The 114,655-nt window shown below is 71.2% G+C and carries 97 protein-coding genes (2 of these 97 only partly in view); 55 read left to right on the top strand and 42 right to left on the bottom strand.

Features of this window, described 5'->3' with window-relative positions; translation table 11 throughout:
* On the top strand, positions 1-10 hold the 3' end of the coding sequence (locus K7C98_RS38985) for a hypothetical protein (RefSeq protein ID WP_224197000.1). Its footprint begins 1,118 nt before the window's first position; 10 of the gene's 1,128 nt are visible here — the last part of the coding sequence; its start codon lies beyond the left edge, outside the window; its stop codon occupies positions 8-10.
* Between the two features lie 320 nt (positions 11-330).
* On the opposite strand, the gene K7C98_RS38990 is transcribed toward K7C98_RS38985, so the two are convergent.
* Positions 331-561, bottom strand: a complete 231-nt coding sequence (locus K7C98_RS38990) for a hypothetical protein (RefSeq protein WP_224197001.1) — start codon at positions 559-561, stop codon at positions 331-333.
* A gap of 133 nt (positions 562-694) precedes the next feature.
* Between K7C98_RS38990 and K7C98_RS38995 the strand changes: the two genes are divergently transcribed.
* On the top strand, positions 695-1,105 hold the full coding sequence (locus K7C98_RS38995; protein WP_224197002.1) for a hypothetical protein: 411 nt from the start codon (positions 695-697) through the stop codon (positions 1,103-1,105).
* 23 nt (positions 1,106-1,128) lie between these two features.
* Here the strand turns inward: K7C98_RS38995 and K7C98_RS39000 are convergent, their stop codons facing one another.
* Both K7C98_RS39000 and K7C98_RS45565 read right to left on the bottom strand, forming a co-directional pair.
* Positions 1,129-2,079 carry a hypothetical protein gene (locus K7C98_RS39000; protein WP_224197003.1) on the bottom strand — a complete coding sequence of 317 codons (951 nt, stop codon included), beginning with the start codon at positions 2,077-2,079 and terminating at the stop codon, positions 1,129-1,131.
* Positions 2,080-2,109: 30 nt separating this feature from the next.
* The gene (locus K7C98_RS45565; protein WP_224197004.1) at positions 2,110-2,394 is read right to left on the bottom strand and encodes a MerR family transcriptional regulator; all 285 of its coding nucleotides are present in this window, start codon (positions 2,392-2,394) and stop codon (positions 2,110-2,112) included.
* A 177-nt stretch (positions 2,395-2,571) separates the two neighbouring features.
* Between K7C98_RS45565 and K7C98_RS39010 the strand changes: the two genes are divergently transcribed.
* Genes K7C98_RS39010 through K7C98_RS39020 form a run of 3 tightly spaced genes read left to right on the top strand, consistent with a single transcriptional unit; the run spans position 2,572 to position 3,268 of the window.
* Positions 2,572-2,748 carry a hypothetical protein gene (locus tag K7C98_RS39010; protein WP_224197005.1) on the top strand — a complete coding sequence of 59 codons (177 nt, stop codon included), beginning with the start codon at positions 2,572-2,574 and terminating at the stop codon, positions 2,746-2,748.
* Entirely contained in the window at positions 2,745-2,918 is a 174-nt protein-coding gene (locus K7C98_RS39015) for a hypothetical protein (RefSeq protein ID WP_224197006.1), read from the top strand. Before K7C98_RS39010 ends, K7C98_RS39015 begins: the two co-directional genes overlap by 4 nt.
* A gap of 53 nt (positions 2,919-2,971) precedes the next feature.
* Positions 2,972-3,268, top strand: a complete 297-nt coding sequence (locus K7C98_RS39020; protein WP_224197007.1) for a hypothetical protein — start codon at positions 2,972-2,974, stop codon at positions 3,266-3,268.
* 66 nt (positions 3,269-3,334) lie between these two features.
* On the opposite strand, the gene K7C98_RS39025 is transcribed toward K7C98_RS39020, so the two are convergent.
* Genes K7C98_RS39025 through K7C98_RS39035 form a run of 3 tightly spaced genes read right to left on the bottom strand, consistent with a single transcriptional unit; the run spans position 3,335 to position 4,298 of the window.
* Positions 3,335-3,658, bottom strand: a complete 324-nt coding sequence (locus tag K7C98_RS39025) for a hypothetical protein (protein WP_224197008.1) — start codon at positions 3,656-3,658, stop codon at positions 3,335-3,337.
* Between the two features lie 14 nt (positions 3,659-3,672).
* Positions 3,673-3,909: a hypothetical protein gene (locus K7C98_RS39030; RefSeq protein ID WP_224197009.1), complete on the bottom strand. Its 237-nt coding sequence runs from the start codon at positions 3,907-3,909 to the stop codon at positions 3,673-3,675.
* On the bottom strand, positions 3,906-4,298 hold the full coding sequence (locus K7C98_RS39035; protein ID WP_224197010.1) for a J domain-containing protein: 393 nt from the start codon (positions 4,296-4,298) through the stop codon (positions 3,906-3,908). Before K7C98_RS39035 ends, K7C98_RS39030 begins: the two co-directional genes overlap by 4 nt.
* 19 nt (positions 4,299-4,317) lie before the next feature.
* Between K7C98_RS39035 and K7C98_RS39040 the strand changes: the two genes are divergently transcribed.
* The 10 genes from K7C98_RS39040 to K7C98_RS39085 all read left to right on the top strand — a co-directional run bounded on the left by K7C98_RS39040 (position 4,318) and on the right by K7C98_RS39085 (position 12,265).
* On the top strand, positions 4,318-5,130 hold the full coding sequence (locus K7C98_RS39040; RefSeq protein ID WP_224197011.1) for a hypothetical protein: 813 nt from the start codon (positions 4,318-4,320) through the stop codon (positions 5,128-5,130).
* Between the two features lie 77 nt (positions 5,131-5,207).
* Positions 5,208-5,597: a hypothetical protein gene (locus tag K7C98_RS39045; RefSeq protein WP_224197012.1), complete on the top strand. Its 390-nt coding sequence runs from the start codon at positions 5,208-5,210 to the stop codon at positions 5,595-5,597.
* A gap of 495 nt (positions 5,598-6,092) precedes the next feature.
* On the top strand, positions 6,093-6,623 hold the full coding sequence (locus K7C98_RS39050) for a hypothetical protein (RefSeq protein ID WP_224197013.1): 531 nt from the start codon (positions 6,093-6,095) through the stop codon (positions 6,621-6,623).
* Positions 6,624-6,668: 45 nt separating this feature from the next.
* On the top strand, positions 6,669-8,054 hold the full coding sequence (locus K7C98_RS39055) for a hypothetical protein (RefSeq protein WP_224197014.1): 1,386 nt from the start codon (positions 6,669-6,671) through the stop codon (positions 8,052-8,054).
* A gap of 28 nt (positions 8,055-8,082) precedes the next feature.
* Positions 8,083-9,039 carry a hypothetical protein gene (locus K7C98_RS39060; protein WP_224197015.1) on the top strand — a complete coding sequence of 319 codons (957 nt, stop codon included), beginning with the start codon at positions 8,083-8,085 and terminating at the stop codon, positions 9,037-9,039.
* A gap of 2 nt (positions 9,040-9,041) precedes the next feature.
* On the top strand, positions 9,042-9,605 hold the full coding sequence (locus tag K7C98_RS39065) for a hypothetical protein (RefSeq protein WP_224197016.1): 564 nt from the start codon (positions 9,042-9,044) through the stop codon (positions 9,603-9,605).
* A 6-nt stretch (positions 9,606-9,611) separates the two neighbouring features.
* Positions 9,612-10,019 carry a hypothetical protein gene (locus K7C98_RS39070; RefSeq protein ID WP_224197017.1) on the top strand — a complete coding sequence of 136 codons (408 nt, stop codon included), beginning with the start codon at positions 9,612-9,614 and terminating at the stop codon, positions 10,017-10,019.
* Between the two features lie 6 nt (positions 10,020-10,025).
* Entirely contained in the window at positions 10,026-11,927 is a 1,902-nt protein-coding gene (locus tag K7C98_RS39075) for a hypothetical protein (RefSeq protein ID WP_224197018.1), read from the top strand.
* 7 nt (positions 11,928-11,934) lie between these two features.
* Complete coding sequence (locus K7C98_RS39080; RefSeq protein WP_224197019.1) at positions 11,935-12,117, top strand: hypothetical protein; 183 nt, start codon at positions 11,935-11,937, stop codon at positions 12,115-12,117.
* Between the two features lie 7 nt (positions 12,118-12,124).
* The gene (locus tag K7C98_RS39085) at positions 12,125-12,265 is read left to right on the top strand and encodes a hypothetical protein (RefSeq protein ID WP_224197020.1); all 141 of its coding nucleotides are present in this window, start codon (positions 12,125-12,127) and stop codon (positions 12,263-12,265) included.
* A 129-nt stretch (positions 12,266-12,394) separates the two neighbouring features.
* Here the strand turns inward: K7C98_RS39085 and K7C98_RS39090 are convergent, their stop codons facing one another.
* The 5 genes from K7C98_RS39090 to K7C98_RS45270 form a co-directional block, all read right to left on the bottom strand.
* Positions 12,395-13,363 carry a hypothetical protein gene (locus K7C98_RS39090; protein WP_224197021.1) on the bottom strand — a complete coding sequence of 323 codons (969 nt, stop codon included), beginning with the start codon at positions 13,361-13,363 and terminating at the stop codon, positions 12,395-12,397.
* A 127-nt stretch (positions 13,364-13,490) separates the two neighbouring features.
* Positions 13,491-13,862, bottom strand: a complete 372-nt coding sequence (locus K7C98_RS39095; RefSeq protein ID WP_224197022.1) for a hypothetical protein — start codon at positions 13,860-13,862, stop codon at positions 13,491-13,493.
* A gap of 391 nt (positions 13,863-14,253) precedes the next feature.
* Complete coding sequence (locus K7C98_RS39100; RefSeq protein ID WP_224197023.1) at positions 14,254-15,045, bottom strand: recombinase family protein; 792 nt, start codon at positions 15,043-15,045, stop codon at positions 14,254-14,256.
* The gene (locus K7C98_RS39105; RefSeq protein WP_224197024.1) at positions 15,042-16,841 is read right to left on the bottom strand and encodes a hypothetical protein; all 1,800 of its coding nucleotides are present in this window, start codon (positions 16,839-16,841) and stop codon (positions 15,042-15,044) included. Before K7C98_RS39105 ends, K7C98_RS39100 begins: the two co-directional genes overlap by 4 nt.
* A gap of 189 nt (positions 16,842-17,030) precedes the next feature.
* The gene (locus K7C98_RS45270) at positions 17,031-17,483 is read right to left on the bottom strand and encodes a recombinase family protein (protein ID WP_224197025.1); all 453 of its coding nucleotides are present in this window, start codon (positions 17,481-17,483) and stop codon (positions 17,031-17,033) included.
* Between the two features lie 169 nt (positions 17,484-17,652).
* Here K7C98_RS45270 and K7C98_RS39115 point away from each other — a divergent pair, with 169 nt between their 5' ends.
* A complete protein-coding gene (locus K7C98_RS39115; RefSeq protein ID WP_224197026.1) occupies positions 17,653-19,221 on the top strand; it encodes a tyrosine-type recombinase/integrase in 1,569 nt (522 codons plus the stop codon).
* Between the two features lie 331 nt (positions 19,222-19,552).
* On the opposite strand, the gene K7C98_RS39120 is transcribed toward K7C98_RS39115, so the two are convergent.
* On the bottom strand, positions 19,553-21,136 hold the full coding sequence (locus K7C98_RS39120) for a type VI secretion system contractile sheath small subunit (RefSeq protein ID WP_224197027.1): 1,584 nt from the start codon (positions 21,134-21,136) through the stop codon (positions 19,553-19,555).
* A gap of 406 nt (positions 21,137-21,542) precedes the next feature.
* Complete coding sequence (locus tag K7C98_RS39125; protein ID WP_224197028.1) at positions 21,543-21,833, bottom strand: tetratricopeptide repeat protein; 291 nt, start codon at positions 21,831-21,833, stop codon at positions 21,543-21,545.
* A gap of 166 nt (positions 21,834-21,999) precedes the next feature.
* On the opposite strand from K7C98_RS39125, the gene K7C98_RS39130 reads away from it, so the two are divergent.
* From K7C98_RS39130 to K7C98_RS39140, 3 genes are read left to right on the top strand one after another with little or no spacing between them, the layout of a single operon-like run.
* The gene (locus K7C98_RS39130) at positions 22,000-22,572 is read left to right on the top strand and encodes a hypothetical protein (RefSeq protein WP_224197029.1); all 573 of its coding nucleotides are present in this window, start codon (positions 22,000-22,002) and stop codon (positions 22,570-22,572) included.
* Between the two features lie 48 nt (positions 22,573-22,620).
* Positions 22,621-22,902, top strand: coding sequence for a hypothetical protein (locus K7C98_RS39135; protein WP_224197030.1), 282 nt, complete (start codon positions 22,621-22,623; stop codon positions 22,900-22,902).
* A complete protein-coding gene (locus K7C98_RS39140; RefSeq protein ID WP_224197031.1) occupies positions 22,899-24,224 on the top strand; it encodes a radical SAM/SPASM domain-containing protein in 1,326 nt (441 codons plus the stop codon). Before K7C98_RS39135 ends, K7C98_RS39140 begins: the two co-directional genes overlap by 4 nt.
* Positions 24,225-24,436: 212 nt before the next feature.
* Here K7C98_RS39140 and K7C98_RS39145 read toward each other — a convergent pair whose 3' ends face one another.
* Positions 24,437-25,486, bottom strand: a complete 1,050-nt coding sequence (locus K7C98_RS39145; protein ID WP_224197032.1) for a hypothetical protein — start codon at positions 25,484-25,486, stop codon at positions 24,437-24,439.
* Positions 25,487-25,670: 184 nt separating this feature from the next.
* Between K7C98_RS39145 and K7C98_RS39150 the strand changes: the two genes are divergently transcribed.
* Together K7C98_RS39150 and K7C98_RS39155 are read left to right on the top strand one after the other, a co-directional pair.
* Complete coding sequence (locus K7C98_RS39150; RefSeq protein WP_224197033.1) at positions 25,671-26,228, top strand: hypothetical protein; 558 nt, start codon at positions 25,671-25,673, stop codon at positions 26,226-26,228.
* A gap of 147 nt (positions 26,229-26,375) precedes the next feature.
* Positions 26,376-27,419: a hypothetical protein gene (locus tag K7C98_RS39155; RefSeq protein ID WP_224197034.1), complete on the top strand. Its 1,044-nt coding sequence runs from the start codon at positions 26,376-26,378 to the stop codon at positions 27,417-27,419.
* Here the strand turns inward: K7C98_RS39155 and K7C98_RS39160 are convergent.
* On the bottom strand, positions 27,406-27,627 hold the full coding sequence (locus K7C98_RS39160) for a hypothetical protein (protein WP_224197035.1): 222 nt from the start codon (positions 27,625-27,627) through the stop codon (positions 27,406-27,408). The genes K7C98_RS39155 and K7C98_RS39160 overlap by 14 nt on opposite strands.
* A 25-nt stretch (positions 27,628-27,652) precedes the next feature.
* Here K7C98_RS39160 and K7C98_RS39165 point away from each other — a divergent pair, with 25 nt between their 5' ends.
* Positions 27,653-28,474, top strand: a complete 822-nt coding sequence (locus K7C98_RS39165; protein WP_224197036.1) for a hypothetical protein — start codon at positions 27,653-27,655, stop codon at positions 28,472-28,474.
* 4 nt (positions 28,475-28,478) lie between these two features.
* On the opposite strand, the gene K7C98_RS39170 is transcribed toward K7C98_RS39165, so the two are convergent.
* On the bottom strand, positions 28,479-30,122 hold the full coding sequence (locus K7C98_RS39170) for a hypothetical protein (RefSeq protein WP_224197037.1): 1,644 nt from the start codon (positions 30,120-30,122) through the stop codon (positions 28,479-28,481).
* Positions 30,123-30,804: 682 nt separating this feature from the next.
* Positions 30,805-31,785: a hypothetical protein gene (locus K7C98_RS39175; RefSeq protein WP_224197038.1), complete on the bottom strand. Its 981-nt coding sequence runs from the start codon at positions 31,783-31,785 to the stop codon at positions 30,805-30,807.
* A gap of 102 nt (positions 31,786-31,887) precedes the next feature.
* Between K7C98_RS39175 and K7C98_RS39180 the strand changes: the two genes are divergently transcribed.
* Together K7C98_RS39180 and K7C98_RS39185 are read left to right on the top strand one after the other, a co-directional pair.
* Positions 31,888-34,134, top strand: coding sequence for a protein kinase domain-containing protein (locus K7C98_RS39180; RefSeq protein ID WP_224197039.1), 2,247 nt, complete (start codon positions 31,888-31,890; stop codon positions 34,132-34,134).
* Positions 34,135-34,323: 189 nt separating this feature from the next.
* Positions 34,324-34,884 carry a hypothetical protein gene (locus K7C98_RS39185; RefSeq protein WP_224197040.1) on the top strand — a complete coding sequence of 187 codons (561 nt, stop codon included), beginning with the start codon at positions 34,324-34,326 and terminating at the stop codon, positions 34,882-34,884.
* A gap of 141 nt (positions 34,885-35,025) precedes the next feature.
* Here the strand turns inward: K7C98_RS39185 and K7C98_RS45275 are convergent, their stop codons facing one another.
* The 4 genes from K7C98_RS45275 to K7C98_RS39205 all read right to left on the bottom strand — a co-directional run bounded on the left by K7C98_RS45275 (position 35,026) and on the right by K7C98_RS39205 (position 41,987).
* On the bottom strand, positions 35,026-35,799 hold the full coding sequence (locus tag K7C98_RS45275; protein WP_224197041.1) for a ketopantoate reductase family protein: 774 nt from the start codon (positions 35,797-35,799) through the stop codon (positions 35,026-35,028).
* A 51-nt stretch (positions 35,800-35,850) separates the two neighbouring features.
* Positions 35,851-37,953, bottom strand: a complete 2,103-nt coding sequence (locus tag K7C98_RS39195) for a choice-of-anchor L domain-containing protein (RefSeq protein ID WP_224197042.1) — start codon at positions 37,951-37,953, stop codon at positions 35,851-35,853.
* A gap of 268 nt (positions 37,954-38,221) precedes the next feature.
* Positions 38,222-39,634, bottom strand: coding sequence for a vWA domain-containing protein (locus K7C98_RS39200; protein WP_224197043.1), 1,413 nt, complete (start codon positions 39,632-39,634; stop codon positions 38,222-38,224).
* Between the two features lie 121 nt (positions 39,635-39,755).
* Positions 39,756-41,987 (bottom strand): RCC1 domain-containing protein, encoded by a 2,232-nt coding sequence (locus tag K7C98_RS39205; RefSeq protein ID WP_224197044.1) that lies wholly within the window; start codon positions 41,985-41,987, stop codon positions 39,756-39,758.
* 127 nt (positions 41,988-42,114) lie between these two features.
* Between K7C98_RS39205 and K7C98_RS39210 the strand changes: the two genes are divergently transcribed.
* Entirely contained in the window at positions 42,115-42,927 is an 813-nt protein-coding gene (locus tag K7C98_RS39210) for a hypothetical protein (RefSeq protein WP_224197045.1), read from the top strand.
* A gap of 72 nt (positions 42,928-42,999) precedes the next feature.
* On the opposite strand, the gene K7C98_RS39215 is transcribed toward K7C98_RS39210, so the two are convergent.
* A complete protein-coding gene (locus tag K7C98_RS39215; RefSeq protein WP_224197046.1) occupies positions 43,000-45,453 on the bottom strand; it encodes an aminotransferase class V-fold PLP-dependent enzyme in 2,454 nt (817 codons plus the stop codon).
* 492 nt (positions 45,454-45,945) lie between these two features.
* Here K7C98_RS39215 and K7C98_RS39220 point away from each other — a divergent pair, with 492 nt between their 5' ends.
* Positions 45,946-47,346 carry a monooxygenase gene (locus K7C98_RS39220; RefSeq protein WP_224197047.1) on the top strand — a complete coding sequence of 467 codons (1,401 nt, stop codon included), beginning with the start codon at positions 45,946-45,948 and terminating at the stop codon, positions 47,344-47,346.
* Positions 47,347-47,421: 75 nt separating this feature from the next.
* Here the strand turns inward: K7C98_RS39220 and K7C98_RS45280 are convergent, their stop codons facing one another.
* Both K7C98_RS45280 and K7C98_RS39230 read right to left on the bottom strand, forming a co-directional pair.
* Positions 47,422-48,690, bottom strand: coding sequence for a c-type cytochrome (locus tag K7C98_RS45280; RefSeq protein ID WP_224197048.1), 1,269 nt, complete (start codon positions 48,688-48,690; stop codon positions 47,422-47,424).
* A gap of 25 nt (positions 48,691-48,715) precedes the next feature.
* On the bottom strand, positions 48,716-49,354 hold the full coding sequence (locus K7C98_RS39230; RefSeq protein WP_224197049.1) for a hypothetical protein: 639 nt from the start codon (positions 49,352-49,354) through the stop codon (positions 48,716-48,718).
* Between the two features lie 171 nt (positions 49,355-49,525).
* Here K7C98_RS39230 and K7C98_RS39235 point away from each other — a divergent pair, with 171 nt between their 5' ends.
* The gene (locus K7C98_RS39235; protein ID WP_224197050.1) at positions 49,526-50,077 is read left to right on the top strand and encodes a hypothetical protein; all 552 of its coding nucleotides are present in this window, start codon (positions 49,526-49,528) and stop codon (positions 50,075-50,077) included.
* Between the two features lie 79 nt (positions 50,078-50,156).
* Here the strand turns inward: K7C98_RS39235 and K7C98_RS39240 are convergent, their stop codons facing one another.
* Complete coding sequence (locus K7C98_RS39240; RefSeq protein WP_224197051.1) at positions 50,157-51,629, bottom strand: hypothetical protein; 1,473 nt, start codon at positions 51,627-51,629, stop codon at positions 50,157-50,159.
* Positions 51,630-51,693: 64 nt separating this feature from the next.
* Positions 51,694-52,269 (bottom strand): hypothetical protein, encoded by a 576-nt coding sequence (locus K7C98_RS39245; protein ID WP_224197052.1) that lies wholly within the window; start codon positions 52,267-52,269, stop codon positions 51,694-51,696.
* A 63-nt stretch (positions 52,270-52,332) separates the two neighbouring features.
* Here K7C98_RS39245 and K7C98_RS39250 point away from each other — a divergent pair, with 63 nt between their 5' ends.
* The 5 genes from K7C98_RS39250 to K7C98_RS39270 all read left to right on the top strand — a co-directional run bounded on the left by K7C98_RS39250 (position 52,333) and on the right by K7C98_RS39270 (position 59,210).
* Positions 52,333-53,505 carry a PQQ-like beta-propeller repeat protein gene (locus tag K7C98_RS39250; RefSeq protein WP_224197053.1) on the top strand — a complete coding sequence of 391 codons (1,173 nt, stop codon included), beginning with the start codon at positions 52,333-52,335 and terminating at the stop codon, positions 53,503-53,505.
* 2 nt (positions 53,506-53,507) lie between these two features.
* On the top strand, positions 53,508-54,128 hold the full coding sequence (locus tag K7C98_RS39255; RefSeq protein ID WP_224197054.1) for a hypothetical protein: 621 nt from the start codon (positions 53,508-53,510) through the stop codon (positions 54,126-54,128).
* Between the two features lie 47 nt (positions 54,129-54,175).
* Positions 54,176-55,696 (top strand): TIM44-like domain-containing protein, encoded by a 1,521-nt coding sequence (locus K7C98_RS39260; protein ID WP_224197055.1) that lies wholly within the window; start codon positions 54,176-54,178, stop codon positions 55,694-55,696.
* Between the two features lie 6 nt (positions 55,697-55,702).
* Entirely contained in the window at positions 55,703-56,329 is a 627-nt protein-coding gene (locus tag K7C98_RS39265; RefSeq protein ID WP_224197056.1) for a DUF502 domain-containing protein, read from the top strand.
* A gap of 307 nt (positions 56,330-56,636) precedes the next feature.
* Positions 56,637-59,210 carry an FG-GAP repeat domain-containing protein gene (locus K7C98_RS39270; protein WP_224197057.1) on the top strand — a complete coding sequence of 858 codons (2,574 nt, stop codon included), beginning with the start codon at positions 56,637-56,639 and terminating at the stop codon, positions 59,208-59,210.
* 575 nt (positions 59,211-59,785) lie between these two features.
* On the opposite strand, the gene K7C98_RS39275 is transcribed toward K7C98_RS39270, so the two are convergent.
* The 3 genes from K7C98_RS39275 to K7C98_RS39285 form a co-directional block, all read right to left on the bottom strand.
* Positions 59,786-60,811, bottom strand: a complete 1,026-nt coding sequence (locus K7C98_RS39275; RefSeq protein ID WP_224197058.1) for a hypothetical protein — start codon at positions 60,809-60,811, stop codon at positions 59,786-59,788.
* A gap of 378 nt (positions 60,812-61,189) precedes the next feature.
* Complete coding sequence (locus tag K7C98_RS39280) at positions 61,190-61,504, bottom strand: hypothetical protein (RefSeq protein WP_224197059.1); 315 nt, start codon at positions 61,502-61,504, stop codon at positions 61,190-61,192.
* Positions 61,483-61,656, bottom strand: a complete 174-nt coding sequence (locus K7C98_RS39285) for a hypothetical protein (RefSeq protein WP_224197060.1) — start codon at positions 61,654-61,656, stop codon at positions 61,483-61,485. The genes K7C98_RS39280 and K7C98_RS39285 overlap by 22 nt, the downstream gene beginning before the upstream one ends.
* Before the next feature lie 287 nt (positions 61,657-61,943).
* Here K7C98_RS39285 and K7C98_RS39290 point away from each other — a divergent pair, with 287 nt between their 5' ends.
* From K7C98_RS39290 to K7C98_RS39325, 8 genes are all read left to right on the top strand, one after another.
* Complete coding sequence (locus K7C98_RS39290) at positions 61,944-62,870, top strand: pyridoxal-phosphate dependent enzyme (protein WP_224197061.1); 927 nt, start codon at positions 61,944-61,946, stop codon at positions 62,868-62,870.
* A 170-nt stretch (positions 62,871-63,040) separates the two neighbouring features.
* A complete protein-coding gene (locus K7C98_RS39295) occupies positions 63,041-64,282 on the top strand; it encodes a Mur ligase family protein (protein WP_224197062.1) in 1,242 nt (413 codons plus the stop codon).
* Positions 64,272-65,279 carry a C40 family peptidase gene (locus K7C98_RS39300; RefSeq protein WP_224197063.1) on the top strand — a complete coding sequence of 336 codons (1,008 nt, stop codon included), beginning with the start codon at positions 64,272-64,274 and terminating at the stop codon, positions 65,277-65,279. Before K7C98_RS39295 ends, K7C98_RS39300 begins: the two co-directional genes overlap by 11 nt.
* 378 nt (positions 65,280-65,657) lie before the next feature.
* Positions 65,658-68,240: a serine/threonine protein kinase gene (locus tag K7C98_RS39305; RefSeq protein ID WP_224197064.1), complete on the top strand. Its 2,583-nt coding sequence runs from the start codon at positions 65,658-65,660 to the stop codon at positions 68,238-68,240.
* Between the two features lie 67 nt (positions 68,241-68,307).
* Positions 68,308-69,807: a M20/M25/M40 family metallo-hydrolase gene (locus K7C98_RS45285; RefSeq protein ID WP_224197065.1), complete on the top strand. Its 1,500-nt coding sequence runs from the start codon at positions 68,308-68,310 to the stop codon at positions 69,805-69,807.
* A 169-nt stretch (positions 69,808-69,976) separates the two neighbouring features.
* Complete coding sequence (locus K7C98_RS39315) at positions 69,977-71,104, top strand: sensor histidine kinase (RefSeq protein WP_224197066.1); 1,128 nt, start codon at positions 69,977-69,979, stop codon at positions 71,102-71,104.
* Positions 71,091-71,888 (top strand): LytR/AlgR family response regulator transcription factor, encoded by a 798-nt coding sequence (locus K7C98_RS39320; RefSeq protein WP_224197067.1) that lies wholly within the window; start codon positions 71,091-71,093, stop codon positions 71,886-71,888. Before K7C98_RS39315 ends, K7C98_RS39320 begins: the two co-directional genes overlap by 14 nt.
* Before the next feature lie 202 nt (positions 71,889-72,090).
* The gene (locus tag K7C98_RS39325; protein ID WP_224197068.1) at positions 72,091-72,867 is read left to right on the top strand and encodes a hypothetical protein; all 777 of its coding nucleotides are present in this window, start codon (positions 72,091-72,093) and stop codon (positions 72,865-72,867) included.
* A 53-nt stretch (positions 72,868-72,920) separates the two neighbouring features.
* On the opposite strand, the gene K7C98_RS39330 is transcribed toward K7C98_RS39325, so the two are convergent.
* Positions 72,921-73,538 (bottom strand): hypothetical protein, encoded by a 618-nt coding sequence (locus K7C98_RS39330; RefSeq protein ID WP_224197069.1) that lies wholly within the window; start codon positions 73,536-73,538, stop codon positions 72,921-72,923.
* Positions 73,539-73,601: 63 nt separating this feature from the next.
* Positions 73,602-73,943 (bottom strand): hypothetical protein, encoded by a 342-nt coding sequence (locus K7C98_RS39335; RefSeq protein ID WP_224197070.1) that lies wholly within the window; start codon positions 73,941-73,943, stop codon positions 73,602-73,604.
* An 850-nt stretch (positions 73,944-74,793) separates the two neighbouring features.
* Here K7C98_RS39335 and K7C98_RS39340 point away from each other — a divergent pair.
* On the top strand, positions 74,794-75,825 hold the full coding sequence (locus K7C98_RS39340) for a hypothetical protein (protein ID WP_224197071.1): 1,032 nt from the start codon (positions 74,794-74,796) through the stop codon (positions 75,823-75,825).
* Positions 75,826-76,711: 886 nt separating this feature from the next.
* Here the strand turns inward: K7C98_RS39340 and K7C98_RS39345 are convergent.
* Positions 76,712-80,533, bottom strand: coding sequence for a serine/threonine-protein kinase PknK (locus K7C98_RS39345; RefSeq protein WP_224197072.1), 3,822 nt, complete (start codon positions 80,531-80,533; stop codon positions 76,712-76,714).
* A 227-nt stretch (positions 80,534-80,760) separates the two neighbouring features.
* Between K7C98_RS39345 and K7C98_RS39350 the strand changes: the two genes are divergently transcribed.
* From K7C98_RS39350 to K7C98_RS39370, 5 genes are all read left to right on the top strand, one after another.
* Complete coding sequence (locus K7C98_RS39350) at positions 80,761-81,972, top strand: thiolase family protein (protein WP_224197073.1); 1,212 nt, start codon at positions 80,761-80,763, stop codon at positions 81,970-81,972.
* A 96-nt stretch (positions 81,973-82,068) separates the two neighbouring features.
* The gene (locus K7C98_RS39355; protein ID WP_224197074.1) at positions 82,069-82,599 is read left to right on the top strand and encodes a hypothetical protein; all 531 of its coding nucleotides are present in this window, start codon (positions 82,069-82,071) and stop codon (positions 82,597-82,599) included.
* A gap of 33 nt (positions 82,600-82,632) precedes the next feature.
* Complete coding sequence (locus K7C98_RS39360; protein WP_224197075.1) at positions 82,633-83,586, top strand: homocysteine S-methyltransferase family protein; 954 nt, start codon at positions 82,633-82,635, stop codon at positions 83,584-83,586.
* A 187-nt stretch (positions 83,587-83,773) separates the two neighbouring features.
* Positions 83,774-84,580: a lipocalin family protein gene (locus K7C98_RS39365; RefSeq protein ID WP_224197076.1), complete on the top strand. Its 807-nt coding sequence runs from the start codon at positions 83,774-83,776 to the stop codon at positions 84,578-84,580.
* 273 nt (positions 84,581-84,853) lie between these two features.
* Positions 84,854-86,323, top strand: a complete 1,470-nt coding sequence (locus tag K7C98_RS39370) for a hypothetical protein (protein ID WP_224197077.1) — start codon at positions 84,854-84,856, stop codon at positions 86,321-86,323.
* 176 nt (positions 86,324-86,499) lie between these two features.
* On the opposite strand, the gene K7C98_RS39375 is transcribed toward K7C98_RS39370, so the two are convergent.
* The 3 genes from K7C98_RS39375 to K7C98_RS39385 all read right to left on the bottom strand — a co-directional run bounded on the left by K7C98_RS39375 (position 86,500) and on the right by K7C98_RS39385 (position 89,254).
* Positions 86,500-87,261: a PAS domain S-box protein gene (locus K7C98_RS39375; protein ID WP_224197078.1), complete on the bottom strand. Its 762-nt coding sequence runs from the start codon at positions 87,259-87,261 to the stop codon at positions 86,500-86,502.
* 386 nt (positions 87,262-87,647) lie between these two features.
* Positions 87,648-88,409, bottom strand: coding sequence for a PAS domain S-box protein (locus K7C98_RS39380; protein WP_224197079.1), 762 nt, complete (start codon positions 88,407-88,409; stop codon positions 87,648-87,650).
* 68 nt (positions 88,410-88,477) lie between these two features.
* Positions 88,478-89,254, bottom strand: coding sequence for a sulfite exporter TauE/SafE family protein (locus tag K7C98_RS39385; protein ID WP_224197080.1), 777 nt, complete (start codon positions 89,252-89,254; stop codon positions 88,478-88,480).
* A gap of 72 nt (positions 89,255-89,326) precedes the next feature.
* Here K7C98_RS39385 and K7C98_RS39390 point away from each other — a divergent pair, with 72 nt between their 5' ends.
* Both K7C98_RS39390 and K7C98_RS39395 read left to right on the top strand, forming a co-directional pair.
* Positions 89,327-89,464, top strand: a complete 138-nt coding sequence (locus K7C98_RS39390) for an MYXO-CTERM sorting domain-containing protein (RefSeq protein WP_224197081.1) — start codon at positions 89,327-89,329, stop codon at positions 89,462-89,464.
* Positions 89,461-90,507, top strand: coding sequence for a hypothetical protein (locus K7C98_RS39395; RefSeq protein WP_224197082.1), 1,047 nt, complete (start codon positions 89,461-89,463; stop codon positions 90,505-90,507). Before K7C98_RS39390 ends, K7C98_RS39395 begins: the two co-directional genes overlap by 4 nt.
* A 29-nt stretch (positions 90,508-90,536) precedes the next feature.
* Here K7C98_RS39395 and K7C98_RS39400 read toward each other — a convergent pair whose 3' ends face one another.
* A complete protein-coding gene (locus tag K7C98_RS39400; protein WP_224197083.1) occupies positions 90,537-91,826 on the bottom strand; it encodes a hypothetical protein in 1,290 nt (429 codons plus the stop codon).
* A gap of 321 nt (positions 91,827-92,147) precedes the next feature.
* Between K7C98_RS39400 and K7C98_RS39405 the strand changes: the two genes are divergently transcribed.
* The gene (locus K7C98_RS39405; RefSeq protein ID WP_224197084.1) at positions 92,148-95,795 is read left to right on the top strand and encodes a M36 family metallopeptidase; all 3,648 of its coding nucleotides are present in this window, start codon (positions 92,148-92,150) and stop codon (positions 95,793-95,795) included.
* 109 nt (positions 95,796-95,904) lie between these two features.
* Here K7C98_RS39405 and K7C98_RS39410 read toward each other — a convergent pair whose 3' ends face one another.
* The gene (locus K7C98_RS39410) at positions 95,905-97,113 is read right to left on the bottom strand and encodes an NAD-dependent epimerase/dehydratase family protein (RefSeq protein ID WP_224197085.1); all 1,209 of its coding nucleotides are present in this window, start codon (positions 97,111-97,113) and stop codon (positions 95,905-95,907) included.
* Positions 97,114-97,239: 126 nt separating this feature from the next.
* On the opposite strand from K7C98_RS39410, the gene K7C98_RS39415 reads away from it, so the two are divergent.
* Complete coding sequence (locus K7C98_RS39415; protein WP_224197086.1) at positions 97,240-98,580, top strand: NTP/NDP exchange transporter; 1,341 nt, start codon at positions 97,240-97,242, stop codon at positions 98,578-98,580.
* Here the strand turns inward: K7C98_RS39415 and K7C98_RS39420 are convergent.
* Entirely contained in the window at positions 98,559-99,617 is a 1,059-nt protein-coding gene (locus K7C98_RS39420; protein WP_224197087.1) for a hypothetical protein, read from the bottom strand. The two genes, K7C98_RS39415 and K7C98_RS39420, sit on opposite strands and share 22 nt — an antisense overlap.
* A gap of 453 nt (positions 99,618-100,070) precedes the next feature.
* On the opposite strand from K7C98_RS39420, the gene K7C98_RS39425 reads away from it, so the two are divergent.
* Positions 100,071-101,099: a hypothetical protein gene (locus K7C98_RS39425; protein WP_224197088.1), complete on the top strand. Its 1,029-nt coding sequence runs from the start codon at positions 100,071-100,073 to the stop codon at positions 101,097-101,099.
* Between the two features lie 484 nt (positions 101,100-101,583).
* Here K7C98_RS39425 and K7C98_RS39430 read toward each other — a convergent pair whose 3' ends face one another.
* Entirely contained in the window at positions 101,584-102,000 is a 417-nt protein-coding gene (locus tag K7C98_RS39430; protein WP_170135457.1) for a response regulator, read from the bottom strand.
* A gap of 315 nt (positions 102,001-102,315) precedes the next feature.
* Positions 102,316-102,489, bottom strand: coding sequence for a rubredoxin (gene rd, locus K7C98_RS39435; RefSeq protein WP_224197089.1), 174 nt, complete (start codon positions 102,487-102,489; stop codon positions 102,316-102,318).
* Positions 102,490-102,625: 136 nt separating this feature from the next.
* Here rd and fdhF point away from each other — a divergent pair, with 136 nt between their 5' ends.
* The 4 genes from fdhF (at position 102,626) to K7C98_RS39455 (ending at position 112,191) form a co-directional block, all read left to right on the top strand.
* A complete protein-coding gene (gene fdhF / locus K7C98_RS39440; protein WP_224197090.1) occupies positions 102,626-105,520 on the top strand; it encodes a formate dehydrogenase subunit alpha in 2,895 nt (964 codons plus the stop codon).
* A 1-nt stretch (position 105,521) separates the two neighbouring features.
* Entirely contained in the window at positions 105,522-106,055 is a 534-nt protein-coding gene (locus tag K7C98_RS39445; protein WP_224197091.1) for a hypothetical protein, read from the top strand.
* Between the two features lie 395 nt (positions 106,056-106,450).
* Positions 106,451-110,236, top strand: a complete 3,786-nt coding sequence (locus K7C98_RS39450; protein ID WP_224197092.1) for a hypothetical protein — start codon at positions 106,451-106,453, stop codon at positions 110,234-110,236.
* Between the two features lie 107 nt (positions 110,237-110,343).
* Entirely contained in the window at positions 110,344-112,191 is a 1,848-nt protein-coding gene (locus tag K7C98_RS39455; protein WP_224197093.1) for a glycosyltransferase, read from the top strand.
* A gap of 48 nt (positions 112,192-112,239) precedes the next feature.
* On the opposite strand, the gene K7C98_RS39460 is transcribed toward K7C98_RS39455, so the two are convergent.
* Both K7C98_RS39460 and K7C98_RS39465 read right to left on the bottom strand, forming a co-directional pair.
* Positions 112,240-113,340 (bottom strand): MXAN_2562 family outer membrane beta-barrel protein, encoded by a 1,101-nt coding sequence (locus K7C98_RS39460; protein WP_224197094.1) that lies wholly within the window; start codon positions 113,338-113,340, stop codon positions 112,240-112,242.
* Positions 113,337-114,655: the 3' portion of a DUF4215 domain-containing protein gene (locus K7C98_RS39465; RefSeq protein WP_224197095.1), read on the bottom strand. It continues 784 nt past the right edge of the window; only the last 1,319 of its 2,103 coding nucleotides appear in the window; the start codon falls outside the window, past its right edge; it ends in the stop codon at positions 113,337-113,339. Before K7C98_RS39465 ends, K7C98_RS39460 begins: the two co-directional genes overlap by 4 nt.

Genomic DNA, 114,655 nt, shown 5'->3' on the forward strand with positions numbered 1-114,655 from the left:
GACCGACTGAGCGTCGGGCACGCGGGGGGCTGGGGCTCGGGCTTCGCGAATTGCCGACTGCGCCTCGCGGGGGGTCCGGGGAAGGGCCGGCCGCGAGTTCAGCGTGCCGATGGCCCCTCCTGCGTCGGGGTCATCTTGCCCTCGTATTCGCGGCCGGAATGTTAGCGACCCCTCTCGGAACACCTCGAAACCTGGCCCCCGCGTTTCCTGGCCAAATTCGGCGTTCTGAGAGGGGTTCGTGCTGCCGCCATGACCCGTCATGAGCCGCCATCGGGGTTGGAAACGTGGCGGATGGAAACGACCCGGAAACGGCCGTCTCTCGACGACAGGCTACTTCGTGGTCTTCTTGCTCGGGACCTTCTTGCTCGGGACCTTCTTGCGGGCCTTCGCTTCCAACGCGCGGTTGAGCTCCTCGTAGGACTTGTGAAGAACCTCGATCCCTTCCTCGTAGAGCGCGACCATCTCTTCGACGAGAGCAGGATCCATCTTCGAGGCCAGAGCGGCGCGGATGTTCTGGATCCTCTCGAGGTTCGCCTCGGCGCGTTTCAGGGACTTTTTCATCTCATCGGGGGTCATTGGAACCGGAGTGTCATCAGGGTCCGGCATCCGGGTCAAGGCACGCGCGTGTCGACCGCCGGGGGGCAGCCGCCGACAGTTGTGAAGCCGTGATCGGCCGGCGAGGATCTTGGCACCCATGAGGATGCAGACCCGCCCCACGTTCTTCGCCCTGGTCCTGGCCTTGGCCTTCCTCCCGCAGCTCGCCTGCGACGACGATCCACCGGACACCTGCGACGGACCCCTCGCCGCTCGCTCGGTCCCGCTCTTCGCTCCGTGCGGCGACCCGAAGTTCGGCGAGCCGGACCCGTGCGAGGCCGGCATCTGCGTCAACGGGTTCTGCTCGGAGCCGTGCGCGGAGGACGACGACTGCCAGACGTGGGACGGTATCGCTGGCCGTTGTGATCAAGCCGAGGGGGCGTGCTGGTACCCCTGTCAACCTGCAGCAGGCTCGACGGCGGCGGCCGACGCAACCTGCCCGGTCATTGGGGACCTGACCCTTGAGTGCGGCCGCTTCATCTGCGAGGCAACAGTTCCTTGCCCCTCATGAACCGCGTCTCCCTGCTCGACCGCCTATGAGGTTGACGGTGTCGTTCGCAGGTGGTCTTCGTATGCGCGCGCGATGAGGACAAGCATGCTTGCAGAGAGGTAGACCGTGGCCTCTGCGTCCTTCTCACTCGCGCGCCCCTCTTCCGGCTTGGTGGCCTCGCTGTGCGCCCCACGATCGCCTCGAAGCGCATGGAGCTTCTTCATGATCTCCCCGTGCTGCGGTGCCCAGAGTTTCTTCTGGTTGAGGATGTCCACGCTCGCATTGGTCTGAAGAGAAGCGGAGTGCCTCGCGGGCAAGATCTCCTTGACGAGGACTCGAAGCATCCCTTCAAGGGCTTCGGCGGAGTGATGCACGGCCTGCTTGTAGTCCTTCTTCTTCCAGGCATCGAGGGCCTTGCGAAATTCCTTCTCGGTGTCTCGGAAGATCTCGTAACGAACTAAGACATGAAGGCATGGCTCCATCACATCTTTGAACAAGACCGGCTCTGAGGACCGGATCAGCTCGCTTCCGTCGAACTGATAGCCAATATTCCGTTCCGCCAAGTGGCCGTTGACGTTGGAGATTCCGGTTATAAACCGTGCATTCAATTCCTCAGAGCCGCGCCCATCTTCCACAATCCGAACCACATGGCGGAGCACTACCGCTGTGGCATCAAGCGCCGCAAGATCCTCTTTGGCGTCGAGGATATATGCGAGAGTATTCGCTATTCCACGAGGTGGACAGTCCGCCTCGATCTGCCGCCTAAACTTGTCCATGTTGGGCCCACGTGGATGATCTCCATGGAACACGTGTTCCACGATGTCGAGCCGAATATCCTCGACAAGGTCTTCGTATTCTTGGAACAGCTCAAGTTCCTTGAACGCGCGGCGGATGGAGAACACCACCGCCGTGCGCGCGGCGAGATCGAATGGTGAAAGGGGATCAACGATCAGCCCACGTGCTTTCTTCCGCTCGAGTGTGTCTAACAAGACCACGGCCTACTCCTTCAGCTTGTCTTCTGGCCCCTATCTGAGGGGGGATTGAAACTCTCCGGCGGCGAGCTTGGAGCGGATCTCTTCGAAGCTAAAGCCGTTCTCCAAATGAGACTTGACCCACGCCGCTTGGGCCACAGCGACCACCGAGAACCGTGAAGTCTGTCCCCTCCGACCGCCGTGATGGAGATCGGGAGCCGGGAGAACACCCTCGCGGGCCCACCTGAGGATGGTCGTTGCATGTACACCGACGCTCTCGGCCACCTCGCGGGTCGTCCGCCATGGTCTCGCCGAAGGCCGTGAAGTGTCGACTGACACGCCGCAAGTTTAGCTGCGCGCAGCTTGTGATTTCCGGGTCCTCGAGGATGACTATCGCTCAGTCGACGCTCAGTCGACGCTCAGTCCACCTGCGAGGGATCCATGACCAAACCACCCAGAACCCGCGTCCGCGACCTTCCGGACGGCCGCATCCTGCTTCTCCAAGAGGACCCGAGCATGCAGTCGGCGCTCGGTGCGCTCCTTCGACACGCGATCACCCAGACCTCGAGCGAGGCCGAGTGCGCCGCGCTCTGCAAGGTCTCGGTCGCCAAGCTCCGAGAGGTCTCGACCCTGACGGGCGTCCCGCTGCTGTTCGCCGTCCAAGGCGGCGACGAGAAAGGGGGCGAGGCATGAGCGACCGTCCTCAACGACTCGAAGCCGTGGTCGCGCAGCTCGGCGATCTCGGCATCGAGGTCCGTGTCGGCCTCGGCCTCAGCCTCGTGCTCCTCGAGCTCGAGACGGCGGAAACCATCGCGCGGCTCCTGCAGGACCTGCAGAAGATCGAGACCCGGGGGCACGTGTGATCGCTATCGACATGGACGTCGAGGACATGCCGCCACGGCCCGTAGGGTCCCCCGTGGACTTCTTCGAGCGAGTGGCGTTGTCCCTCAAGACCACCGACGCCTCCCTGTTGGACGCCGCCGCGAAGGACTTCCGCGGCATCTACCAGAGCGCGCACGACTACATCACGAACCAGGTCGCGGAACACCTGCCGCCCTTCCTCGGCTGGCTCCCGGCGTGCTGCGATCCGGACAAGCTGCGCGAGGCCTACGAAGGCAAGGCCCTGTGTGTCTGGACCATCCCGCTCGAGGCCGGGCGGGTCATGGTCTTCGAGAGCCCGCGCGAGTCCGCCGCCGTCCTCAAGCTCGCGTAGTACACAGGCGTGAACAACAAAGCCCCGGTCGGATCTTCTCCGCCGGGGCTTCTTCGTTGGTTCACTTCAGACAGGGTCAGGTTCGCAGAGCCTACGGTAGAGATGGGCGTCATCCTGCCGTGCTTCTTCGAGTAGCCCGTGCACGCTCTGGGCGATCTCGTTGTCCGACTTCCCATCAACCACGTCGGCGAGGATGTGGTGGGCTACTTTCGCCACGGAGTAAGCCCGAGCTGCGTGGGCGCTCTCCCCGAGCCGATCGAGGACGAGGGACAGTGTGTGCTTCGCCCGCTGGATCTCCTTTCGGATTCTGCGGCGATGGTATTCCGTGGATGCCGCTGAGACCTGAGCATCGGTGAGCTTCGATGCATCGAACTTGGATTTGCGCTTCATGCAGCCGTTTCCTTTCAATTGGACTCGTCGTCGGGGGTGTGCAGGACTTGGAGGATCTTCCGGAGCCGGCCTTTCACAGCTTCTGGATCATCGAGCGCGATCAAGACTGCTCTGATCATTACCCGTCCCTGGGAGAGTCCGTCTCCTCCCGCGGGGTTCATCGCTTCCGCGCCCCGCCGGAATTGGTCCCGGTAGATCGGGTCGCGCAGTTGATCGGCGGCTTCGTCAAGTAGCTGGAGAATCGTCTTCACTTCCCGCCCCCTCTCAAGGTGCCGAGGAAGGACCGAGCAAAAATGCCGACGAGGTCTGCGGCATCGTCGGAGCCGAGCAGCTCCTGCAAGAGCTTCTTGTTTTCCTTGTTCCCCGCGACCTCAGCGCCGCGGACGATCCACTTGGGGGTTTCCTTCTTCGCCGCGGATTCGGCTGCAGGTTCCGGGTCCGGCTGCATGTCGCCCGTCAGGATGCTGTAAGCCGAGCTAACGCGGCTGTAGAGATCCGCGACGGTCTGGTTGCCGGGGTGCTTGTCGGGATGGAGGTCCTTCGACAGTTCGCGGAACTTGGACTTCACCGCGTCGGCATCGACATCGGGAGGCACTTGGAAGATGGAGAGCGCTTCTCTGCGAGTCACGTAGAGATTCATTCGATAGCCAAGGGATTGTATGGCGAAGAAGAATCCCGACGAAGAAGCGGTTATCGAAGATGCGAAGTACGTCGCTTGGGATCCGGACCTGAAGCATCGAATCCAGGTGAGACTCGAGGACGGGGGACAAAAGAAGCGGGACGGCAGGCGCGGGCAGATCGTTCTCGAGGACGACTCGGTCAGCGACACGGTCGCCCGTTGGCTCATGAGCCCAAAGTGCAAGAAGGCCGAAAAGGGACCTGGGGGCAGGCGGCAAAGCTACATCTGGATCGATGATGTCTTGTGGACCGGAGCGAGCGAGGACATCCCGGACGCCGACGCAGAGCCAACCTCCGCGCTGGCGGTCCAGGCGCCGCAGCACATGGAGAGCGAGGCCGCACGGCAGTACCTCGCGCATCTGTACAGCGAGATCCGGCTCGCTGAAGCCGAGCTCGCGGGGACTCGGAAGAGCTGCGGCGAAGAGATCAGAGCGGCCCTGGATTACCGAGATGGGGAGATCAAGCTCTGCAATGCCCTCATCGAAGACGCGCGAACCAGGCTGGCGAAAGAGCTCGAGCGAGAGGATGTAGCCATGCAGGCTCTGGGCGAGCGAAGGGCTGCGCAAGCGAAGCAGATGATCGAAGACGACACCATCTTCGGACTCGTGAGGTCGAACCACGGGAAGCGGCTTCTGCAGCAGGACAAGAGCACGCTTCAAGAGGTCGCGGAGTTCATTTCGAATCCCGCCGGCGCCATGATCGCTATGGGCGTCGCTCAGAAGATGGGCGTTCCTCCGGAGCTGATCATGATGCTCGGCGGCGGCCAGAAGCCCGACGAAGAAAAAGCCGAGTAGGTCTCGCTACCCATTCTATGGCGCTCCCTATCGCATGATAGGGGCGATCTCTGTGCGCCCCGGAAGAGGGGCCACAAATGGCATCGAAGACATCCAAAGCCCTCGCAGCGGCGGGGGCACGAGCGAAGCGATACGCGAACGAGCTCGAGATCGTGAAGAAGGCTCGCAGCATGGACAAGCGCGAGCTGAAGAAGGCCGGACTCATTGGTGCTGTCGCCGCTGGCGGCGGAGCCTACGGCGGCTACAAGCTCGAGGAGTACATCCAGACGGCTGACAGCGAGAAGATCAGCGACGACAGCTTCCTCAAGAAGGGTGTCGGCGGCCTTCCAGTCACTACCCTTGGTGGCGCCGTCGGGGCCTTCTTCGCCTATCGGCGGTTGAAGGGCCAGGCCGCACTGGCCGTGACTTCCGCTCTCGGCGGACTCGCAGCAGGCGGCATGATCTACAAGGCAGCGAATGAGGAGTGAATCATGGCACTCCCAAAGATCGATCTGCGTGACCCGCGGAACCAGGCCCTGATCCAGGCCGTGGCGCAACAGGTTTTCCAGATGCTCCCTCCTGGGGGGCAGCAGGCCATGGATCTGGCCTGTGACGCGCGACGCGGCGCGCCTGCTCTCCCTGCCGCGACTGCCGCAACGGCGGCGAATGGAGTAGCTCCGATGGCTGGATATCCCTTGGTTCCCGTGTGGTCGCCTGTGACCCAGAACAATAGCACTGCCACGGGTGGCAATGGTGGGGGTTGCGGATGCGCGGTCAAGCCCGGTGCCCCGATGGTCCCCGGCGGTTCGACCCCATCGTATCCGGTCCCCGGTGCAGATGGTGGCATGAACGTTGGAGGCGCTTGCGGGATCAATCTCCCTCCCGGCCCTGGACCCTCGACGCCGATCCCGGTCTCGCAGCAGATCGGAAGCTGGAATTGCCAAGCTGTCCGCCCCGATCTGGCTCCTTGCGACATCCCGCGTGTGGAGAACCAGAACTCGCTTCCCACCGTGATTGGCACTCTCGACGGCCCGATCGCGCTGAACGAAGAGATCGCAGTCGAGTTCGCGCCGATCGGCATCGGACACAGCTTGTGCGTCGAGCTCGTCCAATTCGCCGTGACCAATGCGGAGGACCCACCGGTCACGACCACCTACGCGATCAACAGCATCGGCCTGCAGCCCGAGCTCTTGACGCAGGACCCGAACGGCGAATTCCAGCATGACTGGGATTGGTACAAGCCGGAGCGCCCCTCGTACCTCGGGATCACTGATGGACGCTGCGCCTGTACGACCCTGTGCGTCTGCGTCTCGGCCTATGCCCACGCAAGATTGATCTTCCCCTCGCCAGTGACGGTTGCCATGGGCGAGACCGTGACGATCACCGTTTGGGGCCGACGTCTCAACTGGATGTCCGCGTGCGGTCCGTGCCCGCCCTGCTTGACGTGTGGCCGTACTGAGCTGACTGCGGAAGAGCTCGCCAGCGCTACCGACCAGGTCTACGTGGTCGACTGAGTCTGATCTGTCCTAACGGACAAGTTCTGAGAGGAGAGGTCAATCATGCCTTTGGGCCCCTTCAGCATCGTCATTGACGACAACGGTCAACAGCGCCTGGTCCCCGCCCAAGTGGGTGGCGGTGGCCAGGGCTCCGGCCCCGCCGCATCAAATGCCACGGCGAAGATCCCGCCCCTTGGGATCCAGACCATCGCGGGCACCGGCGGCCAAGTACAGTCGGCCAAGAATCGCAACCTGCTCGTGATCTTGCAGCTCACCGGCGATGGCAACGTCATCCTCCCGCCCCTCGGTCAGGCCGACGTCGGCGCCCGGATCACCTTTGTGCGCGACCTCGGGGATGGGGTCCCGACGATCGTCACCTCGGCCGCCACCGATGACGTCAACGAGGTCCAGAACGCGGTCTTTGCCCCGTACCCGATGCGCTCGCTGCAGGACTCGGTGACGTACCTGCGGGTCCCCAACGGGTGGCAGCGCGAGCAGGGGACGCCGGCCAGGCCGATCATCGCTACTTCGGTGACGCCGATCGTCGTCCCGGCCGCACAGGAGGGGACCCAATACGTGGTCTCTCAGGTCGCAGGCCCGGCTACGCTCGAGCTTCCCAGCTCGGCCGCCGTCGCTGCACTCCGCGACGGCTTCCGGATCGTGATTCGTAACGCCGGCGATACGCACTTGCTGGTCCAGAGCGCCTACCAATTCGACGCTATCAACGGCGTCCTCGACACGGCGAACAACCCGTACCTGGTGCCCCCCGGATCCGTCGCAATCCTGGAGGCCGCCCACAAGAACCCCTCGACCGCGGCAGTCGTGTGGTTGGCCGTCCAGCAGAACGAAGACCCGGCGCCGATCATCTCGGCGTCCAACACAGTCGACGTCCCAGCATGGCGCGGCTTCGGTCGCCAGGTCGTCACTGCCTCCGATCCGGCTGCGACGGTCAACCTGCCCCCCCTTGCCGACCTGGCCATCGGCGCGAATGTCCTCGTCGAGGCAGCAGGCGGAGGTGGCTCTCTCGTCACGATCGTTCCGGATCCAGCGGACAACATCAACGGGTTGAACAACCGTCTGTTAACCGCGAATCGGGCCGCGTTGCTGGTGAGCGACGGAACTCAATGGGTGACGACGGACGGAGCTTGGTTCAGCTTGCCGCCGCAGGTTTCGGCGTCGAACCCGTTGAGCGTCATCCAGTGGATCGACTCGCCCAAGTTCGTGACCTCTACGGCGGCGGGCGCGGGCCATGCCATCAACCTGCCCTCTGCTGCGCTCCTGTCCTATGGGGCATGGTGCGTGATCCACAACAACTCGGCTGATGCCGCCTCGATCGTCGCGGACGGGTCCGATACGATCAATACGGCCGCATCGGTCTCTGTCGCAGCCGGTGACTCGGCCGCGGTCTATCGGGTGACGGCGGGCTCCTGGTTCGCCGTGGGCGTCTGATCTTCTTCTCGCTCTCGGAGGGCTATCTATGGCCGACAACACACTTGTGTACGGCGGGCTCGCCGCCCTGCTGTTCCTGGCTTTCGGCGGGAAGGCTTCCGCGAAGCCCTCGGAGCCGAAGCCCTCGGACCCCGAGGACGAGATCATCCCGTTGCCGGACGACGACTCGGGCGACGACGACGAGGTCATTCCTGTCCCCGACGATGTGCCGTCGGCCAACTGGGGAGCCACGCCAGCGAAGTGGTTGATCCCCTTCGCTACGGCGGAGTCAGCGACTCAGGGCACCTTGCCCGGTCTCGCCCGCTACATGGCAATTCGTTCGTGGACGGCCTACAGGGCTGGCCAAGGTCTGGTGAGCTTCGCTGAAGCTCAGGCGATCGCCGCTGCGGCACCGAACCTGTGCCGCCAGTGCCACAACACTTCTGCGAGCGAGCGCAACGCGAGCTGCCGAGGGATCGAAAGGGTGACGCTTCCGAAGGGAACCAAGGGCCCTTGCGGCGGCGTGGGGGCCTACGAGGCGAGCAAGGTTTGGCCGGTGAGCCCTTACAACGCCGCATGGAAGGACTTCGGGTCGGCTGGCCTTATGGACATCTTGGCGTCCACGGCCCTCTACACCGGAAAGCACGAGGGCTTCACGCCGCTCTTGAACGAGAAGCCCGAGATCCTCTACGACCCCCGGGCGCAGATGTACATCATCGGCGTGATGGTCTACAGGATCGTCAAGGGATCCTATCCGGTGCTGTCACCGACCCCTCGGGAGACCTGGACCAAGATCCACCGAGTGGTGAGCACGGGTTCGCTCTCGAACTCGGCCGCGAACATCGCCGTGGGTACCCGCTTCCAGAACAGGGCCGCGGAATTGGGGATCGACTTGGACAAGTTCGATGAGCTCTCGGGCGGCGGCATGCCCACCCTGCAGACGATCGGCAACTGGCCGGGCGCGCAAGCCTACTCGGATGCTCTCGCCGGGATCCAGGTGGGCTGACCATGCCCGGCGAGTCCATCGGCCGTTTTGGCCCGTTGACGACCTACGGCGGCCGCACGGAGGGCCAGCCGTGTACCGGCTTGCTCGATGTCTGTGACGACCACGACGTGAACGCGTGGCTTGAGCAGGCCAAGCATTGGACCGCGCTTGCGAAGCAAGTTCGGGAAACCGTCGTCGAGACTTGGGGACCCGACATCGCGTTGTGGCCGCAGAAGGTCGGCTTCGGCGAGATCAGCTTCAACGAGTCGATCAACCTGCTCGCTGGCGAGCAAGGTTGGCTCGACAGCAGCAAGGTCGCCAACGCGATCGAGGTCCAAAGGCTCGCCAAGACCGCGATGGAGCTGTGGTTCCAGGCGCTCGAGCAGAAGTACGGGAAGCCCCTTGAGGTCGACCCAGAGGGCTTGGGCTACGACGGCTTGTCGGATCCCGAGAACTTGCCGCCGGTGATCGTTCCCGAGCTTCCCGAGCTGCCGAATCTCGGCCTCGGAGGCGTCGGAGGAGTCCTGCGAATGGCCCTGTGGGGCGGCGGCTTGTACCTCGCCTACAAGGTTCTCGTGGACAAGTGAGGCTGTATGCCCAAACGAAAGATCTCACCCTCGAACAAGCGCAGGATCCTCTTGGCGGCCAAGGCTCGCTACGAGCGCGCCGCAGCCAAGGCCGCAGCGGCGCTCGAGGCTTGTATGTCTTGCAGCACCGACAAGCTCAAGAAGGGCTTGGCGGGCATCGAGGCTGACGGCGAGAAAGAACGCAAGGCTCTCTTGGCGCGTCTCGGCTTGAGCGAGAGGGACGCGTCCGAGTTGCTTTCCGGCCGGTCCGTTGCGGGCAAGAAGGCCTCGAAGAAGAAGACCTCGAAGAAGGCAGCCGCGGCCGCAGCTCCGGCGAAGAAGGCCTCGAAGAAGAAGGCCTCGAAGAAGAAGGCCTCGAAGAAGAAGACCTCGAAGAAGAAGACCGCGAAGAAGAAGGCTTCCAAGAAGGGATGATCCCCCGTGAAGCTCTCGAGCAACGATCCGATCTTTGACCGGGTGCCGGCTGAGTTCTTCAGTCCGTTCCCGAGCGATGACGCGTTGCTTGACCAGAAGTTCGCCGCCCTCATGGAGGGGGTTGTTCCCGACGAGTTTGGGAAGCTCGGCACCATCGGCCAAGCCATCTTCACGCGGGCTCAAGCGCGAGCTTGGCGCGATGCCTTGGCCCTTGCGAACAAGGCCAAGGCCACCATCGCCGGCGACATCCCGACCAATTGGCTCCCGCGGATCGCATGGCTGGACAAGCTACGGCCCGGCGTCGAGGCTTTCGAGGGCCTCTGGGCTGAGGTCGATTGGAGCACAAGCCGCGACCCCGTGATGCTCGGCAAGGATGTGGCCGAGGTCGGCTTGCAGACAGCCTTGAATTTTGTGGGCGCCGTGCCGATCGTCGGCAAGCTCATGGCGGGGATCGTGGGCCTCGGAGATTTCATCTCGCGGCTCTTCGATTCTCCCGCCCCGATTCAACAGAAGCGGATCCTTCTGCCTTGGGGCAGCTACAGCAAGAGCACGGACCAAGACCTCGTGCAGAAGTTCTTGGTTGAGACCTACTGCCCCGGCGTCGACTGGACCAACATTTTCTTGCCTCCGTTCGAACCCGTCCCTTGGAAGATCGCCGATGGGGTCCAGGACGGTGAGATCGTCGGGCAGATGTTCGCGCCGATCTCCGGCGGACAGGTCGCCTGGAGCACTACAGGCCTCGGCGCCATGCCGGGAACCGAGCGCGTAGCGGGGCTCATTCAAAGCCCCAAGGTCCCGCAGGCCGATCCTCGCCTGCTCAGGTACTTCTCGGACGGCACCATGTTTCGGTGGGGACGGGCTCTCACCGACACCGGCGACTTCCTCCCCGCGTTCGCACAGACCTGCACGCTCTTGTGGCAGCAGTGCCAGAAGGGCGGCTCGCCCGACATGTACAAGCTCGATCTCGACAAGATCGAGCTCGCTTGGGAGGAGTACTTCGGGACCTTCTTCGAATCGGTTTGGTCCGAGTTTGCCAAGGACGAGTGGGCTGGGGAATTCGCAGCTCCGTACCTCGCAGTGACCGGCGCCAAGACAAGGCTCGGCTTGAAGCGCAACGGCTATGATCCCTTGCCGAGGCCGATGCCGGCCCCGTTGATCACCCCGAAGATCTTCGCGGAGGGCGCAGGCACCGTGTTGACGAGGAATTCGTGCGCATGGCTCGAGCCGCGGCAAGGCCCGACCTGGCCGTACCCCGAGGGCTCGTACAGCACCGCGCAGCTCGGGCCCTACCCGCCGCCCTACAAGCGGGTGAATCAACGCATTGCCCTCTCGGGTGGGCCTGCATGGCCGATCGGTTCTCCTCTGTCGGCAGGCGCGAAATGCCGGCCGTGGCCGGAGCCCGAGGACTTGCTCGTCAAGTACAGCTCGCCGTTCGAGGCGATGATCAAGCCGGCAATCGACCGCATGCGGCAGCTCCAGACGAAGTGCCTCACCAGCACCTTGGTCACCGCCTACGTGCGGGTCACGGAGAGCGGCGGCATGCCGCCGTATGCCGCCTTCGCAGCCTCACCGACCCTGAGAGCCAAGGCCCTGGACGCGCGGCAGCTCTTGCTCGCCCACGAGGCTCGCTTCGGGATCTTGCTCTCCGACGTCGACGAGGTTGACCCGGCCTTCGCGGATCAGCTTCGAGCTTCGGGCGTAACGAACAGCCCCGCACAGCTCGCGCAAGCTCGAGGGCTGGGGCTCAAGATTGGACAGGGCGGCAAGGGCGGTGAGGACGAACTTCCCTCGGCCCTCCCGCCGCAGGGTGGCTCACCATGGGCCCCACCTGATCGTCCGAGCTCGGGCGGCGGTGGTGCTGGCCTTGCGATCGCAGGGGTCGGACTCGGAGCCCTGTTGCTCCTGTGAGGTACGTATGGCGTTCAGCAAAGACCCAGGGCTCAAGCTCAACATCTACAGCGGCCAGCGGCCTACGGCAGCCAAGGTGCTGCCTGCTGGACCGACCGGCTTCAAGAACACCGGCGGCGGATCCGGCTCAGGGGGCGGAGGGATCGCGATCGTCGCGGTCGTCCTGGCCGCCGTGTTCCTGCTGAAGTGAGGCCCTTGTGGACTGCCTCGCCGCATACGAAGTCATCGCTGGAGCCTCCCTCGGGATCTTCATCGCCGGCGGGGCCCTCGTCCTGGCCTACAGGTTCCTCGACCCGACCCCCCCGTCCGAAGCCGAGGAAGACGACGACCTCGATTAACAGCCGATGTACTCAGGTGTGTATGGGCGCCTGGTTCCTCGTCGTGATGCTCGTCTGTTCCGAAGTCCACGACCGCTGGCGTCGGCGAGGACGGAGTCCGTAAAGCTCGGTCGGCTCCCTGGCGCGCCACTAGAAACTGCCGGGCGGCATCGGGCTTGGGCTCCAGTATTCGCCCGCAAACGGCGGGATGTACTGCTTGCCCAACGGGTGCAACGGGAGGTCAACGTTCTCGAAGATGCGAGAGTGATGGTCTTCAGTCTTCAAGGCGAAGCGTCCCCAGCGGGTTCGGAGCAACCCGATCCCGTACTGCGCGGTGAGCAAAACGTGAACGGCGGCAACGGCATTGAGCGCTCTGGAGAAGGTCGCTTCCTTAAGGCCCTCCATGCGATCATGCTTTGTCGCGTTGTAAGCGTTGTACCAGTCGAGGCTTTGAGACGGCGGACCTTCGCCCCATCCGTGGAAAGGCTGCAGTGGAGGGTAGTCGGGGTAGCGTACGAGCCTGGATGAAATGTGGCCGAGCTTCAGCACCGGGTAGGTCTTCACGTAGTCGTTCGTGCTCCAGTGCTTTCCGTTGCTCTGGCAACCATGCGATAGCATCACCCTCTTGAGGAGATTTTCGACCTCCGTGCAGGCGAGGATAAGGAGGCGCCTGATCCCATGGCCGAAGGCCATTTCGTTGGGAGATGGATTTGGGCTGCCCTTGTACGGTTCGATGATCTGAAAAAGGCTCTCCAAGTCGCGCTCGAGTAATTCGAAATTCACGATGTCGCTCGTGAATTCCTGGCCATACATAGAAGCGGGCTCGGGGCCAGCCTTCTGCCTCCAGACACGAGGGTGAAATTTCCCCGGCGGCATGCTGGCTTGTGCGACCTCGCTGAGGTGCCACTCGGGATGCATCTTCTGCAGCAGGTCTTTCACGGCTTCAGCGTTGAGCTGATCGGGAGCATTAGACCTATGAGGCTCTTCGCCGAGTAGGTACTCCGTGTCGAGTTGGTAGAAGAAGGTGCCATCTGGACGGCACCAAAAGGTGCCATCCTGCGGATATGGGCTGTCGACACCCCTCATGGTCATGCGAAAGCGGAAGTTGGGGGGGTTCATGTTGCCCAGGATCAAGCTGCGGCAAGCGACTCACAAGCAGTCCACATTTGAGGAAGGATCACTGGGCCGAGCTGGCGATGTCGTTCTGGTTGGCGGTCTCGTGCCCGTGATGGACGACTGGTAGCCGCTACTCGACCGGGCGCTGCTTCCACTTCGCCAGGGCTTCTGCTTCATGAGCGCCTTCGATGTAGACCAGGATCTTAAACGTGCCATCGTGGGGCCAGTCGAGCAGTACGTAGTGGTGAACCGGCTTGAGGTGCTTGTTCAGGCCATCGAAGACCGCTTCGAGCTCCCGCTCGCGCGCCTCCCGTACTCCCTGATCGTTGGTCAGAACTCCTCTATGCGCGACGCTGAAGTGTATGTGCCGATAGTTGTCGTTCGGTCGGAGGGCGCCATCTCTAACCCACTTGCAATCGGCGGCAGGATGCTTTTTCAGGAACGCGAGAACGTAGTCGCGTACTTCCTTCAGGTCGATCACTTCGCGGACGGGGGTGGTCATGCGACCATGCTCCTTGTCCGTGGGCATCCTCGCAAGTCGTTCCTACAGGTGTGCGACAGCGCTCTTTTCGGTGCGCGGTACCGCTCGGCCACTCGTGCGCGACGACGCCCATCGGCCTCACACGCGGTGGAACCAGGTATGGCGCCCGAACCGGTTGCCCACGATGAGACCACGGTCGACGAGGTCGACGAGGATCTTCCGCGCGGTCGATCGGGCCACCCCTAGCACCCGCGCCGCGCGCCTGGGGGTCCAGTGTCCTCCCCGCTTGATCCTGGGGAGCAGGTCTTGCTCCCGTTCGGAGAGGGGGAGCAGGTCCTCTCGCAGGAACCTGGTCCGGAGCGCGAGCCTGAAGGTTGAGAGTTTGTAGTTGCGGGTCGTGGGCATGTCCCTCTTACGCCCGCGGGAACACTCCGCCCGGAGCATCTTCGGGCCGTCCGCCCGGACGATCCGAACTCCGGTACCTGCGGAGGATCGTCTCGATGCTCCGGGGGTGCCACCGGTACCCCCGCGGCCGGTGACCGGCGGCTGTCATGCGACGGGCCATTTCCGCCCACGAGAGGCGGAGGATGTCGAGCTCGAGCAAGAGAACCAGGCCGGCTTGCTCGTTTGGGTCGATCTCGATCGAGCGATAGAAGCCGCGTTCGTCGGTGGGGTCGGGGGTCAGGACGATCTTCCACCCGTAGGGGGGTCGACCGCCGGCAGCTCGGCCCCGCTCTTGGAGGCGTCGCAGGGCCGCACTCGTCCTGTCCTTGATCGCCAAGCGCTCGATCTTGGCGGCGAAGTCCATGCCCTCCCTTTGGACCTCGCCGGCGAACCCAGCCGCATCACTCGCACCATCGGAAGTGCGCATGATGGACCCACGACGGGCCGTCATGCGCTCGAGCTCGAGCATCAACGCGGGCTCACGGCCGAACCTGTCCCGCTTCGAGGCGACGAGGACGCCGGCCTTGTGTTCACGGAGGGCTGCAAGAGCCGCCTGAAGACCCGGACGATCAACAAGGGGTGTGGCCCCGCCGACACCTTCGTCGAGGAAGCTGGCGACGATCGTCACGCCTTGGGACGCTGCCCACCGGGCGATGGCCGCCGCCTGGACGTCGGGGGAGGCCTCTTGCTTGTCCGTGGAGACCCGCAGGTACGCGACGGCCCTCGTGGGGTCGCCCTTGTTCGATCGGCGCTGGGTCATTGTTCACTCCAGTTGCAGATTCCCTCGAGCATGCGATCGGTCGGATCAGCCTGCGCCGAGTCGGCCTTCCGCTTCCTCCTATTGGGTTTGGTAGGATTGCTCGTAGCGTCCGGCGCTTTGTGCACACCCACCGGCGGAGCGGGCACAGATATAAGAGAGGGATCGTTGCGCCAATCGGCGGAGCCTTGGCCTACGATCACCGAGTCAGCCCCTGCTGGCATAGGTTTGACGAGAGTTTCGTTAGTTTGATCCACCCTTCCTCTGACCTTGCCGATCCGCTTCTTCGGAGGCGGGCGGGCTGTGTCCTTGGGAGGGGCGTATGGATCGAACGTGCGAGCATCTTCGAGGACGATCTGGGGGCTGACGTTGCCCTTCCCCTTCGTCGAGGGGTTGGCGTTGTCGATCTCGTCCATGGCTGCCTCGACTTCACGGAGGTCGTCGGGGTCGAGAGGGTCGCGCTGGCCTACGGGGGCCGTGACCGAGCCATGTGGGGCCGTGTTCGCGGTCTCTCCTGCGGAGAGGATGCGGAGACGGGTCCAGGTGGATGGGTCTGGGCCTCCGCCTGCCCTTGCGAGCTCGAGGCATGCGGAGGCGATGTCAGCGAACGGATCGTGGGGGAGACGATCATGTTCTGCGACGAATGTCCGACCCATGATCGATTCGACCTTCTTGATGATCTTTCGTGTGTCGCACCCTTCAGCGCGCAAGATTTCCTCACCCTCGAACACGATATCTGCGTACTGGCTGGCGGTCCCGCGACTGACGCCGGCGGCGAGGAGCCGCTTGCGAAGGTCGGAGGGAGAGAGAGCGACCTCGATCGATCTCGCGTCCTTGCCATAGAGATCGAGCTCTCGCAGGCGCTCGAGGAGAACGCCGGCCCAGACGCGGGGGTCGAGAGCGTCCTCGAGAGAGATGGAGGGCTTGCCCTCGATCTCGTCGGAGTCCTCGTCACCGGAGCGGGTTGGGCGGGCGGTGAAGTCGTCGCAGATCTTGAGTGGCCGACAGCCGCTCTTGCGCTCCTTCCCATGGACTGCTTCGAGTCGCAGGGTTTGGGCGAGCGCGCTGGAGGGTTCGATCTCGGCCTCCAAGCCAGCGGCCTCGAGATCCTTCAGGAGCTTGGGGGCTCGGGGGTAGAGGCGGGTCTCTTCGCAGCCCTTCTTACCCCCCTTGTACCGCCTGTGAGTGACGCCCCCGGTGGGGTCGTCGTCGTCGTCCCAGGGGTTGAAGTAGGTCGCCGGCTGCGCCTGGGTCTTGTAGACCTTGGGGCGCCTGCGTGCGACGTGGTCGAGCACGGTCCGGTGATCGGGGCAGACGACATCGGCGAAGACGTCGATCCGCAGGACCTCCACCGTGTACTCGCCGAGCTGGAGGGCTTCGGCGATCTCCTCGATGATGGTCTTGACGATGGAGCCGGCCTCGGAGGAGCTGCACGTCTTGTCGTTCACCCAGAACGGGGCGTCCGGGTACATCATGGAGGACTTGACGCGCGCGACCTCGAAGGTGATGTCGAACTTGCCGCTACAGACTGGATCTTCCTCATCGGGATGGGTCCACAGCTCGAGCTCGTGGGCGTTCACGAAGATCTTCAGCGCGGGATGGTTGGCGTGCCAGTCATAGAACGTCTGCTCGGACCACCCGGGGCGCTCGCGCACGGCGGAGAGGGTGAATCCATCGGGAAGGGTTGGCCACTTGGCGGCGTCCTTGGGGGCGCGCTGGAAGTACAAGCGGACGGAGAATGTATCGAGGCCGATCTTCGGCTTGCGGTTCTCGTGCTCTGATCGTACTGTGTTGAGCATTGCTTCCTCGGGAGCGTCGAGGGGGCGGGCTACGCGGAGTCAGCGGTCGGGGGACCGCCCTCCGGGCGAGGGGCTCCAGGCAAATGCCTGGGGCCCTTGGCTTTTCATGCCCCGTACACAGCGGGGCCAAAGCCCATATAGCACAAGGGCCGACAAGGAACATCCCCACCGCCCCTGGCGCGCTTCAACTTACTTCTTCTTCTTGGCAGCGGCTTCGGCGGCGCGCTGGATCACCCGGTGGACCGACGTGGGGTGCCACCATCCACCCTGCGGGCCCGGTACTTCCTCGTCCTTCAGGATCTCGGAGATTTGGCGGATGGACTTGCCCTCCTTGTGCATAGCCAAGATGCGCCGGTGGATCGGCGCCCTGGGGTCATCTTCGCGGGAGGCGACTTCTGTGGTGGTGTTCACGGTTGTGGACATGGGATTTCCAGACATCGAGGGGAGGACGCGATCGACCAGATCGAGGGCCCAGGCTCGCGCGGCCTGAGAACACTCGGGCGGCATGTGCCAAGGAGGTGGGGTGTTCTCGCGTGTGAACACTACGACCTCGCCGGCATCGTTCTCGGCGCGCATGTCGGTGAGGGCGATCGCTACAGCCTCATGGAGCACATCCACGAGTCGGGCGTGAAGAGCGGTCACCTGCGCACGCGTAGCGGCATCGGCACGGGGAGCGAGAGCAGAGACGTTGAGGTCGGCCGCACGGGCATCGGCGGCTCGGAGGGCTTCGGGGGAGCGGGGCACATTGTCAGTGTACACGAGTGTGTACACCCAATCCAGGGGCGATGTCTGACGAAAGCCTATCCGGCGGGTGCAAGCCCAAGCCTGTCCCCCGATCACCCGCACCACTTCCCGCCCCCGCCCCCAGCACGACGAGGGCCGGAACTGGACATCCGACGCCGGCCCCGACGAGTGTGAATTCACACGTGTCGGTGTCGGTGTCGGTGACCTCGATCCGGACCACCTGCTCAAGGCCCACGAAGTCGCCCAGATCCTGCGCACGAGCATCCGAACCCTCGAGCGCTGGCGGGCCAAGGGTGAAGGTCCCCCCCACAGCTGCAACGGCCGGCGGGTTGCCTACCGAGCCGGGGCCGTGCTGGCATGGGTGCGCCAGGAAACGCGGGGGCGGAAAGAGCCCGCCCCCTTGGAAACGAAACACACCTGCAAGCCCGTGACCTGCTGCCCCTACATCAAAGACTCGAGCCGCTGGCACGCGGATCTTGAGTACATCGACCCCCGGACCGGCAAGCCCGATCGGAAGCGACGTGTCGCACCGGCCGGCTTGACGCTCGAGGGTGCGATTGCATGGGGCGAGGGAGAGAGATTGCGGATCGTGACTGAGCTTGCTCGCTCTGTCTCGACCGACACGAGAGAGGAGAGTGAAGAAGAACAGCCGAAGAAGAAGACCACGGCCCCCACGCTTGCCGAACTCTGGCCGGAGTTCTCGGCCAAGTACATCGCCGCGCAGAAGCACAACACTCGCGTCATGTACGGTTGCCACTGGACGCGGCACATCGCCGAAGCTCTCGGTGACGTGCGTGCGGACCAGATCGATCTCGCGGCGATGAACAAGCTTCGCGACGACCTTGAATGCAAGGGTATGGCGATCTCGAGCCAGAAGAAGGTGATCGAGAAGGTGCGTCGCATGCTCACGTGGGCCATGCGTCGGACCAAGATCCCGTTCGCCGAGATCCCGACGATCGAATGGGACAAGGTGAAGAAGCGGAAACTCGAAATCTTCTCGCCCGAGGATCTCGAGCACTTCGTCGGCAGCGGTGCGAAGGACACCTACGAGCGGGTCCTCGCGCTCCTGTTGGCCGATGCCGTCCTGCGCATCGGTGAGACCGCCGGCCTCATGTGGGAGGACATCGACTTCGCCGAGGGAACGATGGAGATCCGCAGGAACGTCTGCCAGGGCGTTCTCCAGGACACGCCCAAGGGCGAGGAAGGGACGATCCCGCTCACTCCTCGGCTGGCAGCTGCGCTCAAGAAGCTGTGGGAGCAGAGCGACCACGCGTTCGTCCTCGGACGAGGCGCGGTCGAGTACCCGAGCGATCGCGCGCTCGGGAAGCGGGTCCTGAGGATGCAGCGGGATGCCGATCTGCGACAGCACGGCCCCCACCGTTGCCGTCACTCGCGCCTGACCCACCTGGCAGAGCGCGGGATCAAGCCCTACGCCCTCCAGGCCCTGGCGAGGCACGCGAGCTTGAAGACGACCATGAGCTACTACATCCACACGGACAAGCGGAAGCTGGCCCGTGAGGCTGTGGCCGAGATCGCCGCCATGACGGGGCCCCCGGTTCCCCCGGCGCCCTCGGCGCGGTTTGGAAACGCTGCGGAAGCGAAACGGAAAAAGCTCCGTATCGCCCTTGCAGCGTAGATCTGGCGGCGAATTCACATTCGCGGCCGGCCCTTCCCCGGACCCCTGGCACGGCTGCAGCCGTGAGAGGCCGACACGCCGTCGTGGGCTTCGATGTGGGATGTCCTGGAGGACAGGTCGTGGGGCGCCTGTTCGACGGCCAGGGCTGGCCGCCGAACAGACGCTTTCTCGCGTCCTTTCGGCGTGTCATTCCCCGCGGGAGTGCCGCGACGAACCACGGGCGAGGGCAAAGGGGGAGGACATGCCCTCTCGGGCATGTCCTTTGAGACGGGGTGGTGAGGACAGGTCCTGTTGGACATGTCCTTTAGAGAGTGGGCCGGCGGGGCCGGGGTCAGGACAGCGGCAGCGCGAACGACAGCGCGACCGGGGCGCCGGTGAGGGCGGCCGGGTAGGACGCGGCGATCTTGAGCTCGGCGCCGGACTCGCCGCGGGCGAGCGCGGCGCCGAAGCGCGGGCGGATCGGCGTGCCGGGCAGGAGCACCAGGGCGGCGGCCCGCGTCACGGCGTCGGCGGCCTCCTCGGCGCTCGCGCCGGCGGGCACGCGGTCGCGCACCCACAGGGCGAAGCGGACGGTGCGGCCGACCAGCAGCTGGCCGGCGAACGAGGTGGCGTCCTCGCTCTGGTGGACCACCGGGCAGGCGGCGAGGGTGAGGAGGTCGCTCTGCTGCGGGCCGCCGACGGCGGTGAGGCCGCGACGGGCCAGCGCGAGCTGGGCGTTGGCGGAGCACGGCTCGACGGTGCCGATCGGGATGTCCTCCTGGCCGTGTTTGAAGGTGCCCTGGGCGGGCGCCCGCAGGTCGGCGTCGCGGCCGAGCTGGGCGAAGGTGCCGCCGAGCTTCATGCTGGTGGCGAGCAGGGCGGCCACCGCGAGCCCGGCTCCGCCGGCGACCAGGCGAGCGCCCGCGGGCGTGGTCTCGGCGGCCAGCACGGGGCCGTTCAGCGCCAGCGTGAGCCAGCGGCTGGCGGGGTTGTGGCGCAGGCTGGTGAAGTCGTCGCCGAGGTCGAGGTCGGCCTCGATGCGCGCGGCGACGGCGGCGGTGGAGTCGAGGCCGAGCGCGGCGGGGGCCAGCTCGGCGCACACCGGCGCGTGCAGGTCGGCGGCGACCTCGGCCAGCGCCGCGGCGTCGGCGAGGCTCTGCAGCGGGTCGAGGACGAACACGGCGTCGGGCCGGGCGAGCGGGTCGAGCTCGCCGAGCTCGGCCAGCGCGGCCGGCAGATCGGCGATGGCGACGTCGAGCAGCTCGACGTCGAGGTCGTCGCGCGGGCATTGCCCCAAGAACAGCCGCAGGGCCCGCCAGCGGACCTCGGCGGCGCGCAGGCCCGGATCGGCGAGTACGGCGCTGGCCGCCCGCGCGAGCGCGGCCGACAGCGCGGCGTGGGCGGCCCGCGACGGCTCGAGGGCGGCGCCGGCCGGGGTGCTCTGGACGGCGCCGCGGACGACGGCGTCGATGGCCGAGCTGGCGGCGCTCTTCGGCGGCGAGGAGGCGCGCGCGAGCAATTCGTCGACGAGGTCGCCGCCGCCGGGTTCGGCGGGCTTCTCGGGCGGCGGGGCGAAGCAGGCGGTGAGCTCGGCGTGGAGCGGGCCGCGGCCGGCGATCCGGGCGATCGTGGCGAGCAGCTCGTCGCTGCGCGGACGACCGCTGGGGGCGAGCAGCCGCTCGCGCAGGCGGTGCAGCTCGCCCAGGCTCTGCTGCACGACCTCGGCGGCCGAGAAGTCGCGGAAGCGGGAGAACTTGGCCTTGACCTTCAGCTCGCCGGCGGCGCCGATCGCCTTGCCGACGTCGACGTCGACGGCGAGCGACGACTGCGCCAGGCGTTCGGCCAGCTCGGCCAGCAAGATCCGCCCGCGCCGACCGGTCGGTCGCGGCGACAGGGGACCGGCGACGAGGAAGCGGAGGCGCGGCGAACTGGACATGGAGGGCTGCATCGCACGCACGCTACCCAAGCCGCCGGGCCCGCGACAATGGATGTCTCCGCGCGGGGCGATCGCGACGGCGCGCGCGTGGCGGGCCGATGCGTGAAAGCGCGAGGCGAGCCGCGCGTGCCCGGGACGTCGCGGGCCGAGAGCGGACCGCGAATGGTGTGCCCGCGGGGTGAAGGGCGCACGCGAGCGGCAACGCCCGGGCGGCGGACGAGCCGACGCGAGCGGCGGCGTGCCGGGAGCGGACCGCGAATGATTTGTCGGCGGGGTGAAGGGCGCACGGGAGCAGCAGCGACCGCGAGGCGCTGCGAGGCGGATGCGCGATCTGGGCGCGGGCGAGCAGGCGCAGGCGCTTCCGCGACTCGTGCGACTGCGGAGAGCGAGGCGCTCGCGCGTGCGCTCATGGGTAGGCGCGGGCGCGGGCGCGCGCCAGGACGCGCTGGGCCTCGTCGAAGATCTCGTCGTAATTGCCGGCGAGGTTCGACAGGGCGATCGCTTGCTCGGCGCGGGTGATCGCGGCGGCGTAGTGGCCGAGCTGGCACAACTCGCCGGCGGCGCTGCTATGGAGCCCGGCGAGCGACGGGTGCGAGGCGCCGAAGCGGGCCTCGACCCGCGCGATCGCCTGCTCGTAATGCGCGAGGGCCGCTCCGTGGTCGAAGCTGTGGAGCATCTGCAGAGAAGGCGCGGTCACGACCGGTGTCGTAGCGCCACCATGCAGCACGGCCGGTCACCGCGGAGGTGCGTGGTCGCGACATGGTTTGTCGTCGCCGCGCTCGCACACTCGGAGAACTGCGGGGGACGCGCCTGTGGCGAGGGGCGCGCCGCCGCGGACGCCGCCGGGATATCCTCCGCCCCTCATGACGAAGAACCGAATGCTCCGCCGCCTCACGCTCGCGCTCGCCATCGCTGCCGCGCCCCTCGCCGCCACCGCCTGCAAGCCGTACTCGGTGGTGCAGCAGTCCGGGCCGCCCTCGGCGCTCAAGGGTGTGACCAGCATGACGGTCGGCTTCGACTGGTCGAAGGTCACCGTGCTCGACAAGGCCAGCGAGGCCGAGTACCTGGCCGAAAAGTCAGACGAGGAGAAGGCCGACTTCGCCAAGATCAAGCAGGAGACCGACGCGGCGATCCTCGAGGGGATGCGGGACCGCGGCGTCAACGTCGCGGCGGCGCCGGCCGACGGCACCCCCGACCTCGTGATCGCGTACATCCACGTGACGACGGGGATCTACACGCCGGTGTACAGCGTGCCGTCGAAGATCGAGGCCCGCTTCTCGTGGCAGAAGGACGGCAAGGTCACCGACGTGATCGACACCAAGGCGATGATCGGCGCCAGCCTCACCACGCCGTCCGACCATCAGCGCATGGAGATGGCCGGCCGGAACATCGGCAAGGCGGCAGCCAAGTTCGTCGAGGACTCGCAGGGCAAGTGACGGCGCGGCCGCGTCAGGTCGGCCGCGGGCGTGGGATACGCTGGAGTCGTGCCGTGGCCGCTGACCGTGCTCGCCGTGCTCGCCGGCCTGTTCGTGCTCGACCGGCTGCTGCTGGCGCTCGAGCGCGGCGGGTACATCTATTACCGGGTCCGCAAGCCGTCGAGCACGGGGGCGGGCAACGCCTTGCTCGAGCTGCAGCAGATGTTGTCGCCGGCGACGCAGCACGTCGTGGTCGCCAAGAAGGAGCAGCGGCCCGAGCACGCCGACGACGGCGGGCCGCCCGACCCCGACGGGCGAGCCCCACCGCCGCGTGATACCCTGCGCCGGTGAGCCTGCGGGACAATCGCCGCCGCTTGCCGGTGGTGGCCTCGCTGCCGCGGCCCGACGATCGCCGCGCGCGCGCCGGCGTGGCCGGCGAGGTGCCGTCGCCGCGCTACGCGGTGTGGGAGCTGACGCTGAAGTGCGATCAGAAGTGCATCCACTGCGGTTCGCGGGCCGGGGCGGCGCGGCCCGGCGAGCTGTCGACGGCCGAGGCGCTGCAGCTGGTCGCCGACCTGCGCGCGCTCGGGGTCGGCGAGGTCACGCTGATCGGCGGTGAGGCCTACCTGCGCGACGACTTCATCCTGATCGCCCGCGCGATCCGCAACGCCGGCATGGACTGCACCATGACCACCGGCGGGCTCAACCTCACCGAGGAGCGGGTCGCGGCGCTGGCAGAGGCAGGGGTCCGCAGCGTCAACCTGTCGATCGACGGCACCGAGGCGGCGCACGACGCACTGCGCGGGGTGCCGGGCAGCTTCCGCCGGGCTTTCGCGGCGCTCGAGCGCCTGCGCGCGGCCGGGGTCGCGCGGGCGGTCAACACGCAGATCAATCGCCTCACGCTGCCCACGCTCGAGGCGCTGCAGTCGCTGCTGCTCGCGGAGGGCATTGGCGGCTGGCAGCTGCAGATCACGGCGCCGTTCGGCAACGCGGCCGACCACCCGGAGATCCTGCTGCAACCATTCATGCTGCTCGAGGTGTTCGCGGTGCTGGAGCGCCTGGTCGCCCGCGGGGCGCCGCACGGGCAGCGGCTGTGGCCGGCCAACAACCTCGGCTACTTCGGTCCGCTCGAGGCCGAGCTGCGCGGGCGTCAGAAAGCCGGCGGCCACTACAAGGGCTGCATCGCCGGCCGCCACGCGCTCGGGATCGAGGCCGACGGCACGATCAAGGGCTGCCCCAGCCTCGGCGGCCGGGCCAACGCGGCCGGCAACGTGCGCGAGCGGCCGCTCCGGGAGATCTGGGACAGCGCGCCCGAGCTGCAGTTCACCCGCAAGCGCACCGTCGACGATCTGTGGGGCTACTGCCGCGAATGTTATTACAACGACGTGTGCATGGCCGGCTGCTCGGCCACCAGCGAGCCGCTGCTCGGTCGCCCCGGCAACAATCCCTATTGTCATCACCGCGCGCTCGAGCTCGACCGCGCCGGTCTGCGTGAGCGCGTCGAGCCGGTCGCTCCGGCGCCGGGGGTGCCGTTCGATCACGGGCTCTACCGCGTGGTCCGCGAGGCCAAGGACCCCGAGCTCGCGGCCCGCGGCCCGGTGGCGATCGACGAGCCGCGCGTCGGTCGCGAGCAGATGCCGTTCGGGCCCGGCGCGCCGGTGCCTCGGTCGTGACTCGGGCGGCGGCGCTACCGAGAGAGCTCGACCCGAGCTCGTGGCTGTCCTTCGGGACAGGTGAGCGGCGCTCGATGATGTCTCTTGGAGCAGGTCGCGCGCACGCGAGGTCGCGGCGGCTCGAGACATGTCATGCGAGACCGCCAGTGGCGGGCGTCGACGATGGGGCAGCCTCGACGAGGCTGGTCTTCAGGACATGTGAGCCGGCCGCGTCACGGCGGGAGGGCGCAGACGCCGACGTGCTCGAGCCCGGCGGGGGCCTGGCCGCGCTCCCAGACCGAGATGCACTCGGCGCCCTCGCCGTTGCAGGCGGGCGCCTCGACGTCGCAGAAGGCGAGGCAGCAGCCGACTTGCTGTGCGTCGCATTCGCTGGCCATCTCGGAGCCCGTGCAGAACAGGCCGGGGTTGCAGCTGTTGAGGAATTCACACGGCTCGAACTCGGCGGCGCCAGGGCCGACGATGCCGACGCACGCGAAGTCGTTGCCGTTGAAGGTGCAGACCTCGCCGGGCTCGCAGGCCGCGGCCACCGGATCGCAGGTGGGCAGGCAGACCCGCGAGACGTCATTGAAGAACACGCAGGTGTGATCGGCAGGGCACTCGGGGAAGTCGGGGGTGCCGCCGCACTGGGCGACGCACTCGCCCGTGAGCGTCCCGCCGTCGACGTTCCAGCAGATCGCGCCGCCGTCGCAGGAGTCGAGGCCGCTGCCCACGTTGCCCTCGACGGTGCACGGCTGGCCGATTTGGTCGGGGTCGCGCGGGATCGGCACGCAGCGGGTCGAGTCGAGCTCACCGTCGCCTTCGCTCGCGAAGGGCGTGCACTTCTCGCCGTCCGGACAGTCCTGGGCGAAGGTGCTGCACTCGAGGGTGCCGCCGCCGAAGTCGGCCGGACAGCCGCCGTAGAAGCTGCAGCCCTGATCGGTGGTGTCGATGTCGCCGGTGCTCGTCAGCTCGCCCGTGACGGTCAGCGTGGTCGAGGTGGTCGAGGTGGTCGCGGTGGTCGCGGGGATGGTGGTCGCCTCGCCGGTCGTCGGCCCGGTGGTGCCGACGCTCGAGCTGCCGCCGCCGCTCGTGGTGGTGCCCAGGGTCGCGCTCTCGCCCCCGCTCTCCTCGACCGGACGACCGGCGCAGCCGGCCTCGAGCGCTCCGAGCAGGACGACCGCCCCGAGCCGCGCAGCGCCGGTGGTCCGCATCGAACGGCCGCAAAACGGACAGGCCCCCTCGCTCGGGCGCACGTGGCGATGACAGGCGTCGCAGAGCTTCATAAACCGACCAAATCTATTATAGCTTCAGGACCGACGTCCAGCCCGCGAGTTGCGCAGTCTTCGTCGGCGCTCGAGCGGGCATTGGGGGCAGTCACAGACATCCGAAGGCGTGGATCGGGCGTGGGGCCGACTCCGCGCCCATCGGGCCGGCGGACAGGGACCGAAGGTGACGTACCCTGCGATGGTGACCCCCGACCGGCCCGGCCCAGGCGCAGCCCTGGTGGCGCTCGCAGAGGCCGAGCAGCTGGCACGGCAGATCCAGCGCGACCTGCGGCGGCGGGCGCTGGTCGACCAGTTGGCCGTGGGGGCCCGGCCCGAGCTCGAACACGCCCGACCGGGCAGCCTGGCGGCGTCGCTCGGCCTGCCGGCGTGGGCGTGGATGGTCTGGGCAGGCCTGGCGGCGGTGGTGTTCATGGCCCCGGCCCCGGGCTTCCTGGTGATGGCCGCGATCGCGGCGCTGGCCGCCCTGGTGATTCGGACATGGCTGACGGTACAGGCGGCGCCGCAGCTGTTCAGCCCCGACGAGGCGGCGCTGGCCCGCCTCAGGGCGGCGCTCGAGGCGGGCGCCCGCGAGATGCGGGCCCTGCCCACAGACCCCTACCGCGACCAGCCGTGCGAATGGGTCGGAGGCGATCCGACCACGGCGGAGCGCCCGTGGACCGAGCTGACGACGATCGCCCGCACGGCCGCCGCCCTGCGGCGCCGCGGGCTCCCGGCCGGCGAGCCGCCAGAGCCCCGCTGAACCGCGAGAACGCCGTCATCCGGCTGTCCCCAGAGACATGGCTTAAAGGCCCGAATGCGCGGGACTGCGCCGATGTGCAGCTTCGAACCTCACGCATCCGCGCAGCGCGGTTGCGCTCCACGGGGGTAAGCTGGGGACGTGCGGGGAATGAGTGCAGTCCTGGCCGGGACGCTGGCGGCCTGCGAGGGCCCGGACCCGGCCGCGTCGTCGTTCGCGCTCCCGCCCACTGCGTCGTCGGCGCCGGCCCCGACGGGGGACGAGCCGGGCACCTCGACCGGGACGACAGGGACTTCGGGACCTGTCCCGGAGGACAGCTCGACGAGCAGCACGGGCGAGCCGGGCACGACTGTGCCGCTGCAGGATCTCGGGATGCCCGACCTCGGCGATCTGCACCCGGTCGGCTGCAAGGGGAAGATCGACTTCCTGTTCGTGATCTCGCGCTTCGGCTACATGGAGACGATGCAGGAGCGCCTCATCGAGGCGTTCCCCGACTTCATCGCGACGATCCAGAGCAAGTTCGTCGACTTCGACTATCACATCATGGTCGTCGACGGCGACGCGACGTGGGGCAGCGAGGTGTGCAATGCGGACTGCAACCCGACCGGCTGTCCGTATCCCGATTATCCGTGCGACGCGATCGAGTCGATCACGGCCTGCGATGTGACGATGGGAGCGGGCACGGTCTTCCCGGCCGGCAAGGGGGCGTCCAACGTCGACTGCGGGATCGTCGGGGGCCGGCGCTATCTGACTCGCGAGCAGCCGAACCTCTCGGAGACCTTCGCCTGTCTCGCGCAGGTCGGTCTCACCGGGGATCACCTGCTCGGCGAGGCGGTGACGGCCGCGATGCAACCGGCCATCAACGACCCTGGTGGCTGCAACGAGGGATTTTTGCGCGACGACGCGCTCCTGATGATCACGTTTATCTCCAATACCCTGGATCTATATTCGGCGGGGAAGCCGAAGTTGTGGGCCGAGGCGATCGCCAACGCGAAGCACGGCGATCCGAACTCGGTCGTGATGTTCAGCATCCACTTTCCCGAGTGCAACCCCTCGGATCGCCTCTGCGATCTGGTCAAGTACTATTTTCCGTACTGGCATATCGCCGACAATGCAGACGCGGACTATCGGCCCGCGTTCGAGGTCGCCACGGATCTGGTGGAGGAGGCATGCTCGGCATTCATTCCTCAATGATGCGCCCGACGACGTGGGCGACCATGGCGCTGGCGATGCTCGTGGCGGGTTGCGTGGGGCCCGATCCCGTGGCCTCGTCGTTCGCGCTCCCGGCGACGACGTCGGTGCCTGAACTGACCGGGAACACGTCGTCCACCTCGACGAGCACGGGGTCGACGGCACCTGTCCTCGAGGACACCTCCACGAGCAGCACGGGCGAACCGGGCACGACGGTGCCGCTGCAGGATCTCGGGATGCCCGACCTCGGCGATCTGCACCCGGTCGGCTGCAGGGGGAAGATCGACTTCCTCTTCGTGATCTCGCGCTTCGGCTACATGGAGACGATGCAGGAGCGCCTCATCGAGGCGTTCCCCGACTTCATCGCGACGATCCAGAGCAAGTTCGTCGACTTCGACTATCATATCATGGTCGTCGACGGCGACGAGAATTGGGGTAGCCCGGTGTGCAACGCGGATTGTACCCCGACCGGTTGTCCGTATCCCGATTATCCGTACGACGCGATCGAGTCGATCACGGCGTGCGATGTGACGATGGGGGCGGGCACGGTGTTCCCGGCCGGCAAGGGGGCGTCGAACGTCGGCTGCGGGATCGTCGGGGGCCGGCGCTACCTGACTGGCGAGCAGCCGAACCTCTCGGAGACCTTCGCCTGTCTCGCGCAGGTCGGGCTTACCGGGGACGACCGGCTCGGCGAGGCGGTCACGGCTGCGATGCAGCCGGCCATCAACGACCCTGGTGGCTGCAACGAGGGGTTTTTGCGCGACGACGCGCTCCTGATGATCACGTTCATCTCCAACTCCCTGGATCTATTCTCGACAGGCAAGCCGAAATTGTGGGCCGAGGCGATCGCCAACGCGAAGCACGGTGATCTGAACTCGGTCGTGATGTTCAGCATCCACTTTCCCGAGTGCAACCCCTCGGATCGCCTCTGCGATCTGGTCAAGTTGTACTTCCCGTACTGGCACATCGCCGACAATGAAGACGCGGACTATCGGCCCGCGTTCGAGGTCGCTACGGATCTCATCGGCGAAGCGTGCTCGGCCTTCATCCCTCAGTGAGCGCTCACGGAGCGACGACCGCGATCGCAGGATAGCCCCCGGCGGTCGTCCCTCCGGCGTAGATCTGGCCGTAGGGTCCGATCGCGATGGCTGTCGCCGTATGGATCGCGGGGCCGTCCTGGTGTTCGTACGTCCACGCGGGCGCACCCCCGAGCGGGAACCACGCCTGAATCAGGAAGACGCTGGTATTCTGGGCGTTGTTTCGGGCGCTTGCGAACACGGCATACCCCGCGGGGTGCCAGGCGATGGCGCGAGGCGGCGAAACCGATGGATCGAGCGCGCGCTGCCAGATCTGTTCGCTGGGATTGGAGAACAGTCGAAGCTCGCCTTGAGGCTCGCAAGTGTCTCCGCAACTGTGGCCGCCCGTGATGATGCGACCCTCCCCGTCGATGGATATTGTCTTGGCCTCGCTTTGGGATCCCGGACCCTTGCCGGCGACGAGCCAGGAGGGCGTCTCCGCGGCCAGGTCGATGTCCAGCACGAAATGACGCGTCTGGGCGTCATTTCCCTCGTGAAGTCCGAGCATGCCCCCGGACAGGACGAGGTGATCGCCGAGGAAGCGGCAGTCGCGGGGCGTCTCGCTGAACCGAACCGGCAAATCGATGCCGGGAAGGTAATCATAGGAGAGGCTCTTGCCCGTGGCGTTGGGCACGAAGATCCACACCGCTGCGTCGAGGTGCATCGTTTTCGGCTTGGTGCCGCAGACGGCGACGTGGGTGTTGTCGGTGGCGAGGGCGCGGGCGACGTCGCCGACGGCGCCGGTGCCGACGTTGGCGGGTTCGGCGGCCCAGGCGTCGATCTTGCCGAGCCACCAGCGGAGCTCGCCGTTCTCGATCTTGTCGGCGAGGACGTGGAGGGCGCCGTCCTCGTCGACGGTGAGGTCGATGGCGCTGCAGGGGAGGCCGGGCTTGAGCTCGACGAGGTCGCCGGGGCCCCACGCGCCGCCGAGGTCGCGCCGGCGCAGGTAGCAGCGCGCCTGTCCCTGGGGATAGTAGGTGCCGAGCTCGATGAGGTCGTGCGTCGGGGTGACGGCGAGGGCGACCACGGTGCCCTTGCCGATCGCGCTGTCGCCCTCCCAGAACAGCTCGCTGCCGGGCGGCGGGAGGGCGACGGTGAAGGGCACGGCGAGCGGCTCGCTCTCGAGGTCGTCGCGCCAGGCGACGAAGGTGGCCGTGTGGTCGCCGTTGTCGAGCGCGGTGTAGACGACGATCTCGCCGGCGAAATCGTCGACGCCGACGAGGGGGAGCTCGACCGGCGGGCCGCCGTCGATCTGCATGCGCACGCCGTCGGCGTGGACGGTGCCGATGGCGACGTCGATCGGGCCGGCCTGCTGCAGCGGGCTCGGCCCGAGCTCGTGCTCGACGATCGCCGGCGGCGCGAGCGGGTCGTCGGTGGTGGTGCTGCTCGCGGGCTCGCTCGTCGCGCCGCTGCCGATCGTGGTGACGCCGGGATCGTCTTCGGTGGTGGTCGACGTGCCGGGCTCGCCGGTGGTCGGCGGGGCCGCCTCGCTGGCGACGCCGGTGGCCGAGGTCGTCGAGGTGTCCGGCGGATCGCCGTGCGTGCCGATGTGGTCGAGACCCGGGGCCGTGCAGGCCGCGACCCCGAACACGGTGATGCCCAGGAGGCTGGGGGAGGCTCGCCGCTTCATCTCCGGGTCCGCGCTCAAGAGGGTAGCCGAGCACGGCGAGTTCGCGGGGCGACAGGCGCGTGACTTCGAGGGCGCTCGCTGCTTCGCAATTCGCAGGGCGCGGCGCAGACCTGCGTTCACGACCATTCTGCGGGCTCTGACGATTCGCCGCGGTCCGTCAATGTCGGGCCTGTCCGGGCCGCGACGGCGGTAAATTCGTGGCACGCGTCGATCTCGAGATCGCGTGATCGCGCGCGCCCGCGCGCGTGTCATGATTCCGCGCGGCGCGAAACTGCGCCGACGGGGGATCCTGGGGACACGCGGGGGCCGACGACGCGCGCGCCCGAGCGCTCGTGGCGGCGGTTTGCGCGAGCGGCGCACTGGATGTCTGATGGGACATGTTCATCGAGACAGTTGCAATCGCGCCGCGAATGTCACGAGGGCATCGGCTCGCGGGACGACTCATGCCATTCGCCGAGGCTCCACGATCGGGGATGGCCGCCGCACGCGGCGTGACGCGAGCGCGTGGAGCAAGGGCTGCCGTCGTGACGAGGCCGGCAGGCGCGTGTGGGGCGTGCTGCGCGGCCGGAGGACGTCCCGGGCTTGCAGGTCCTCGATGCGCGGCCGAAGCGGTGCAGGCGCGGGTGGTGCGTGCAGGGGCTCGTGGCGACGACGCGCCGGCGTGAGAGGGATGTTCGCGGGCTCAGAAGCGGCCCGTGAGGGTCAAGCTGGCCGACCACGGGGTCGCGGCCACGCGGGCGACGGTGCGAGTGCGCTGCGGGAGGGCCAGCAGGACCACGCCGGTGATGGTGGTGACGGCGGCGAGGGCTCCGGTGACGCCGGCCACGGGGGTCAGTTGGCGGTAGGTGTCGGCGAGGCGGGCGACCCTGTCGAACTGCTCCGGGGTGAGCGGCCGATCTTCGACGTCGCTGCGCTCGCCGATCTCGACGATCTCGCCGTTGACGTCGCTGCGGCGCACCAACGCGGCGGTCATGCCGGCGCCCAGGCCGGCGCCGACCACGAGCAGCAAGCTGCCGGCGAGCACCCGATCGCGCGGGCGGGCCTGCGGCTCGGGGTCGACCGCGGTCGGGGCGACGGACGGCGGCTCGCTCGCGGAGATGGCAGCAGGTCGCGGCGGCGGCGGCGGTCGTGGTGTCTGCCGGCGCGAGATGTCGATCAGGACAGGTTGCGAATCGGCGGCGGGCGGCGGGGCGACGGGTCGCTGCAGCACCGGCAAGAGCTTGGCGGGGGTCGATGTAGGTACACCGGCGGATGCCCGCGCCTTGACGGTGACGCAGGGGTCCTTCGGCCCCTGCTGCGCCAGGCCGGACTCGGTGACGTCGCGCAAGCGGGCCGCGGTCGCGGCTTCGTCGCCGAGGCCGACCTCTCGCTCGACGCGGCGGAGCAGGTTGCGCGCCCGACACAACCCTGCGACCTGCCCCGTGGCGGCGAACATGCGGTGGTAGCCGCGGAGGGCGTAGAAGGCGAGCTCGCGGCGCTGCCACGGCTCCAGGTCGGCCCGGCCGAACGCCGTCTCGCCGTCGCGTGCCAGCGCCTCGAAGCGCTCCTGTTCCACGAGCTCCTGCATGCGTCGCTCGAGCCGCTCGAACTCCGGTGCAGGCGCCGCTGGGACCGGCGCCGCCGCGACGCTGGCGGCGAGGACGATGCACAGGCAAGGATTCATCGCCCCGTAGACATACCACGATCCGGGCGGCCCAGGCCGTGCGCAGCGTGTGACGCGCGTCGGCGATTGCGTTCGCCGTTCCGACGAGGCACCCTCCCGGTGATGCCCGTCGCGCCCGAGTCGCCCCGGTTTCGCGTGGTCGAGCGGATCGACGAGGAGCCGGGGCGCAGCGTGTACGTGGCCCGCGACGAGCGCGAGCGGACGCGGGTGCAGCTGGTGGCGCTGCAGCACGCGCTCGGGGCGGCCGCGGCGGAGCGGTTCGGTCGCGAGGCCAAGCTGCTGGCGGGGCTGCGTCACGCGTACATCGCCGGGGTCGTCGATCACGGGATCGGCGGCGACGGTCACCCGTACTTCGTCCGCGAGGACGAGGGCGGGGTGTCGCTGGCGCAGCGGTGGACGCAGGCGCCGCTGGCGATCGACACGACCTGGCAGGTCGGGCTGCAGATCGCCGAGGCGCTGATGTGCCTGCACGAGCACGGCCTCGTCCACGGCGCGGTCACGGCCCGCAACATCCGCTGGAGCGACGCCGGCGTGGCGCGCCTCTTGACCGCGCCGCGCACCGACGAGGCGACGCCGGACCGCTCGCCCCGCGCCGACCTGGCCCAGCTCGGGCGCACGCTGCAGGCGCTGATGGAGCGCGACGGCGACGCCGTCGAGCCGGTGCCCGAGCCGCTGCGGCAGGTGCTCGAGCTGGCCGCCGACGTCGCGGGCCGCCCCGAGCTGCGCGCGGAGGAGCTGCGCGCGGCCTGGCTGGCCGCGGGCGCCGAGGTGTGGCCGCACAAGCTGGCGGCGACGCAGCCGCTGCTGCGCCCCGAGCCGCAGGTGTGGCCGCCGGCGCCCGACCTGCTGCCGGCGCCGCTCGAGCCGCCGGGCTGCCGCGACGCCGGCGACGCCAGCTGCAGCGCCTCGGCGCCGCCGCGGCTGTTCGCGCGCCGGCTCGAGCTGCGCACGCTGCTCGGCCAGGGCAAGTGCGGGCAGACGTGGCGCGCCTATCACCACATCCTCGGGCGCGACGTCGCGGTCAAGATCTTGCCGCGCACGCTGGCCCGCACGCCGGTGCTGGCCGATCTGTGCCGCGAGGCGATGGCGCTCGACAAGCTGAGCCACCGCGCGTTCCCGCGGATCTACGAGTGCGACTACAACGACGACGGCTCGTGGTACCTGGTCGAGGAGCTGATCGACGGCGAGCCGCTGGCGCGCACGATCCAGCGCGGACCGATGGAGCCGCTGGCGGCGGTCGAGCTGGTGATCGAGCTGGCCGAGGCGCTGCACGAGGCGCACGCGCGGGGGATCCTTCACGGCGACATCAGCTTCACCAACCTGATGCTCGAGCGCAGCCTGCCGCCGCGGCCGCGCATCATCGACCTCAGCGAGTGCCGCTTCCTCGACGCGTTCTACGCCGCCACCGACCAGCGCTACGCGCTCACGCCCCGCCACCGCGTCGAGGACGGCCGCGCCTTCGGCCACCCGAGCTTCGCGGCGCCGGAGCTGACCCGCGGCGGCGCCAAGTCCGAGCGCAGCGACGTCTACTCGCTCGGGGCGGTGCTGTTCATGCTGATCACCGGGGCGCAGATGCCCAACGCGGTGATCCGCGAGCTGCTGGCCGCCGAGCCGGACGAGGGCGCCGAGCGCCTGCGCGAGCACGTGGTCGCGGCCGCGCCGGCGCTGGCCGACACGTTCCTGGCCGCGGACTTCCAGGACATCGTGGCCCAGGACCCCGAGCTGCGCGTCAAGTCGATGGCCGACCTGCTCGAGCTGCTCCGCGCCGAGCGCGACGCGCTGCGCAGCCTCCACAGCGACCGCCCCGAGCGCGCGGCGGCGCCCGCCGCGTCGGCGAGCCCGCGCCCGCGCGCGGCGGCGCCGGTGAGCGCGTCGACAGCTGCCTGGAAGGACATGTCCTCGGAGACACCCCCCGCGCCGCGCCCGGTCCGGCGCGGCCCGTGGCTGGCCGGCGCCGCGGCGCTGGCGGCCTCGATGGCTGTCTTTTACGCCATGTTCTTGGGTGCAGGCCCGAGCGCGCCTCCGCCGAGCCCGCCGGCGCCGGCGTCGACCAGCGCGCCGGCGGTCGCGGCGACGCCGGGCGAGGCGGCGCCCGCGCCCGCCCCCACGCGGCCCGAGGTGACGGCGGCGCTCGAGGCCCTGGCGCCGCGCCTGCGCGCGTGCTCGGGGGTGGGCAAGCGGCTGTCGTTGACGCTCGAGGTGGGCGGTCCGACGCGGCTGACCGAGGTCAATCACGTCGAGGTCGTCGACAGTGAGCCCCGCGACCGCTGCATCCGCGACGTCGTCGCGTCGCTGCGCTTCGCGGGCGCGCCGGTGCGCCACGCGTTGACGCTCGACCTCGGCGACTAGCCGATGCCCGCGTGTCCTGTCCGAAGGGACATGCCGATCCGCGGACCGGCCGGGGCCGGTCGATGTCGCGGGCGCTCCGACAGTCGCCGCGCCCACAGGCGGGGGTCGGGGGCGCGAGGGATCGGTCGCCGATCGTTCCTCGCGGCCGGGGACAGAACGGCCGCCGCGGGCCGGCGTTCGAGGCGTGGCATGGACGACGACAGCCGCGAGCCGCTGCGCACGTTCGCGTTCGCCTCGGTGTGGTCGATCGTCAGCGCGCTGCCGTCGCTGGTGCTGCACGCGCTGGAGATCCCGGGCGTGGAGGGCGACGCCGCCGACGCCGGTCCGCTGATCCTCTCGGGCCTGTGGTTCCTGTGCGGCGGGCTCACCTCGCCGGCGCTGGGGCGGATCCTCGGGGCCGTGCCGGTGGTGAAGGCGCTGCCGCCGGCCGAGCTGCGCCTCGATCACCTCCCGGCCGGCTGCGCCGTGCTGGTGCGCGAGGCGGCGCTGATCCGCGGCCAGCTCGACGCCATGCGCTTCGACGAGGCGCTGCAGCGGGCCTGGGAGCTCGCCTGCGAGGTCGAGCGGGCCGGGTCCGAGGTCCGCGGGGCGCTCGAGCAGAGCGGCGCGTCGCTGCAGGCGGTGCGCGAGATCGCGGCGGCGCGCGCGGACTCGGCGATCCCCGGGGCCGCCCTGCGCGGCCGCCTCCACGCGGCGCTGGCGGAGTTCGAGCGCGCGCTGTCGTCGCCGCGCACGGGGCTGTTCCGCTGACGACCCGGACTCTGGGCGGGCCACGCGGGCGCGGAGGTCGGATGTCTCTCGGGACATGTCATGCGATCGCCGCGGGGCGCAGGACATGTCCTTCAGGACAGATATCTGAAAGAACATGTCCCGAGAGAGCTGTCTCTCAGGTCATGAAGGTTCGAGCGCGCCGGCCTCGCGCAGCAGCTGGATGTGGGTCGGTGTGGCGACCGCGTGCTCGGCGGCGGCGGCGACGAACCAGCCGTTGCGCCACGGCCAGTCCTTGACGGCGCCGCGGTAGGAGGCGATCGCGCGCGAGTAGGCGCGCAGGCGCTGCAGCAGCGGGCCGGCGTCGAGGTCGACGCCGAGGGCGGCGCGGCCGACGGCGAGGAGCTCGTGGACGAGGGCGGCGAGGGTCTCGTCGTGGCGGTCGAGCACCTCGCCGACGCTGCAGGCGAACCGCTGGCACAGGAGGCCGAACGCGCAGTTCCAGATCAGCTTCTCGAGCATCGCCGCGGTGAAGGCGTCGCGGGCGACGACCTCGGCGGGGAGATCCATCGCCCGCAGCCAGGTCGCCAGCGCCTCGGCGTGCGGGCCGGTCAGAACGCTGGTGCCGCCGGGCTCGATCGCGGCGCCGCGGCGCGGCACGGCGAAGTAGAGCAGGGCGCGGGTGCTGTCCTGAAGGCCATGTGCGCACAGCCATGGCTCGAGGACCCCGTTCTGCACGAACACGAGGTCGGGCCGGCGCGCCGCCGGGACGCGGGCGACGACGTCGTCGAGGCCGGCGTTGTCGACGGCGACGACCACGGGCTCGCCGGCGGGGCGATCGAGGGCCTCCCAGCCGGCGTCGCGGGTGACGAGCGCGACGGGGATGGGGCTGCGCGCGGCGAGGGCGCCGCCGACGCGGCCGGCGCCCAGGATCGTGACTCGAGGGAGGACGGGCACGGCGAGCGGAACGTACGCCCGATCGCCCGGGCTGTCGAGCTCAGGTCGGCGTCAGTTCGGCTGCACGCCCGGCTGCGAGGCCTGGACCGACCAGACCCAGTCGTCGAGGAGGACCAGCGAGTCGAACTGGCCGTCGGCCGTGTCCCAGATGGCGAAGCGGATCTCCATGACCTCGCCGCCGGTGACGTTGCCGGCCATCTTGAGCCAGCCGGTGGCCCCGCCCTTCTGTCGCTTGCCGGCCTCGCAGTAGTCGAAGTCGTCGTTGAGCTGGAAGCCGGTGCCGGCCAGGCCCCCGGTGCCGGCGCAGTTGTTGTAGTTGATCGCGTTGTTGCCGTAGCAGCCGATCAGGCCGTTCACACACTGCGTGAACAGGCCGGGGGCGGCGATCGCGATGTTGACGCCGACCGGGTACTTCTGGTTGTTCGGCGCGTTGTAGATGGCGATGTTGCGGTCGGCCGGGTTGCCGGCGGCGCTCGAGTTGACGAGGGTGACGAACAGGTCGTTGAAGGCCGTGCACACGTACTCGGGCCACTCGGCCGAGTAGAAGTACATCTGCACGTTGAACGACTTGGCGTTGGTCGGCACGCGGATCCGCAGCTTGAGCATCGCGCTGTCCCGGGCCTGGTTGCCGGCGGCGCCCGGGCAGCCGGGCGCGTTGGGGAAGTTGCCCCCGTTGGCGGCCAGCCAGTCGGCGGGCGCATTGGAGATGACGCCGTTGATCGTGCCGGGTTGGAAGCCGGAGTAGTTCGGGTTCGCGTCGTTCTGGTCGGCGGCGTGGCCGGTCGACAGGATCGCAAGGCGCGCGTTCTGCTGCGGGAGCACGTTGGTGCCGAAGCCGGGGCGGATCGACCTGGCGTCGACATCGATCGCGCCGGCGCCGTCGGCCTGGGTGAGGCTGCCGGAGATCACGCCCCACTTCTTCATGTTCTGCGGCGGGTTCTCCGTCGTGAACTGACAGAGGTCGATCGCCCTGGCGTAGTCCAGGGCGTTGCTCGAGTTGCTGGCGAGGTTGTTGCCGTCGCACGAGGCGACCGGGTTGTCCTTGGTGCCGTCGCAGTCGTCGTCGACCATGTTGCCGCCGACCTCGAAGGCGCCCGGGTTGACGAGGACGGGGTTCAGGCAGCTGGGGCCGACCTCGTCGCAGCAGTCGCCGCCGCACACGGTGTAGCCGTCGCCGTCCTTGTCGGCGTCCTCGTCGACCTGGCCGTTGCAGTTGTCGTCGAGGTTGTTGCTGCAGATCTCGGTCGGGTTCGGGGTGATCTCGCCTTCGCACGGGCCGTAGCCGGTGCCCTGCGGGTTGCACGTCTGCACGCCCTCCTTGCACACGCCGGTGCCCTGGGTCCCGTCGGGGCCGGTGTAGCAGGCGACCTGCGCACCGGGCGTGCACTGACACATGCCCTGGTTCTCGCAGCCGTTGCCCGGGTTGTTGTCGCAGTCGTTCCACGGGGCCTTGCAGCTGGCGAGGCCGCACTGACCCATGACGCACGCCGGCATGCCGTTCGGCGGGGCCGCGCAGACGTTGCCGCAGGCCTGACAGTTGGCGACGTCGACCAGCAGGTCGGTGCAGGTGTTGCTGCAGCAGGCCAGGCCGTCGTTGCACGGCTGCATGTCGTTGCAGCCGGGCACGCACTCGCCGGCGTCGCACACAGTGCCGAGCGGGCAGTCGCCGTCGGCGAGGCAGCCCTTGCAGGTGTTGCTGCCGACGTCGCACTTGGCCGGGGCGTTGCAGTCGGTGTCGTCGTTGCAACCGGGCACGCAGGCGTCGCTGTTCGGATCGCAGAACTGTCCCATGGGACAGTTCGCCTCCTCGCACGGCATCGACATGCCGGTCGTGTCGGTCGTCTCGCCGGTGCCGGGGTTGGTCGTTTCGGTGTCGGGGCCGGAGTCGGTCGTCTCGGGCGGCTCGCCCGTGGTCTCCGTCGAGCCCGTCTCGGTGACCGCCATGCCGGTGCCGGGGTCGGTCGGGGTCGCGGTCGTGGTCGGCTCGCTGGTCCCGGGCGCCGTGGTGGTGGTCATCTGGCCGGTGGCGGTGATCGTCGCCGAGGTGACCTGAACGGTGGGATCGACGGTAGCGGCGGGCCCGTCGTCGCCGCAGGCCGCGAGCAATACGGCACACGACGCGAGAGCGGCGATATCGAGGCGGATGTTATGCATTCCAGCCACCCTACCAGGGTCTCCGCCATACGGCAATCCAAGACATGAACGTCAGGACGGCCCACAGCCGGCCGGACTTTGAGGCCGTCTTTGGGGCAGCCGGTCTTTGCAGCCGGCTTTGGGGCCGCCGGTCTTTGCGGACTGCGCGAACTTCTGGAGCGGCCGCGGCGATACGGCTTTCGCCACGGAGTGTGGGCAATCCGCGCCCGCGGGCGCGGGCGCGAATGATGACACCGGGTGCAGACAGCCGGAGGCGAATGGCCGCAGGTCAGGCCGGCTTGCAGTAGTACTCGACGCCGGCTTCGTTGGTCTCTTTGAGGGCGGTGCAGGCGGTCCCGCACAGCTCGATGGCGGTGTAGGGCGGGCCGGGTTCGACGTACTTCCAGCCGTTCTGGTTGGCGCAGTCGGCGACCTTCGGCACGTAGGCGTTGTCGACCTTCACCTTGGTGAAGTCGGGGAACCCGGGCTCGTCCTGGAGCGGGATCACGCAGCTCTGGGCGTCGGTGATGATGGCGTCGAGCGCGGCCTGGAGCTCGTTCTGGTTGTCGGCGTTGTAGAACATCTCCGGCCCGGGCTTGGCCGTGCCGCCGACCGTGGCGAGCTCGTTCAGCTTCTGGTACGGGTTGATGCTGTCGGGGTTGCCGTCCTGGTCGACCGGGGTGACGGCGTTGCTGGTGGCGATGCCGATGACGTAGGTGCGGATGCTGTCCTGGCTGAAGGCGTCGCCGACGATGTTGTGCAGCGACTGGTCGTAGACCTCGAACAGGCCCTCGTCCACGGCGCCGCTGGTGCAGTTGGCCGCGCCGTCGGTGATGAGCATGATGGCCCGCGGGATCGCCGGGTCGAGGGTCTTGAGGTGATTCAGCGCCGAGGTGACGCCCGCGGCCGCCGGGGTGCCGCCCTTGATCGTCATGTTGTTCTGCGCCGGCAGGGCGTTCATGATCGCGTTCTTGTTGAACGGCGCGACCGGGATCTCGACGTTGGGGTTCACCGGGCAGGCGCCGACGTTGTAGCCGTCGACGGCCTGCTTGTTGGGGAACAGGTTCATGCCGAAGTTGAAGTTGGCGTTGAAGGCCGTGAGCACCTGATCGACGACGGCGTAGAGGCTGAACCACCGGCTGACCGTCGCCGTGTTCGGGTTGGCGTCGTGGTCCCATTTGGTCAGCATCGAGCCCGACTTGTCGAGCACGAGCATGACGTTCGGCACCACCGGCTGGAGGACCACCTGCATCTCGTTGCACGGGATGTCGCCCGTGGTGGTCGTGGACTCGCTGTCCGTGGTGGCGCTGCTCGAGCCGGTCGTGTCGTCGGTGGTCGAGCCGGTGGTCGTGTCCTGGTCGGTCGTGCTCGAGGTCGCCGGCGGCTCCGTGGTCATGGTGTCGCTGGCCGTCTCGGTGGTGCTCATCGTCGCCGTGACCATGCCGGTCGAGGTGCTGTCGGTGCCCGTCGGCGTGCCCGAGCTCTCGCTCGTCATGCCCATCGTGCCCTCGGAGGTGGTCGGCGGCGCGTCGGTGGTGGGGTCGGTCGGGGTGCTGCTGGTCGGCGGGTCGACGGTCGTGGTCGACATGGTCGACGACGCCGAGTCGGTCGCCACGCCCGTCTGCGACGTTTGGCCGTCGTCACCGCAACCGACGACGAGGCCGAGCGAGGTCATCCATACGAGAGAGGTCTTGCGTGCCATAATTTTTTCACCGCGCGTAGAAGTCGAGCCGAACACGACTATCGCCCGGTACACACGTCGCTTTCAAGCGCGCGAGCCACAGGGGATTGAGCACGCGTCGGCGACGCGGGTGAAGACCGGTTCAGGGCAGCGCGATCGCGCGCGGTGTGGCGATGACGTCCCAATGACGCGACGCGCGTGGTGACAGGCCTTCGCCCCAGCACGTGACGCGCTCGCCGTCGCTGCTGCACGCAGTCCGCGCGCCCACGGCGAGGCGCGTGGCCGCCGACGCGCGGGCGACCACCGGCGCGAAGCGCCCGCCGCCGCCCGCAGGGCCGAGCTGACCGGCGTCTCCTGCACCCCAGCAGAGCACGCGCGTCGCCTGTCCGATCGCACAGGTGGTATCCTCGCTCGCCGCGATCGCGCGCGCGCGGCCGAGGTCGAGCACCGCGGTCGGCGTCGCACGATCGGCCCGCGAGCCGTCGCCGAGCTGGCCCATCAGGCCGTCGCCCCAGCACACGACCTCGCCGCCGCGGCGCAGCGCGCAGGTGTGGAGGCGCCCGGCGGCGAGCGCGACGGCGTCGTCGAGCCCGCGGACGGCGACGTCATCGGGGCGCGACTCCGTGGTGCCGTCACCGAGGCGGCCGCTGTGATTGGCGCCCCAGCAACGCACCGCGCCGGCGGCGGTGCGCGCGCAAGTGTGGGCCGCGCCGACGGCGACCTCGACCGCGCCGGCGATCGTGCGCTCCTGCGACAGCGGCGCGTCGTTCCAGGCGTGCCAGCAGACGATCGCGCCGTCGCTGCGCGCGGCGCAGGTGCGATGGCCGTAGGTCGCGAGGTCGACGACGTCGGCGAGCCCGTCCACCGGGCCGGGTCGCGGGCGGCTGCGGGCCTCGATCGGGGGCAGCGGCAGCGGTCCGGTGTGCTCGTCGACCGGCTCGCCGGTCGGCACGCCGCGGCCGGCCAGCTGGCCGAACGTGTCGTCGCCCCAACACATGACTGTTCCGCCATGTTCTAAAGCGCAGGTGTGGCGGGCGCCGGCGACGAGCTCGCGCACCCGGCCGAGGTCGGGGACCGGGGTCGAGACATCGCGGCGCACGCGGGCGCCGTCGCCCAGCTGGCCGTACGCGCCGTCGCCCCAGCACCAGGCGCCGCCGTCGCTCCACGCGCAGGCGTGGGCCTCGCCGACGGCCAGGCCGGTCGCGGCGAGGGCGTGCGTCGCGGTCGGGGTCGCGGGCTCGCGGCTGCGCTCGCCGGCCTGCGCGAACTCGTTGTAACCCCAGCAGCGCAGGGCGCCGTCGGCGAGGCGAGCGCAGGCGTGCGCGCTGCCGACGACGAGCTCGACGGCGTCGGCGATCTCGCCGACCGGACCCGGACGGTCGCGGCGAGCCCGCGCGCCGTCGCCGAGCTGGCCGTCGCGGTTCTCGCCCCAGCAAGCCAGCGCGCCCGAGCGCCGACGGGCGCACGCGAAGTCGTCGCCGACCGCGACGGCGGCGGCGTCGGCGAGATCGAGCACCTCGGACCGGCGCGGCTCCGGCAGGCCGATCGCGTGCGGGCCCCTCGGCGCTCGCAGCTCGGGCGGGCGGCCGTCTCCGAGCTGTCCTTCGGAACCTGTCCCGATGCACAGCACGCGGCCGGCGCCGGTGACGACGCACAGGTGGTCGGCGCCGGCGGCGAGGCTGACGGCGCCGCGCAGCGCGGGCAGGGGGGCGGGCGCGGGGTCGCGGCCGTCACGCAGCGGATCGACGCCCCAGCAGGTGACGGCGCCGCCGGCGAGGGCGCAGGCGTAGGCGTCGCCGACGGCGAGCGCGTCGGCCGCCGGAGCGCCGGGGACGACGGCGGGGCGCAGCAGGGGCGCCCCGCCGGGGCCCGATTCGCCGCGGTGGTTGGAGCCCCAGCACAGGACCTTTCGGACATGGTCGATCGCGCAGGTGTGCGAGCCGCCGGCGGCGAGCGCCGCCGCCCGCAGCTCGGCGACGCGGCTCGGACGCGGACGCGTGCCGAGAGCGCCGTCGCCGAGCTGACCGAGCGAGCCGTCGCCCCAGCACAGGACGTCGCCGCCGCGGCGCAGGGCGCAGGTGTGCCAGGTGCCGGCCGCGAGGGCGACGACGTCGGCGAGGTCCGGCACGCGGGTGGGGACGAGGCGGTCGTCGCGGTCGCCGAGGCCGAGCTGGCCGTGGCCGCCGTAACCCCAACAGAAGACCTCGCCCCGCGCGAGCGCGCAGGTGTGGCCGACGCCGAGGGCGAGCGTGGGACCGGGGGCGGCCGTGAAGGTCGCGTCGTCGATCCCCGGGCTCGGGTCGCGGCCCGCGTCGCGCCCGCGGTCCGCACACGCGGCGAGGACGAGGAGGATCGCGAGGCGCGGCAACCGCATGATGCGAGGATACGCGCGACGTGCGGGCGAGTGCGAGTCCGCGGGCGGCGTGGCGAGCCGCATGAACCTTCGGACATGTGCTGCGCAGCCCGGCTGGTCGGCAGGGAACGTGGTATCGTGGGGAGCGATGGCACTGCTGGGCGGACGCGCGCGGCTGCTGGTGGCCCTCGGAGCGGCGTGCGGCTGCCTGACGCAGAACCCCGCCTACGACGGCGAGACCGGCGCGCCGGGCACGAGCACGGCGGCGGTGACGACCGGGCCGGGCCCGAGCACGAGCACGAGCACGAGCACGAGCACCACCACGACCGGCACCTCCGACCCGGCGAGCGGGACCGTCGGCGACGACGAGTCGAGCACGGGCACGACGACGATCACGCTGACCACCACGGGCGCCCCCGATACGACGACCGGCGCGCCGCTGACGGCGGAGCTGAGTCATTACGACCGGACGGCCTGCGTCGAGCCGCTGTGGTGCTACGCCCCGCCGAACATCTGGAGCGGTCTCGACGGCGAGGTGCGCGGGGCGGAGTGCTTCGACTCGCCGGTCCCGCCGCCGTACCGGGTGCGCCGGATCGACTACACGCTGGTGGCGGTGCGCGATCAGGCGCACCTGCGCTTTCAGGTCCTGAGCGGCGATCTCCAGCAGGTGCTCTACAAGTCGGAGTCGCTCGGGCTGCCGGTCAGCTCGGGGTCGCTGCAGATCCCCGCGGCCCTGCAGCCGGTCCTCGCCGAGCCCCGCTTCTGCGTCGGCTTCGTCGGCGGCGACATGAACTCGACGATCGGCATCGGCGCCGACCCGTCGGCGCTGCCGCCCGACCAGCAGAGCTACTTCGGCTCGGACGCGTGCGACGAGCCGGGCCTGCGCGACGTCAACCTGTTCGTGCCCGAGATCGACCCGCACGGCGCGTGGTGCCTGGGGGCCGAGGTCGCGGTCGAGTAGGTCGCTGTCCGTTCAGGCATGTCCGAAGGGGAATGTCCGGAGGGGCATGTCCTTGCGGGCATGCCCCTTCGGTCACGTCTGACAGCGGGCGTTGGCCTGGCTGACGGCCGACGGCTCGGCGCCGCCCGGGGCCAGGCGGGCGCGCAGCTGGGCGAGGTCGCCCTGCAGCCACGGGTTCGTCGCCGCCTCCTCGCCGATCGTGCTGCGGCCGCGGCCGTCGAAGTCGTGCAGCGGCCACACCTCGGTGTGGGCCGGCAGGCCGCGCAGGCGCAGCAGGGCGGCGGCGAGCGCCGCAGGGTCGCCGCCGACGTCGCAGCCGCCGGTGCCGCCGATCCACAGCGTGTCGCCGGTGAGCACGCGGTCGGGCAGCAGCAGGCACAGCGAGTCGGGGGTGTGGCCGGGGGTGTGCCACACCTCGAGCGCGAGGCCGCCGAGGCTGATGCTGTCGCCGTCGTCGAGCGGCCGATCGACGCACGGCGCGCTGGCGCTGCGGTGCATGGCGATCGCGCAGCCGAGCAGGTCCTTGAGCCGCTTGGTCCCCGAGAGGTGATCGCCGTGGGTGTGGGTGTCGAGCACGAGCTCGAGGCGCAGGCCGTGGCGCTGCAGCTCGGCGAGGTAGCGGTCGACCTGGTCGCGCCGCGGGTCGACCAGCATGGCGGCGCCGCTGGTGCGATCGGCGATCAGGTAGCAGCGCGTCGGGCCGCTCGGGTTGAGCTGGGCGAACAGCAGCGCGGCGTCGGGGCCGGCGTCGACCTGCGCCGGCGGGCTCGGAGCGTCGGCCTCCATCCAGCGGTCGTTGCAGCGGCCGGCGAACTCGGCGGTGACGCCGGCGGCGCGGACCCGGTAGCGGCCGACCCATCGCCTGTCCCGAAGGACAGCCACGGCCTCGAGCAGGCGGTCGACGTCGGCCTCGTCGTTGTAGAGGCCGAACGAGGCGCGCACGGCCCCCGGCGCGCTGCCGGCCTCGGGGGTGGCGCCGCCCTGGCTGGCGAGCAGGCGGTCGACGTGGATGTGGGCGCAGAAGCGGCCGTTGCGGACGGCGATCCCGCGCTCCTCGCTGAGCACGGCGGCGGCCAGCGGATCGGAGACGCCCTCGACGTTGAAGCTGATGACGCCGAGGCGCGCGTCGGGATCCTCGGGGCCGTAGAGGGTGACCCCGAGCGCGCGCATGCCCGCCATGGCCCGCCGCGTCAGCGCGACCTCGTGCTGGCGGACGTGCTGCATGCCGATGCCGTCGAGGAACCGCAGCGCCTCGGCCAGCGCGAGCACGCCGCCGATGTTGGGGGTGCCGCCCTGGTGGCGGTCGGGCGCGGCGACGTACTCGACGCCGTGCGGGCCGACGCGCGAGGCCGTGCCGCCGCCGGGGAGATAGGGCGGGGCGGCGTCCATGATGCCGCGCGGGCCGTACAGGAAGGCGGCGCCGAACGGGGCGTAGGCCTTGTGCCCGGCGGCGGCGAGGAAGTCGATGTGCGCAGGGTCGCCGGCCGGCCGTAGATCGATGCGCTGGTGCGCGAGCAGCTGGGCGGCGTCGACGAGGATCAGCGCGCCGTGCTCGTGGGCGAGGCGGGCGATCGCGTGGACGTCGGGCATCCAGCCGGTGACGTTGCTGGCGCCGGTGACCGCGACCAGCTTGACCAGGTTCTTGCGCAGCAGCTGCTCGAGGTGGTCCATGTCGAGCCGGCCGTCGGCGGTGATCCGCGCGCGCAGCACGGGGCCGCGGTTTCTGTGCGGGAGGTCGTTCGAGTGGTGCTCGAGCTCGGTGACGACGACCTTGCCCGGCAGCGGCGCCATGACGTGCGAGGCGAGGTCGACGGCCTGCGTGGTGTTGCCGAGGAAGACGACGCAGTCGCTAGCGAGGTCGCCGCCGAGGAAGTCGGACACGACGTAGTAACACTCGTCGAAGTGCTCGGTGGCCTTGCGCGACAGCAGGTGGGTGCCGCGGTGGATGTTGGCGTACTCGCCGGCCATGAAGCGGGCGTAGCGGTCGAGCACCGGCTCGGGGGCGTGGGTCGAGGCGGCGTGATCGAGGTAGAGGAGGGCCCGCTCGCCTTCACCCATCACCGGGACCTGCCGGCCGACGATCGGGAAGGCGGCGCGGATGTCGGCCCAGGTCGGCACGCGCGCGCACGCGGCCGCGCCCGGACGGGATGCGACGCACGCCGGCGCGAGCGGCAGACCGGCGGCCTGCCACCCGAGCAGGCCGCCCTCGAGGTACTGCACGCGGGTGTAGCCGAGCTGCTGCAGGACGTCGGCGACGAGCACGGCGCGGTGGCCCGAGGCGCAGACGACGACGATCGCGGCGTCGAGGTCGGGCAGGATGTCGGCCGACAACTTCTCGACCAGGCCGCGCGGGACGTGCAGTGCGCCCGCGATCGCGCCGGTACCCGCGAACTCGTCGGGCTCGCGGACGTCGAGGACGACGCTGCGATCGCCGGGGAGCCGCCGCCGCGCCGCGAACTCGGCGGCGGTGACCGCCGCGACGCGAGCACGGACGCGATCGACGAGCTGGTGATAGCTGAGGCGCATGGCGGCACGCTACATGACACCCGCGGCCCGTGAAAGCGCGAGCCCGGCCGGGCCGAGGGCGCTGCCGGCCGCGGAGCGGAGTTCTGCCGCTCGATGTGAGCGCGCTCCCCCGGCGGAGAGCTCGCCCGGCGCGGTCGGCGTCGCCGCGTCGCCCCGTGCGCGGTGCAGGCGATTGGCCGCGCGGCGGACGGGCGAATCTCGCCGCAAGCACAGCGCGCGACGAGGTGCATGGTGACAAAGACATGCCTTGAAGGGCATTGCCGAAAGGACATGTGACGAAGTTTGGGTGGCCCGCCAGAAAAAGCTGTCTCGGGAGACATGTCCTGCGGCGCAGGGGGAGTCGTGGGTTGTCGGGGCTCGGCGGCCCCGGTCGAGAGGACGTGAGGTCGGAGGCCGCGCGTACTCACGGGTCGCCGCCGGCTCGGCGGCGCGGTGGCGCTTGAGGCGGGCGTGCGCGCGGTGGTACGTTGGGCGACGATTGGAGTCCGCCCGATGATCCGTCGCCTCGCCCTCGCTGTCCTCGGTGTATTCGTTCTCGGCTGTCAAAACTCGGCCCCGGCCGGCGACGAGGAGGGGGCTTCGGCGGCAGACTCGAGCGGCGGGGACACGACCGCGAACGCGCCGACGAGCGGGACCACCGGGGACGCGAGCGAGGCGCGGTACACCTACTATCGCGACACCAAGGCGATCCTCGACAAGCACTGCGCGATCTGTCACCGGCCGGGCGACGTCGCGCCGTTCTCGCTCGAGACCGGCGAGGAGGCGCAGATGTTCGCCGGGCTGCTCGCGCCGGCGATCGAGGCCGGGACGATGCCGCCGTGGCCGCCGAGCTCGGAGTGCAACAGCTACGAGCACGACCGTTCGCTGCCGGCGGCCGACCGCGAGCTGCTGCTGGCGTGGATCGACGAGGGGGCGGCGATCGGCGATCCGGCCGACGCCCCGCCCGCGGGCCCGGCGGCGCCGACGATCGCGTGGGACCTCGACATGCCGCTGCCCGAGCCGTACGCGGCCACCGCGGCGCCCGACGACTACCGCTGCTTCGTGCTCGACTGGCCGGAGGACCAGCTCAAGTACGTGATCGGCTTCGACGTGGCGCCCGACGTGCGGCCGATCGTGCACCACGCGATCGCGTTCCTCATCCCGCCGTCCGGCGTGCCCACCTACAAGAACCTCGACGCGGCCGACGACGGCCCCGGCTACAGCTGCTTCGGAAGCCCCGGCGGCGGCGGCTTCTCGCAGCAGTGGCTCGGCGCGTGGGCCCCGGGGACCCAGCCCTCGCTCGACGAGAAGCGCGGGATCCCCGTGCAGCCGGGCAGCGCGATCGTCCTGCAGATGCACTACCACCCGATGGCGGCCGGCGGGCCCGCCGACCAGACGCGGCTCAAGCTCAAGCTCGCCGACAGCGTCGAGGTCCCGCTGCACGTCATCCCGTTCACCAACCCCAACTGGCTCAGCGGCGACACCATGAAGATCCCCGCCGGCGAGCCGCGCACCGTGCATGAATTCGAGGTCGACCTCACCGGCTTCCTCGGCGACTTCTTCCCCCAGGCCGGGGTCAAGAACGGCGAGCCGTTCGTGCTGCACGATGTCAGCCTGCACATGCACACGCGCGGCCGTCGGGCCAGCCTCGAGCTCGACCGGGCCGGGGCCGACGACGTGTGCGCGCTGTACATCCCCGACTGGGACTTCAGCTGGCAGGGCGGCTACAAGCTGCGCGAGCCGCTGACGGTGCAGCCGGGCGACCGCCTGCGCCTGACCTGCGAGTGGGACAACAGCGCCGCGAACCAGCCGATCGAGGGCGGGGTGCAGGTCGACCCGGTCGACCTGTTCTGGGGCGAGGGCACCGGCGACGAGATGTGCCTGTCGATCCTGACGATCAGCCCGGTGCACTGACCGCCAGGACATGGCGCAAGAGGAAGGTTCTGACGGACATGTCCTGGCGAGCATGTCCGGCAGGACACTTGGCGATCACTGCGGGCGGCCCTGGGCGATCCAGGTGTCGACGAGCTGGATGTCGGCGAGCGGCACCGGCGTGAGACCGAGCGGCATGCCGCGCTGCTCGGGCGCTCCGCCCTCGACCTCGAGGTGGCGCGCGAGCATGTGGGCGATGATCCGCGGGGTGCCGTCGGGCAGGGGGGCGAACACGCTGCGCCGCTTGCCGTCGTCGCCGACGCTGCCCGAGGCGATCCCGGGGTACGAGGCGAGGTCGAGCCGGCGCGGGGCGAAGCCGAAGCCGCCGCTGTTGCCCGGCCCGCCGTCGCCGCGGGCGTAGTCCGGATCGGAGTGGCAGTGCCAGCAGGTTTTTTTAAAGACCTTGGCCTCGACCTCGGGCCAGCGGACCTGGCGCTCGAGGATCGGCAGGCGTGCGACCGGTTTGGGGGTGGGGAGGGGCTCGAGCGTGGCGTCGCTGATGTAGGCGGCGATCGCCCGCGCGTCGGCGTCGGTCAGCGGGATCGTCGGCATCGGCGTGCCGGGCTTGTGCCGCGGCGGGTCGAGCAACCAGGCGACGAGCGCGGCCGGGCGCATGCGCTCGCGCGTGAACCGGAGGTCGGGCGCCTGGGCCAGGCCGCGCTGCAGCTGCGCCTCGTCGAGCGGGACGGGCAGCTTCGGCGCGGGGGCGATGTTCGCCACGCCGGTGAAGCGGTGGCAGAGGGTGCACGACTTGTCGCCGAGCAGCTCGCGGCCGCGGGCCGGATCGCCGGGCGCGGGCGCGGCGAGCTCGGGCTCGGGGATCAGGGCGGCGGCGAGGTCGGCGGCTTCGTCTGTCCCGAGAGACAGGCGCGGCATGGTCGAGTTCAGGCCGGGGCGGAGGTCGTGCGGGGCGCGCAGCCAGGCGGCCAGCCAGCCGCGACGCAGGCGCTCGAGGCCGCGCAGCGCCGGGACGTCGGTGAGGTGGGTGATGTGCCCCTGCCACTCGCGCAGGGTCTCCGGCGGGGCCGGGAACGCGCCGCGCAGGATGTCCTGGTGGCAGCGGACGCAGTGCTTCTCGAGCGACGCGGGCTCGCGGCCCGGGATGTCGTGGCAGCGCACGCACTCGAAGCGGTCGATCAGCGCCTGGCCGCGGGCGACGGCGGCCGGGTCGGCGGCGGGCTCGAGCGCGACGACCGGCGCCGCGGGGACGGGGGGCGGGACGTCGACAGGGTCTTCGGTACCTGTCCCGCACGACATGAGCGAAAAGACACCTGCGAACAGCGCGGCGACACCGGCCGGCCGCGAGGGAGCTGCGACGCGCGTCACGCCTGGCATCCTGGACGGTCGATCGCTACGCCTGCTCGGCGACGTCGCACTGGACCCCAGGCGCGCCGATCTGGCGGCAGCGCTCGGCGGCCTTCTTGCTGCCCTCGACGTCGCCGCGCTGCTTGCTGAGCTCGGCGAGCAGGGCCCAGCCCTGGGCGTTCGGTATGAGGTCGCCGTCGCCGAGCTCCTTCAACAGGCCGTAGGCCTCGGCACGGCCGCTGGCCTGACGCGACAGCGCCTCGGCCAGCTCGGCGGTCTGGGCCGGGGTCGGGGCGACGCCGCCCTGCAGGCGCAGCGCCAGCCCGGCCCAGGCGATCGCGGCGTCCTTGCGGCTCTGCGCGGCGCCGCCGAGGTCCATGCCGATGGGGATGTCGCCGCCGCTGCGCGCGACGGCGAGGGCGAGGATCCGCTGGGCGCGGCCGTGCAGGACCAGCCCCGAGCCGCCCTGGTGCGAGGCGATCGCCCTGTCGCCGAATGCGTCGCGCACGGTGCTGATCGCCTTCTTGTACTGGCCCTTGGCGAGCAGCAGCTCGGCCTTCTGGACGTACTCCTGGGTGCGGTCGACGACGCGTCGGACGCTGTTGCCGCAGGCGTCGGCGACGCTGGGCATGCCGACGACGGCGCCGGTGACGGCGAGGGACAGGACGAGGGCGAGTCGGGACATGGCAGACCTCGAGGGCACGGCGGAGATGGTGGGCGCAGCTACGCGCGGTGATGCGTGGCGATCTGGGCAGCGACGCGCGAGCGGGCGCGAAAGTTCCTGAGCATCTTCCCGCGATCCGCGGGAAACTCAAGGCCGTCGCCCGGGCGTTGCTCGGCTCGACCCGGAGGATCGATGTCGCCCTCGCGCTCCTGTACCTTGCTCTGTGGCCTGTGGTTCGTCGCCTGCACCGCGCCGGAGGTCGCGCCGGAGAAGACCGACAAGCCCGCGGCCGCGGCCGCGCCCGCCCCCGAAGTCGTGCCGCCGACGATCGTCGTCAAGCCCGAGACGGCCGAGCCCGCGCCGGCGCCCGACCCCGCGCCGCCGGTCGTCGCCGCCGACGCGAAGATCGACGTCGAGGCCTGCGACGCGTACGCCGACCGCTACCGCGCCTGCATCGCCGACAAGGTGCCGAGCGTCGAGCGTGACAGCCACACGCGGGTGCTGAAGGCCCAGCTGGCGACGTGGCTGGTCGCGAAGGCCGACCCGAAGCTGGCGCCCGCGCTCGACGGCGAGTGCGCGGCGGCGGCCGAGGCGGCGCGGGCCGCCACGCGGGTGTTCGGCTGCGTGTGGCGCGACGGCGACGAGCCCGAGCCCGAGGCGCCGAAGCCGGGCAAGCTCAAGCCCGAGGTGGTGCCCACGAGCCGCGGGGTGATCCCCGATCGCGACCTGCTCGACGCGCTCTAGACATGCCCCAAGGGGCATGTTCGTCGAGGCAGGTCCGGGAGGACAGGCCCCAAGGGGCATGTCCCGCGAGACCTGCGGCTCAGATCGCATCCTTGAGGGCGATGGCGATGCCGACCACGGCGAGGCACATCTCGTCGAGGGTCTCCTCGCCGAGGACGACGTCCTTGGGGGCGGCGAGGCCCTGCTCGGCGAGGGCGGCGACGACGTGCGGGTTCGACATGCTGTTGTTGTAGTTGCAGCGCAGGTACAGCTCGTCGCCGGCGCTCACGCGCGGGACGTCGTCGAGCGGGGCGTCGTAGCTGTAGGTGCGCTGCCAGTTGAAGTCCCAGCCGGGGGTCTGCAGCAGGCACTCGTTCGCGGGCTCGCCGTCGTCGGGGCTGGGGCGCTGGAGGCCGATCAGCATGTCGGTGCCGACGTAGTGCATGTGCGTCCCGACGGCGAACACGCGCAGCGGCGGGACGTCGTCGAGCTTGAACAGCATCTGCTCGACGTGGTCCTCGACGCCGGCGGGGATCCGGAACTCGGGGTAGCCGTTGTCGTCGTGCTCGCTCGGCAGCAGCTGCGGGCCCTCGCTGTTGCCGATCAGCGCCAGCATGCCGACGTACTCGGGGATGGTGTCGCGGATCCGGAGGTCGAGCGAGGTCGTGCTGTCGAGCTCGGGCTTGCCGGTCGGGTGGTAGTGGACGTTGAGCACGATCCGCGAGCCGGCGGCGATCCGCGAGGCGACGTTCGGCGGGCTCTCGAACGGGGTCATGCCCGGGGCCCAGGCGGCGATCAGGTTGGCGCTGTTGATGCCGGGGCCGCCGAAGCAGGGGTAGTAGCCGTCCTCGTTGACCTTCTCGGCCGAGGCGCCGCTCTCGTCGACGTAGGCGAGCACGTGGTGGACGATCTGCGGGTTGCCGGCGGTGATCTGGACGGCGTCGATCCAGGTGTCGTCCTCGAAGCCGGGGTCGATGCTGAAGCAGAGGAACTGGTCCTTGTCGCCGTCGACCGACACGGGGGTGGGGATCTGGACGCGCACGTCGGCGTCGGTCAGCTCGACCTCGGGCGGCTCGGGCAGCGGCGCGGCGGCGGCCGGGTCGCCCTCGGGCGCGCCTTGCTCGACCCACGCGCGCAGCAGCTCGAGCTCGTCGTCGCTGAGCCGCGGGTCGTCCTGCCAGCCGTGGCGCGGCTGACAGTCGTCTGTCTCATCGGCCAGGAAGGGCGGCATGGTGCCGCGCTCGACCGCGTCGAGGGCCCCGGGCGCGAACGGCTTGGCGCTGTCGTAGCTGGCCAGCGAGAACGGGGCGATGCCGCCGTCGCTGTGACAGCCGCTGCACTTCTGGACCATGATCGGCGCGATGTGCTGATGCCAGGTGACGGGCGCGGCCTCGGGGGCGTCGGTGGTGGTCGGGGCGGCGGTGCCGTCGGTGCCGTCGGTGCCGGCCGTGCCGGGGTCGCCGGTCTCGCTGGCGCTGTCGAGTCCGGGCCCCGGGTCGCTGCAGCCGCTCGTCACCACGCCCGCCAACGCGACGACGAGCGCCGCAGGTCCGCACAACTTCTGGATGAACATCGCTCGTCGACCTCTCACGGGCTGGGCCCGCGAGATCGATGGGTACTAAAGCGGCCGGCAAATGTCACGGGTCTTCGACTTCGACCTGGATGCCGCCGAGGGTCCAGGTGTTCTGCCCGTGGTTGTGCAGGTGAAACACGGCCGGCGAGCCGGCCGGGAGCTCGAAGTCGGCGACGAGGTCGAGGTCGTGCACCATCGCCTTGCCGGGGATCGCTACCTCGCGCTCGAACAGCACGTGGTCGCCCACGACCACGGCCACGTGCGCGGTCGCGGGCTCGGCGGCGACGAGGTCGAAGTGATAGAGGTCGAGCGAGATCTGCGCGCCGGGCACGATCTCGCGGAGCGTCGGCTGCGTGAACGCGCCGTAATTGCAGCCGCCGGTGTTGACCTCGAAGCCGGTGACCTCGACCAGCCAGCCGAGTCCGAGCGGGCACTCGATGCTGCTCGGTCGGTGATCGGCGAACGGGTCGTCGGCCTCGCCCTGCTGCACCCACAGCTGCGGCTTGACGAGGTCGACCATGGTGCCCTCGATCTCGGGGACGGGACCGGCGCCGTCGGTGCCCGTGTCATTGCTGGGCTTGCCGCTGTCGCCGCAGCCGGCCGCGAGCGCGCACGCGAGGAAGATCCGACGAGAGGTCACGCGAGGAACGATAGGTGGTCGTGGTGGGCCTGTCACGCGGGAGGTTGCGCTACAGTGCGGCCGATGCGACGCCCGGGCCGTCAGCAGACATGGAGCGCCTCCGCGCTCGTGATCGTCCTCGCGGCCTGCCACCGCGGCGATCCCTCGCAGGTTCCCGCGTCGGTGACCGGCGGCCATCCGGCGGGCCCCGGCGGCGGAGCGGGGGGCACCGTGACGACCAGTCCTTCGGGACAGGTCGTGACGACCGGCGGCGAGGGCCTGTCACCGGCGCTGGCGCACCGACGGGCGGAGGGGATCGCGGCGATGGACGGCGGGCGCCACGACCTGGCCCGCCAGGCGTTCGCCGAGGTGCTCGACGAGGCGCCGGGCAACCTGGCGACGCAGGCGCTGTACGACAGCGCGACCGCGGCGATGCTGGCGGCGCAGTCACAGGCGAGCGAGCGGTTCGCCGGCCGGACGGCGACGCCGCTGCCGGCGCCGCCGTGGAGCTACACGCTGAAGAAGCCGGCGCCGATCGAGCCCGGACCGGCGCCGGCGCTGGTGCAGGTGTCGGAGAGCCGCAACGCGATCAGCGACGACGCCGAGTGGTTGGCGCGCAACGGCGTGGCGCTGCCCGAGTACGAGGTGCCGAACCCGATGCGCGGCGAGCCGGGCAACCTGCCACCGACGATCCCGCCGGCGTTCGGCAAGCACCTGCTGGTCCAGGCGATCCACCAGGACGGCTACAACATCCTGTTCTACGGGCCAGATTACGCGGGCGGGCGGTTCGTCGCGCTGCAGCGCGAGGACACGGCGGAGATCGTGGCGCTGTTCGACTTCGCGGCCTACGCCCTCGCGCCGGGGACGCCGGTCGGCGAGCGGCAGTTCGCCGAGCAGCGGGCGACGTGGGCGGTGCTCGCCGGCTCGACGCTGCTGGTCAGCCACGCGCACGGTACGTACGCGCGCGGGAGCGGGGGCGACCACGCGTACATCACCGCGCTCGACGTCGAAAGCGGCGAGCTGCTGTGGCGCAGCGCGCCGGAGGTGGCCGGCGCGGCCGACTTCCTGGTCCACCGCGGCCACGTCCTCACCGGCCACGGCGACCACCTGTTCGTGCTCGACGCCGTCACCGGCAAGACCGTGAGCAAGACGCGGGTGAAGAGCGGGCCGGACTACCTGTTCCTTCAGGCAGGCAAGCTGCTGGTCCGCTGCTACGACACCGACTATGTGTTCGAGCTGCGCCGCGGAGGAGGTTGACGATGGCCCGGTTCTTCGAGGACGACGGGAAGGGGGCGCTGCGGCGGGCGATCGTCGCGTTCGAGGCCGAGACGGCGGCCGAGCTGGTGATCGCGGTGCGGCCGACGTCCGACCGCTACGCGCACGTGCCGGCGCTGGTCGGCGGGCTGGCGGCCGCGCTGACGCTGGCGTTCCTGCTGTACGGCGAGCCGGAGTTCCGGCTGCACTGGTTCCTCGTCGACCCGCTGCTGGCCGGGCTGGCGGCGGCGTGGCTGGTGCGCCACAGCCACTGGCTGGCGCGCGTGCTGACCCCGCGCGCGTGGCGGGAGGAGGCGGTGCTGCGCGCGGCCAAGGCCGGCTACCTCGACCACGGGGTGGCCGAGACGCGCGGCCGCACCGGCGTGTTCCTGTACGTGTCGCTGACCGAGCGCGCGGCGGTGGTGCTGGCCGACGTCGGCGTGCGCCGCGAGGTGCCGCGCGAGCCGTGGGAGCGGGCCTGCGCCGGGCTCCAGGCCGCGGTCGCGGCCGGCGCCCGCGCGGTCGATCTGGCGCCGCACCTGCGAGCGCTGGCCGAGCTGTGCGCCGACGCGCTGCCGCGCGGCGAGGACGACGTCAACGAGCTGCCCGACGAGGTGCTGGCATGAAAGACATGTCTTCGAGGGCATGGTCGAAGGGTGCTGGCGTGAAGGACATGTCGTCCAGGACATGGCCCAAGATGCTGGCGTTCGGCGCGGCGGCGCTGCTGCTGGCGCTGGCGGCCGAGGCGGCGGCCCGGCCCGGCGGCGGCCACGGCTACTCGGGCGGGGGCGGCGGCTTCAGCGGGGGCGGCAGCAGCGGCTACAGCGGCGGCGGCAGCAACGGCGGCGGCGACGCCGGGGCGGTGGTCTACCTGCTCGTGCGGCTGCTGATCGATGTGCCGCAGCTCGGCGTGCCGCTGGTGATCGTGGCGCTCGTCATCCTCTATTACCACCACCGCAACGACCGCCGGCGCCAGGAGGATGAGACGTGGGACAGCGCGCCGACGTTCGCGGCGCACGCCGTCCGCCGCGGCGACCTCGGCGCGATTCGCCGGCTCGACCCCGACTTCTCGGCGGTGCTGTTCGCCGACTTCGTCTACGCGCTGTACGCCCGCGCCAACGGGGCCCGCGGCGACGCGCGCGCGATGGAGGCGCTGGCGCCGTACGTGGCCCCCGAGACGCGCGAGGTGCTGCTCAAGCGCGAACCCGCCGGGGTGCCGATCCGCGGGGTGGTGATCGGGTCGATGCAGGTCGAGCGGGTGTCCCTGCCGACCGCGCCCGACGGGATGATCGAGGTCGAGGTGGCGTTCGAGGCCAACTACAGCGCCCAGATGGCGGGCGGCGAGCGCGGCTTCTACGTGCATGAGGCGTGGCGGCTGCAGCGGCGGGCCGACGCCAGGAGCCGCACGCCCGAGACGGCGACGGCGCTCGGCTGCCCGAACTGCGGCGCGCCGTTCGAGCGCAGCGACGCGGGCAATTGCCGCTACTGCGGCCAGGACGTGGAAGGCGGGCGGTTCGACTGGTCGGTCCACCACGTGCGCGTGCGCAGGCTGGAGTCGCGGCCGCCGCCGCTGACGCACCACGCCGAGGAGGTCGGGACCGACGACCGGACGATCTTCATGCCGGGCATCCAGCAGGCCCACGCGGCGTTGATCGCCGAGGACCCGTCGACCGCGCCCGAGCGCATCGACCAGCGCGTGCGCACCATCCACGCCGAGCTCAACGCCGCCTGGACCGCGCTCGACCTGCAGCGCGTGCGTCCGTACGTGTCCGACTCGCTGTTCAACTACCTGCAGTACTGGATCGACGCCTACCGCTCGCAGGGCCTGCGCAACGTGCTGTCCGGCACCCAGGTGCTGCGCATGGTGATCGTCAAGCTCGAGCGCGACCGCTGGTACGACGCGCTGACGGTGCGCGTGTGGGCCAGCGGCATCGACTACACCGCGCGCCTGAACGGCGAGCACGTGTCGGGTAGCACCCGGCACCCGCGCACGTACAGCGAATACTGGACGCTGATCCGGGCCGCGCGGGTCCGCGGCGCGCCCGCCAGCGCCGCCAACTGCCCGAACTGCGGCGCGCCGCTCGACCGCGTCAACATGGCCGGGACCTGCGAGTACTGCGGCGCCCACCTGACCCGCGGCGAGTTCGACTGGGTGCTCAGCAAGATCGAGCAGGACGAGGCCTACGCCGGATAAACCGAGATGCTCGCGCAAGCCAAAGATTTCGCCCGCAATACCTTCCTCGCCGGAGCCTTCGCCGCGATCCCGCTGGTCGTCACGGTCTTCGTGCTGTGGTACGTCGACCACCTCACGCGCGAGCCGCTGAAGGAGCTGTTCGGCATCGACGTGCCGTTCGCCGGCGTCGGTCTGGCGCTGGTCGGCATCTTCGCGCTGGGCCTGGTGGTGCGCAGCCTGATCGGCCGCTACTTGCTCGCAGCGATCGACCGCCTGCTGCTCAAGGTGCCGGTGCTCGCCGAGGTGTACAAGGCGTGGAAGCAGATCTCGCTGACGCCGGGCGGCAGCAGCGGCATCTACTCCAAGGTCGTGCTGGTCCGCCTCGACGGCGACGCGTGGCACCTCGCGTTCACCAGCGGCGACCCGATCGGCGCCGGCACCGACGTCGTCTGCGTGTTCGTCCCGACCACGCCGAACCCGATGGTCGGGCGGGTGCTGTTCGTCCCGCTGTCGCGCTGCCGGCCGACGGCGCTGGCGGTCGAGGAGGTGTTCAAGTTCCTGCTGTCCGGCGGCAACTACGTCCCCGACGAGGTCGCCGCCGCCACCCAGAGCGAGCGAGCGATCAGCGATTTGCCGCCTCAGCCCGCTGCCTAGGGGCTTGCGTCGGTGTCATGTTGACAGCCGCAGATCTGCGTCTGGAGGCTTTTGCGGGGCAGATCTCGGGCGAATGCGACGTCTGCACGATCATCGTCGCGGCCGCGCCCAGCGTGACGACGATGCAACCCGGATGAATAAAAGTCACGGCGCGGCGAAACCCGCGCGGGGCTCCGTTCGCACGGTGGGCATGATCCAAATGTCGTGATCGGTCAGGCGTCCGCTGCCGGCGCCATGGCCCTGCGCCCGCGAAAAAAAGCTGATTTGTTGCGTGGTCCGAAGCCGCTCAGTATGGCTAAATAGTCCTATGAACACCAACTTAGCGCGTTATTGGGCACTCTCCGGACTTGCGCTGCTCAGCCCCGCGCTCGCCGGATGCGGCAACGACCAGCAGGTCGGGACCGACACCGCCAACAACGACACGTCGACGACCGACACCACCGGCGCGCCGACGACGACGACGACGACGGCGACCTCGGTGCCGACGACGACGGACGTCACGGACACGGGCGTGTCGGCGACCGAGACGACGACCGCGACCACCGTCGAGTCGACGTCGACCAGCACGACGGCCGACACGACCACCTCCGAGTCGACGACGGGGCCGGTCAGCGGGACCACCGGCGTCGACATGTGCATGACGATCCTCTGCGGCGAGCCGGCGGTCTGCTGCCCGGCCGGCGACGAGTGCGTCGACGGGGCGTGCCTGCCCCTGTGCGAGAGCGGCATCCGCTGCGGCGACGACAAGTCGGTCTGCTGCGACGCCGGCGCGGTGTGCCTCGGGGACGTGTGCCAGCAGCCGCTCGGCCCGTGCGCCGACTCGTACGACTGCGAGCCCGGTGAATACTGCGAGCCGCTGTTCGGCCAGTGCCTGCCGCAGCCCGACCCGCTCGACTGCGAGGTCGTGCCGACGTTCGACGACATCCAGCCGCAGCTCGAGTGGGCCTGGACGACCAACCAGGTCATCTCGCTGCCGGTCATCGCCGACGTCGACGGCGACGGCAAGCCGGACGTGGTGGTCAACACGACCCGCATCGACGGCGGAGCCGGCTACCTGATCGGCGAGATCGTGGTGCTCGACGGCACGAACGGGCAGGAGAAGTGGCGCATCACCCACGACCCGCAGATGATGAAGTTCGGCTCGCACGGCCGCTCGTCGGTCGCGGTCGCCGACGTGAGCGGCGACGGCCTGCCCGACATCATCTACGCCGGCCGCGAAGAGGCGGGCAAGGTCTCGCCGGTCCATGCAGTCGACGGGATGGGCGCCCACCTGTGGACGTCGCGCCTGCCCAACAACAGCATCGCGAAGTTCCGCATCGAGAACGGGGCCGCGGCGGTCGTCAACCTCGACAACGATCCGGAGGCCGAGATCGCGTTCGGCGCGTCGCTCCTCGACAACGACGGCCTCATGGTGTGGAACCAGCCGTGGAACGGCCAGATGAACCAGAACGGGTCGATGTACGGCACGCCGATGAGCGGCCAGAATCCGATCTACCCCGGCGGCGTGGCGACCTTCGCCGACCTCGACGGCGACACCAAGCCGGAGCTGGTCACCGGCCGCGACGCGTGGAAGATCGAGTGGGTCCCCGGCAACCCGCCGTCGGTGACGATGACCCTGTTCTGGTCGAACAAGACCAACCCGGTCTCGAGCCACAACAACGACGGCTGGCCGTCGGTCGCCGACCTCGACGGCGACGGCAAGCCCGAGGTGGTGCTGGTCGCGTGGCCGGCCATCCGCGTGATCAACGGTCAGACGGGCGCGCTGTGGTGCGGCGTCGACCCGACCGACGTGATGTGCCAGGCCAACCCGGCCCTGCGCACGCAGCCGATCAAGATCGCGGGTGACGACCTCGGCGGTCCGGCGACCATCGCCGACTTCGACGGCGACGGGCGCCCCGAGGCGGGCATCGCCGGCGGCGTCCGCTACGCGGTCTACGACTTCAACCGCCCCGGCTTCGGCGGCGACAACGTCCCCGAGACCGTCGTGAAGCCGGCCGCCGACGATCCTCCCGTCCTCGGGGCGATGTACCCCCGCTGGAGGGCCATCATCCAGGACAAGTCGTCGGCCGCGACCGGCTCGTCGGTGTTCGACTTCCAGGGCGACGGCAAGGCCGAGGTCGCGTACCAGGACGAGTGCTTCGCCCGCGTGTACGACGGCGCCACCGGTGAGGTGCAGCTGCAGATCATGAACTCGAGCGCGACGATCCACGAGTACCCGCTCGTGGCCGATGTCGACGGCGACGGCAACTCCGAGTTCGTCGTGGTCGCCAACTTCGCCGATCCGCAGAACATCACCGATTGCCAGGCGGCGACGCCCGGCTGGACCGCGCGCAAGGGCGTGTTCGTGTACGGGGCCGGCGGGGACAACTGGGTGCCGACCCGCAAGGTCTGGACGCAGCACACCTATCACGTGACCAACGCCGACTCGGCCGGCAACCCGCCGATGAGCGAGGAGGCCAACTGGACCGTCGGGGGCCTCAACAACTTCCGCCAGAACGTGCAGGGCGAGGGCGTGTTCAACGCCGCCGACCTGACCATCTCGCTGGCGGCAGACCTCAACGAGTGCTCCGACGAGCTGGTGCTCGTGGCCACCATCTACAACGAGGGCGCGCTCGGCGTGCCGCCGGGCATCGATGTCTCGTTCCACGAGGGCACCGACAACACCGGCGTGAAGCTCGGCACCAAGCCGACCACGCAACAGATCCTCCCCGGCGGCTCGACCCAGCTCAAGTGGAGCATCAAGCCCGGCCCCGACAAGAACAACAAGAAGAACTACTTCGTCGAGATCGATCCGGGCAACAACGCCGGCCTCATCCAGGAGTGCAACGAGGACAACAACGGCGCCGTCGTGACCGAGGCGTTCTGCCCCGAGGCGGGCTGACGCCCGACTCCTGAGCGCCCGAACGGGCCGGTCGGCGCGACGCCGGTCGGCCCGTCGTCATTTCAGTGGCAGACTCGCCGGGCGGTCGTCGTTCGAGCGCATCGACGACGAGGGGCGGCCATGGCCGCCGCGGGTCCGCCCGGAGGCCAGTACACCGCGCCGTCATGCCGGGGCGACGCCTCGACCGCTGCTCGAGCGCGCGGCCGTCCCGCGCATGGCGAGCCGCCTGTGCGGGGGCGAGGCCTCCGGCCGGGGACGAGGTGAAGCTCCGGGCTGCGCACGCGACCGCGCCGCCTGGTCGTGGCGGAGGGTGAGCGCGGGCTGGTGAGCGTGCGCCGGTGGCCACGCCAGGCTCGGCTGCTGCGCTGGTGTGCCGTGCAGCGCGTGTCGACCGGCTGATCGGCTCGTCGTCGGTGGCGAACCGCGGGGTCGAACGGCTGTCCGATCGGGCATGTTCGCCGCGGCATGTCCTTCGGGATATGCTTCTTCAAACATGTCCCTGAAGGAAGCCGTCAGAAACGCGAAGAGCGCGACGAGGTCTCGTCGCGCTCTCGCGGTTCGGGCCGCGGGGGCCGTCAGAAGCGGGCGGTGAGGGTCAGCTGACCGCCGCCGACCCGGCTGCCGGCGTTGAGCCTGGCGTTCTTGGCCACGCGGACGCCGTACTCGTTGAGCACGCGGTTGCGGTACTTGTCGCGGTGGTACTGGACGGTGCCGACGATGCCCATGACGAGGCCGAGGCCCTGCAGCGAGCCGGACACGGCCAGCGAGAAGTCGTCGGTGGCGTACTTGGCCTGCTCCATCGCCAGGAACGGGCCGACGACCGGGATGAACATGTTCTCGGCCAGGTCACGACAGCGGCCGGGCTTGTTCATGCCGGGGCAGCGGTCGTAGAGGTCGGCGGCGTTGCTGGCGGTGATCAGGTAGCTGACGCCGAACAGCACCCAGCCGGTGACCATCAGGCCCTTGCGCGGCGGGGGCGGGCGCTTGATCGCCGGCGGCGGAGCGGCGTGCGACGGCCGCGAGACCACGCGGGTGACGATCCGCGGGGGCGGCGGCGGCGGGGCGTAGCGGGTCTGCGGATAGCGCTGCTGCGGCGGAGCCACGTACACCGGGGCCTGCGGCGGCGTGGTGCGGGTGTTGGTGGTGACCGTCGGCGTCGCGTTCGAGTTGCTGTTCGAGTTGCTGTTGGTGCTGATGTCGGCGCTGCTCGTCGGCGTGGCGTTGCCCTGCGGCTGGGCCTGGACCTGGATCTGCGGCTGCACGAGCACCTGGATCTGCGGCTGCATCACCGTGCTGCCGGGCGGCACGTTGAGCGGCGCGGCACCCGGGGCGGCGAGCGTCTGGCTCTGGCTCTGCGGCCCGGAGACTGCCCCCGGCGGGGTGACCTGCGACTGCGCGCCCGGGGCCTGGACCTGCGTGTTCACCGGGGCGACCGGCGTCTGCCCGGGGATGGGCTGAGCGAGCGACTCGCCGCCGGGGTCCTGCATGCCGAGCAGCGGGACGCTGCGTGCGTACGGCGACGCGACGGCGACCGACGGCAACAACAGCGACGCAGCGAAAAGGGGAGTGGCGACGGAGACGAGCAGACGAGACCGCAACATGACGTGGCTACCTCGAACGGGATGGCTTCAAGATTGGCAGATGCTCCACGTGCCGACCAGTCGGAAAAGTCAAATATTCCGGCGCAGCGTCGGTCGCCCGGCGCAGAAAAACCCGGCCGCGATCGGACGCGCACCCGCGCGCCGTGGAATGCGCGAGAGGCGGCCTACCGGCCCGCTTTGGGGCGGGAAACGTCGTTCGAACTCGAGCCTGGGGTCGCGGGTCGACAGCGCGAGTTCGGCGCCATGTGTCGGGTTGGCCATCGGCTGCCCATCTCCTGCACGCGTCGGTCCGCACGCAAACGATTGGAAAGACAGACGACCGCGCGACGAAGGGCGAGGCGTGGCGACCGCGGCGATGCATCTTGCGACAGCGGCCTGTCACGCCTCGCCCCGCGACCGGGTCGCCGGCCAGGCCGCTGCGCCCGGGATCCCCTTCTGCCGCTTCAACTCACGGATCCACAGCTCGCGGGCGGCGGCGCAGAATTCGAGGTGGCGGTCGACGTCCGGACCGAGCGGCCGCGGGTCGACGCGGACCTTCTCCTCCATCAGGCGGAACCCCGTAGAGAATGTCATCCGTCGGGTGAGGTCCACGGCCTCCGCCTCGGTCGGCTCGTCGCGGTCGATGAACCGGCGCAGCCCGAGCGCGCGGTTGAGCCGGCCGAAGCGCGGGTTCAGGCGGGCGCTCGAGAACATGCAGCGGACGAAGAGCGGTGCGTGCGGCCCTCGTACAGCCGCTTGACGTGGCGCGCGACCAGCCGCGGGATCTGCTCGAGCTCGGCGTCCATCAGCTCGGGCCCGCCTGCGGCCATGTCGCCGTAGAAGGTGACGATGATCTGCTCCACCATCCGTTCCTTGGTACGGAAGTCGTGCCGACGCGCCGCGCCAGCTCGCGCTGGCAGATGCGCCGACGAGGGCGCAGCCGACCGCGCGCGAGCTCGCCCCGGCGCTGGCCCGCGCGGCGTGACGATGGAGTCGAGCCGCCGCTCGTCGCGGTGCTCCGGCGCTGTCGCGAGCAGACCCCGGCGGTGGCAACCAGCCGCGCCGAGCGGACACGACGACGGGGAAGTCGTCCGCCCATTCGGCGCGGGCCCGTAGCTTGCCCGGCGGGCGCGCGCAGGTGTATGGCCGTCGCATGTCGCTCGCTCAGACCACTCCTCTATGGCGCTCCGTGCCGCTCGGCGCGGCTCTCGGCGCGCCCGTGCTGCTGAAGATGGAGGCGCTGCAGCCGTGCGGGTCGTTCAAGCTGCGCGGGCTCGGTCGCCTGTGCGCGAGCCGGGTGGCCGGCGGGGCCAGACGGCTGGTATGCGCGTCCGGCGGGAACGCCGGTCTCGCGGTCGCCTACGCCGGTCGCCGACTGGGGGCGGCGGTGCGGGTGGTGGTGCCGAGCTCGACCACCGCCCGCGCCCACGATCTGCTGACCGCCGAGGGCGCGGAGGTCGTGGTGCGCGGCGACGACTGGCTCGCGGCCCATCGAGCGGCGCTCGCCGAGCTGCCGGAAGATGCGACCTACATCCACCCGTTCGACGACCCGGAGATCTGGACCGGGCACGCGGACATCGTGGTCGAGGCCGCTGCCCAGGGCGAACGCCCGGGCGCGGTGGTGGTCGCCGTCGGCGGAGCGGGCCTGCTGTGCGGGGTGCTGCAGGGGATGCACGCGGTCGGCTGGACCGACGTGCCGGTGCTCGCGGTCGAGACCGAGGGCGCGGCGTCGTACGCGGCCGCGCTGGCCGCCGGCGCGCCGGTTGCGATCCCGGCGATCACCTCCCTGGCGACGACGCTCGGCGCCCGCGCGGTCGCGGCCGAGGCGGTGACGTGGTCGCGCCGCCACGAGATCGTGCCGTGGACGGTCAGCGACCGCGCCGCGGTGTCGGCCTGCCTGCGCTTCGCCGACGATCACCGGGTGCTGGTCGAGCCGGCCTGCGGAGCTGGCCTTTCGGTCATCTATGATCGCGCGCCGCCGATCGCCGGTCGCGGACCGGTGCTGGTGATCGTGTGCGGCGGGGCGGGTGTCGACCTCGCGCTCCTGCGCGCGTGGGCCGAACGCACCGGCGTCCGCTGACGCACCGCCGCGATCGTGCGCGGCTTGACCGGGCTGCTGGGCCCGGCGACCGTGCACGAGGGAGGGCGGGCGGCATTGCAGAGCTGCGGGACGTGCGACGCGCCCGGGACCGGGAGCACGAGCCGAGCGGCGGGTTCGCCGGCGCGACGACCTGTGCGAAGCTTCGGCCCGTGAGCGACCCGAGGCCCGTGCCCGCCGCCGCCCCCTGGGCCGAGGACATGCGCACGTTCGGCGTGACCGGCACGAACGGCAAGACGTCGACGACGACGATGCTGGCGGCGATCGTGCGCGCGGCGGGCGAGCGGGTGTTCTCGGCGACGACTCTCGACTATTCGCTCGACGGCAGGCCGCTGGCGGTCGAGCGCAGCTGGCAGGGCTTCCTCGCCGCGGCCGAGCAGTCGCGGGCCGCCGGGGCCCGCCACGCGGTGGTCGAGATCACCAGCCAGGCGCTGGCCCGCGGCTACGCCAAGCGCTGGCGCTTCGACCTGGCGGTGTTCACCAACCTGTCGCCCGACCACTTCAAGAGCCACGGCTCGTGGGAGCACTACCTCGCCAGCAAGGCCCAGCTGTTCGTCCATACGTCGCCGGGCGGCGCGGCGATCCTCAACGCCCGCGACCCGGCGGCGCTGCTCATCGACCAGGTGACGCCGGTCGACGTCCGCCGCGTGTGGTACGGCGTGCTGTCTCGCGGGGCATGTTTGATGAAACATGACCTGGAAGCCATGTCCGTGGAGACATCCATCGACGGGACGGCGCTGACGCTGGCGCCGTCGCCCCTGGCCGAGGCGCTCGGCGGGGCGCTGCGCGTGGCCTACGTCGGCGAGGTGTTCGCCGAGAACGCGCTGGCGGCGGCGGCGGCGGCGCTGGCGGCCGGCTTGCCGGCGGCGGCGGTGCGCGCGGGGCTGGCGGGCTGCCCGATCGTGCCCGGGCGCTTCGAGGTGCTGGGCCGGGCGCCGGTGGCGGTCGTCGACTACGCGCACACGCCCGACGCGCTGGCGCGGACGTGCGCGACGGCGCGGGCGATCGCCGGCGAGCACCGCGTGATCGTGGTGTTCGGCGCCGGCGGCGACACGGACGCCGGCAAGCGCGAGCCGATGGGCGAGGCGGTCGGGAGCGCGGCCGACGTCGCGGTGGTGACGACCGACAACCCGCGGCGCGAAGATCCGCGGCAGATCGCGGCGAACCTGCGCGCGGGGCTGTCGCGCGGCGGTCGGGCGCAGATCGTCGAGGAGCCCGACCGGCTGCGGGCGATCGCCATGGCGCTCGAGCTGGCGCAGCCCGGCGACGTCGTGGTGGTCGCCGGCAAGGGCCACGAGTCGGGCCAGACGATCGGCGACGAGACGCTGCCGTTCTCCGACCGCGCGATGGTCCGGCGCTTGCTCGGACTGGAGAGCGACGGGGATGACGCTTGAGGCCCAGGTCGGCGCGCGCCCGGACTGGAGGGTGACGGTGATGACGCTCGAGGCCCGGGTCCAGCGGGCGCTGGCCGAGCGGCGGCGGGCGCTGCAACGCCGCTTCGGCTGGGCCGGGCCGGGGCTGCGCTGCGGCGTCGAGCCGCGGCGGCGGGCGCTGGTGGTCAGCGGCGAGGCGCTGAGCCGGCGGGCGCTGGCGGCCGCGCTGGCGCAGCTGCAGGCGGAGTTGCCGGACGGCTGGAGCGTCGACGCGGCCGGGACGCAGATCGCGGCGCCGCAGCGGTGGTTCGCGCTGGCGCCGGGGGTCACCCGCCTGTGGCGCGCGCCGCCGAGATTGGACATGGTCGGCGGAGCATGTCGTTCGGAGCATGCTCGAGAGGGCATGGCCGATCGGGCATGGGATTTCGGGCATGTCCGGGAGGGCAGCGAGTTGTGCACCGAGCTGCTGCCCGGCGACGGGCCGGTCGGGGTGCTGGCGGCGGTGGGCGACAGCGTGCTGGTGCGGGCCCGCGACGGGACGCTCGGGTGGACGCGGGCGCGGCTCGGCCCGACGACGGCAGCCCAGGCGCCGACGAGGTGCTCGCGCGCGGCCGGCGAGGCGGCGCTGACGCGGGCGCTGCGGCGCTTCCGCGGGGCGCAGTACGTGCTCGGCGGGACGACGCCGCTCGGGGTCGACTGCTCGGGGCTGGTCCAGCGGGCGGTCCGTTCGGCGCTCGGGGTGGTGCTGCCGCGCCACTCGAGCGACCAGCTCGCGCTGGCGGCGGCGCCGGTGCGCCCGCTCGGCGAGCCGGGCGACCTGCTGTTCCTGTGGGGCGCGGGCGAGGCGGCGTGCCACGTCGGGGTCGTGCTCCGCGGCGCGAGGGCCGGGGCGCGCACGCTGATCCACGCGTCGTCGCGCCGCGGGCGGGTGATCGAGGAGCCGCTCGAGCAGGCGCTGGCCCGAACGTCGCGCTGGCGACACATGGAGCTCGAGCAGGTGCTGGCGTCGCCGTCGTGACGGCGGCTCTGCTGCCCATGGGACATGTCGTTTAAGTCATGTCCTATGGAACATGTCATTCGCGGGGGCGCCGCGGATCGAGCCGGCGCCGACGGCTCCGCGGCCGGATCGCGCCGCGCGCAGCGACCTGGACGTTGCGCGCGCAGCAGGTTCGAGTGGGGTCGCGATGGCCACGAGAGGCGAGGACCGTTTCGCTCCATACAGGCGCTGGCGGCCGCGTGGCGGCGATTCGCGGGCGAGCGGCGTTCTCGTGCCGCGATGGCCTCGCGTGTGACAAATGCGGCGGTTACATGTCGCAGTGTTCGCGCTGCGGTGCCGCGCCGTTCTGGCAGAGATGTCACTTGCTGCGCCGCGAGCGTCGGCATAGCGTCCGCGCCGATGACGAGCGACGAGCGCAGCCGCGGGTCGCACGCGCCGAAGTTCCGGCGCCTCGCGGCCGTCGGCCATGGCGGCATGGCCGACATCTACCTCGCGGCGGCGCGTGGCGTCGGCGGGGCGCTCAAGCTGCTCGTGCTCAAGGACCTGCGCCCGGCGCTGGTGCGCGACCCGGAGTACCGGGCGATGTTCCAGCGCGAGGCGAGGATCGCCACGCTGCTGTCGCACCCGAACGTGGTGCAGACCTACGAGGTCGGCAGCGAGGACGGGCGGCCGTTCATCGCCATGGAGTACCTCGAGGGCCAGCCGCTGCACCGGATCCTCCGCCGCGTGTACCAGCCGCCCCCGCTGCCGCCCGGGTTGCCGACGGCGATGCACCTGCAGATCCTGGCCGAGCTGCTCGCCGGGTTGCACTACGCGCACGAGCTGCGCGACTACGACGGCCGCCCGCTCGGGCTCGTGCACCGCGACGTGTCGCCGCACAACGTGCTCGTCACCTACGACGGGCAGGTCAAGCTGGTCGACTTCGGCATCGTCCACCTCGCCGGCGGCGGCGACACGGAGATCGGGACGTTCAAGGGCAAGGCCGCCTACTCGTCGCCGGAGCAGGTGTGCGGCGAGGCGGTCGATCGCCGCAGCGACCTGTTCTCGGTCGGCGTGATGTTGTGGGAGGCGCTGGCGCGCCAGCGCATGTGGGCCGGGCTCGACGAGCTGACGATCGCGCGCAAGCTCGAGGGCGGCGACATCCCGGCGCTGCCCGCCGACGCCGCCGCGACGCCGGCGCTGCGCTCGCTGTGCGCGTCGGCGCTGGCGGTCGACCCCGCGCGGCGCCCCGCCACCGCCGAGGCGTTCCGCGAGGCGCTCGAGCTCCACCTCGGCAAGAGCGCCCCGTCGCCGCGGGCCATCGGGGCCATGCTCGCCGACATCTTCGCCGAGGACCGCGCCAACCTGCGCGGCCTGGTCGAGGCGCAGATCCGGCGGGCCCGCCAGGCCCACGACGACCTGCCCGTGCTCGACCTGTCCGATCCGTCAGGTCTCGCCGAGTCGGGTCCGGGCGACCTGGCCCATCCGGACGAGCCGACCCGCCGCGACGCCCCGCGCTCCGCCGAGGCCCCGCAGGAGCCGAGCCCGCCGCGGCCGAGCGGGCCCCACGACGCCACCTGGTCGGGCGTGGTCGCGCCGGCGCGCCGGCCGACCCCGGTGTTGCGGTGGTTGCCGTGGGCGCTCGGGGCCGTGGCCGTGGCTGTCTCTGCGAGCATGGTCTTTACGACAGGTTCGGAGGAGCATGTCGGCACAGACATGTCCGCAGAGCCGGCCGTGTTGGAGCCGTGCGCGCGCGCCGACAAGCCGGTGGTCGAGCTGTCGGGGGAGATCGAGCGCTCGGCGCGGCTGACGTGCGACAAGGTCTACCGCCTGCGCTTCGTGACGTTCGTGCGCCCGGGGGCGACGCTGACGATCGACCCCGGGACGACGATCGTCGGCGACCGCGACACGGGCGGGACGCTGGTGGTCCAGCCGGGGGCCAAGCTGGTGGCCGAGGGCACGCGCGAGCGGCCGATCGTGTTCACCAGCGAGGCGCGGCCGGGGCAGCGGCGGGCCGGCGACTGGGGCGGCCTCATCGTGCTCGGCAAGGCGCCGACCAACCTGCGCGACGCCGAGGGCCGGCCGGCGCGCGGGCGGGTCGAGGGCATCGCCGACGGCGGCGAGTACGGCGGAGATGACCCGGAGGACAGCTCGGGGACGCTGCGCTACGTGCGGGTCGAGTACAGCGGGACGGAGCTCGGGCCCAACAACGAGATCAACGGCGTGACGTTCGCCGGGGTCGGCCGCGGCACGCAGGTCGACCACGTGCAGGTGCGCCACGCCGCCGACGACTGCTTCGAGTTCTTCGGCGGCACGGTCGACGCGAAGCACCTGATCTGCCAGGACCCCGGCGACGACGGGTTCGACTGGGACCTCGGCTACAGCGGACGGCTGCAGTTCCTGCTGCTGCGCGACGGCGCCGGGGCGCTCGACACCACGGCCGGGCTCGAGGGCGACAACGACCCCGGCGGCTCGCGCAACGAGCCCCGCTCGGCGCCGACGATCTACAACGCGACGCTGTGCGGGCGCGGTCACGGCCTCGAGCACGAGCACTACGGGATGCTGCTGCGCCGCGGCACGGCGGCGACGATCGGCAACGCGGTGGTGGTCGGGTTCGAGGCGCCGCTCGACGTCCGCGACCGCGACACGACGGTCGCGCTGCGCGGCGGGCTGTGGCTGGCGCACAACTTCGCGGCGCCGCTGGCCCACGCGGAGATCCCGGGCGGCGAGCGGGCGCTGGCCGACGACGACTTCGGCGTCGACGAGGCGGCGCTCCTCACCGCCGCCGGCGCGCGCGTCGAAGATCCGGATCTCCCTGGCTGCGCCGACCCGGCCAGCCTGAAGCGGTTCAAGCCGCGCGCCGCGCTGCACGCCGGCGCGGCCGCCCCGCCCGCCGACGGCTTCTTCGCCGCCGACGCCGACTTCGCCGGGGCCTTCCGTGATGAAGCCGACGACTGGGACGCCGGCTGGGCCGTGTGGGCCGATGCGCCCGAAGATGCCTGAAGAGACATAGATCTCGGGACAGGTCCGGGCCTTGCGGGGTCGCGCCCGTCTACAGTAGAGGGACGGGGTGCGCCCCGCGTCCTGTCTGCTCCTCGCCGCCGTCGCGTTCGCCTGTCAGGCCTCCCGGCCGCGCGAGACGGCGCCGCCGGTGATCCACGGCGAGTCGATGCCGGTCGGCGGCCCGCCGGGGGCGCACGCGAGCGGCGGTCCGGTGGTCGGCGGCGACAAGCCGTTGCTGCCCTCGGCGACGGCGGTGACCGCGACGACGCCGCGCATCGAGGAGCTGCCGCCGGTGTTCGTCGACGCGGCCGACAAGCTGACGGCGGCGGCGCAGGGCCGCACGCGCGCGTGGGAGCTGCTAGCTGTCCTTTCGGACACCTTCGGTCACCGCCTCAGCGGCTCGCGCTCGCTCGAGAGGGCGATCGACTGGACGATCGCGCAGATGAAGCAGGACGGGCTCGACAATCCCCGGCGCGAGAAGGTGATGGTGCCGCGGTGGGTCCGCGGGGCCGAGCGCGCGCGGGTGGTGGCGCCGATCGAGCGCGACCTGGTCATCCTCGGGCTCGGCGGGACCGTGGGCGGCAAGGTGCGCGGCGAGATCGCGGTGGTCGACTCGCTGGCCGAGATCGCGACCCGCGGGGCCGAGCTGCGCGGCAAGATCGTGGTGATCAACCAGGCGATGCCGCCCTTCGACCACGCGCGCCACGAGACGCACTACGGCGAGACGGTGCGGATCCGCGGCGGCGGGGCCTCGGAGGCGGCCAAGGTCGGGGCCAAGGCGGTGCTGGTCCGCTCGGTCACCGCCAACAGCCTGCGGAGCCCGCACACCGGCGCGCTGCGCTACGAGGACGGGGTGAAGAAGATCCCGGCCGCCGCGCTGACGCTCGAGGACGCCGAGCTGCTGGCCCGACTGGCGCGTCGCGGACCGACCCAAGTCGAGCTGTCGCTCGGCGCCAAGACCCTGCCCGACAGCGAGAGCGCCAACGCGATCGCCGAGCTGCGCGGGCGCGAGTTGCCCGACGAGGTCGTGGTGATCGGCGGGCACATCGACTCGTGGGACGTCGGCGACGGCAGCACCGACGACGGCGCCGGCTGCATGATGGCGATCGAGGCGGCGGCGCTGCTCAAGGAGCTGGGGCTCGTGCCGCGGCGGACCATCCGCGTGGTGCTGTTCACCAACGAGGAGAACGGCCTGCGCGGGGCCAAGGCGTACCACGCGGCCCACGGCAAGGAGAAGCACGTGGCGGCGATCGAGGCCGACACCGGGTCGGGGGCGCCACGGGGGTTCGGCATCAGCGGCACGCCGGAGGAGGTCGCGGCGCTGCAGCGCTTCGCGCCGCTGTTCGACGGGATCGGCGCGAGCGTGCTCGAGGCGGGCGGGGGCGGGGCCGACATCTCGCCGCTGACGAAGGACGGGGTGTTGAGCCTCGGCCTCCACCCCGACGTCAGCGCGTACTTCGACCTGCACCACAGCCCGGCCGACACGTTCGACAAGATCGACCCCGACCACCTCGAGCGCAACGCGGCCGCGATGGCGTTGATGGCCTTCGTGCTCGCGGAGCGCTGAGCCCTCGCGAGTTGCCCTCGCGGTCAGGTGATACACCTGGCCAACCAACTGTGACCCGCGGCGGTGGGCTGCGGTTTCACGCAAAATTGTCGGCCGTTGGCTGCTGCCTCGCAGCTCTTGGCTGCAACCACTCGGGCCCCGGTCAGGTCGAAGTGGCAAGGTCCCGAGGATGGAGCATCGCCCCGAGTCGGCCGCGACGTCGCACGGCCCCCCCGCGTGGGTGATGGCCGCGCCGTGGCTGTTGTGCGGTCTGATCTCCTCGTCACAGGTCTACTTCCTGTGGCCGGCGCGGGTGCCCGAGCCGTCGTTCCTGCGCGACCTGGCCTGGCAGTACCCGCCATGGCTCTATCTCGCCGCGGCGGCGCCACTGGTCGCGCGGGTGGCCCGACGCTTCCCGCTCGGGCGTGACACCTGGACGCGTCACCTGGGAACGCACCTCGCCGCCAACGCGGCGCTGGCCTCGGGTTACGCCGCGGTGGTGTGTGTCGCCGGGATCCTCTTCGGCGACGCGTACTATCAGGAGACCCCGGTCCTCGCCATCTACGGCAAGCTGCTGGCCAAGGGCGTGCAGCTGCAGCTGTTCGTCTACTGGCTGGTGGTCGCGCTCGTCCACGCCTACGACTACCACCGCAAGGCGCGGGACGCCGAGCTGGCGTTCTGTCGCCTCGAGACCCAGCTGGCGCACGCGCAGCTCGAGGCGCTCAAGATGCAGCTGCACCCGCACTTCCTGTTCAACACGCTGCACGCGATCGGCGTGCTGGTGCGCAAGAAGGACACCCAGGGCTCGCTGCAGATGTTGAGCGGCCTGGCCGACCTGCTGCGGCTGGCGCTCGACAACACCGGGCGCCAGCTGGTGCCGCTCAAGCAGGAGCTCGACTTCCTCGGGCGCTACCTGGCGATCGAGAAGGTGCGCTTCTCCGACCGGCTCGAGGTGCGCATCGACGTCGCGCCCGAGGTGCTCGACGCGCTGGTGCCGAACCTCATCCTGCAGCCGCTGGTCGAGAACGCGATCCGCCACGGGATCGCGCCGCGGGCCGCCTCGGGCCGCGTCGTCGTGACGGCCGCCCGCGAGCGCGGGGCGCTGGTGTTGACGGTGTGCGACGACGGGGTCGGCCTGCCCGACGCGTTCTGCGTCGAGCGCTGCGCCGGCGTCGGTCTGCGCAACGTCCGGGCCCGGCTCGGCCAACTCTTCCCCGCCGACCATCGATTCGAGGTCGCGGCAGCGCACGGCGGCGGGGCCGCGGTGTCGCTGCAGATCCCCCTAGCCTTCGAGGAGCCGATGTATGTTGGAGCGTAATCCCCCCATTCGCACGCTGATCGTCGACGATGAACCACTCGCCCGCGAGGGCATCCGCCTGCTGCTCAAACAAGACGCGGACATCGAGGTGATCGGCGAGGTCGGCTCGGGCCGCGAGGCGGCCGCCCAGATCGAGGCGCTGCGCCCCGACCTGGTGTTCCTCGACGTGCAGATGCCCGAATGTACCGGGTTCCAGGTGCTGGCCGCGTTGCCGCCGGCGAGCGTGCCCGGGGTGGTGTTCGTGACTGCGTTCGACCGCTACGCGCTGCAGGCGTTCGAGGTCCACGCGCTCGACTACCTGCTGAAGCCGTTCGACGACGAGCGCTTCTACGAGGCGCTGCGGCGGGCCAAGGCCCACCTGCAGGTGGCGCAGGTCGAGGACCTGCGGCGCCAGCTGGCCGCGCTGCTGGCCGACGTCGGCGAGGCGCGCGGGCCGGCGCCCGCGGCGGCGATCCAGCCGGCCGAGCGCCTGGCGATCAAGGACGGCAGCCGGGTGGTGTTCCTGCGCGCCGACGAGATCGACTGGATCGAGGCGGCCGACTACTACGTGCAGATCCACGCCGGGCCCAAGAGCTACCTGCACCGCGAGACGATGCAGAGCCTCGAGCGCCGGCTCGACCCGGCCCAGTTCGTGCGGATCCACCGCTCGGCGATCGTCAACCGCCGGCGGATCCGCGAGCTCCGCAGCGGCGGGCGCCGCGAGGCGGTGGTCGTGCTCGAGGGCGGCGCGACGCTCAAGGTCGCCCGCAGCCAGCGCGACAAGATCGCGTCGCTGCGGGTGTGACGCCTGTACGTCGAGACATGCCCGGAGAGGCATGAGCGAGGGGGCATGTTCTTCGGAGCATGCCCCTTCGTGCATGCCGATTTGGCGGCCGGCTGCGCGGCGAACGGGCCGCTCGGCCTGCTGCGCCGGACCGGCGTTCGCCTGCACCGCGCTGGGGCGCCGCAGCGACCTCGCATAGCTTGATGGCGAACGGAGGATGATGATGCAGCGATGGATCCTGGCGATGGCGCTGGCGCTCGGCGGCGCGGCGGCGTGTGACGACAACAACGGCGGCGGCGACAAGCCCGGCGCGGCCCCGCAGGCCGACCTGACGGCGGAGCAGGTGGTGGCGAAGCACGTGGCGGCGCTCGGCGGGCTCGACAAGCTCAAGGCCAGCAAGAGCCTGGTGATCCGCGGCGAGTACCGGGAGGGCGGCGCGGTCGACACGTTCGTGGCCTACCGCGCGCGGCCGAACAAGCTCCGCAAGGAGGGCACGCACGAGGGCAAGGCCTTCGTCAAGGTGTTCGACGGCGACAAGGGCTGGCTGGCCGAGGGCGACGCGCCGATGGGCCCGATCCCCGCCGAGCACGCGAACAAGCTGAAGCAGTACGCCGAATTCGACGACCCGATCCTCGACGCGGCCGCCCGCGGCCACAAGGTCGAGCTGGTCGGCACCGCCGACGTGAAGGGCAGCAAGGCCTACCAGCTCGAGGTCACGCTCGCCAACGGCGACGTCGAGCAGCGGTACCTCGACGCCGCCACGTTCCTCGACGTGAAGCGCACGATCACCTTCAAGGACAAGGAGGGCGTGCAGAGGACCAAGCACATCACGTTCAGCGACTGGCGCGAGGTCGGCGGGCTGAAGTTCAACTTCGCCAGCGAGGGCGAGGTCGACGGCAAGACCAGCAAGGTGACGATCCAGTCGATCGAGGTCGACGGCGCCATCGATCCGGCCAAGTTCACGGCGCAGCTGGCCAACACCGTGGCGATGGCGCACTGACGCCACGCGGGCCCGCGCCTGACGCCGCGCGGCGATCATCGTAGTGGCGCGCGTCAGTCGTCGTCGTCGTCGTCGTGCTGCCAGCCCTCGATCGTGAAGGGCGGGGGCAGGGCGTCGCCGCCCTCGAGCTCCCACGAGCCGAAGCGGACCTCGCCGCCGTCGTCGAGGTAGCTGTCGACCCCGGGGTCGCTGCGGAACGTGACGGTGGTGCGCTGCCCCGGCCGCAGCTGCGGCGACTCGAGCGCGGGCAGGCGGGCGGCGACGGCCTCCCAGTCGATGCGCAGCTCCATGCGGTCGTGGGCCGCGAGTTCGGCGGGCGAGCGGTCGTCTTCCTCTTCCTCGTCGTCCTCGTCGCGCGGGCGCGCCGCGATCGCCAGCGCCTGGGCCTGCGAGAGCGGCACCCAGTCGCCGCCGTCGATGCGGGCGCCGAGGTGCGGCTCGAGATCGACGAACTCGACGACCTCGCCGCGCTGCACGAGCCACACGCCGAGCGTCGCGCCGTACCACACGGCGTGGAAGGTGCTGAGCCCGTCGTCGTTGGCGACGAACTGGTCGATGCAGGCGCGGACGTGTTGCACCTCCGAGTAGACGTGCAGCTCGGCCCAGCGCGAGCCGCCGGGCTGCACCGAGAGCTCGAGGACGTAGCAACTCCGGGGGACCGCGGACGGCATCGGCCGCGAGGATCGGTCAGGCGGGCCGGTGGCGCAAGCCGGCGCGTCGGACGGGGGCGAGGCTCAGGGGTCCTCGGGCGCCTCGTCGTCCACCTGCAATTGACAATCCTGGGTGACGGGGTCGTAGCATCGAGCGCCGCACGCCTTCTGCGTCCCGGCGCACACGACCCCGCCGTTGTGGCAGCTCTGATGGTGCGGGTCGTAGCACTTGTCGCCGCACGACTTCTGCGCGCCCTTGCAGACCAGCGCGCCGAGGAGGCAGCTCTGCGTGAGCGGGTCGTAGCATTCATCGCCGCACGGCTTGTGGACGCCGGGGCAGACCTTGCGGGGGCTCGCGTCGGCCGCCCCGCCGAGAGCGAGGCCGACGCCGAGCCCCGCAGCGAGCGCGAGGGTGAATCGTCGCATGCGGGAGAGGTGCGCCCCGGCCCGCGCCGGGCCAGTCAAGGCGCGATCAATTGCGAACGCCGCGGCGACGCGGCCGGGTGGCCGGATGTGGTGCCGACTCGCTCACGGGCGTTCAGGGGCGCACGGGCGCGCGCGGGGGCCTCGACGGTCGTCCGTGCGCCGCTCCCCGGCGAGCGGTCGGGCGATTCGGTGCGGCCCGCGAATGTGAGCATGGCGGAACCGTCGGCGCGGTGATTGCGAGGAGACGCCTGCGAGCTTTGGCGCGAACGCGGCGCGAGCATTGCCGGCCGGTCGCGGTGATCGCGGGTCGGGCTGCCGGTGACCGCGGGCGCAGGTGAGCGGGCCGGCCGAGAGTCGCCGGGGCGCCAATGAACCGGCCGCACGAAGGTCGCGGGAGCGCACGCGAAGCGATCGGGCGAAGGTTGCGGGAGCACACTCGAAGCGATCGGTCGAAGGCCGCGGGAGGGGCGTGAATCGGCCGGGTGAAGGTCGCGGGGAGGGCGTCAACCGGCCGGGCGGCGCTGCTCGACGGGTGCGTGGAGCGGGATGCCCATTTGAACATGTCTTCGAGAACATGGTTAAATAGACAGTATCGCCGCGACCGCGATCGCGGGCGCGCGGGCGCGAATTTGTTTCTCCAAGAACGGGAGGTCGCGGGGTCGCGCTCGGGTCCGACGGATCCACGAGGCCCGGTGTGCGCCGGACGTGCGAACGCAGGCGCTGCTCGAACACTGTTGTCGGGCAGCAAGACACCCCGCGAGGCGCACAGAGGAGGCTCACGCGGCGGTTCCGGCTCCAGGATGCGTCGCGGCTGCCGGAATGTGACAGGGATCGTCGAGCGATGCGGCGGATGGCAGGAGGACGGGCGGCGGGGGCCGCGGCGGTGGTGGGGCTGGTGCTCGCGGGTTGCTGGAAGGACAACCCGGCGTTCTTCGTCACCGAGGGTCCGGACACGGATACGGGCGAGGCGATGACCCTGGCGAGCTCCTCGGCGGCGCTCGTGCCGGAGGCGACGACGTTGACGTCGACGACGACGGACGAGGCGACGACCACGGGGGATCCGGGCCAGGCGACGACGACGGCCACGACCACGGGCGTCGCCACGAGCGGCCCCGATCCGACGACGGCCACCACCACGACGGCCACCTCCACCGCCACGGGTGAGTTCACCGGCGGCACCGGCACGACCGCCGAGGACGTGGCCCCGGTGTGCGGGTCGACGGGCTACGGTCCGGCGGAGCTGCTGGCGCGGCGATGGAACGGGGTGGTCCCGCAGGCGTGCGGCGATATCTCCGGGGGCAACTTCCTGATCGTGGGCGGGGAGGACGGGATCGTGGCCGCGCTGGCGTGTAACACCGCGCCGGCGGCGGGCTGCGTTGGTTGCGAGTTCGGGAAGTCGCTGCAGTTCGCGTTCCACACGCCGGAGCCCGCCGACGACATCGACGTGGGGCCCTGCGTGTACCTGGCGGCCCACGGGGCGATGGAGGGCGATCCGCTGGGACCCTGCCGCTACCAGCAGATGGCGCTGTGGCACGACGGCAGCAACACGCCGGGCAAATCTCCGCCGCTGGCGCTGTTCGGCCACCAGACGCTGTCCCCCGACCCGGCCGTGAACACGGTGGCCCAGGCGACGCTCGCGGTCGAGCTGGTGCCGTCGGAGAGCGAGTGCTCGTGCGTCGACGTCGACGACTGCTGCCCCGAAAAGGCGGTCGAGTACTCGCTGCGCTTCGGCGGCGCCGAAACCGTCGAGGTCGCGCCCGGACAGCACGCGACGCTCGAGTTCGCCGACGCGGTCTACGAGGCGTACAACGGCCAGTCGTTCGAGACCGGGGCGTGCGGGCAGGAGCAGCGGTTCGACTGGTGGCTGCTGCGCCAGCAGTGACGGCGCGCGTCGGACCCACGTGCGCGGAGAAGTCGCGGGCTCGTCGCTGAGAGAGCGATCGCGGCGGAGAAATCGCGGGGCTTCTCCGTGCAAGTGCCATCGCGTCTGCGAAGTCGCGGGGCTTCTCGGTGCGAGAGCTATCGAGTCGGAGGAGTCGCGGTGCCTCTCGGTGCGAGAGCGACCGAGTCGGAGGAGTCGCGGGCCGATGCGAGAGCGACCGAGTCGGAGGAGTCGCGGGGCCTCTCGGTGCGAGAGCTATCGAGTCGGAGGAGTCGCGGGGCCGTGGGAGATGGGGGGGCGGCGAGCGGGGGGCAAGGGTCCCTCGCTTTCGTCGGGCACCCCCCCAAGGCACGTGCTCGGCGCGATACCTTGCGAACAACGTCGGTCGCCGTGCGCCGACATCCGCGACGAACACGGACTGTGCGCCTCCGCGCGAGCCTTGGGCTCCGCCCCGCCGGCGTCCCATGCCCCCCGCTCGCCTTGAGAAGAGTTGGGCGGCCCCGCTCGTTCTCGTGCATCGGTTGTCGCGTCATCCCGATGCCCCGCTCGTCGTTCGTCGGTGATTGCGTCACATCTCGATGCCCCGCTCGTCCTCGTGCATCGGTTGTCGCGTCTCATCGAGATGGACCGTTCGTCCTCGTGCATCGGTTGTCGCGTCTCATCGAGATGCCCCGCTCGGCGATCGCGTCACATCGGTTGTTGCGTCTCATCCAGATCCCCGCTTGATGCCCACCGCATCATGTCCGTTTCGACATGTCTCATCGGGCAATTCGGCCCATCTTCATGACCGGTCGGGACCGTGCCGTCCCACGACCTCGTCCATCGTCCGCGTGTGCGACCCACCAATCGCTTGAGAGGACATGCTCTTACGAACATGTCCCCATGGTCATGTGTCGCCGCGCTGGCGGCCAGGGAAGCCGGGCAGCAGCGCGCGGGTCATTCGGTCGGGGCGGCGGACGCCCTGCTCGCCGAGGGCGAGGTCGGCGGCGGCGATCATCTCGGCGCCCTTGTCCCCGCCGGTGAGCTCGCCGAGGCGGCGGCGGGCGGCGGCGGCGTACAGGGCCATGTCGGCGGCGCGCAGGCCCGGCTCGGCCGCGCGCAGCCCGGCGAGGGCGCGGTCCTTGTGGCCGAGCGACGCGGCCAGGCCCGCGCCGACCAGCTCGCCGAGCGGGCGGGCCCACGGGGCTGTCTCGAGGGCCAGGCGGCTCGCCTCGTGCTCGACCAGGCGGACGAGGCCCGCGCGCTCGCTGTCGCCGTGGTCGGAGATCAGGCGCAGCAGGGCCGCCTGCGCGCGCAGGAAGCCGAGCACCACGTGGGCCCACTGGCTGTGGAACAAGAACGACGTCTCGAGGTCGGCGAACTCGCGCTCGACGCGGCCCCACGGCGCGGCCGGGTCGTCGCCGTAGAAGTCGACCAGCAGGCTGCCGACGAAGGTCCACAGCCGCGGCGGGCCGAGCGACTCCTCGGGCAGGCGCTGCTGCACGTAGCCGATCTCGGCGCGCGCGCGCAGGAGGTCGTCCTCGGCCAGCCAGTAGGCGACCTGCGGCCCGCCGCGCAGCAGCGCGTCGGACCAGCTGTCGTCGCGGTCGCGGGCCTCGGCGATGAACGTGGCGAGGCGCTGGCCGACCACGCGCAGGTCGCCGAGCAGGAAGTGGGCGATCAGGCGGTACGACTGGCCGCTGACGATCTCGTAGTTGGTGCCGGTGCACTCGCTGCGCAGGATCTGCTCCGACTGCTCGAGCAGGACGATGCACTCGCGCCAGCGCCCGAAGTGGAACGCCGCGACCCCGCGCGACAGGGCCAAAAGGCCGCGCGGCAGCGCCTCGGGGGTGCGCTGCAGCAGGGCCTGGGCGGCGCTGGCGAGCTTCTCGGTGCGGGCGCGGTCGTTCTCGCCGCCCGAGGAGACGAACGCGACCTCGGCCGCCAGCGCGCAGGCGGCGTGGAAGATGTTACCTGTCTTGTAGGACAGGTTGAGGTAGCGCGCCTGGAACAGCGCGGTCAGCGGGAGGTCGTGCGCGGCCAGGCTCGACGACAGGGTGCGGCACACGGCCAGGCGCACGAGGTCGTCAGGGTCGGTGGTCTTGGGGTCGCGCTCGCGCAGGCCGAGGCCGCGCAGGCGCCAGCGGGCCCGCTCCCACGTGAGGCTGGTGTGCAGCGCGCGGCTGGTGGCCGGGAGGCTCATGCCGGCGGCGGCGAGCACCTGGCGCATCGTCGCCATGCCCTCGGGCAGCTGGCCGGCGCGGATGAACTGCTCGCCGGCGCGGCGGCGCAGCTCGAGCGCGCGGGCCGGCGGCTCGGAGGCGGCTGCCTCGAGGTACAGGCGGGCCGCCTTGACGCCGCGGCCGGCGTTGGCGAGCGCGTCGGCGAGGCGGACGCTGAGCTCGGCGCGGCCCTTGTCGCTGTGCGGCTTGAACTCGAGGGCGAGGCGGTAGAGGCGGGCGGCGCGGTCGAACGCGAGGGCGGCGGCGGCCTGGTCGGCGGCCATCTGCGCGTAGTCGCCGGCGCGCTCCCACTCGCCGGCCTCGCGGTAGTGCAGCGCGAGGGTGTCGCTGTCGCGCTCGCCGTGGTGCTCCATCGCGAACGCGAGGTCGCGGTGGCGGGCCTTGAGGTCGTCGGGCGCGAGCGCGGCGAGCACCAGCTCGCGCACGCGGTCGTGGTAGGTCTCGATGACCTCGCTGTCGCCGCTGCGGGTGAGCACGAGGTGCTCGCTGCGCAACGTGGCGAGCGCGGCGTGGGTCTCGGGCAGACCCGCGGCGGCGCCGGCGAGGCGCAGGTCGACCGGGCCGCCGGCGACCGCGGCGATCTCGAGCAGCCGCCGCGCCGGCTCGGGCAAGCCGTCGATGCGGGCCAGCAGCACGCGATCGAGGGTGACCTCGCCGCGCTCGCCGGGCCGCTCGCCGGTGGCGAGCAAGTGACGCACCAATTCGCTGACGAACAGCGGGTTGCCCTGGGCCTCGCGCGCGACCTGGCGGGCCCGCGCGCGCAGGTTGGCGGGCAAGAGTGACTGCGCGAGGTCCTCGGCGTCGGCCTCGGACAGGGGACCGATCTGCAGCTCGCGCAGATCGAGCTCGCCGCGCGCGGCCTCGCGGAGGGTCTTGAGCACCGCGCCGCTGTGGGCCTCGGTGCGGTAGCTGGCGATCAGCAGCAGCGCGGGGGCGTCGGGCGGGCGCAGCAGATCGGCGAGCAGCGCGGCGCTGTCGCGATCGCCCCACTGCAGGTCGTCGATGTGCAGCACCAGCGGGGCGCGGTCGGCCAGGCGCGCCAGCAACTCCTTGAGCGCCGCGAAGGCGCGCCGTCGCAGCTCGCGCGGGTCGGGGATGTCGACCGAGCGCCGCGGCGCCTGCGTGACCGCCTTGACCCGCTGCAGCACCGGGAACACGCGCGCCAGGGCGTGGACGTCGCGCGGCATCAATTCGGCGACCTTGGCCTCGGGCAGGCGCAGGAGGTGCTTGGCGAGGGCGTCGATCAGCGAGTCGAGCGCCTTGAACGACACCGACTCGCGCTCGTAGCAGCGACCGGCCAGCACGACCGCGGGGCCGCGCTGCAGGCGGGCGAGGAACTCGCGCACCAATGCGCTCTTGCCCATGCCGGAGCGGCCGTAGACCTGGACCAGCGCGGCGCGGCCCTTCTGCGTGGCGGCGGCGGCGTCCTGCAGGGCGCGCAGCTGGGCCTCGCGGCCGACGAAGAGGTCGCGCTCCTGGCCGACGGCGGTGCGCGGGCGGATGCCGGTGGGGCCGCTGCCGACGCGCTGCAGCACCTCGGCGCTGCTCGGCCGGGCCTTGGGGTCGCGGCTGAGCAGCGCGAGGCACAGCTCCTCGAGATCCTTGGGCAGGCCCGAGACGATGCTCGAAGGGACAGGCGCGTCCCGGTCCTGCTTGGCGATCATGACCTTGAGGCCCTTGCCCTTGAAGGGCAGCTCGCCGGTCAGCGCCTGGTAGACCATCACGCCGACGGCGTACCAGTCGGAGGCGGTCGAGGCCGGCTGTCCGCCGGCTTGCTCGGGGGACATGTACGCGGGCGTGCCGACCACCCCGCCGGCCTCGGTGCTGCGGACGGTCTCGGTGATCGAGTCGCTGACGAGGCCGAAGTCGAGGATGACGAGCCGGCCCTCGCGGGTGATGAGGACGTTCGACGGCTTGATGTCGCGGTGCAGCTTGCCGGCCGCGTGCAGGGCCCCGAGGCCGGCGGCGAGCTGGCGCAGCGCGGCCCGCAGGCGCTCCCAGCCCTGCTCGCGCTCGGCGGCGAGGGCGGCCGGATCTTGCTCCTCCGACTCGTCGGCCGCGCCGCGCACGTACTCGACGAACTCGAGCCCGTCGATGTACTCCATCGTGAAGAAGATCTGCTCGCCCTCGAAGAACAGCTCGTGCAGCTGGATGACGTTCGGGTGGGCGACGTCGGCGAGGGCCCGGAACTCGCGCTTGAAGCGGTACAGCGCGCCCGGGCTGACGTTGAGCAGGGTCTTCAGCGCGACCGGATGGGCCCGCTCGCGATCGATCGCCTCGTACACCACGCCCATGCCGCCGGCGCCGACGCGGCGGACGATGTTGAAGCGCTTGTCGTTGGCGAAGCTGACGAACTGGGCGCTCTCGCCCGGATCGGGCTCGCGGGGCTGCGACGGGGCGCTCTTGCCGTCGCTGGTGAGGTCGTCGCCCGAGCGGAACGACATCGCCTCCTCGAGCGAGAGCTGCGTGTTGTCGTCGCGACTCACGGCTGTGGCAGGTTAGCGCCGCCGCCGGGCGCGCGGAACCCAAATGGCCGCGGCGCGGGCCGTGGTCGCTCTCGCGGCGGCGCGTCGGCGGCCGCGCAGCGACCTGCCGAGTCCGTCGCGGCGCGGCGTGTGACCGTCCTCCGCACGGTCCGCGCGCGGTAAGCGTGAGCGAGCGCAACTGCGAACGGCCCTGTGCCCGCGGGCGGTCGTGATAACCCCCAAGGGACATGACCTCCGATGCTCGTACGCCTGTCATCGTCGCCGCAGTCCGCACGCCGATCGGCCGGCTCCGTGGCGCGCTCGCGCCGGTGAGGCCCGACGATCTCGCGTCCCACGTCGTCCGCCACCTCGCCGAGCACTACAGCGCGGCGATGGAGCAGCTCGAGGACGTGTACTTCGGCGCCGCCAACCAGGCCGGCGAAGACAACCGCAACGTCGCGCGCATGGCCCTGCTGCTGGCCGGCCTGCCGGTCGAGGTCCCCGGCGTCACCGTCAATCGCCTGTGCGGCTCCGGCATGGAGGCGATCATCCAGGCGGCCAAGAGCATCATGGTCGGCGAGGGCTCGGTGTACATCGCCGGCGGGGTCGAGAGCATGACCCGCGCGCCGTACGTGATGCCGAAGGCCGGCGAGGCGTTCGCCCGCGACGCCAAGCTCTACGACACCGCGCTCGGCTGGCGCATGACCAACCCGGCGATGGACCGCCTGTACGGCGCGGAGCCGCTCGGCATCACCGCCGAGAACGTGGCCGAGCGCTACCACGTCAGCCGCGAGGACCAGGACGCGTGGGCGCTCGGCAGCCACACCAAGGCCGCGGCCGCGCAGGACGAGGGCTGGTTCGACAACGAGATCGTGCCGATCGAGATCCCCGGGCCCAAGGGCCAGGAGCCGACGCGCGTCAGCGTCGACGAGTCGGTCCGCCGCGACACCACCCTCGCCGCGCTCGCCAAGCTCAAGCCGGTGTTCAAGCCCGGCGGCAGCGTGACCGCCGGCAACAGCTCGCCGCTCAACGACGGCGCGGCCGCGCTGCTCATCACCAGCGCCGAGCAGGCGCACAACCTCGGGCTGCGGCCGATGGCCCGCATCGCCGCGTGGGGCCACGCCGGCGTGGCCCCCGGCGTCATGGGGATCGGCCCCGTGCCCGCCAGCCGCCGGGCCCTCAAGCGCGCCGGCCTGCAGGTCGGCGACCTCGGGGCGGTCGAGCTCAACGAGGCGTTCGCGTCGCAGACCGTGGCCTCCATCCGCAGCCTCGACCTCGACCCGGCCAAGGTGAACCCGGGCGGCGGCGCGATCGCCCTCGGCCACCCGCTCGGCTGCTCCGGCGCCCGCATCACCACCTCGCTGGCCCACGGCATGGCCCGCGCCCGCGTGCGCTGGGGGCTGGCGTCCATGTGCATCGGCGTCGGCCAGGGGATCGCGCTTGTGCTCGAGCGCACTTGAGCGATCGCCGCGGCGCGCGGGTTTGTTGGCGCCCGCGCCGCCGTGGCCTAACGTGCCGCTCCAATGCGAAAGAACATCGTAGCTGGCCTCGCCTGTATGCTCCTCGCGCTGCCCGCCTGCACCAGCAGCAGCGGCGACACCGAGACGACCGACACCGCCGCGCCCGGGACCACCGACGACGCGACCACCGACGGCACCGGCACGCCGACGACCACCGAGACCGGTGGCCCGGTGTGTGAGCCGGCCCCCGAGGGCGGCGTCGGCGGCGTGATGAACGAGTTCGGCGCGCCCTGCAGCTCCGACGACGAGTGCGTGGCGATCCTCGGCGAGGGCGGCGTCTGCCTCGACAACATCCTCGGGCTCTACGACCTGCCCTGCGGCTACTGCTCCAAGCTGTGCGACCTGCCGCCGGGCACCGGCTACGTGCCCGACGACATGATCTGCGGCATGGGCGTGACCTGCATCGGCGCCGACGGCTACTTCGAGGGCTGCGTGGTCGAGTGCCAGGACGACTCCGACTGTCCGCGCGAGGGCTACCAGTGCCGGATCATGCCGCAGATCGGCCAGACCGGCGACCCCAAGTTCTGCCTCATGACCGATGACTACGAAGTCATGACCATGCCTTGAGATGCAGGTACGAACGGACATGTCACAGGGAGCATGTCCGTGAGGCCATGGCCCGCGCCGGCCCTGCTCGACGGGGCCATGGGGACGGAGCTCGAGCGCCGCGGCGCCCGCATGGACGCGCCGCTGTGGTCGGCCCACGCGCTGGTCGAGGCGCCCGAGGTCGTGCGGGCGATCCACCTCGACTACCTGCGCGCCGGGGCGCAGGTGATCACGACCGACACGTTCCGCACCCACGCGCGCAACCTGGCCGCCGGCGGGCGCGCGCACGAGGCGGCGACGCTGACCGAACTCGCGGTGCGGCTGGCCCGCGAGGCCCGGGACCAATTCGCCGCGGACGATCCGACGGCGGCGGCCGAGGTGCGGATCGCCGGATCGATCAGCCCGCTCGAGGACTGCTTCCGCCCGCAAGACTCGCCCGGCGTGCGGTCCGGACCCGAACACCGGGCGATGGCCGAGACCCTGACGGCGGCCGGCTGCGACCTGCTGCTGGTCGAGACGATGGGCCGCGTCGACGAGGCGGTGGCGGCCGTGCGCGCGGCCGCCGGGCTCGGGCCGCCGGTGTGGCTGGCGGTGGTCTGCCGCGGCGACGGGCGCATGCTCGCCGGCGAGCCGCTGGCAGAATTGGTGGCAGAGCTGCGCGGACTGTCGGTGCAGGCGCTGCTGATCAATTGCACCGACCTGGCGTACCTCGCGGCGGCGATCCCGGCGCTCGTCGACGCAGCTGGCCATACGGACATGCTCCTCGGGACCTATCCGCACACCGGCCGGGCGGAGGCCGGCGGCTTCGTGACGCACGCGGTGACGGCGGAGGTGTTTGCGACGGAGGTGGCTGCGCTGGCCCGCGCGGCCCGGCTGCAGCTGGTGGGGTCGTGCTGCGGGTCGACGCCGGCGTGGACGGCGGCGCTGGCGGAGGCGCTGTACCCGGAGTCGGGCAGCCGCGTAGGGGCTCGCGCGGCGCTGGCGGGCCTGGTGCCGCGGCGCGCTTGATCCCGGCCACGCGGTCGCATGGAGCTGTCTCTTGGGACATGCGGCGAGCCGAGGTTCGGGCGCGGGCCGGCGACCCGTCGTGCCGGGGTTTCGCTGGTGCCGCCCGGGGTGTACGCGCGACTCCAGAATCGGCGGGCGCCTTCGCGTCCGCCTGTACGGTCGTGGGCGCGGGCGGTAGAGTTTGCGGGTGATCCGCCCCGCGTCTGTGTTCGCGTTCGTCCTCGTCGCTTGCAGCGGGAGTCCGCCGCGGCCGCTGGCCGAGGAGATCCTCGGCGAATGGGAGGTGGTGTGCCGCACCGACCAGGAGTCGACGGCGACCTGCCTCGGCAAGGAGGAGCTCGGGATGTACTGGAACTTCCGCGCGGGCGGCCAGCTGGTGAGCGGGGTGCGTGGGCGCGATCCGATGGAGGGCACGTGGGCGCTGAGCGGCGATCAGCTCACGGAGACCTTCGAGGGCGGCAGTGTCCGGCTCGAGGAGGTCTATCGGGCCCGGATCGAGGACGGCAAGCTCGTCCTCTGGCACCTGAAGGGGGAATTCGGGGCGGTGCTCGGCCGCGTCGGAGCTCCGTTCGAGCCGCCCGCGAGCGCGCCCCCCGGCGGCGGACCGACGACGCACGCGATCGGGGGCGTGCGCTACAAGCTCGTCCTTCCGCCCGAGTACCGGCTCACGCGTGACGACAACAACCGGCAGGCGTGGTCGCCCGCGTCGAACGACGGGTTCGTCGTACAACTGTCTCTGTCGAGGCGGCCCCAGCGTGAGGTCGAGGGCAAGTGGGTGACGCCGCCCTGCAACCCGTACGACTACGGGGGCGTGTCGGGGTCCGCCAGCGAGATCGGCGGGGTCCGGCGCGACACCTCGATCGGGCTCTCGATCTGCCTCGAACACAGCGAGCAGGTCGTGATGTGCTCGGCCGAGCACACCCGCGGCTACCTCGAGAAGGCCGAGCTCGACGCCGCCCTCGCGCTGTGCCGATCGTTCGCGGTCGAGCACTGATTCGCTGCAGAGCGCGGCGTCGACGGACATCGGTGCGAGCACGTCGGTGTGGTTCGGGCGCCAACGCGATGGAGGTGACCTGCGGGTGCTGGCGATGCCGGCGTCGTCCATCCACTCAGGCGGCCGTCGGGTTACGACAATCGCAGCGGATGTCGCGCATGTGTCGCGCTGTGAGCGCGATGCGTTGGGACTGTTGACATTTGCTGCGCCGCGCGCTGCCATGCATGCATGACTTGTTGGTTGTCGCGGTCGCCAGTGCTGATGCTTTGTCTCGTGGCCGGGTGCCCGTCGCCATCGCCCTCGGAGGACACGGACACGTCGCCGGCATCGACGACGTCGAGCGGGTCCGACAGCGCGGGTACGACGTCGGTCGGTGCGTTCGACTCCACGAGCGTCGACGAGCCCACGGGTACGACGGGTGGGGAGTCGACGGCGACGAGCGGTACCACCGGCGAGGAGACGACGACGAGCGGCACGACCGGCGAGGAGACGACGTCCTCCGGCGAGGCGACGGAGACGAGCTCGGGCGGCGAGTCGAGCACGGGGCCGGACGTCGGGATGTGCGCGAACGGAAAAATCGAGGACGGCGAGGAGTGCGACGACGGCAACGTGTTCCTGGGCGACGGGTGCTTGCCCGGCTGCATGGTGGGCGACGGCGTGGCGCTGCCTCCGATCGAGCTGCCCGACGAGGACGGGTTGTTCCGCTGTCTGACGCCGATCGATGCGGCGGTGCTCGGGGGATCTTCGCACGTGCTGGCGCTCGGCGGCAGGAACTGGTCCTCGCCGGCCGAGGCGCTCGTCCAGGCGTTCTCGCTGCCGGACGGGCAGGCTGCGGGGGCGGCGTTCGTGCACGACGCGGCGTTCGCCCGGTACGTCGATCAGGTCGCCACGGCAGAGGACGGCGACATCGTCGTCGCGGGCCACACGTATTTCGACGATGCGCAGACGACCGGTCACCTGTGGCTCGCGCGGCTGTCCCCTGCGGGCGAGGTCGTGTGGTTGCGCGAGCACGGGGCGATCTTGACGGACCCCGAGGATCTGGCGCTGACGCCCGCGGGCGACATCGTGCTCACCAGCCGCATCGCGGGTTGGGGTCCGACATTCAAGCCATCGTTCGTGCAGGTGTTCGACCCGGACGGCGAACTGGTGTGGGAGCACGCGGCGCCGGCCGGCCCCGAGTGGCACGCGAGCTACAAGGGGGTGACGGTCGACGCGGAGGGGACGATCTACGTCGTCGGCGCCGGGCAGCACACGGGCGACCCGACGTGGCGTCTGCTGCTCGAGGCGCTGGCGATGGATGGGACGCCGCTCTGGCAGGTCGAGGCGGCGTCGCCGGTCCACATGCGCGTGGAGCCGTCGGGGATCGTGGTGACCTCCGGCGGGATGCTGGTGGTCGCCGGGGCGGAGAGCCACGAGAACACCGGGTTCACCGACGATCCCGGTCTGGCCGCGTTCGATACGACAGGCGCCCTGCTGTGGTGGAAGACCTGGCCGGCGCCGGAGCTCTGGAACACGTCGGTGGGCCGGATCGCGGCGCTACCGAACTTCGGGGGAGTGGTCGTCGCGTGGGGGCATTCTCAGGAGGACATCAGTCGCACCCGGGTCGCGCGCTACGACACCGAGGGCGAGGTGCTGTGGGAGATCGAGTCCGACAGCCAGACTCACCCGCTCGACGCGGCTCTCGGCCCCGACAAGGTGTTCTACGTGCTCGAGGGCAGGTCGGTGCGATCGTACTTGCCGTGAGCGCGGCGGGCCGCTCACGGCGAACGGGAGGGCGACCAGCGGCGTCGCCGTGAATGTCTCAAGAGACAGATTGTGGCAATCGCGCGCGGAGAACGTGGCTGCCTCGAGAGACATAGGACGGAGCGGCGTGACACCCGCTCGGGGTGTCTCTGGAGGCATGTGAAAGACGAGCTCGATCAGCCGGGCCTGTCCACGAGCTGGAGCGCGTCCTCGAGGGTGGCGGCGCTGGTCATGTGGAGCGCGCCGGGGGCGGCGGCGAGCAGCTGCGCGAGCGCGGGGGACACGCCGGCGAGCAGGCAGCGGGCGCCGAGGAGGCGGGCGGCGGCGGCCGTGCGGGCGAAGTAGTCGGCGACGCGCTCGTCGGCGTCGACGAGGCCGGTGACGTCGAGGATCAGGGCGTGCGCCCGCTGGTCGGAGATCGCGGCGAGGACGGTCTGGGTCAGGTCCTGGACGCGGGCGGCGTGGTAGTGGCCGACGAGGGGGACGACGAGGACGCCGGCGGCGACCCGCAGCACCGGAGCGGGGGTGCTGCGCTCGATCGCCCCGCCGCACGCGAGCCCGGCGGCGACGCTCCGCTGCTCGGTGAGGTCGACGACGACGCCGATGCTGTAGCGGGTGGCGCCGGCCTGGACGAGGGTGACGGACATGTGGATCGGCGTGCGCTTGCCGCTCTCCTGCCCGTAGACGCTGAATTCGTAGTGGTCGGGCACGGGCTCGCCGGCGGCGCGCCGGCGGTGGCGGTCGACGACGAAGGCGCGGTCCTCCGGGGCGACGAAGCCGACGAAGCTGCGGCCGAGAGCCTGCTCTTTCGGACATTCGCACATCTCGGCGAACTTGTCGTTGCACCACAGGAGGATGCCCTCGTGCATCACGTACAGTGCGACCGGGAGGGCCCCCAACAACGAGAGGACCGCGGCGGCGTCCAGCGGAGCGACCATGGCGGGACGATAGCCGACCGGACCCGCAGCGGCACGGCGTGGATCCGCGCCGCTGCGATGAACCTGCGGCGGGACGTCGCGGCTCGGAGGTCGCCCGAGTCATTCTCTCCGCGCGAATCCTCCGTGCGTGCGATTGTGGGGAGCGATCCGAGCGACGGTGACGGTCCTCCGCGGATATGTCCGGAAGGACATGTGATTGTCGGCGCGCGGGCGCGGCGAGGGTGTGGTCCTTGGACCCTCGGGGTCGGCGGCTCGACGGTGGCAACCTGTCTTTCAGACCAGGCGGTTGGCTCGCTGATTGCGCAGTGGCGAGGGGTTGCGCCGGCGATCACGCGCACTGGGCTTCGTCGAGGCTGTCGCCAGAGACATGTGAGCAATGAGGGCGATCAGCCCGGCTCGCGCACCATCACGAGCGCGTCCTCGAGGGTGGCGGCGCTGGCGGTGTGGAGGGCGGCGGAGGAGGAGGCGAGCAGCCGGGCGAGCGCGGGGGACACGCCGGCGAGCAGGCAGCGGGCGCCGAGGAGGCGGGCGGCAGCGGCGGTGCGGGCGACGTCTTCGGCGAGGCGCTCGTCGGCGTCGACGAGGCCGGTGACGTCGAGGATCAGCGCTTGCGCCCGCTGGTGCGCGATGGCGGCGAGGATGGTCCGGGTCAGGTCCTCGATGCGGGCGGCGTGGTAGTGGCCGACGAGGGGGACGACGAGGACGCCGGCGGCGATTCGCAGCACCGGGGTGGGGGAGCCGCGCTCGCGCGCGTCGCCGGACGCGAGCCCGGCGGCGGCGCTCCGCTGCACGGTGAGGTCGACGACGACGCCGACGCTGTAGCGGGCGGCGCCGGCCTGGACGAGGGTGACGGACATGTGGATCGGCGTGCGTTTGCCGGTCTCGCGGCCGAGCGCGCTGAACTCGTAGTGGTCGGGCACGGGCTCGCCGGCGACGCGCCGGCGGTAGCGGTCGATGACGAAGGCGCGGTCCTCCGGGGCGACGAAGCCGATGAAGCTGTGGCCGATGGCCTGTTCCCGGGGACACTCGCCCAGGCGAGCGAACTCGTCGTTGCACCACAGCAGCGTCCCGTCGTGCATCACGTACAGCGCGACCGGGAGGTCCCCCAACAGCGAGAGGACCGCGGCGGCTTCGAGCGGGACGGGCATGGCGGGACGATAGCCGAGGCGGTCGGGGGCAGCACGGGGTGGATCCGCGCCGCGTGGCGACCTGTCCTTCAGAGCAGGAGCGCAGCGCCGCTGACCCCGACCATGACGACGATGGCCCAGCGGACCAGCGGGGCGCCGGCGCGGATCTGCAGGCGGGCGCCGAGCCAGCCGCCGAGGGTCATGCCGATCGCCAGCAGGCCGGCGCGGGGCCAGTCGATCTGGCCGGCGGCCGCGAACACGGCGACGACCAGCGAGGTGTAGACGAACACCAGCGCGACCTTGGCGGCGTTGGCCCGCAGGAGGTCGTGGCCGAGGTGCGAGACGAACAGGGCGATCAGCGGGAAGCCGACGCCGGCCTGGAGGAAGCCGCCGTACACGCCGATGAGCGTGGCGAACACGAACGCGGGGACGCCGGGGGGCCGCGGCTCGGGCGGCGGGGTCAACATGCGACCTGGTCGAAAGACCAGGACCAGCGCCCACGCGATCAGGACCCCGCCGATGACCGGGCGCAGCACGGCGTCGCTGGTGCGCGTGGCCAGCCAGGCGCCGAGCAGCGCCCCGGCGCACATCGGCCCGGCCATGCGGGCGACGAGGCCGGTGTGCAGGGCGCGGTCGCGCGCGAAGGTGAGCGCGGCGGCGGAGCCGTTGGCGAGCACGCCGATCCGGCTGGTGGCGTTGGCGACCCCGGGCGACAGGCCGAGGCCGATCAAGAGCGGCAGGATGACGAAGGAGCCGCCGCCGGCGAGGGTGTTGAGCAGGCCGCCGACGACGCCGGCGAGCACCAGCAGCGTCGCGCCGGCGAACGGGTCGGCCAGGAGATCGCCGGGCGGCCACGGGGCGAGCACCGGGCGACGGTACGCGATCGCCCGCGCGGGCGCACCTTCCCAGGCGCGGCGTCGGTGTGCAATCGTGCGGTCGTGACGCTGCGAGCGCTGGTGGACATGCCCCCGGGGCCGCCGCCGAAGAAGGGCGGCTGCGCGATCGATGGCGGGCCGGGCGGCTCGTGGCTGGTGATCCTGGCGCTGCTGCTGGCGCGCCGACGACGGCGACCATGACCGCGGCGACGCTCCTCCACGGGCCGATCGCCGCGGCCGACCTGGTGCGGCGGTGGTGGCTGCGCCGGCTCGGTCGCGTGGTGCGGCCGCTGATCCGCCGGCGCGAGCTGCGGGTGGCGGTGCTCGGGTCGACCATGGTGTGCACCGCGCTGGCGGCCACGCTGATCGCGCCGTTGTGGCTGCTGATCCTCGGGCCGCTGGTGTGGGGCGTGCCGCACCTGGTGGCTGACCTTCGGTACATGCTCGTTCGGCCAGGTTATCACCGCCGCCTCGGGCTGGTCGCGCTGGCCGGGCCGCCGCTCGCGTGGGTGGCGCTCGGCGGGCACCTGCTGTGGGGCTTCCTCGCGGCCGCGCTGGCGCTGGCGGTCGCGCGCGCGAGCCCGGGCCGGCGCGCGCTCGGGGTGGTGATGATCGCGGCGCTGGCCGGCGGCTTCGCGGCGCTCGGGCGGACCGGCGACGTGCTGTTCGCCCACCTTCACAACGCGGTCGCGGTGCTGCTGTGGTGGGCGTGGCGGCCGCGGTCGTCGCGGCTGCACTGGCTGCCGCTGGCGCTGATGGTCGCGGCGAGCGTGTTCCTGGTCAGCGACGCGGCGCTGGGGGCGGTGCGCGCGAGCGGCGGGCTGCAGTGGTTCGGCGGCGCGATGGGCCCGGAGTACCAGGTGTGGCGGCTGTCGCCGGGGGTCGGCCCGGAGTGGGCGCTGCGGCTGGTGCTGCTGTTCTGCTTCGCCCAGACGATCCACTACGGCGTGTGGCTCGGCCTCTTGCCCGACGAGGACCGCGGGCGCGCGACCCCGCCGACCTACCGCGCCCGCTGGACCGGGCTCGTCGCCGACATGGGCCGGCCGCTGCTGGCGGCGGCGATCGCCGTCGCGGTGCTGCTGGCGCTGTGGGCCGCGCGCGACCTGATGGCCGCCTGCCACGGCTACTTCCGCATGGCCCGCTTCCACGGCCACCTCGAGCTGATCGCCGCCGGGCTGCTGCTGGTCGAGGGGGGCGTTCGAGACAGGTCCGAAGAGTCATGTGTTAAAGGGAATGTCGGATAGGACATGCTCGATGGGGCATGTCTTCGGGGTCAGCCAGGGTTGAGATCGAAGCACGGGCAGCGCTCGAGGTCGCCCATGCAGCCGGAGGGGGCCGGGTCGAACCCGGCGACGAACGCCTCGTAGGCGGCCAGCGACAGGAGCGGGTTGGCGGTCGCGGCGAAGCGGTCGAGCTCGGCGAGCTTCGGCGCGCCCGCGAGCGAGGTCAGTTTGTCGTTGTTGGCGAGCGCGAAGTGGTTGACGCTGACCAGGCTGTCGAGGCCGGCGAGGCTCTTGAGGCTGTCCATGCCGCCGCTGCCGAGGTGGACGCACTCGCCGATGGTGAAGGTGCCGACCGACGTGAGGTTGTCGAGGCCGCCGAGGTCGACGATCGCCGGCATCCGGTTGAAGCTGATCTGGCCGCCGACGGTGAGGCCGCCCAGCGGCTCGAAGTCGGGGACCTGCGGCAGCCGCTCGAAGTGGAGGTCGGCCGCGACGACCGGCTCGAGCCCGGCCAGGGAGGTCAACTTCGGCAGGTCGGCGAGGGTGATGCCGACCGGGTTGGCGCCGTTGTCGGCCAGGAGGCCCGACAGGCCGACGAGGGCGGGCAGGAGCGCGTTGTTGCCGATCACCAGTTCGAGCCCGGGGCCGGCGCCCCAGGTGGCGGCGGCGTGGAGGTCGACCAGCGCGGGGTTGTTGCTCAGCGTCAGCGCGGAGAGGCCGGCGAACTCGGGGGCGAACTGCGGCAGCGCGGTGATGCCGAGGCCGTCGAGCACCAGCTGCGGGGCGGTGCGCAGGCTGGCGAGCGCGCCGAGGTCGGACAGCTGCGGCATGCCGGTGAGCTTCAGCGAATGGACGTCCTGCAGGCACTCGAGGCCGACCAAATCGGTGAGGGCGAGGTTGCCGGCGATCGTGACGTCGCCCTTCACGCGCACGAGACTGGCGAGGCTGGCGATCTCCGCCGGGTCGGCGTTGGCCCCGATGTACAGGGTGCCGTCGATCTCCTCCACGCAGGAGAAGTTGGCGCCCTTGCCCTCGAGGACCACGGCGGCCTGGTGCGTCGAGTGGCCGGTGCACGGCGGACCGCAGCCCGCGGCCGGCTCGTCGGTGGTCGGACCGTCGCCGTCCCCGCTGCCGGTGCTCGTCTGTCCCTCGGGCTCGGTGGTGGTCGGCACGGAGCCGGGGCCCGTGGACCCCATCATCGTCGGCCCGTCGCCGGTCGGGCCGCTCGTGGCCCCGCCCGCGGTCTCGGTGTCGAGCGGGGTGGGGACCGTGTCCTCCGAGGGACATGCGCATATGAACAAAAGGACAGGTAGAATGCGATAAGTCGGAAAGCCAAGCATGACAGCCATGATGCCGGAGAACGACCACGCGCGCGACGGCGCCGCCGGCCTAACGCCCGAGCCGCTCCGTCGCGCTGGCGGGCGCGTTCTCCGCGAGCGCATGGCCGCGCGGTGCGGCGCCCCGCGTGTGCGTGACTCCGCGGCGCTCGGCCCCATTCCCTCGCGGCCCGTGCGGTGGAGTCGGCGTAGGTAACCGTGGGCGACGTCGGGGTCGGCCAGCATCTGTACGAACGGGCAGGTCGCATACAGTCGCTGCGATCGCGCGGCGACGCGCCGAAGCGGCTCGACACGGGGGGTCGATTGGCTAAGCTCGGCAGCCGTATGCAGCACCATCGATCGAGGATAGGGCTCGTCCCTTGCGGGTATCTGCTGACCGCCGCGCTGTCGCCCGCATATGCGTCGGCGGCCGGCGAGGCGACGATCGCCGGCGAATCGGCCGCGGCCGACGTCGTGGTGACGTCGCGCCAGGGCGGCGTGCCGTCGTTCGTGTGGGCGGCCGGGTCGGCGCCGGTGGGGGCCTCGCCCGAACAGGCGGCGCGGCACCACCTGACCCGGCTGCGCGGGCTGTATGCGGCGCCGCGAGCGGCCCTGGCGGAGCTGCGGCGGGTCCACGTGCACGACACCGGGCGCGGCGGGATCGTGGTCATCCTGCGGCCGACGGTCGCCGGCGTCGACGTGATGCACGCCGACGTCAAGGTGCTCATGAAGCGCGACCTGAACCTGCGCGCGGTCGCGGGCAGCCCGCATCCGGCGGCGCTCCCCGGCAGCGCGCAGGCGGCTCGCGTGAGCGCGCCGGCCGGCGTGTCGGCGGCGCTGCGCGACCTGTTCGCGGTGGATGTCCCCGAGGACAGGTGGGTGGCGACGCGGGCGGCCGACGCCGCGGGCCGGGTGACGTACGCGCCGACCGGCGCGCTGCCGGGGTTGCGCGTCGATCGCCCGGCGCGGGTGCGGCCGGTGTACTTCCCGGTCGGCGCGGGGCTGGTGCCGGCCCACCGCGTCGAGGTCCAGGCGACCGCCGCGGGCGGCGAGCTGCAGGCGTTCGTGTACGTGATCGCGGCCGACGACGGGCGCGTGCTGTTCCGCCGCGACGCCAAGCAGCGCGACGCGTTCTCGTACCGCGTGTGGGCCGACGAGGAGGGCGACCACCGGCCGTTCGACGGGCCGATGCAGGACTTCACGCCGCACCCGCTGGGCGAGCCGATGGGCGGGCCGACCGGGGGCGTGCCGGCCAACCTGATCGCGATGGAGGGCTTCAACACCAACCCCGACGGCGTCGCCGATCCGTGGTTGCCGGCCGGGGCCACGGAGACGCGCGGCAACAACGTCGACGCGTACGTCAACCACGCCGGCGGGGAGGGCTTCGGCGGCCAGGACTTCCGCGCCGCCGTCACCGCGCCCGGCGTCTTCGATCACACCTACGACCTCGCGGCCGAGCCGCTCGCCGGCGAGGCGCAGGGCATGGCCTCGATCACCCAGCTGTTCTACACCACCAATTGGCTGCACGACTGGTGGTACGATTCGGGCTTCAACGAGGCCGCGGGCAACACCCAGGCCGACAATTTCGGGCGCGGCGGCGCCGACGGCGATCCGCTGCTCGCCCTGGCCCAGGACGGCGCGCTCCAGGGCGCGCGCGACAACGCGTTCATGGTGACGCTCGAGGACGGCGAATCACCGCACATGCACATGTTCCTGTGGAGCTCGCCGTCCAGCGAGCTGTCGCTGACGGTCGGGCCGATGGACCAGGAGCTCGAGGTCGGACAGGCGGCGTTCGGGCCCAAGATCTACGACGTCACCGCCGAGCTGGTGGTGGTCGACGACGGCATGGGCGGCAGTCCGACCGACGGCTGCGAGCCGCCGCTGAACGACGTGGCCGGCAAGATCGTGCTCATCGACCGGGGCACCTGCGCCTTCGAGCTCAAGGCCAACCTCGTCGAGGCGGCCGGCGCGGTCGGGGTGATCTACCCCGACATCCTGCCGGACAAGCCGGCCTACCCGCCGGGGCCCGATCACACGATCGACGACCCGACGATCCCCGGCCAGGGGCTGTCGAAGAGCGACGGCGACGCGCTCAAGGCCCAGTTGATGAACGGCCCGCTGACCGCCCACATGGTCGGCAACAGCGCGCCGGAGCGCGACGGCACGCTCGACAACATGATCGTGGCCCACGAATGGGGCCACATGATCCACAACCGCCTGGTCGAGTGCGTGAGCTGGCAGTGCCGCGGCCAGGGCGAGGGCTGGGGCGACTTCCTCGCCTTGCACATGTCCCTTCGGCCAGACGACGACCTCGACGGCACCTACGCCGACAGCAACTACGCCAGCTTCGATCCCACCAACTACTTCGGCATCCGCCGGGTCCCGTACTCGGTCGACTTCAGCAAGAACGCGCTGACGTTCCGCCACATCAGCGACGGCGAGCCGCTGCCCGATCACCCCACCAACGACGTGTTCGGCGCGCCCAACTCGGAGTCGCACAACGCCGGCGAGGTGTGGGCGACGATGATGTGGGAGGCCTACGTGGCGATGCACAAGGCGGCCGCGGGGCGCAAGAGCTTCGACGAGGTGCGGCGGGCGATGAGCGACTACGTCGTCACGGGGATGATGCTGGCGCCGATCGGTCCGACCTACACGGAGCAGCGTGACGCGATCCTGGCGGCGATGGCGGTGGCCGATCCGGGCGACTTCGCGGCGGCGGCGGCGGCGTTCGCCCGCCGCGGCGCGGGGACCTGCGCCGTCGGGCCGACGCGTGACTCGTTCAACTTCGCCGGGGTGATGGAGGACTTCGAGGTCCGGCCGCTCGGGGTGATCACGGCGGCGGCGGTCGGCGACGCGACGATGTCGTGCGACCAGGACGGGGTGGTCGACGCCGGCGAGCCGGGCCTCTTGACCGTCCACCTCGAGAACCTCGGCGGCGCCGACCTCGAGGGCGCGACCCTGAAGGTCACGAGCAAGAGCCCCAGCGTGACGTTCTCCGGCGAGACGTCGATCGAGCTCGAGGCCCTGACGCCGCGGGCGTCGACGGTCCTCGAGTTCCCGTTCGAGCTGCCCGAGGGGCTCGCGGACGTCGAGCTGGCGACCTTCTCGATCACCCTGACCACGCCCGGCGGCTGCAAGACCGAGACGGTGCGCGAGCTGGCGGTGGTGCTGAACGGCGACCCGATGGCGGCGTCGTCGTCGCTCGACGACGTCGAGGCCGAGGCCACGCTGTGGACCGAGGGCGGCAACGGCGGCAAGGTCGTGTGGGGGCGCGAGCCGAACGCGTCGAGCGGGCGCGGCTGGCACGCCGACAACGTCGACGTCACCACCGACACGTGGTTGATGTCGCCGCCGCTCGACGTCGCCGCCGACCAGCCGCTGAAGATCTCCTTCGACCACGCGTTCTCGTTCGACGCGTCGGCCGACCAGAACAACAACATCCTGGCCTGGGACGGCGGGGTGGTGGAGATCTCGGTCGACGACGGCAAGACCTGGGACGACATCTCCGAGTACGGCGACCCCGGCTACAACGGGACGGTCGCCAGCAGCGACAACCCGCTGTCGAACCGGCCGGGGTACGTCCGCGTCAGCGCGTCGTACCCGCTGCTCGACCGGGTCGAGATCGACCTCGGCTCGCAGTTCGCGGGGCAGCAGATCCGGCTCCGCTTCCGCCTCGGCACCGACCTCGCCACCGGCGCGTTCGGCTGGGACATCGACAACATCGGCTTCTCCGGCGTCACGAACAAGCCGTTCCCCGGGTGGGTCGCCGACCCGGGCGACTGCATCGGCGCGGTGCCGACCACCAGCGACGGCTCCGACACGTCGAGCGACGCGACCGGCGCGCCCGACAGCACCGGCGACACCGACTCGGCGACGGGCGGGCAGCAGGCGGGCAGCGACGGCTGCGCGTGCGCCAGCGGGGGCGGCAGCGGCTGGCAGGCCGCGCCCCTGCTGCTGCTGGCGGGGCTGCGCCGGCGCCGACGCGTCGCGTGAGTGCGCGCCGGCGGGTGTGGGTTCGGGTATGTCTTGAGGGACATGTCGTCACGAACATAAAGCAAGGGGCATGCTCTTGAGAGCATGCCCCTTCGCACCTGTCCCGCGATCAGGCCGCTTTCTTCTTCTTCGCCGGCTTGCCCTTGCCGGGGGCGGGATGAGCGGCGTGCCAGGCGGCCAGCAGCTCGGCCTCGCGGGCGCGGGTGATGCCGGCGCGGGGCTTGGCCCGCCGCGCTTCGGGCAGGGTGTTCCACCACGCGACGGTCTCGGCGACGGTCTCGGCGAGCGGGCGGAACTTGAGGCCGGCGGCCGTGGCGCGGTCGATGCGGAAGGTGGCGGCGCCCTCGAAGCCGGGGTCGGGCGGGATCCACACCGGCAGGTCGCTCCACGGCTCGACCTTGTTGTCGGCGAGGAACTGGCGGTCGACCCACGTGAACTCCGCGTCGCTGGCGAGCGCGGCCTTGCTCTCGCTCAGCAGGTCGCCCATCGCCAGGGGCGCGCCGGTGGCGTTGTAGACGCCGACGTGACCGCCCTCGATCGCGGTGATGATGAACTCGGCGAGGTCGCGGACGTCGATGAACTGCACCGGCGTGCCCGGGTCGCCGGGCGCGAGCACCTCGCGGCCGTCGGCGACGCGGACCGGCCAGTAGGTGAAGCGGTCGCTGCCGTCGCCGGGGCCGACGATGAGGCCGGGCCGCACGACGGTGGTGCGCTTCGGCATGGCCGCCTCGGCCGCCTGCTCACACAGGGCCTTGAGCGCGCCGTAGTTGGGCATGATGTCCTCGGTCGTCGGGTCGGGCGTGGTCGCCAGCGGGGCGTCCTCGTCGATGCCGATCTTGCTGGTGTCGGCGTAGACGGAGATCGTCGACACGAACACGTACTGCCGCACCTTCGGGGCCAGCAGCTCGGCCGAGGCCTTGACGATCCGCGGGACGTAGCCCGAGGTGTCGATCACGGTGTCCCACGTGCGACCCTCGAGCGCCTTGAGGTCGCCGTCGCGATCGCCGCGCAGCTTCTCGACGTCGGGGAACAGCTCGGGGCGGGTCTTGCCGCGGTTGAACAGGGTGACGGTGTGGCCGCGGCGCTGCGCCGCCTCGACCAGCTGCGGGCCGAGGAAGGCGGTGCCGCCGAGGATCAGGATCTTCTGCGCCTGTCCTCCGAGCAAGATCGGCTCGGGCCGCAGCGCCGGGTCGGTCGCCGGCGGGCTGGCGCCCGAAGCGGTGGGCGCGGTGGTCTGTTCGACGGGGCCGGGGCGACAGGCGGCGAGGCCGAGGGCGCCGCCGGCGAGGCGGAGGAAGCGACGACGTGCGAGGCTCATGCAGGGCTCGGTGTGCTACGACCCGGCGCCCCGCAAGCAGGTTTCGCGCCGCGCGTGTGAGCCGGTGACCGGCCCGCCGGCGGCGCGGCGCGTCCGGACGAACGGCGGTCCTCTACACTCGCCGAGATGGCAGAGGTCGAGGGTCGAGTGTGGAAGATGGCGCGGGCGATCGCGCCGCTGCGGCGCGAGGAGCTGCCGGGGGCGCTGTGGTCGGCGGGGCTGATCTTCTGCGCCCTGTGCTCCTTCTACATCCTGCGGCCGATCCGCGACGAGATGGGCGTGGCCGGCGGGACCGACAAGCTGGCGTGGCTGTTCACGGCGACCTTCCTGGTGATGCTGGCCGCGGTCCCGCTCTACTCGTGGGTGGTGGCGCGGTTCGGCCGGCGCACCATCGTGCCGCTGGTGTACCGCTTCTGCGCGCTGGTGCTGCTCGGCTTCGTCGCCGCGTTCGCGCTGCTCGACGGGTCGGCGCAGGTGTGGACGGCCCGCGCGTTCTTCGTGTGGGCGGCCGTCTACAACCTGCTGGTCGTCTCGGTGTTCTGGGAGCTGATGGCCGACCTGTGGCGCCGCGAGCAGGGCGAGCGCCTGTTCGGCCTGGTCGCGGCCGGCGGCAGCGCGGGCGCGCTGCTCGGCCCGCTGTTGACCGCCGCGCTGGTGCCCAAGCTCGGCGCGTCGGCCCTGGTCCTGCTGGCGGCGCTGTTCCTCGAGGGCGCGATCGTGTGCGCGCGCGGGCTGATGCGGTCGTTCAGGACAGGTTCGCAAGAACATGTCCATGAGGCCATGTCGATGGACGCCCGGCCGATCGGCGGCGGGGCGCTGGCCGCCTTCGCGCTGATCGCCCGCTCGCCGCGGCTGCGCGGGATCTCGCTGTGGGTGGTGCTGCTGACGACCACGGCGACGTTCGCGTACTTCGAGCAGGCGCGGATCGTGAAGGCGGCGATCACCGACCCGGGCGAGCGCACGGCCCTGTTCGCCCGCGCCGACTTCGTCGTCAACGCGATCAGCGTGGCGCTGCAGGGGCTGGCGGTCGGGCGCATCATCCCCAGGCTCGGGGTCGGCTGGACGCTGGCGCTGCTGCCGATCGTGTCGCTGGTCGGCTTCGCCGTCCTCGCGGCCTCGCCGGTGGTGGCGGTGCTGATCGGCTTCCAGATCGTGCGCCGCGCCGCCGACTTCTCGCTGGCCAAGCCGGCCCGCGAGGTGCTGTTCACCCAGGCCGGGCGCGAGGCCAAGTACAAGGCCAAGCACCTGATCGACACCGCGCTGTACCGCGGCGGCGACGTCGCGGCGGGCTGGCTGTACAGCGGCCTGGGCGCGCTCGGCGTCGCCGGGCCGGGGCTGTGCGGGGTGGCGGCGCTGTTGTGCCTGCCGTGGGCTGTCCTTTCACGCATGCTCGGACGCGCAGGTGCGAACGAACAGGGCGAAGAGGACAGGGCGAAAGAGGCAGGTCACTCGCCGGCGAACACGTAGAAGCGCTCGCCGAGCAGCGCGGCGCCGCCGATCCGCTGGCCGGGCGGGGCGCCGGGGGCGGTGAACGGGGCGAACCCGGCCAGCGGGCTCTGGGCGACCATCTGGAAGCACCAGCCGATGTCCTGGACGAACACGTCGGTCGCGGTGACCCAGCCGGCGTAGCTGCCGAGGTTGAAGAGGTCGTCGATGCACGGGCCGTAGTACTGGCCGCCGGTCCACGGGTACGGGGCGGCGAGGTCGATCCAGAGGTCGCGCACGGTCGACGGATCGCCGGGGTTGACCAGCGGGGTGAACGAGTCGCAGCAGTTGCCCACCTCGGCGAACTGGCCCTGCCAGCTGCCGGGCTCGAGGACGTAGATCCACGCCTGCGGGTTGCCGACGGCGTAGACGGCGTAGTCGTCGGTGTCGGCGCTGTAGACCGCGTACGACTGCAACAGCGGGCCGGGGAGGTCGGGGAACAGCTCGGAGAGCGGGCCCGAGGCGGTCCAGGTCTGATCGCTGTGGCGCAGCACGTGGTAGGTGTCCGCGGTCAGGATGACGAGTTGGTCGTGGGCCTGGAGGTCGAAGGCCGCGTTCGCCGGGGCGGCCGGGGCGTGCTCCGGCGGCGGCTGGGGCAGGGCCACGCGCTGCCAGCCCTGGCCCGGATCGTCGAGGTACCAGTAGGCGCACGAGCTCGGGTCCTCGACGCACTCGTCGGCGCCCCACAGGCAGTCGTCCTGGCAGGTCCTGCGCACGCGCCCGCACTCGTCGCACAGGTCGCCGACGTCCATGACCTCGCCCGGGCTGCACTGCATCTCGCCCGGGCACAGCGGCGGCGCGGTGGTGTCGGTGAGCGCGTCGCCGGTGGTGGTTGTTGTGGTGCCGGGTTCGCCGGTGCTCGTCGGCTCGCCGGTCGTGATCGTCGTACCGGTCGTGGTCGTGCTGGTCTGGGTCGCCGGATCGAGCGAGCCGACAGTCTGCGTCAGCTCGGCGCCGCCGTCGCTGAAGCAGCCGCAGAACAGCGCCAGGACAGTGATCGCGCGGGCGCAGGCCGACATCCGGCGATGCTACGCCGAGGCGAGCCCTGCGCGGAGGCGGGCCGGTGTGCGCCGACGCGGTCGAGGCCGCGCAGAAGATGGTCTTGCGGACAGGTGGACGGCCCGTGAGCAGCGTGGCCGGTGTGCGCCGACGCGGTCGGGGACCCCGGCGACAGAGGCGCGGCTGGCCTCGAGCGCCAGGGAGACGCGGCGAATCGCGCCCGGTCAAGGCCGACCACTGGCGGATAAGGGCGTGAGGTCGAGGCCCCTCGCGAGATATTCCGTGCCGAACGTCGGGCGTGAGCGGGCCGACGGCACGACGGCCGCTTCACCGGCGCGCCTGGGCGCCCGGCAGGCCGATGCTGTGACCGAGAGCTCGGCCCGGTCGAGACCGGCGAAGACTTCGTGCGGTTGCGCCGGCGCCGCACGGACGGCCTGAACCTTGTAACCTCGAAGGCGCTCATGCGACCGCGCGTGTCTCGACCCTCGCTCCTCGTCGCCGCCCTCGTCGCGTGCCAGCCCGCCCTCCCCGAGCCGATCTGGGAGGGCGAATACCTGCACTACGGCACGACCACCGACGCTCCGGTGTGTCGCGGCTCGTTCGTCCTCCAGGAGCGTCACGCGGTGGAGCTCGCGCGGCTGATGGGCTTCGAATTGCCCGACATCATCCGCTTCACCCGCATCAAGTTCCGCCAGATCCGCAAGTACTGCCGCCGACGAGCTCGCGGCTGCGCGTGGGACGAGGAGCCCTACGCCTTCATGGCCGAGAGCAGCTACAACTTCCACGAGATCACCCACGTGGTCGCCAACCTCGGCGGTCTCTCGGGCCCGACCGCGTTCAACGAGGGGCTCGCGGAGGTGTTCCAGGACAGCTCCGCGTCCATCAACGCGGGGACGCCGCTCGCGCAGGTCCTCCACGGCGACGTCGACGACGTGATGGACTATCACACGGCGGGGCGGTTCGTCCGCTTCCTGATCGAGCGCCACGACCTCGCGCTGTTCGTCGAGTTCATGCGCTCGACCTGGCGCACCGCCGAATTCGACGAGTTCGCGCCGATCTTCGCCGAGGTGTTCGGCGAGCCGATCGAGGCGGCGATGGCCGACTTCGCCGACTACCCGAACTGCAGCAGCGGGAGCAACCGCATCGCGCTGCTCGAGTGCGACCTGCCGCCGCAGCCATGGGAAGGCGCGACCCTCACCCTCGGCGCGGACGTCTCGTGCGAGCGGGACGACGTCCTCGGGCCCAACAAGGGCGGCCTGATGTTCACGAGCCGCGCGTTCGAGATCGCCGAGGCCGGCAGCTACCGGGTATCCGCGCCGGCCTCGACGGACTGGTCCTACCTTCGCGTCGCCAGGTGCGGCTCGTGCTGGGACAGCTTCGAGTTGCCGATCTTCCCCGGCACGTCGGAAGCGCACGAGCTCACGCCGGGCCGCTACTACGTCGAATTCGGCCGCCGGGTCGGCGAGCCTGCCGAGCTCAGTCTGCAGATCGAGCAACTCTGAGGTGAGCCTCGCCAACGGCGCCGAGCCGGGCGATCACTTTCCGCCCCGCGACAAGCGGGGCCGGCGACGCTCTTCGCGACTGGCCCGCATCGTCGGCGCGAACTCGCCGCCCGTCGTCGCTCGGTGAGCTTCTCCGCACGGCGACAAGCGGGGCCGGCGACGCTCTTCGCGGCGGGCACGGAGCGGCGGAGTGGGACGCAGGCGGGAGGGACCGCAGGCAACCGCGCAGGCGCCATCGTCCGCGAGGCACGAACGAACCTGTCCTCAACGACAGCTCATCATCGAAGCCCAAGGGCGCCGAGCACGTTGCCTGGGAGGGCCCCGCCGTCGCGAGGGACCCGCTCCGCCGCTCCGTGCCCGCCTGCACCCAGCTCTCCACGGCCCCGCGCCTCCGGACGCGCGCCCCGCTCTCTCGGGCCTGTCTCTCCGGACATGGCAAGGCGGACATGCCCGATCGGACATGTCTCTCGGGCCGGCCGGCCGGTCAGGAGGCCGCTTCGGGCTTGCGATCCTTGCGCGGCCAGGACAGCAGCTGGCACAGGCGGTCGACGATGGTGTCGAGCGAGGCCGGCTTCTGGATGCAGCCGACCGCCCCGAGGTGCCCCTGGATCTCCATCAGCTGCTCGATCGGCATGCCGCTCAGGATGACCACCGGGAGGGTCTTGCCGCCGACGTTGGTGGCCCGGCGGACCATCTTCATGGCCGTGTCGCCGCGCATGTCCGGGAGGTTGAGGTCGAGCACCACCATGTCCGGCTGGAACCGCATGACGACCGCGACCAGGAGGAACCCCTTGTCCAGGGTCTCGACGACGAACCCGGCCTCGGTCAGCGCGCCCTTGACCACCCTGGCCGTCGCCGCGTCGTCCTCAACAACCAAGACCCGTGGAGCACGTGTCGTCACGCCCTCCAGGGTGCAGGGTTTACGGTTCCCCGTCCAGAGCAAACTCGGAGCACAGTGCGCCGCGTTGGGGGCTGAGAGCCCGGCGTGAAAGCGGCGCAGGCGGGCGAACGACGGCCGTCCGCGAGGCCTGGGGTAACGTGGACCCATGTGCCTGCGCGGCCGCGCGCAGCTGGCGCCCTGGCTGTCACGAACGCCAACCAATGCGCCCCGGGGCGCGCCTGAACGAGGGGATGACGGTCGGGTCCGCCGCCGCCGGCGAGCTCATCCGGACAGGTCCGAAAGGCCAGGCCCGCGACGGGCCGCAGCGGACGCCGATCAGCCCTCCATCGGCTCGAAGTCGGCCTTGGTCGCGCCGCAGTCGGGGCACATCCAGTCCTCGGGGATGTCCTCGAACGCCGTCCCGGGGGCGATGCCACTGTCGGGATCGCCGAGGGCGGGGTCGTAGATGTGCTCGCAGACGAGGCAGCGGAATTTCTGGGACCTTGCCACGGTGGCGGAGGATACACCGCCCGCGATGTGGCCGAAAGCACGGCGCGTCGTGCGTGAGGGGGGCGCGCGCGGTCACGGCCGCGATCTCGTCGCACGGCCCTCGGGGGCCCGGGCTCGGCGCTATGATGCGGTGACGATGTCCGCAGGTCCCTCCGAGGTGGAGCTCACCATCGACGGCGTCGCCGTGCGCGTCGCGGCGGGGACGACGATCTGGGAGGCGGCGCGCGCCGCAGGGATCGAGATCCCGGTGCTGTGCCACGACCCGCGCTACCGCCCGGTCGGCGTGTGCCGGATGTGCGTGGTCGACGTCGGCGGGCGCGTGCTCGCGGCCAGCTGCGTGCGCCCGTGCGAGCCGGGGATGACGGTCACCGCCAGCGGCCCGGCGATCGACGCCCACCGCAAGGTGCTGACGGCGCTGCTGCTGGCGGACCAGCCGCAGCAGGCCTCGCAGACGCGCCCGGAGGGCAGCGCCCTGGCGGCGCTGGGGCGGCGCTACGGGCTGGACGGGGCCGGGGAGCGCGGTCCGCTGGGCCTGCCTCGAGGGACAGGTCGGCCGCTGGACCCGTCGTCGCCGGTGATCGGGGTCGACCACCAGGCGTGCATCCTGTGCGACCGCTGCGTGCGGGCGTGCGACGAGGTCCAGAGCAACGAGGTGATCACGCGCTCGGGCAAGGGCTACCGCGCCAAGATCGCGTTCGACCTCGACCTGCCGATGGGCAGCTCGTCGTGCGTGTCGTGCGGCGAGTGCATGGACGCGTGCCCGACCGACGCGCTGGTCAACAAGCCGCTGGCGCCGAAGCGCCGCGGCAAGCCGTTGCCGCTGGCCCCGGCGCCGGCGCCCGAGCCGACGCCGCCGCCGGCGGCGCTGAAGCAGGTGCCGACGCTGTGCCCGTACTGCGGGGTCGGCTGCAGCGTGACCGCCCACGTCGACGAGCAGCACAACAAGGTGGTGTGGATCGACGGGCGCGACAGCCGGGTGTCGGACCGCAGGCTGTGCGTCAAGGGCCGCTACGGCTTCGACTACGCGACGCACCCGCAGCGGCTGACGCAGCCGCTGATCCGGCGCGAGGGCAGCTACCCGAAGGGGCCGCTGTCGAGCGCGCTGCGGGTGCGCGAGGGCAGGCGCCCGGGCGGACTGGTCGACTACGCCGAGGTGATGCCGCACTTCCGCGAGGCCAGCTGGGACGAGGCGCTCGACCTGGTGGCGAAGCGGCTGCTCGAGATCCGCGAGCGCCACGGGTCGCGCGCGCTGGCGGGGTTCGGCTCGGCCAAGGGCAGCAACGAGGAGGCGTACCTGTTCCAGAAGCTGGTGCGCGTCGGCTTCGGCTCGAACAACGTCGACCACTGCACGCGCCTGTGCCACGCCTCGTCGGTGGCGGCGTTGATGGAGACGATCGGCTCGGGCGCGGTGTCGACGACCTTCCGCGACATCGAGAACAGCGACGTCGCCATGCTCGTCGGCACCAACGCGACCAGCAACCACCCGGTCGCGGCGACCTTCTTCAAGCAGGCCGCCAAGCGCGGCTGCAAGCTGCTGGTGATCGATCCGCACCGCCCGCAGCTCGCCGACTTCGCCCACCGCTACGTCCGGATCCGCCCCGGCAGCGACGTCGCGTTCTTCAACGGGGTGCTGCACGAGATCATCCGCCGCGGGCTGTACGACCGCCATTTCGTGGCCGAGCGCACCGAGGGCTTCGAGCGGCTGAAGGCGACGGTCGAGCACTACCCGCCGCGGGTGGCCGCGCAGCTGTGCGGGCTCGACGAGCAGGAGATCGTCGACGTGGCGGTGACGTGGGGCTCGGCGCGCGCGGCGATCTGCTTCTGGGGCATGGGCGTCAGCCAGCACGTGCACGGCACCGACAACGCGCGCTGCCTGATCTCGCTGGTCTTGCTCACGGGACAGGTCGGTCGCCCGGGCACCGGGCTGCACCCGCTGCGCGGGCAGAACAACGTGCAAGGGGCGAGCGACGCGGGGCTGATCCCGATGGTGTTCCCCGACTATCAATCGGTGAAGGACCCGGCGGTCCGCGGGCGCTTCGAGGCGGCGTGGGGGACGACGCTCGACCCGCAGCCGGGGCTGACGGTGGTCGAGATCATGCGCGCGGCCCTCAAGCACGAGATCCGCGGGATGTACGTGCAGGGCGAGAACCCGTTCGTCAGCGACCCGAACACCGAGAAGGTGCGCAAGGCCCTGGCGGCGCTCGAGTTCCTGGTGGTGCAGGACATCTTCCTCACCGAGACGGCGGAGTTCGCCGACGTGGTGCTGCCGGCCTCGAGCTTCTTCGAGAAGACGGGCACGTACACCAACACCGACCGCCGGGTGCAGATCGGCCGCCCGGTGCTGAAGATGCCCGGCGCGGCGCGGCTCGACTGGGACATCATGTGCGAGATCGCCAGGCGCATGGGCGTGCCGGGCTTCGAGTTCACGCGCATCGAGGACGTGTTCGCCGAGTTCGCCGGGCTGACCGAGAGCTACCGCGGGCTGTCCTACGAGACACTCGGGCTGGAGGGCAAGCTGTGGCCGTGCGCCGACCCCGAGCACGAGGACGGCCAGGTCGTGCTGTTCGAGCGCGAATTCCCCGGCGGCCGCGGCAAGTTCGTGCCGGCCGAGTTCGCGCCGCCCCACGAGCTGCCGAGCCCCGAGTTCCCGTTCGTGCTGACGACCGGCCGCCTGCTCGAGCACTGGCACACCGGGACGATGACGCGGCGCGCGTCGGCGCTCGAGACGATCGAGAGCGAGCCGTACGCCGACATGCGGCCGAGCGACATGGAGGCGCTGGGCCTGTGCGACGGCGACGAGATCGCGGTGACGAGCCGGCGCGGCAGCATCACCCTCAAGGTGCGCGGGAGCGAGGCGCCCGGCCTGGGGTCGATCTTCATCCCGTTCTGCTGGCGCGAGGCGGCCGCCAACGTGCTGACCTCCGACGCGCTCGATCCGTTCGGCAAGATCCCCGAGTTCAAGTTCAGCGCCGTGCGCGTCGAGAAGCTGCGCCCGCCCGCCCTCGCCGACCTGGACGGCGCCGCCGAGTGACATGGAAGCGCTGTTCATCGCCGCCGTGACGGTGCTGGTGGTCGGCTACGGGTTCGTCCGCCTGCGCCGCGCCGACGAGGCGGCACGCCGCTACCTCGAGTCGGGCCAGGACAAGCCGCTGCAGCTGGCCCACCTGAGCGACACGCTGGCCCGCGTGGCCCGCGAGACGCGGACGCTGCGGATCTGGCTCGAGTCGCCGCTGCAGGCGGTGCGCGACCAGCTGGCGGCCGACCTGGTGCGCACGGACGAGGACATCGAGGCGTTCGACGCGGTGCTGCTCGACACCAGCCGCGAGGTCGGGCTGTGGCTGGCGATGATCGACGGCCTGCAGCCGCACGAGCGCCAGGAGCTCGAGCAGCTCGGCGCCGGCGCGGGGGCGATCCGCGGGGCGATGGAGGCCGAGAACGGGGCGTTCGAGCGCGCCCACCTCAAGGCGCCGGGGCGGCCGCCGATGGACCAGCGCATCGAGGCGATCCTGCGCGAGCTGACGCGCATCGAGGACGCGCTGCAGGGCCAGGGGCACGTCTACCGCTGACCTTTCGGGCATGCTCCCGAGGACATGGCTGAAGGAGCATGTGCTCTCGCGCATGCTCGATGAGGCATGGTCGGATGGACATGTCGGTTCGGAGGAGGCGGGCTCTCCGTCGCCGCTCGCTCGCTGCGCGAACTCCGCGGTGTGGCCGGAGGCAGCGGCGAGTTCTGCGCCGGACGCCGCGACGGAGGGATGGCGGATGTCCCGGGCCGACGCCACGGAGGCCCCTGCGCCGCGTCGGCGGCGACGCTCGGGCCCGCCGGACGCGTGTCGCCGGGGGCGGGCGCGGACGGCCGGTCGGCGCGGGCGTGCGGGTCGCGGCGAGCGTGACGGCGGTTGCCGAGTACACAGCAGGCATGCCGCAGCCACAGTCGGTCCACGAACATCGTCCCTTTGCGGTGCCCGTGACGAGCCCGCAGCCGCGTGAGGATCTCGGGCGCACGGCGATCCCGGTCGTCGGCGACGCGTCGATCAGCCTGGGCCTCGCCGCCCCGGTCCGCCTCGAGATCGACTCGACGGGCGTCGAGCTGCAATTCGGCAGCGGCCTCGAGCTGCAGCCGGCCGAGCTGTTCGGGGCCGAGCTGCAGCGCGTGTACGTCGACTTCGTCGACGGGGTGGTCGAGACCGACAGCGAGGCGCTGGGGCCGTTGTTCGACCGGGTGCTGACCGTCGCGCTGTGCAGCGTCCTGCGCCACACGATCGGCTGGGAGCCGGGAGAGAGCGCGCTCGAGACCGGGCTGACCCGGCTGTACGGGGCGGGCTCGAAGAACGCGCGGGAGATCCCGCTGCGCTCGCGGTTCCCGGCGGCCGGGATCACGGTGGACCCGGACGCCCTGCTGGCGCTCGAGCTGCGGGGCGACGCGCTCGAGCTGAGCGTCGCGCGGCCGCTGCTGATCCGCGTCGGCGGGCTGCGCTTCGGCATCGTCAAGGCCCGCTACGTGTTCGCCACCGCGACCGTCGAGCTGACGAGCGAGCCGGGCGGGCCGGTGCGCGCGGCCCTGCTGCGCCTGGCCGCGAGGACAGCCACGCGCTGGCTGCGGCGCCGGCTGCCGGCGGCCATGCGCGAGCCCGGCTACGACCTGTTCGCGGACCCGGGGCGGCGGGCGAACCTGCAGCAGCTGCTCGCGCGCCTGCGCCCGGGCGAGCGGCCGGGGCCCGACGAGGAGCTCGAGGCCGTGCGCCGGTCGCTGAAGGCCGGCCCGCACGCGCAGGCGCGCGAGGCGACCGGCGGGGCCGCGAGCCTGTTCTCGGGCGTGAAGGCGGCGGTGGCGGCGGGGCTGGCGACGCTGAAGCTCAGCGCCGACGACGTGCCGGCGGCGACGCGGGTGATAGCGAGGATCCCGCTCGGGCCGTTCAGCTCCGTGGCGCTGTGTACCGATCGCGGCGGCGACGTCGTGCTGCGGCGGACCGACGACGTGTGGCAGCTCGAGGCGCCGCAGGGGATCTACGTCTACTTCGATCAGTTCCCCGAGCTGGCGGAGCTGCGCGTGAAGCAGCTGCGCGCGCGCGTCGATCGCCACGACGGGCTCTCGCTCGACGTCGGCACCTCGCCGCCGGCCGGGCCGTTCCTCGAGGAGCTGCTGCGCCACGGGTCCGACCGCCACGTGCAGCCGCGCGTGCCGCTGCAGTGGCTGCGCGAGCGGTCGATCGTGCCGCCCCTGATCGGTCACGAGGCGGGCGTGCTGTGGCGGCAGGGCCTCGGCGACGCGCGCGAGCTGGTGCTGAGCACCGAGGCCGGCAGCGCCGTCGAGTTGCGTCACACGGAGGAGGCGCTGGTGTTGACGGCGCCGGGAGGCCTCGGGGTGCTGTTCGGCGGGCTGTCGTACCTGCCGCCCGCGCGGCTGCAGCGGCTCGTCTACCGCTGGGACGACGGCGCGCTCGAGGTCGACGGCGAACCCGGCCTCGGCGCTTTCGGTCAGGCGGTGCTGTCGGCGATCGCTCGCGTGCGCGCGGCGCCGCACGTGCCGGCGGGCCTCGGCGTGCGCCCGGGCGCGGCGGTCGAGCTCGACGAGCAGCAGCTGGCGACGCGCTCGCTCGAATTGATCTCGTTGAACCTGCCGGTGATCGGGGCGCTGCAGCTGCGGATGGATCCGCAGGACACCCTGACCACTTCGCTGGGACCGGCCGAGCTGGCGGTCCGCAGCGAGCGCGGGTTGCTGCTGGCGGCGCCGGAGCTCGGGCTCGCGCTCGAGCTCCGCGGGGCCAGGCACTGCCTGCAGCGGCGGGCGGTCGAGATCGACGCCTCGGCGCCGCCGGGCGACTGGCTGGTCGCGCTCGCGGGCCTGTGCGTCGAGCAGTTCGTGATCCCGGCGCTGCGGCGAGCGGTGCCGCTGTGGCCCGACGCCGACCCGCAGGAGACGTGGCGTTTGGGACATGTCCTCGAGGGCAGCGTCGGCGAGCTGCTGGGGCTGACGGTCGAGGTGACGCTGCCGCCCGGCGCGAACCTGACGTTCGCGCGCATCCCGGGGGCGCTGGTCGCGGGGGCCACGGCGCCGGTGCAGGTGAGCCCGGTCGGCGAGTCGCTGGTCGGCGACTTCGCGGTCGAGTCGCTGCGCTGGCGGCCGGAGGGCGAGCACATCGAGATCGGCGCCCGGCCGGCGGCGGGGCCGCTGCTGCACGCGGTGGTGCGGCGGCTGCACGAGCGCTTCACGCCCAAGCTGGTGCTGCACGCGCTCGGGCGGCGGCTCGGCCTGCCGCAGCCGTGGCCGCCCCCGCCGGCGCCGCCGGAGCTCGACGGGGCCCCGGTGGCCGCGCCCGAGCTGCCGGTGCTGGGCCCGCTGCGGCTGCACGTCGACCCGACGCACCCGCTGGCGCTGGTGCTGCGCCGCGACGGCGCGCGCTTCGACTTCGGGCAGGGCTTCTTGCTGCGCCTGCCGGAGCTCGAGCTGCAGATCGACGTGCGCGCCGCGGAGGTCACGTTCCTCCCGTTCACCGTCGCGCTCACGAGCCTGCCGCAGGCCGGGGAGCTGGACGAGCAGCTGTTCAGCCACGTGGTGCGCGGGCTGTTCGCGCGGGCGCTGCCGTGGTTCTGGCCGACGCGGCGCTCGTCGGCGGCCGGGCTCGACGTGCTGCTGGCGATCGGCCCGGTCGAGCTGTGCACGCCGGTCGAGGGCGCGATCGAGGTCGCGGTCGACAGCGTCGGCCTGTCGGTGCGCGCGCCGCTGGGCGTGACCCTCGGCGGCGAGGCGCTGGCGTGGTTGCCCGAGTTCACGCTGTTCGAGCTCACGTACCGCTTCGACGACGCCGCGGTCGGGCTGCGGGTCGGCGGGCTGCGCGAGAGCGTGTATCAGGAGGCCGAGGCGGTCAGCCCGCGCACCGAGGCGATGCTGTCGGACCTGATCCGTTTGTTCGTGCTGCCGCGCACGCCCGCGTGGGCGCAGCGGCTGGGCGTCCGGCTGCTGCCGCTGCCGCCGGTGCCCGAGCGCGACCCGGAGCGCATCACGGCGCTGCAGGCCCAGCTCCCGGGCGGGCACGCGGTGGCGTTCGTGCACGTGGCGCCCGGCGACGTGGTGCGGCTGGCGGCCGACCGGCGGGAGATCCGGATCGAGAGCGAGCGCCACCTGCAGATCGACGTGCCCGACCTGCGGCAGCGCTTCGAATTCCACCGCGCCCGCTATCACCTCGAGACCGGCGACGTCGAGATCGACGAGTTCGGGCGGCTCGAGAACACGCTGGTCGCCGCGGTGCTGCAGCGGGCGCTCGTCGCCTACGAGCCGGCCGCGGCCCAGCCGGAGTTCTCGGCGGTGGCGGCGGTGCTCGACCGCTTCCCGGTCGAGGAGGACGGCCGACGCGTGCTGTACGACTCGAAGCTGGCGCGGGTGTTGCTCCGGCCGGACACCTCGCTGGTGGTCCGCCTCGACGAGCACGGCCTGCTCGTCACCGTCGACCCGCCGCTCGTGATCGACGGCGCGTCGGTGTTCGACTACACGTTCAGCGGCCTGCGCTACAGCTTCGAGGACGCGAGCTTCCACTTCGACCTCGAGCGCGACGGCGTGCTCGCCGGGCTGCTCCGCGGCAAGATCGTGGCGGAGGGCGAGCAGCAGCTGAACAGCCTGCTGAAGCCGCTGTTGCCGGCGGCGATGCGCAAGCCGGGCTACCGCCTCGCGCTCGACCCGGACCCGCGGGCGACCATCGCCGCGCTGATCCGGACGACCGCCGGCGGCGGCTTCTTGCTGTCGCCCTGAGCCTGCGCCATCGCAGGGCCCGCCAGCGCCCCGTCGTCGGCTTGACGGCGCGGGCGCGGGTGCTATGAGTCCGCGAAACCGGGGACCGTGGCAGCCCGAGGAATCGTATGACCCCACACGACGACGAAGGCTCGCCGCGGATCTCCGTGCTGATGCCGACCTACGAGCACGCGGCGTTCATCGCCGGCGCGATCGGCAGCCTGCTGGGCCAGTCGCTCGCCGACTGGGAGCTCGTGATCGTCGACGACGGCTCGGCCGACGACACGGCCGCCGTGGTCGCTCCGTACCTCGCCGACCCGCGGATCCGCTACGAACGGCTCGCGGCCAACGTCGGGCTCGGCGCGGCGCTGAACGTGGCCCTGGACCGGGCCCGCGCGCCGCGGATCGCCTACCTGCCGGCGGACGACAAGTTCTATCCGGACCACCTGGAATCGCTGGCGGCGCTGCTCGACGCCGACCCCGGGGCGGTGATGGCCTATTCGGGGGTGCGGCATCACTACAATCGCGTGGCCGAGGGCGTGATCGCGGGTCACTCGCTCCAGCTCGTGCAGGTGATGCACCGCCGCACCGCGGCCCGCTGGCTCGGGCGCGGCGAGCTCGTCACCGACGACCTCGGGCGCATGCTGTGGGATCGATTGCTGCGAGACGGCCGCGCGGTGGCCAGCGGGCGCGTCACCTGCGAATGGGTCGACCACCCCGACCAATTGCACAAGGTCGTGCGCGAGCCGGTCGGGGGCATCAACGCGTACCGCCAGCGCTTCGCGGTGGAGCACCCGCTGCGCTTTCACAGCAGCGTCGGCAACGAGATCGACGAGGTCGAACACTACCGGCGCTTCCGCGAGCGGCCGGCGACGCCGCGGGCGGCCGGCGGCCTGAAGATCCTGCTGGTCGGCGAGCTGGCGTACAACGCCGACCGCGTGCTCGCGCTCGAGGAGCGCGGCCACGCGCTGTACGGGCTGTGGATGCCCGAGCCGTACTGGTACAACACGGTCGGGCCGCTGCCGTTCGGCCACGTCCACGACCTGCCGCGCGCCGACTGGCGGCGGGCGATCCGCGAGCTGCGGCCCGACGTCGTCTACGCGCTGCTCAACTGGCAGGCGGTCCCGTTCGCGCGCGAGGTCCTGGCGGCGAACACCGGCGTGCCGTTCGTGTGGCACTTCAAGGAGGGGCCGTTCATCTGCCGCGAGAAGGGCAGCTGGCAGGCGCTGGTCGAGCTGCACACGCGCGCCGACGGGCTCGTGTACTCGAGCGCCGAGATGCGCGACTGGTTCGCCGGCGTGCTGCCGGCCGCGGCGGCGGCGATCCCCTCGCTGGTGCTCGACGGCGACCTGCCGAAGCGCGAGTGGTTCGTCGACGCGCGCGCGCCCCGGCTGTCGCAGCAGGACGGGGAGGTGCACACGGTGGTGCCCGGCCGGCCGATCGGCCTGCACCCGCACGACGTCGCCGCGCTGGCCGGCGAGGGCGTCCATCTCCACTTCTACGGCGAATTCACCCACGGCCAGTGGGGCGGGTGGATCGACCGGGCGCGCGAGCTGGCGCCGGACCACTTGCATCTGCACGGGCACGTCGACCAGCGGCGGTGGGTCGAGGAGTTCTCGCGCTACGACGCCGGCTGGCTGCACTTCTTCGCCAGCGGCAACCAGGGCGACCTGCGCCGCGCCGACTGGGACGACCTCAACATCCCGGCCCGGGCGGCGACCCTCGCGGCGGCCGGCCTGCCGATGATCCAGCGCGACAACGACGGCGCGCGCGTCGCCACCCAGAGCCTGGGCCGGCAGCTCGGGATCAGCGTGTTCGCCTCCGACATGGCCGAGCTGGGGGCGCGCCTGCGCGACGCGACGGCCATGCAGCGGGTGCGCGAGCAGGTGTGGCGCCACCGCCACGAGTTCACGTTCGACCGCCACGCCGACCGGCTGCTGGGGTTCCTCGGCGCCGTCGCGGCGGCGCGGGCGTGAGCGGTCCGAATGAGCATGTCCGCACGGACATGCTCTTTGCGACATGCCTCAGAACTCGGCCGCCAGGCCGAGGAGCCAGGTGCTGTCGCCGAGGTTCATGGAGTCCTTGCGGCCGAAGTTGGCGAGGCGGGTCATCTGCCACTCGCCGACGATGTAGGTGTGATTGATGCCGGAGCGGCGGTCGAAGCTGCGGGCGGTGTCGGGGTCGAGGAAGTCGAGGCGCAGCATCATGCCGAGGTTGAGCTGGTAGCCCCACACGCCGCCGCGGCCGCGGTCGACGACCTTGCCCTCGCCGTCCTTGATCACGGCGATGTTGCCGTTGCCGTTCTTGGTCCACCAGAAGCCGTAGGCGACGCCGGCCTTGACGTAGGGGACGAACGGGGCCCAGCGGACCTTGTCGGCCAGCAGCTCGAAGCGATAGACGGCCTGCAGGGCGATCGGCATGACCGTGAAGCGGACGGTGTCGGCGGCACTCCGGAAGTTGCCGTCCTCGTCGGGCCCGTCGGCCAGCGGGGCGAGGGCCTTGTCGCGGGCCATGCTCCACTGCACGCCGATGCCGATCGGCCCCGCCAGCTTCTGCGTGATCTGCCACTCAAAGGCGATCGCGCCGTAGACGCTCTTCTTCGGCGCACCGATGGTCTCGCCCGTCTTGGAGTCGGTCTCGCCGAACACCTTGGCGTAGGGGCCGAAGCCGGAGCCGTTCCAGCTGCGGTCGACCTCGGCCAGGTAGGGGCCCATCTTGACCTCGAGCGCGAACCGCTGCTTGCTGGCCGGCGAGAGCGGCTCCTTCTTCTTCTTGAGGGTGTCGGCGAGGTCGGGGTTGGACTGGCCGACGACCGCCGACTCGCTCGGGACCGGCTGCTTCTCGTAGGTCGGGGCGTCGATCGGGCGCCAGACCTCGCCCTCGCGCTTCTCGCCGACGCGCGAGCCGTAAGGCGGGCCGAGCAGCTCGCCCTGGCGGGTCTGCGTGGTGGTGGTGGTGCCGCCGGCACCGGTGGTGGTGCCGCCGGACGAGCTGGCCTCGGAGCCAGGTGCGGGGGGGACGGTGACGACGGTCTCCGCGGGCGGCGTGGACGCGTTGCTGTCCGTAGAGACAGATGACTCGGCCGCTGCGGGTGCGGCCGCGAGGAGCAAGGCGAGGGCGATCACGCGCGGTTCCTTCTGCGGTTGGCGACGCCGAGGCCGCCGAGGCCGAGGGCCGCGAGGGCGGTGAAGAGGGCCAGGCCGTTCGAGTCGTCGTCGCTGACGTTGCAGAAGCCGGAGGCGCCGCAGATCCCGCCGTCGATCTCGCACTGCTCCCACAGGTCGTTGGTGGCGACGGGGATCCCGCGGACGATCGTCTTGAGCGGCGCAGGGTTGCCGAACAGGTCGTACGGCACGAGCATGAAGTTGTACTCCTTGCCGTTCTCGAGGCCGTTGATCCGCACGCTCTTGCTGCCGAGCGCGAGGTGGCCGGAGCAGACGTAGTCCCAGTCGAGCTCGAGCATGCCCTGGCTGGCGTTGAGCGTGCAGTCCTCGCTGCAGGGCGAGGTGCCGCCGTTGTTGACGCCGTCGTCGCACTCCTCCCCGGCCTGCGTCGCGCCGTCGCCGCAGGCGGGCTCGCGGCAGTTCGTCAGGCAGGCGCCGTCGTCGGCGTTGCCCATGGGGTCGTCGCACTCCTCGCCGTCCTGGACGACGCCGTCGCCGCAGAAGGGCAGGGTGCAGTCGTTCCTGCAGCCGTCGTTGTCGACGTCGTTGCCGTCGTCGCACTCCTCGATCTCGTCGGGGTCGCCGTCGCTGAACACGAGGCCGTCGCCGCACTCGGCGAACAGGCAATTCGTGGTGCAGAACGAATGGTCCGAGAGGGCGACTCCCTCGTCGCAACCATTCCCCTCGGGCATGCCGTCGCCGCAGGTGCATTCGCCGACGCAACCCTTGGCCTTGCACGTGTCGCTGCAGTACGCGTCGTCGGCGCCGTTGCGCGCGCCCCAGTCGCAATCGTCATCGCCATTGACGATGCCGTCGCCGCAGGTCGGAGTGGTGCAGGCGTTGGTGCAGCCGTCGTTGTCGACGGCGTTGCCGTCGTCGCATTGCTCGACGTCGGTCTGGACCGAGCCGTCGCCGCAACGGGCGCGGGTGCAGTCGCCGCGGCAGGCGCCGGTGTCGAGGTTGTTCTCGCCGTCGTCGCACTCCTCGCCGACCTCGACGATGCTGTTGCCGCACTGAGTGTTCGGCGTGTCGGCGCCGGTGTCACCGGCGGTGTCACCGCCGGTGTCGAGGCCGCCGGTGTCGGTGCCGTCGGTGTCGACGCCGTCGCCGTCGCTGGTGGTGCCGAGCGGGTTGTCCTCGCCCTGGTTGAACGTCGAGAAGGGGCCGTTCGGGCAGATGGTGTTCTTGGAATAGAAGAACGTGCCGTTGGGGAGGTCGAGCAGGCCGGGGCGCGGCTGCGTCTTGTTGGGCACGGGCTGTCCGGTCTCGGCGTCCT

The organism is Nannocystis pusilla, assembly GCF_020073745.1.
Lineage (GTDB): Bacteria > Myxococcota_A > Polyangia > Nannocystales > Nannocystaceae > Nannocystis > Nannocystis radixulma.

What these genes read in the sequence shown, in the direction of transcription:
- K7C98_RS39415 (WP_224197086.1), top strand. Translation starts at nt 97,240, where the DNA reads ATGGCAGAGGTCGAGGGTCGAGTGTGGAAGATGGCGCGGGCGATCGCG.
- K7C98_RS39185 (WP_224197040.1), top strand. Translation starts at nt 34,324, where the DNA reads ATGGACGACGACAGCCGCGAGCCGCTGCGCACGTTCGCGTTCGCCTCG.
- K7C98_RS39065 (WP_224197016.1), top strand. Translation starts at nt 9,042, where the DNA reads ATGCCCGGCGAGTCCATCGGCCGTTTTGGCCCGTTGACGACCTACGGC.
- K7C98_RS39215 (WP_224197046.1), bottom strand. Translation starts at nt 45,453, where the DNA reads ATGCGCCTCAGCTATCACCAGCTCGTCGATCGCGTCCGTGCTCGCGTC.
- K7C98_RS39120 (WP_224197027.1), bottom strand. Translation starts at nt 21,136, where the DNA reads ATGTCCAGTTCGCCGCGCCTCCGCTTCCTCGTCGCCGGTCCCCTGTCG.
- fdhF (WP_224197090.1), top strand. Translation starts at nt 102,626, where the DNA reads ATGTCCGCAGGTCCCTCCGAGGTGGAGCTCACCATCGACGGCGTCGCC.
- K7C98_RS39025 (WP_224197008.1), bottom strand. Translation starts at nt 3,658, where the DNA reads ATGAAGCGCAAATCCAAGTTCGATGCATCGAAGCTCACCGATGCTCAG.
- K7C98_RS39195 (WP_224197042.1), bottom strand. Translation starts at nt 37,953, where the DNA reads ATGCATAACATCCGCCTCGATATCGCCGCTCTCGCGTCGTGTGCCGTA.
- K7C98_RS39170 (WP_224197037.1), bottom strand. Translation starts at nt 30,122, where the DNA reads ATGAAGCGGCGAGCCTCCCCCAGCCTCCTGGGCATCACCGTGTTCGGG.
- K7C98_RS39300 (WP_224197063.1), top strand. Translation starts at nt 64,272, where the DNA reads ATGACGCTTGAGGCCCAGGTCGGCGCGCGCCCGGACTGGAGGGTGACG.
- K7C98_RS39420 (WP_224197087.1), bottom strand. Translation starts at nt 99,617, where the DNA reads ATGTCGGCCTGCGCCCGCGCGATCACTGTCCTGGCGCTGTTCTGCGGC.
- K7C98_RS39380 (WP_224197079.1), bottom strand. Translation starts at nt 88,409, where the DNA reads ATGCCCGTCCCGCTCGAAGCCGCCGCGGTCCTCTCGCTGTTGGGGGAC.
- K7C98_RS39035 (WP_224197010.1), bottom strand. Translation starts at nt 4,298, where the DNA reads ATGAATCTCTACGTGACTCGCAGAGAAGCGCTCTCCATCTTCCAAGTG.
- K7C98_RS39275 (WP_224197058.1), bottom strand. Translation starts at nt 60,811, where the DNA reads ATGTTGCGGTCTCGTCTGCTCGTCTCCGTCGCCACTCCCCTTTTCGCT.
- K7C98_RS39360 (WP_224197075.1), top strand. Translation starts at nt 82,633, where the DNA reads ATGTCCGTGAGGCCATGGCCCGCGCCGGCCCTGCTCGACGGGGCCATG.
- K7C98_RS39395 (WP_224197082.1), top strand. Translation starts at nt 89,461, where the DNA reads ATGACCGCGGCGACGCTCCTCCACGGGCCGATCGCCGCGGCCGACCTG.
- K7C98_RS39180 (WP_224197039.1), top strand. Translation starts at nt 31,888, where the DNA reads ATGCCCGTCGCGCCCGAGTCGCCCCGGTTTCGCGTGGTCGAGCGGATC.
- K7C98_RS39340 (WP_224197071.1), top strand. Translation starts at nt 74,794, where the DNA reads ATGGCAGGAGGACGGGCGGCGGGGGCCGCGGCGGTGGTGGGGCTGGTG.
- K7C98_RS39080 (WP_224197019.1), top strand. Translation starts at nt 11,935, where the DNA reads ATGGCGTTCAGCAAAGACCCAGGGCTCAAGCTCAACATCTACAGCGGC.
- K7C98_RS39155 (WP_224197034.1), top strand. Translation starts at nt 26,376, where the DNA reads ATGAGTGCAGTCCTGGCCGGGACGCTGGCGGCCTGCGAGGGCCCGGAC.
- K7C98_RS39405 (WP_224197084.1), top strand. Translation starts at nt 92,148, where the DNA reads ATGCAGCACCATCGATCGAGGATAGGGCTCGTCCCTTGCGGGTATCTG.
- K7C98_RS39090 (WP_224197021.1), bottom strand. Translation starts at nt 13,363, where the DNA reads ATGAACCCCCCCAACTTCCGCTTTCGCATGACCATGAGGGGTGTCGAC.
- K7C98_RS39040 (WP_224197011.1), top strand. Translation starts at nt 4,318, where the DNA reads ATGGCGAAGAAGAATCCCGACGAAGAAGCGGTTATCGAAGATGCGAAG.
- K7C98_RS39100 (WP_224197023.1), bottom strand. Translation starts at nt 15,045, where the DNA reads ATGACCCAGCGCCGATCGAACAAGGGCGACCCCACGAGGGCCGTCGCG.
- K7C98_RS39060 (WP_224197015.1), top strand. Translation starts at nt 8,083, where the DNA reads ATGGCCGACAACACACTTGTGTACGGCGGGCTCGCCGCCCTGCTGTTC.
- K7C98_RS39335 (WP_224197070.1), bottom strand. Translation starts at nt 73,943, where the DNA reads ATGCGACGATTCACCCTCGCGCTCGCTGCGGGGCTCGGCGTCGGCCTC.
- K7C98_RS39255 (WP_224197054.1), top strand. Translation starts at nt 53,508, where the DNA reads ATGGCCCGGTTCTTCGAGGACGACGGGAAGGGGGCGCTGCGGCGGGCG.
- K7C98_RS39325 (WP_224197068.1), top strand. Translation starts at nt 72,091, where the DNA reads ATGCAGCGATGGATCCTGGCGATGGCGCTGGCGCTCGGCGGCGCGGCG.
- K7C98_RS39350 (WP_224197073.1), top strand. Translation starts at nt 80,761, where the DNA reads ATGACCTCCGATGCTCGTACGCCTGTCATCGTCGCCGCAGTCCGCACG.
- K7C98_RS39270 (WP_224197057.1), top strand. Translation starts at nt 56,637, where the DNA reads ATGAACACCAACTTAGCGCGTTATTGGGCACTCTCCGGACTTGCGCTG.
- K7C98_RS39280 (WP_224197059.1), bottom strand. Translation starts at nt 61,504, where the DNA reads ATGTTCTCGAGCGCCCGCCTGAACCCGCGCTTCGGCCGGCTCAACCGC.
- K7C98_RS39265 (WP_224197056.1), top strand. Translation starts at nt 55,703, where the DNA reads ATGCTCGCGCAAGCCAAAGATTTCGCCCGCAATACCTTCCTCGCCGGA.
- K7C98_RS39445 (WP_224197091.1), top strand. Translation starts at nt 105,522, where the DNA reads ATGGAAGCGCTGTTCATCGCCGCCGTGACGGTGCTGGTGGTCGGCTAC.
- K7C98_RS39200 (WP_224197043.1), bottom strand. Translation starts at nt 39,634, where the DNA reads ATGGCACGCAAGACCTCTCTCGTATGGATGACCTCGCTCGGCCTCGTC.
- K7C98_RS39410 (WP_224197085.1), bottom strand. Translation starts at nt 97,113, where the DNA reads ATGAGCCTCGCACGTCGTCGCTTCCTCCGCCTCGCCGGCGGCGCCCTC.
- K7C98_RS38995 (WP_224197002.1), top strand. Translation starts at nt 695, where the DNA reads ATGAGGATGCAGACCCGCCCCACGTTCTTCGCCCTGGTCCTGGCCTTG.
- K7C98_RS39145 (WP_224197032.1), bottom strand. Translation starts at nt 25,486, where the DNA reads ATGAAGCTCTGCGACGCCTGTCATCGCCACGTGCGCCCGAGCGAGGGG.
- K7C98_RS39070 (WP_224197017.1), top strand. Translation starts at nt 9,612, where the DNA reads ATGCCCAAACGAAAGATCTCACCCTCGAACAAGCGCAGGATCCTCTTG.
- K7C98_RS39210 (WP_224197045.1), top strand. Translation starts at nt 42,115, where the DNA reads ATGGCACTGCTGGGCGGACGCGCGCGGCTGCTGGTGGCCCTCGGAGCG.
- K7C98_RS39375 (WP_224197078.1), bottom strand. Translation starts at nt 87,261, where the DNA reads ATGGTCGCTCCGCTGGACGCCGCCGCGGTCCTCTCGTTGTTGGGGGCC.
- K7C98_RS39220 (WP_224197047.1), top strand. Translation starts at nt 45,946, where the DNA reads ATGATCCGTCGCCTCGCCCTCGCTGTCCTCGGTGTATTCGTTCTCGGC.
- K7C98_RS39240 (WP_224197051.1), bottom strand. Translation starts at nt 51,629, where the DNA reads ATGTTCATCCAGAAGTTGTGCGGACCTGCGGCGCTCGTCGTCGCGTTG.
- K7C98_RS39205 (WP_224197044.1), bottom strand. Translation starts at nt 41,987, where the DNA reads ATGCGGTTGCCGCGCCTCGCGATCCTCCTCGTCCTCGCCGCGTGTGCG.
- K7C98_RS39305 (WP_224197064.1), top strand. Translation starts at nt 65,658, where the DNA reads ATGACGAGCGACGAGCGCAGCCGCGGGTCGCACGCGCCGAAGTTCCGG.
- K7C98_RS39400 (WP_224197083.1), bottom strand. Translation starts at nt 91,826, where the DNA reads ATGCTTGGCTTTCCGACTTATCGCATTCTACCTGTCCTTTTGTTCATA.
- K7C98_RS39260 (WP_224197055.1), top strand. Translation starts at nt 54,176, where the DNA reads ATGTCGTCCAGGACATGGCCCAAGATGCTGGCGTTCGGCGCGGCGGCG.
- K7C98_RS39175 (WP_224197038.1), bottom strand. Translation starts at nt 31,785, where the DNA reads ATGAATCCTTGCCTGTGCATCGTCCTCGCCGCCAGCGTCGCGGCGGCG.
- K7C98_RS38990 (WP_224197001.1), bottom strand. Translation starts at nt 561, where the DNA reads ATGAAAAAGTCCCTGAAACGCGCCGAGGCGAACCTCGAGAGGATCCAG.
- K7C98_RS39235 (WP_224197050.1), top strand. Translation starts at nt 49,526, where the DNA reads ATGTCGCCCTCGCGCTCCTGTACCTTGCTCTGTGGCCTGTGGTTCGTC.
- K7C98_RS39320 (WP_224197067.1), top strand. Translation starts at nt 71,091, where the DNA reads ATGTTGGAGCGTAATCCCCCCATTCGCACGCTGATCGTCGACGATGAA.
- K7C98_RS39105 (WP_224197024.1), bottom strand. Translation starts at nt 16,841, where the DNA reads ATGCTCAACACAGTACGATCAGAGCACGAGAACCGCAAGCCGAAGATC.
- K7C98_RS39330 (WP_224197069.1), bottom strand. Translation starts at nt 73,538, where the DNA reads ATGCCGTCCGCGGTCCCCCGGAGTTGCTACGTCCTCGAGCTCTCGGTG.
- K7C98_RS39455 (WP_224197093.1), top strand. Translation starts at nt 110,344, where the DNA reads ATGACCCCACACGACGACGAAGGCTCGCCGCGGATCTCCGTGCTGATG.
- K7C98_RS39095 (WP_224197022.1), bottom strand. Translation starts at nt 13,862, where the DNA reads ATGACCACCCCCGTCCGCGAAGTGATCGACCTGAAGGAAGTACGCGAC.
- K7C98_RS39230 (WP_224197049.1), bottom strand. Translation starts at nt 49,354, where the DNA reads ATGTCCCGACTCGCCCTCGTCCTGTCCCTCGCCGTCACCGGCGCCGTC.
- K7C98_RS39055 (WP_224197014.1), top strand. Translation starts at nt 6,669, where the DNA reads ATGCCTTTGGGCCCCTTCAGCATCGTCATTGACGACAACGGTCAACAG.
- K7C98_RS39015 (WP_224197006.1), top strand. Translation starts at nt 2,745, where the DNA reads ATGAGCGACCGTCCTCAACGACTCGAAGCCGTGGTCGCGCAGCTCGGC.
- K7C98_RS39010 (WP_224197005.1), top strand. Translation starts at nt 2,572, where the DNA reads ATGCAGTCGGCGCTCGGTGCGCTCCTTCGACACGCGATCACCCAGACC.
- K7C98_RS39290 (WP_224197061.1), top strand. Translation starts at nt 61,944, where the DNA reads ATGTCGCTCGCTCAGACCACTCCTCTATGGCGCTCCGTGCCGCTCGGC.
- K7C98_RS39250 (WP_224197053.1), top strand. Translation starts at nt 52,333, where the DNA reads ATGCGACGCCCGGGCCGTCAGCAGACATGGAGCGCCTCCGCGCTCGTG.
- K7C98_RS39165 (WP_224197036.1), top strand. Translation starts at nt 27,653, where the DNA reads ATGCCCGACCTCGGCGATCTGCACCCGGTCGGCTGCAGGGGGAAGATC.
- K7C98_RS39130 (WP_224197029.1), top strand. Translation starts at nt 22,000, where the DNA reads ATGACGAAGAACCGAATGCTCCGCCGCCTCACGCTCGCGCTCGCCATC.
- K7C98_RS39355 (WP_224197074.1), top strand. Translation starts at nt 82,069, where the DNA reads ATGCTCCTCGCGCTGCCCGCCTGCACCAGCAGCAGCGGCGACACCGAG.
- K7C98_RS39285 (WP_224197060.1), bottom strand. Translation starts at nt 61,656, where the DNA reads ATGGTGGAGCAGATCATCGTCACCTTCTACGGCGACATGGCCGCAGGC.
- K7C98_RS39045 (WP_224197012.1), top strand. Translation starts at nt 5,208, where the DNA reads ATGGCATCGAAGACATCCAAAGCCCTCGCAGCGGCGGGGGCACGAGCG.
- K7C98_RS39315 (WP_224197066.1), top strand. Translation starts at nt 69,977, where the DNA reads ATGGAGCATCGCCCCGAGTCGGCCGCGACGTCGCACGGCCCCCCCGCG.